The organism is Streptomyces sp. NPDC102462, assembly GCF_044765425.1.
Classification (GTDB): domain Bacteria; phylum Actinomycetota; class Actinomycetes; order Streptomycetales; family Streptomycetaceae; genus Streptomyces.
The window spans coordinates 115,343-221,404 of the sequence record NZ_JBIWKB010000005.1; the positions used below are offsets into that span (position 1 = coordinate 115,343).

Sequence of the window (106,062 nt, forward strand, 5' to 3'; positions counted from 1 at the left end):
CGAACCAACCGGGACCCATCGCCGCCGGGACGGCGATCGGCTGCGACGGCGCTCAGCCATGACGGTGTTGCCCGGCGACGCAGCAAGGACCCGCCCCTCGGACCCGCGTGGGTCCGACCGCCCCGCTCCCGGCGACGGAGGTTGCCCCCTCTTCCCGCCGCGACGGCGCTCAGCCAAGACGTCGTCGTCCGGCGGTGCCGAATCGAGCGTGACCCTTCGCCGCCGTGACGGCGATCGGCTGCAACGGCGCTCAGCCACGACGGTGTTGCCTGGCGACGCAGCAAGGACCCGCCCCTCAGACCCGCGTGGCTTGACCGTCCCGCTCCCAGCCACGGAGGTCGCCCCCCCTCTTCCCGCCGCAGCGGACCTCAGTCACGACGTCGTCGCCCGGCGGTGCCGAACCGAGCGCGACCCTTCGCCGCCGGGACGGCGATCGGTTGCAACCGCGCTCAGCCACGACGGTGTTGCCCGCGACGCAGCACGCACCCGCCCCTCGGGCCCGCGTGGCTTGACCGTCCCGCTCCCAGCCACGGAGGTCGCCCCCCTCTTCCCGCCGCAACGGCGCTCAGCCACGACGGTGTCGTCCGGCGGTGCCGAACCGAGCGCGGCCCTTCGCCGCCGGGACGACGATCGGTGCCGAAACGAACGTCAACGGGTTCCTGCCCGCGGCAGCGGTTGGCGGTGTTTGAGGGGCGTCAGGCTCGCCTTCGGCGTTTTGCCAGGAGGCGCGGCAGCGCAGCCGGCACCGGGCGGCGGGTCGTCGCGGGCGTCGGCAGTGGGGGCGCGGCGAGCGGCCCGTCCGGGAGGGGCGCAGTCGCCCCCGTCGGCGTCAGCCGGAGCACCCGGCACTCGCGGGACCAGCGGTCCGTCATGGCCTCGCCGTCGACCGCGTTGAGCCGCTTGCCCTTCAGCTCGGTCACCGCGGCCTCCCACTCCGCGGACCCCGCCGGGAGTTCGGACACGGTCGCCGTCCAGGTGACCAGCCGGCCGCCCTTGTCCTTGCTGCGCACGGTCACCTCGGCGGAGCCGCCGTCGGCGAGCCCGGGCAGCGGCTGTTCCCCGGGCCCGTCGCCGACCAGGCACACCGCTCCGTCGTGCCACGCGTGCCACAGCGCACGCGCGGCGGCCGCCCCGGCACCGCGGACCCAGACGAGCCCGGACTTCTTCGTGGCCTCCTCGACGAGGGCGCGGTCAAGCAGCTCGCTTGTCATGCGCCCAGCCTAACCAGCCGCCCCGCCGCAGGCGGCAGGCCGCGGACCGCCGTCACAGCCAGCCGTTGCGCTTGAGCGTGCGGTGGATGGTCAGACACAGTGCCACCGTGATGCCCATGATCAGCGGGTAGCCGTACTTCCACTTCAGCTCGGGCATGTGATCGAAGTTCATGCCGTACACACCGCACACCATCGTCGGCACCGCGATGATCGCGGCCCACGCCGTGATCTTCCGCATGTCCTCGTTCTGCGCGACCGACGCCTGCGCCAGGTTGGCCTGGAGGATGGAGTTGAGCAGTTCGTCGAAGCCCACGACCTGCTCCTGGACACGGGCGACATGGTCGGCGACGTCCCGGAAGTACTTCTGGATCTCCGGATCGATCAGCCGCATCGGCCGCTCGCTCAGCAGTTGCATGGGCCGCAGCAGGGGCGAGACCGCGCGCTTGAACTCCAGCACCTCGCGCTTGAGCTGGTAGATCCGCGCCGAGTCCACACCGCGCCCCGCCCCGCCCTTGCGGCTCGGCGAGAAGACCTCGGTCTCCACCTCGTCGATGTCGTCCTGCACGGCGTCCGCGACCGCGATGTACCCGTCGACGACATGGTCGGCGATCGCGTGCAGCACGGCCGAGGGCCCCTTGGCGAGCAACTGCGGGTCGTCCTGCAGCCGGTGCCGCAGCGCCCGCAGCGAACCCTGCCCGCCGTGCCGGACGGTGATGAAGAAGTCCCGCCCGGTGAAGCACATGACCTCACCGGTCTCCACGACCTCGCTGGTGGCGGTGAGCTGGTCGTGCTCGACGTAGTGGACGGTCCTGAAGACGGTGAACAGCGAGTCGTCGTACCGCTCGAGCTTCGGCCGCTGGTGCGCCTGCACGGCGTCCTCAACGGCCAGCGGGTGCAGCCCGAACTCGCTTGCGATACCGGCGAATTCGGCCTCCGTGGGCTCGTGCAGCCCGATCCAGACGAACCCCCCGTCGCGCCGCACCTGGCGCATCGCCTCGTGCGGGGTCAGTGGCTTGGCGCTCTCGACGCGGGCGCCGTCCCGGTAGACGGCGCAGTCGACGACGGCCGAGGGGGTCGAGGGGTCGCGGGTGGTGTCGTAGCTCCCGCTGTCCCGGCGCGGGGCGCTCTTGCGCAGGGAGGGGCGGGAGGGACGGACCACGGCACGCAGGTCGCGGATCATCGACATGGCGGGCTCCTTCGCGGTGGGCGGCGAAGCGCGAAAGGGCCGCGGTTCACGGCTGGAACTACCCGGAATGGGGACGTCCTGTGTGCGGATGTTTGGCACGTCCACAAAGCGGGGAGCACCGCACCGTCGCGGTGGCGAGCTTCGCTGCTGATTCAGATCAGACAGATCAGGCAGGGCAGAACGAAGTGCTCTTCCGAAGGCGCGTACGACGGCGCGAGCGCGAGAGGTGGCGGTAGGCCAGATCCGGAACGGCTACATCAACAGCCGGAAGAGCGAGTGGTACTGCACGGCCGACTTCGATCCATGGCAGCCCCACCTCCTCCAGCCGGTCCCTCGTAAGGGACGGTCCATTCCCCGTAGGGGGTCTCACAGGCGTCGGGTCTCGATGCGACGCTTCTGCGTGCTGCCCCGAACCACCGGCCAAGAGTATCAGCCGACCGCGGTGTCAAGGTGACGCTTTGCCCGCTGCTGACGAGTTCTATGCTCGCCGCATGGTTGATGTTCTTCCTCTGGTCGAGGCACGGTTGCGCGGCGCGCTGGGCGAACCGGACGCGCGTGCGGCGGTCACCTTCCTCGGCACGGACCGCATCGAGGTGCTGCGCTTCCAGGACCGCGACCGCGAGGTAGGCGTCGTCCGCTACGCCACGCTGGGCATGTCGGCGCACCCCATGACGGAGCCCACGGCGCCGCTCGCCGACCCCGTCCGGGGCCCCCGCGCCGAACTGGTGCTCTCCGTCCGCGCCGGCCTCGCCGACACCGACAAGGTGCTCCGCCCGCTCGCCGTGCTGGCCGCCTCGCCGCAGGTGGAGGGTGTGGTGGTGGCCCCGGGCGCCTCCCTCGACGTGGGGGAGCCGCTGTGGCCCGGCGCGCCCTTCGGCTCGGTCCTGGTCGCCGAGCCGGGCGGACTGGTCGAGGACCTGGAGCTGGACGCGCCGATGGATCCCGTACGGTTCCTGCCGCTGCTGCCGATGACCCCGAACGAGGCCGCCTGGAAGCGTGTGCACGGCGCCCAGGCACTCCAGGAGCGCTGGCTGACGAACGGGACGGACCTGCGGGACCCCGCCCGCGCATCCGTACCGCTCGGCTGATCCGAGGGCGACCCGGGCGTGACCGATCTCACCAAGTCCCGGCCGGATCCGGTCAGTTGGCGAAGACGCCGACACCGTCCTCGGTGGCGTGCCGGGTCGCCAGCTGCCCGGCCTCGTCGGTGAGGGCGGCCCGTCGTACGACGACCACGAGCGCGCCGATCAGCGCGGTGACCGCCGCCACCACGAACGGAATGCGGACGTCGGTCCACTCCTCGATCTTCGGCGCGAAGTAGGGTGCCGCCGCGGCGGCGAACCAGCGCACGAAGTTGTAGCCCGCGCTCGCCACGGGGCGCGGAGCATCGGAGACGCCCAGGGCCAGTTCGGTGTAGACGGTGTTGTTCACGCCGATGAAGGCACCGGACAGGACGGTGCACACGATGGCCGTGGTGTGGTCGCCGTAGCCGAGTACGAGCACGTCCGCCGCGAGCAGCACCAGTGAGGCGCCGAGCACCTTCAGCGAGCCGAACCGCCGCTGCATCCGCGGGGCCACGATCACCGAGAAGACGGCGAGCAGCAGGCCCCAGGCGAAGAACACGGCACCGGAGCGGTACGGGGTCATGTTCAGCACGAACGGGGTGAAGGCCAGCACGGTGAAGAACGTGTAGTTGTAGAAGAACGCCGAGGCGGCGGCCGACGCGAGCCCGCCGTGGCCGAGCGCCCTGATCGGGTCGAGCAGTGACGTCCTGCGGGCGGGCCTCGGCTGTTCCTTCAGGAACGCCGCGATGCACAGGAAGCCGATCGCCATCAGCGTGGCCGTGCCGAAGAACGGGTAGCGCCAGCTGGCGTTGCCGAGCACCGCGCCCAGCAGCGGGCCGCACGCCATGCCGAGGCCGAGCGCGGACTCGTACAGCAGGATCGCCGCGGCGCTGCCTCCGGCCGCCGCGCCGACGATGACCGCGAGGGCCGTGGAGACGAACAGCGCGTTGCCGAGTCCCCAGCCGGCCCGGAAGCCGACGAGCTGGCCGACCGAGCCGGAGGTGCCGGCGAGCGCGGCGAAGACCACGACGAAGGCGAGCCCGAGCAGCAGGGTCCCGCGCCCGCCCAGGCGGCTGGAGACGAAGCCGGTGAGCAGCATCGCCACGGCGGTGATCAGGAAGTACGAGGTGAACAGCAGGGAGACCTGGCTGGCGGTGGCGTCGAGGCCCTGGGCGATGGACGGCAGGATCGGGTCGACCAGGCCGATGCCCATGAAGGCGACGACCGATGCGCCGGCCGTCGCCCAGACCGCCTTGGGCTGGCGCAGGATGCCTCCTGCTCCGGCGTCGAAGGCGTCCATGTGTGCTCCAATCCGGACGGGGAGCCCTGAGGAGGTGGTTGGTGTATGCACATAGTAAGTTAGTATGGCTAATTAATGCAACGTACATCTACTCTTTCCCGGTCGGTGGGCGGGCGCGTGACGGTCCGGGGGTGGGCGGGGATTCCGTCCGGACGGGTGATCGTCCTTGACGTGGCGGTGTGCGGGTAGGACCGTGGGGCCCTATGAGGGGCGAACCCAGTTGCCCGAAGTGCGGTGGCCGGGTCAGGGCTCCCGGACTCTTCGCCGATTCCTGGCAGTGCGATGTGCACGGGACGGTGCATCCGCTGCAGCCCGTGATCCCGCCCAGCGTCGAGGCTCTCAGCGTGGTCGTCCATCGGACGCAGGTGCCGGTGTGGATGCCCTGGCCGCTGCCGGTCGGCTGGCTGTTCACGGGGGTGGCCTACGCGGGCGACGACCGCAGCGGCGGCCGGGCGACCGCCGTGGCCTGCTCGGGACCAGGACCACTCGGCGGCATGGGCGAACTGATCCTGGTCGCCGAGGAGTTGGGCGTCGGCCTCGGCGCGCGTTACGCGGGCATCGACGGCCCCGACCCGGGACCGTACCTGAACGTCGAGAAGCCGCCCCAGGCCAAGGTGCTGGCGGCCGGCCGGCCGACCCCGCTCTGGCATGTCACCGGCGCCCCGGACGACCGCGCCGTCTTCGCCGGCGAGGCCCGCGGGCTGTGGCTGTGGGCCGTGGTGTGGCCCGAGCAGACGGGCCTGCTCATGTACGACGAACTGGTGCTGACGGACCTGCGGGACGCGGGCGCCGAGGTGGACCTGGTGCCCTGCGGAGCGCTGTCGCCGCGGCTGCTGGAGCCCTGAACACCGACCGCGGCCCGACCGCGCGAGGCCGCCCGGATGCGGCCGCGGGCCGGCCGGGGACCGTATCGGAGGCCGGGGGAGGCCGGGGGCTGCAACGGAGGATGCCGTGGGGGCCGGGGGTATACCGGAGGATGCCGTGGGGGCGGGGGTGTATCGAGGCCGGGGGAGGACCGGCTGTACCGGACAACGCCGTGATACGGCCAGGGGCCGTATCGCAGACCGGGGGCTACTACGGAGGATGCCGTGGGGCGGGCCGTATCGGAGGCTGGGGGAGGCCGGGGCTGTACCGGAGGACGCCGCGGGAGGGCCGGGGTTGTACCGGAGGGCCTTGCGGCGGCCGGGGCTGTAGGGGGCGCGGGTGTGCTTCGGTCGTGACACGGCATCCGTGGGCGCCCGTTATCCTTAGGTGTCCCTTCGGTCCCGTCCCCGCCTGGAGCCCGCGTCGTGCGCATCGACCTGCACTGCCACTCCACGGCCTCCGACGGCACGGACACCCCCGCCGAGCTGGTGCGCAACGCCGCCGCGGCCGGTCTTGACGTCGTCGCGCTGACCGATCACGACACCACCCGCGGCCACGCCGAGGCCATCGCCGCGCTCCCGCCGGGGCTCACCCTCGTCACGGGCGCCGAGCTGTCCTGCCGTGTGGACGGCATCTCCCTGCATCTGCTGGCCTACCTCTTCGACCCCGAGGAGCCCGCCCTGCTGGCCGAGCGCGAACTGGTCCGCGACGACCGGGTGCCGCGGGCCCAGGGCATGATCGCCAAGCTGAACGAGCTGGGCGTCCCGGTCACCTGGGAGCAGGTCGAGCGGATCGCGGGCGACGGCTCCGTCGGCCGGCCGCACGTCGCTTCCGCGCTGGTCGAACTGGGCGTCGTGCCGACCGTGGGCGACGCGTTCACCGAGGACTGGCTTGCCGACGGCGGACGGGCCTTCGTGGCGAAGCACGAGACCGACCCGTTCGAGGCCATCCGGCTGGTCAAGGCCGCCGGCGGCGTCACCGTCTTCGCGCATCCGGCCGCCGCCAAGCGCGGCCGTACGGTGCCCGAGTCCGCCATCGCCGAGATGGCCGCGGCCGGCCTCGACGGCATCGAGGTCGACCACATGGACCACGACGCGCAGGCCCGGACCCGGCTGCGCGCACTGGCGAAGGACCTCGGGCTGCTGGTCACGGGCTCCTCGGACTACCACGGCAGCCGCAAGCCCGTGGCCCTCGGCGAGTACACCACGGACCCCGAGGTGTACGGCGAGATCACCCGGCGTGCGACCGGCGCGTTCCCGGTGCCCGGGACCGGCGGGGCCTGACCTGTACCCGCGCCCCCCGTACGTCTCTTTCCGCAAGGCTCCGCTGTGCCCATGGTCGACCTCGCCGTCTTCGGCTCCCTGTTCCTCACCCTCTTCGTCATCATGGATCCCCCCGGGATCACCCCGATCTTCCTCGCGCTGACCGCCGGACGCCCCGCCAGGGCGCAGAAGCGGATGGCGTTCCAGGCCGTCTGTGTGGCCGGCGGGGTGATCGCCGTCTTCGGCCTGCTGGGCCACCGGATCCTCGACTATCTGCATGTCTCCGTGCCCGCGCTGATGATCTCGGGCGGACTGCTGCTCCTGCTGATCGCGCTCGACCTGCTCACCGGCAAGACGGACGAGCCGAAGCAGACCAAGGACGTCAATGTCGCCCTCGTACCGCTGGGCATGCCCCTGCTGGCCGGTCCGGGTGCCATCGTGTCGGTCATCCTGGCCGTGCAGAAGGCCGACACCGTGGCCTCCCAGGTCGCGGTGTGGTCGGCGATCCTCGCCGTCCATGTCGTGCTGTGGCTGGTGATGCGCTATTCGCTGCTGATCATCCGGGTCATCAAGGACGGCGGGGTGGTGCTGGTGACGCGACTCGCGGGCATGATGCTGTCCGCCATCGCCGTGCAGCAGATCATCAACGGGGTCACCCAGGTGATCAAGGGCGGCTGAGCCCGGGCGGGCCCGGTGGCCGCGCCTCATGCGCAGGGCCCCCGTCGGCGTCGATGCCGCGGGGGCCCTGAAAGCTCTTCGTCGGTGGTCCGTGATCCGTGTGACCCGTGACCGGTGATCCGCTCGCTGAGTGTCGTTCGTGCTTCTTGAGTGTCTGCTACAAGGTGTGTCTGCTACGAGGTGTCCGCTACAAGGTGTGTCTGTTACGAGGCCGGGCTCTCGGCGGGCCGGATCCACAGCCGCTGTCCGATGGCGGCGGCCTGCTGCACGATCCGGTTGACGGAGGCGGCGTCCACGACGGTGCTGTCCACGGGCGTCCCGTCGACCTCGTCGAGTCGCATGATCTCGAAGCGCATGGCTTCTCCCTTCCTCTCGTTGTTCCGTCTCAGTCAACGGGATGCTTGTTACAAACATTCCCTACGCTAAGGAAATTTTTCGAGTATCTAATTACTGATGGGTAAGAGGTTCTTACGAGACTGACCGGGACCGGTTGTGTTCGCAGCGTGACCGCCGAGACAATGGAGGTGATGAACGAAGACCAAGCCGGCATCCAGGCCCGCATCGACCGCACCAACGAGCTGCTGCAGCGCATGCTCGCCGAAGTGGCGAAGACGCCCTCCACCCACGCGATCTTCGTGGACGCCGGCTACCTCTACGCGGCCGCGGGCCGGCTGGTGGCCGGGACCGAGGACCGGCGCGCCTTCGACCTCGACGCGGAGGGCCTGATCGAGGCGCTGATCGACCGCGCCCGCACCATCTTCGCGGACAGCAGACTGCTCCGCGTCTACTGGTACGACGGCGCCCGGCGCCGCATCCACACCGCCGAGCAGCAGTCCATCGCCGAACTCCCCGACGTCAAGGTCCGCCTCGGCAACCTCAACGCCAACAACCAGCAAAAGGGCGTCGACTCCCTCATCCGCACCGACCTGGAGTCCCTGGCCCGGCACCGCGCCATCAGCGACGCCGCGCTCATCGGCGGCGACGAGGACCTGGTCTCCGCGGTGGAGGCGGCCCAGGGCTACGGCGCCCGTGTCCACCTCTGGGGCATCGAGGCACCCGAGGGCCGCAACCAGGCGGAGCCCCTGCTCTGGGAGGTCGACAGCCAGCGCACGTTCGACCTGGACTTCTTCAAGCCGTACGTCGCCCGGCGCACCGCCCCCGCCTACGAGGGCACGGCGAACCGGCCCACCCGTGAGGACGTCCGCTTCGTGGGCGCCCAGATCGCGGCGAAGTGGCTGTCCGCGCGCGGCCGGGAGGCCCTGCTGGAACTGCTGCCCGGCCACCCCTATCTGCCCGGCTCGGTCGACCAGGACCTGCTGGTCGAGGCCGAAGGACTGCTCCAGTACTCGCTGCGCGGCCAGGCGGAACTGCGGCGCGCGCTGCGGGACGGCTTCTGGGAGCACCTGCGGACGCAGTACTGACCCGGTGGCGGTCGGTGGCCTGACCGTCTTCGCCTGTGCGCTTCTCGGCGACTTCGCCGATGTGGTCTCGCTGTCGTCGCCGGTGCGGTTCTCCCCGTTCTTACCGGTCGCCTTACCGGTCGCCGTCCTCGCCCGTGCTGTCCCAGAAGTCGGCGATCGCTCGGGCCGTCGGGAGCGGCTGGTCGGTGTTGGGCGAGTGCTCCGCACCCTCGACGACGGTACGGCGGGCCCCGAGCCGTACGGCCATCTCGTCGAGGAGCGGCACCGGCCAGGTGTCGTCGGTCGCACCGGACAGCACATGGAACGGCAGTCCCACCGCGGCGAGTTCACCGACGCGGTCCGGCTCGGTGCACAACTGGCGCCCGGTGGCGATCAGTTGGGCCGGCCTGTTGCCAAGCCAGCGGCGGCGCAGCGCCGTACGGTCGGCCGGACCGCCGTCGACCTCGGTCTCCTCGGGCGGCTCCATCGTCTGGATGGTGTCCCACACCTCCGCCATCGACATCACGGCGAGGGCGTCCCGCAGCAGCTTGACGCGCTGCTGCTGGGAGGCGGAGATCTGCGCCGGGCCGGAGGCCATCAGGGTGAGCGAGCGGAACGCGGACCCGTCCAGCAACACGGCCGCCCGCGCGATCTGCCCGCCCAGGGAGTGCCCCAGCAGGTGCACCGCGGTGCCCAGGGCCGCCGCCTGCGCCAGCACGTCCCGCGCCAACTCCCGCTGTGCGTAGGCGGATTCGTCGCGCTCGGGGCCGTCAGACTCGTACTGCCCGCGTCCGTCCACGGCCACGGCCCGATAACCGCGCCGTGCGAGCGGCACGAGCAGTGGATGGAAGTCCTCCTTGCTCCCGGTGAACCCGGGCAGCAGCAGCGCGACTCCCCGGGGCCGCACACCGTCGGCCACGGGCGAGTCGACCACGGCGAACTCGCCACGCGCGGTACGCAACGCGTAGGCACGGGCACCGGGAGGCGGAACGAAGGAGGGCGGCCTGCTCATGCCCCAGAGGCTATCGGCCGCCGGGACCGGAAGCAGAACGGGCCGGAGGGCTTCCGGACGAATCCCGCCAACCCGACGGCCGGTCCCGTACGAGGCGAGGCCGACGGGACGTGACGATGGGGTGGGGCCGTGCCGGTCGTTCTGTGCGGGGACGCCGACGGCCCGGTCCCGTCTGGGCGGGCCGGGCCGTCGGCGTGGGCGTGGCGGCGGTGCCGGTCAGCCCTCCGGGGTTTCCGCCGCCGCTGCGGTCTTGCGGGTCCTGCGCACCCTGGGCTTCGCCTCCGCGGTCGCTTCGGCGACCTCGGCGCCGGCCGTGTCCGCCACGGTCGTGGCCTTGCGCGTGCGGCGCCTCGGCTTGACCTCCGGCTCCTCGGTGGCCTGCGCCGGAATCCCGGCGGTCACCGGTGCGGCGGCGGCCTTCCGGGCCCGACGAACCTTCGGCTCGGCCTCGGCACCGTCCGCGGTGTCCACGGTGGCGGCCGCCTTGCGGGTGCGCTTCGGCTTGGCCTCGGTTTCCGCGGTTCCGGCCGGTGCCTCGGTGGCGGCGGCGGTCTTGCGGGTGCGCTTCGGCTTGGCCTCCGTGCCTTCGGCTGTGTCGAGGGCGGTTTCGGCGGTGGCCGCGGTCTTGCGGGTGCGGCGCGGCTTGGCCTCTGCGGTCGTCTCGGGCGCGTCCGCGGCGACTGTGGCGGTCGCCTTGCGGGTGCGCTTCGGCTTGGCCTCCGTGGCCTCGGCTGTGTCGAGGGCGGTTTCGGCGGTGGCCGCGGTCTTGCGGGTGCGGCGCGGCTTGGCCTCTGCGGTCGCTTCGGGCGCGTCCGCGGCGACTGTGGCGGCCGCCTTGCGGGTGCGCTTCGGCTTCGCCTCCGTGGCCTCGGCCGTGTCCACCGCGGTCTCGGCCGTGGTCGCGGTCTTGCGGGTGCGGCGGCGGGGCGTGGCGGTGCCGTCCGTGGTGGTCTCCACGACGTCGACCGTGCCCTGCGTCTCCCCGGCGGTGACCTCCGCGGCGGCGGTCTTACGAGTCCGACGGGCCTTGGGCTTCGCCTCCGCGGCTTCGGCACTGTCCAGCGCCGCTTCGGCAGCGGTCGGCGTCTCCGCCGCAGCTGCCGTCTTGCGCGTACGACGGCGCGGCTTCGCCGGCGCTTCCGGCTCCGCGACCACCGCCGCCTCCGGCGCGGGCGCCGCGGCCACGGGCTCGACGCTCGGCTCGGGTCGCACGACGACCGTGGACTCGACGACCACCTCGGGCCGTACGACTGCCTCGGGCCGTACGACTGCCTCGGGCTCGACGCGCGCCTCGGGTGCGGTGACCGCCGCGCTCGCGGTCTCGGCCGGTGCCGACGCCCGCTCGCGCTCCGTCGCCTTGCGCGTGCGCCGGCGGCGCGGCTGCCGCTCGGGGGCCTCGGCCCCGGCCGTGCCCTCCGCCGTCGCCAGGGCGGCCTCGGCGGTCGGCGCCGGCTCGGCCGGCTCGGCAGCCGCGGCGACCGCCACGGGCTCCGCGGGCGCCCCGCCACGGGTGCGGCGCCGACGGCGCGGCGTACGCGGCGTCGTGATCTCCTCCGCGGTGACGGCCTCGGCGGCCTGTGCCCCGGAGTCGGCCGGTGCCGCCCCGGACCCGGCGGGCGCCGAGTCGAGCGGTGCCCCGCCGCGCGTGCGACGGCGGCGGCGCGGTGCGGCCGCCGGACGCTCGCGCTCACGCTCGGCGGGCCGGGGCTCGCCACGGCCGCCTCGGCCGCCGCGACCGCGCGCACCGCGGCCCCCGGTCTCGCCCAGATCCTCCAGCTCCTCCGCCTCAAGACCGGCGCGCGTGCGCTCGGAGCGCGGCAGGACACCCTTGGTGCCCTCGGGGATGCCGAGTTCGGCGAAGAGGTGCGGGGAGGTGGAGTACGTCTCCACCGGGTCGTTGAAGCCCAGCTCCAGCGCCTTGTTGATCAACTGCCAGCGCGGGATGTCGTCCCAGTCCACGAAGGTGATCGCCGTACCCTTCGCGCCCGCCCGGCCGGTGCGGCCGACGCGGTGCAGATACGTCTTCTCGTCCTCGGGGGACTGGTAGTTGATGACATGGGTCACGCCCTCGACGTCGATGCCGCGCGCGGCGACGTCGGTGCACACGAGGACGTCGACCTTGCCGTTGCGGAACGCGCGCAGCGCCTGCTCGCGGGCGCCCTGGCCCAGGTCGCCGTGGACCGCGCCGGAGGCGAAGCCGCGCCGCTGAAGCTGCTCGGCGATGTCCGCCGCCGTCCGCTTCGTACGGCAGAAGATCATCGCAAGCCCGCGGCCGTCGGCCTGAAGGATGCGCGCGATCATCTCCGGCTTGTCCATGGAGTGCGCGCGGTAGACGAACTGCTTGATGTTGGCGACGGTCGCGCCCTCGTCGTCCGGCGCGGTGGCGCGGATGTGCGTCGGCTGCGACATGTACCGGCGGGCCAGGCCGATCACCGCGCCCGGCATGGTCGCCGAGAACAGCATGGTCTGGCGCCTGGCCGGCAGCATGTCGATGATCTTCTCGACGTCGGGCAGGAACCCGAGGTCCAGCATCTCGTCGGCCTCGTCGAGGACCAGGCACCTGACGTGCTTCAGGTTCAGCTTCTTCTGCCCGGCGAGGTCGAGCAGCCGGCCGGGGGTGCCGACGACCACGTCGACGCCCTTCTTGAGGGCTTCCACCTGGGGTTCGTAGGCCCGGCCGCCGTAGATCGCGGTCACCCGCACATTGCGCACCTTGCCCGCGGTCAGCAGGTCGTTGGTGACCTGCGTGCACAGTTCGCGGGTGGGGACGACGACGAGCGCCTGCGGGGCGTCGGTGAGGTCTTCGGGTGCGGCCCGGCCCGCCTCGACGTCGGCGGGGACGGTGACGCGTTCGAGGAGCGGGAGGCCGAAGCCCAGCGTCTTGCCGGTGCCGGTCTTGGCCTGGCCGATGACGTCCGTGCCGGAGAGGGCGACGGGGAGGGTCATCTCCTGGATGGGGAAGGGAGTGGTGATGCCGACGGCCTCCAGGGCCTCGGCTGTCTCGGGAAGGATTCCGAGTTCTCGAAACGTCGTAGTCAGGGTGCTGCCTCTTCTGTGTGCGCGGCGCGAGGCGAGCGCGGGGGTCGTGTCGGACCGTGCCGGGGACGTCGGCTGCCTCACGGGCGAACCGCGGGGGCAAGCCGTTTGGCACGGGACCTCTGCCGACGCTCTAGCGCTCTCGCCGCTGAGGGTCCCTCCGGTCGGCGTACGCAATGTGCCGTACGTCCATGGAGGGCTGTCGGGTCGGAGCCGATCGGGCCACCGACCGGGCATCCTCATGCGTGCGGCCTGACCGGGAGCGGCGTCGGAACGACGAAGTTCCCAGCAGGCGCATTACCACCATACCCCGGATTCGTGCACATGCGATGGCCGATTTGGCCACGTAGTCGTCATCACACTGATCGATCAAGGACTTCCGCCGCACGGTGAGCGGGCTATTGTGCGCTTCATGACGAGCTCTGACAAGCCTGACCACGCCCCCGAGGACGCCTCGCCCGAGGCCACCGGAGTCGCCGCCCAGGACTGGGCCACGGCCTCCGCCGACCCGCAGTACCGTGCCGCGGTCGTGGACCTGCTCGGCGCGCTCGCGTACGGCGAACTGGCGGCGTTCGAGCGGCTCGCGGAGGACGCCAAGCTGGCGCCCACCCTCGCGGACAAGGCGGAGCTGGCGAAGATGGCGTCGGCCGAGTTCCACCACTTCGAGCAGTTGCGGGACCGGCTCACGGAGATCGGGGAGGAGCCGACCCGGGCGATGGAGCCGTTCGTCGCCGCGCTCGACGGCTTCCACCGCCAGACGGCACCCTCGGACTGGCTGGAGGGGCTGGTCAAGGCGTACGTCGGGGACTCGATCGCCAGTGACTTCTACCGGGAGGTCGCGGTCCGGCTCGACGCCGACACGCGCGGGCTCGTGCTCGCCGTGCTCGACGACACCGGGCACGCCAGCTTCGCCGTCGAGAAGGTGCGCGCGGCGATCGACGCGGAGCCGCGCGTGGGCGGCCGGCTCGCCCTGTGGGCGCGGCGGCTGATGGGTGAGGCGCTGTCGCAGTCCCAGCGGGTCGTCGCCGACCGGGATGCGCTGTCCACGATGCTCGTCGGCGGGGTCGCGGCCGGTTTTGACCTCGCCGAGGTCGGCCGGATGTTCTCCCGGATCACCGAGGCGCACACCAAGCGCATGGCCGCCCTGGGGCTCGCCGCCTGACGTTCCCCGTGCCGGGGGCATCCGCCGGGTCTCCGGTGCGGCGGCGTCGTGGTTGATTGCGCAGTTCCCCGCGCCCCTGGTGGGGGTTTCCGTCGGTTTTTCGGTGCGGCGGCGTCGTGGTTGGTTGCGCAGTTCCCCGCGCCCCTGGTGGGGGTTTCCGTCGGGCCTTCAGTGCGGCAGCGTCTTGGCTGGTTGTGCCGTTTGCCGCGGTCGCGGACCGGGGGGTGCCCCGAGGAACGCCCTCGGTCGCGGGGCCGCCGGCGGTCGCGGCGCCGCGGGATGCCGTGCGTTCACGCCGGGGCGGATCGTCGGCGGAGCCGTCCCGCCGGGCGCAGCAGCAGCGACAGCGAGGCCGCGGAGACCACCACCGCGCCGAGCAGACTGACCGGCACCGGGCCGGCGCCCAGCGCGGTGTGCGTCACGAAGTCGCCGAACAGGGCCCCGGCGACCCCGGTGAAGACGACGAGGAGGCGGGCGGGCAGCCGGTGGGACAGCCGGCGCACCGCGACGGCGGCCAGGGCCAGGCCGACCAGGGCCGAGCCCAGAGCTTCCAGGATCATGAGGGGTCCTTCCACACGGCCGGCCGGCGCTTCACGGTCGTAGCCCGTCCTACCCGTGACCTGCGGAATGCAATCCTCCTCTGTGGGCGACCTGTGTGCCGGATGTGGAGCATCCTCCGCGCGTCGGACACATGCGAGGGGCCCGGTGGCAAGCTGCCACCGGGCCCCTCGTCCGATGTGTCGCGGGTGTGCGTCCGACGCGCGCCGGGCCGCGGGCCCACGGCGGGCTACAGCGTGCTGAAGCCCACCTTGCGGGTGGTCGGCTCGCCCAGCTCGACGTACGCCAGACGGTCCGCGGGGACCAGCACCTTCCGGCCGCGCTCGTCCTCAAGGCTGAGCAGCTGCGACTTGCCGGCCAGCGCCTCGGCCACCACGCGCTCGATGTCTTCCGCGTTCTGACCGCTCTCCAGAACGATCTCGCGGGGCGCGTGCTGCACGCCGATCTTGACCTCCACGGCTATGTCCCTCCGACGGTCAGTGAAGTGCGCGACCCAGCGCGCCGTACCCAGCACACATTAGCCCGGTGAGGGGACGTACACGGTGCGCGCAAGAACGCCAGGAGCGAACAGCGAGCGGGAACAAGACGGGGCCGGTGGCGGCCGGCCCGCTCAGGGATGCTGCTCGGCGCCGTGCAGTGGGAAACCGGCGATGCCCCGCCAGGCCAGCGACGTCAGCAGCTGCACCGCCTGGTCCCGCGGCACGCTCCGGTCGCTGTGCAGCCAGGAACGGGCGACCACCTGCGCGAGGCCGCCGAGCCCGGAGGCCAGCAGCATCGACTCCGCGCGCGACAGGCCCGTGTCCTCGGCGATGACGTCGCAGATGGCCTCCGCGCACTCGTTGGTGACCTTGTCGACGCGCTCGCGCACCGCGGGCTCGTTCGTCAGGTCCGACTCGAAGACCAGGCGGAACGCCCCGCCGTCGTCCTCCACGTACGCGAAATAGGCGTCCATCGTCGCCCGGACGCGCTGCTTGTTGTCGGTCGTCGACGCCAGCGCGCCCCGCACCGCCTGGATCAGGGACTCGCAGTGCTGGTCGAGCAGCGCGAGGTAGAGATCGAGCTTGCCCGGGAAGTGCTGGTAGAGCACCGGCTTGCTGACACCGGCCCGCTCGGCGATGTCGTCCATCGCGGCCGCGTGATAGCCCTGCGCCACGAAGACCTGCTGGGCGGCGCCCAGGAGCTGGTTCCGTCGGGCACGGCGCGGCAGGCGCGTGCCTCGCGGGCGTGCCGCCTCTGTCTGCTCGATGGCTGTCACGCCGCCTCCCAAGATCGTCCACATGCGGTGTGCGCCGCGTCGCCATCGTACTTTTCGGTAACCGTGGTGTGCGCGGTGCGAGCGCAGAATTTCACGGACCGGACGGTGGCGGTAGCCGATCAGGGCCCGCTCAGCAGGGGCAGGTCACTGCCCGTGTCCGGGCCGGCCTCAGCGGTAGTCGTCCTCGTCCAGGGTCACGACCCGTGCCTGTTCGATGAGGTCGGCCTCGTTGGCGCGGTCCGGCTCCACGCCGGTCAGGGGATCGTCGTGCTCCGGCGCGACGTCCGCGTGCTGCTCGGCCGCGTCGACCTCGGGCGCCTCGACGTCGATCTCCTGAACTCCCTGGACCTCGTCGTTCTCGACGCTGTCGGGCTCGGTGGGGTCATAGGCCATGGCAGGCTCCCTTCCTACGAACGTCCCCGGAAGAAGCAGGGGCCAGAATGCGGGTGCCCTGTGTACGAGCGTAAGACACCGATACGGACGCTATGCCATGAGATGCAAGCCGGCGTCAGGACCGCGCCCCGCGACACGCCGGGGCGGTGGCCGTTCTGTGACGGCCGACACAGGATCCGCTGCGTGATCGTCTCGTAACATTGCCGCATGTCTTCGACCGAACTGCCGTCCGTGTCGGCCACCAGCGTCCTTCCGAGGGTGGCCCTGGTCAGGGTCGAGGAGGGTGAGCGGCTGAGGTCGGTCGGGCTGCCGGGGGTCACCCTGTCGATCCGGTCGCGGCCTCCCGCGCGCGAGGGACTGCCGCCCGCGCTGTTCGTGCACGGCCTCGGCGGCTCCTCGCAGAACTGGTCGGCGCTGATGGCCCGGCTGGACGACGTCGTCGACGGCGAAGCGGTCGACCTGCCGGGCTTCGGAGACTCCCCGCCGCCGGACGACGGCGACTACTCCGTCACGGGCCACGCGCGCGCGGTCATCCGCTACCTCGATGCGGCCGGGCGCGGTCCGGTGCACCTCTTCGGTAACTCCCTGGGCGGCGCGGTCGCCACCCGGGTCTCCGCGGTCCGCCCCGATCTCGTCAGGACCCTCACGCTGGTCTCTCCCGCCCTGCCTGAGCTGCGCGTGCAGCGCACCGCCGTGCCGACGGCCCTGCTGGGCCTGCCCGGCGTGGCCGCGCTGTTCACCCGGATCACCCGGCAGTGGTCGGCCGAGCAGCGGGTTCGCGGCGTCACCGGCCTGTGCTACGGCGATCCCGGTCGGGTGACTCCGGAGGCGTTCCAGCACGCCGTGGAGGAACTGGAGCGGCGGCTGCGGCTGCCGTACTTCTGGGACGCGATGGCGCGCAGCGCGCGCGGGCTGGTGAACGCGTACACGCTGGGCGGCCAGCACGGGCTGTGGCGGCAGGCCGAGCGCGTGCTCGCCCCGACCCTGCTGATCTACGGCGGCCGTGACCTGCTCGTCGGCTACCGCATGTCCCAGAAGGCGGCCCGTTCCTTCCGTGACTCCCGGCTGCTGTCGCTGCCGGACGCCGGGCACGTGGCGATGATGGAATACCCTGAGACGGTGGCCGGGGCCTTCCGGGAACTCCTGTGCGATGCGCGGGAGTTGGACGGCAAGCCGGTCTCGGCGCGGCGACTTGAAGGGCCCGGTGGAACCGGCTCCGCCGACGTCGACGCCGAGGTCGGAACCGATCTCGGCGGCACGGGCGCCAGGAGCTGAGGGGGCGAGGTGGGACGGCACAGCCGCCGCGGATCCGCCCCCAAGGGCGACGCCGCGGACATAACCGCACGGCGGGACGCGGCGGGCCGGGGGACGGCGACGAGCGGTCCCGGTGACGCGGGCGGCCCCGGTGACATGGGCGGTCCGGGCGACGCCGGCGCCCCGCGCGCGGGGCACGCGCCAGGACAGGCGGCGCGGCCCGACCCCGTACCGGGACAGCTGCCCGGCCAGCGACGTCCCACGGCCGGCGGAATGCCTGCGCACGGGGTGCCGCGGTTGCCTGACGGGACTCCGGCTCAGGGGGTACCCCGGCCGGGGGACGGGACTCCGGCTCGGGGCGTGCCTCGGTTGCCTGACGGGACGCCGGCGTATGGGTTTGCGCGGTTGCCTGACGGAACTCCGACCCAGGGGGTACCCCGGCCGGGGAGCGGGAGTCCGGGTCGCGGGATGCCGCCGTTGTCCGACGGGACCCCCGCGCGGGGTATGCCGCGGTTGTCGGACGGTACGCCGGCGCATGGATTTCCGCGACTGTCCGACGGGACGCCCGCTCGGGGCGTACCCCGGTTGCCTGACGGTACGCCCGCGCACGGATTCCCGCGGTTGCCTGACGGGACTCCGGCTCGGGGCGTACCCCGGCCGGGGGACGGGACTCCCGCGCGAGGTGTGCCGCGGTTGCCTGACGGGACTCCGGCTCGGGGCGTACCCCGGCCGGGGGACGGGACTCCCGCGCGAGGTGTGCCGCGGTTGCCGGACGGGGCTCCCGCTCGGGGGGTACCTCGGCCCGCGGACGGGACTCCGGCTCGGGGCGTACCCCGGTTGCCGGACGGGACTCCCGCGCAGGGGGTGCCGCGGGCTCGTGGTGGGCATCCTGAGCAGCGTGAACCCGGCGGGGGCTGGGGCGAGTTGCGCGGGCGGGCCGGTGCGGGGCACGGGGGTGCCCCGGGGCCGGCCGCCGCGGGTCCTGGCGCCGCCCTGCCGCGGCAGCGGCCCGTGCCGCCCGGCGGCCCTCGGCAGGAATACCTCGACGCCTTCGGCGCCGGTGCGGACGCCGACGACGATGTGTTCGCATCCCGCGCCAAGTCCGGCCTGCGGCACACGGAACCGTACGCCCCCGCCGCCCCCGTGGCGGGCGAGCGCGACGAGGACGACGAGCCCCCGACCGGCCCGCCCGCGCCGGCCAAGGGTGCCAAGGGCCGGGCGTTCACCGGGATCGCTGCCGCAGCCGTCACCACCGTGCTCGCGGTGATCGTGGCCGGACAGGTCACCGACGGCCGCGGCGACACCGAGGCGCAGCCGCGGTCCACCACCGACCAGGCGCGCGACGCGCGGGACCCCGCCTCGCGCTCCGACGGCCGCACCACCGCCTCCGCGTCGCCGGACGTGACGCCGCTGACGTACGGGCAGAAGATGGACCGGAAGTACCCGCTCGACGCCAAGCTCAAGGCGTCGGGCAGGTTCGAGGCGATCCCCGGCATCGCCAAGGCGCCGGGCACGGGCCGGAAGTACACCTACCGCGTGGACGTGGAACAGGGACTCGGCCTGGACGGCGAACTCTTCGCCCAGGCGGTGCAGAAGACCCTCAACGACCGCCGCAGCTGGGCCCACGGCGGCGCCCGCACCTTCGAGCGCATCCACTCGGGCGAGCCCGACTTCGTCATCACCCTGGCCAGCCCCGGCACCACCGCCGATTGGTGCGCCAAGTCCGGTCTGGACACCACCGAGGACAACGTCTCCTGCGACTCGGCCGCCACCCAGCGCGTGATGATCAACGCCTATCGATGGGCGCAGGGCAGCACGACGTACGGCGAGGAGATCCACGCCTACCGGCAGATGCTCATCAACCACGAGGTGGGCCACCGGCTCGGCTATGGCCATGTCACCTGTGACAAGGACGGACAGCCGGCGCCCGTCATGCAGCAGCAGACCAAGTTCCTCGACCATGACGGAATCCACTGTCTGCCCAACCCGTGGCCCTACCCCGGGAGTTGACCGGTGTCGCTCCCGTCACGTTGACATGTGCAGATTGTTCGTTCATATTTCTGCGCATGTGGACCCGCCACGCCGTCACCTCTCGCGCCGCCATCGAGCTGGCGCTGATCGGCGTGACCGCGCTCTGCGTGGCCGACATCCACTGTCGCTGACGCCTGCCTCTGGCGTTCGCGTCGCGACCTGACTCACCGTTTCCCTGACCCGTGCCGATGGCACGGATCTCCTCGACGACCCGGCGCCGGGGTGGACGTCTGTACAGATGCGTCTCAACCCTTGTCCATCTGTCTCGCCATTCGAGAAATCCTCGACACCAACCGAGAGGTCGTCATTCCGATGCGTCATCCGTCCCTCACAGCGCGCCGCGTGGCAGCGGCAACCGTCGGCCTGGTCGTGGCAGCGGGCGCCGCCGCCTGCGGCCCGGAGGACAACGATGCCAAGGGGTCGAGTGGCGACTCCGCTCCGCACAAGGGCGGCACCCTCACGGTCCTCAACTCAAGCCCGCAGCAGAACTTCGACCCCGCCCGCCTCTACACCTCCGGCGGCGGCAACGTCCCGTCCCTGGTCTTCCGCACCCTCACCACCCGCAACCGGGAGAACGGCGCGGCCGGCACCAAGGTCGTCCCCGACCTCGCCACCGACACCGGGCGCCCCAACAAGGACGCGACCGTGTGGACGTACACCCTGAAGAAGGGGCTCAAGTACGAGGACGGCACCCCGATCACCTCGGCCGACATCAAGTACGGCATCGAGCGCTCCTTCGCCCCCGAACTCTCCGGCGGCGCCCCGTACCTGAGGGACTGGCTGGTCGGCGCGGCCGACTACCAGGGGCCGTACAAGGACAAGAAGGGGCTGTCGGCGATCGAGACGCCGGACGACCTGACGATCGTCTTCCATCTGAACAAGCCGGAGGGCGAGTTCCCCTACCTGGCCACACAGACGCAGTTCACGCCCGTCCCGAAGGACAAGGACACCGGCGCCGAGTACGAGAAGCACCCCGTCTCGTCCGGCCCCTACAAGGTCGTCAAGAACGAGAACGACGGCGAACACCTGGTCCTGGAACGCAACCCGCACTGGTCCGCCGCCACGGACGCCGAGCGCAAGGCCCACCCGGACACCATCGACGTGCGCTCCGGGCTCGACTCCTCGGTGATCAACCAGCGGCTGTCGGCGTCCCAGGGAGCGGACGCGGCCGCCGTCACCACGGACACCAACCTCGGCCCGGCCGAACTCGCCAAGGTCACCGGCGACAAGGAACTGGCCGCGCGCGTCGGCACCGGCCACTTCGGCTACACGAACTACCTCGCGTTCAACCCCAAGGTCAAGCCGTTCGACGACCCGAAGGTGCGGCAGGCGATCTCCTACGCCGTCGACCGTTCGTCCGTGATCAACGCGGCCGGCGGTTCGGCGCTCGCCGAGCCCGCGACCACCTTCCTGCCCGACCAGAAGTCCTTCGGCTACACGCCGTACGACCTCTTCCCGGCCGGCGAGACCGGCGACCCCGCCAAGGCCAGGGAACTACTGAAGGAGGCGGGACACCCGAACGGGCTGACCATCACCCTGACCCATTCCAACAGCAAGGACTTCGAGACCAGCCCGGAGATCGCGACCGCCGTCCAGGACGCGCTCAAGAAGGCCGGCATCACCGTCAAGCTCCAGGGTCTGGAGGAGAACGACTACTCGGACAAGATCCACAACGTCAAGACCGAGCCGGGCCTCTTCCTCGCCCACTGGGGCGCCGACTGGCCCTCCGGCGGCCCCTTCCTCGCCCCGATCTTCGACGGCCGTCAGATCGTCAAGGACGGCGCGAACTTCAACACCGGCCTGCTCAATGACGCGTCGGTCAATGACGAGATTGACGCGATCAACAAGTTGACCGATCTTGACGCGGCCGCCAAGAGGTGGGGTGCACTGGACAAGAAGATCGGCGAACAGGCCCTGACCGTGCCGTTGTTCCACCCCGTCTACAAGCGTCTGTACGGCAAGGACATCAAGAACATCGTGATCAGCGACTGGACCGGAGTCCTCGACATCTCCCAGGTCGCGGTCAAGTAGGCCGAGCGGATCAGCACAGTCATGAGCGAGACCGCAACGGTCTCCCGGGCCGCCGGGACGGACACCACCGTCCCGGCGGCCTCCGGGGCCCGTCAGTTCTGGCGGCGGCTGCGCACGCAGCGCGCCGCCCTCGGCGCGGCGGTCGTCGTCGCGCTGCTCGTCCTGGTCGCGCTCGCCGCGCCGCTGCTTACCGCCGTCGAGGGCCAGGACCCGACCACCTACCACCCGGCGCTGGTCGACTCCGCCCGCGGCGGCGTGCCCGTCGGCTCGTTCGGCGGGATCAGCGGCGACCACTGGCTGGGTGTCGAACCGCAGACCGGGCGCGACCTGTTCGCGCGGCTGGTCTACGGGGCGCGCGTGTCACTCGGGGTCGCGCTGACCGCGACCCTGGTGCAGGTCCTGATCGGGGTCGCCGTGGGCGTCGCGTCCGCGCTCGGCAACCGATGGGTTGATCAACTGTTGAGCCGGGCCACCGACATCATCGTCGCCATGCCACTGATGATCATGGCTCTGGCGCTGCTCGCGATCGTCCCGTCGACCTTCCCGCGGCCCGTCCTGGTCACCCTGGTCATCGGCCTGATCGCCTGGGGCAACATCGCCAAGATCGTGCGTGCTCAGACGCTCGGTCTCAAAGGGCTCGACCATGTGGCCGCCGCCCGGCTCAGCGGCTGGGGGTCCTGGCACGTCGCCCGGCGCGAACTGCTGCCCGGACTCGCCGCGCCCGTCATCACATACGCCGCCCTGCTCGTGCCCATGAACATCTCCGTCGAGGCGGCCCTGTCCTTCCTCGGCGTCGGCGTGAAGCCGCCGACGCCCTCCTGGGGACAGATGCTCACCTCGGCCGACGTCTGGTACCAGGCGGCGCCGCAGTACCTGCTGCTCCCGGCCGGCGCCCTGTTCGTGACCGTGCTCGCCCTGACGGTCCTCGGCGACGGCGTGCGCACCGCCCTCGACCCGCGCGCGGCCTCGCGGCTGCGCGTCGGCACGGGCCGCGCCCGCGCGGCCGGCTCCCGCCGCGGGAGTGGCAACGGGCCCGGCGACCCGACCGGCCGCGCGAGCGGCCTCCAGGACGCCGGCGGGCGCGGGGACGCCCACGGTGCCGTCGAGAAGGAGGGGTCCGCATGAGCGGCTTCGGCGGCTTCGTCCTGCGCCGCGCCGTCGGCACGATCGTCACCCTGCTGGCCATCTCGGTGATCGTCTACGTCGTCTTCTACGCCACCCCTGGCAACGTCGCCCAGATCACCTGCGGCCCGCGCTGCTCCCCGGAACAGGTGCAGCAGGTCGCCCAGCAGCTCAGGCTCGACGACCCGCTGTACGTGCGCTACGGCCACTTCCTGCAGGGCCTCGTCACCGGCCAGGACTTCTCGACCGGCACATCGGTCCAGCACTGCCCGGCGCCCTGCCTGGGGCTCTCGTACCAGACCGGCCAGCAGGTCATGGACATCATCCTGACCAAGCTGCCCGTCAGCCTGTCGCTGGTGCTCGGCGCGATGGTGCTCTGGCTCGTGCTCGGCGTCGGGACCGGCGTGCTGTCGGCGTGGCGGCGGGGGCGGATCTCCGAGCGGCTGCTGACCGCCGTCACCCTCGCGGGCACGGCGACCCCCGTCTTCGTCATCGGCCTCGTGCTGATGATCGTCGTCTGCGGCGAACTGCGCCTGCTGCCCTTCCCGCAGTACGTCGCCCTCACCGACGACCCCGAGCAGTGGGCCTGGAACCTGCTGCTGCCGTGGCTGTCGCTGGCCCTGATCGAGGCGGCGGCGTTCGCCCGGCTCACCCGGGCGGCGATGCTGGAGACGCTGGCGGAGGACCACATCCGCACCTTCCGCGCCTACGGCGTCGGCGAGCGGTCCGTCGTCGGCCGGCACGCGCTGCGCGGCGCGCTGGCCCCCGTCATCGCGCTGAACGCCAACAACGTCGGCTCCGCCGTCGGCGGCGCCGTGCTCACCGAAACTCTCTTCGGCCTGCCCGGCATCGGCCAGGAACTGGTGCACGCCGTCAAAGTCGTCGACCTGCCGGTGGTCGTCGGCATGGTCCTGGTCATCGGCTTCTTCGTGGTCATCGCCAACGCCGTCGCGGACGTGCTGTACGCGGTGGCCGACCGACGGGTGGTGCTCGCATGAGCCTGGTGGACGTCAGGGACCTCACGGTCGAGTTCGGGCCCCTGCGGGCCGTCGCCGGGCTGTCCTTCCGGCTGGCGCCCGGCGCCGCGCTCGCCCTGGTCGGCGAGTCCGGCTCCGGCAAGTCCACGGTCGCCAACGCCCTGCTGGGCCTGCACCGGGACACCGGCGCCCGGGTCGGCGGCTCGGTCCGGGTCGCCGGGACCGATGTGCAGCGGGCCTCCGACGAGGAACTGCGGCGCCTGCGCGGAGGCAAGGCCGCCATGGTCTTCCAGGACCCGCTGTCGTCGCTCGACCCGTACTACGCCATTGGCGACCAGATCGCCGAGGTGTACCGGGTGCACGCGCGCGTGTCACGGCGTGCGGCACGCGCGCGTGCCGTCGAGGTCCTGGACCGGGTGGGCATCCCGGACGCCCGGCGCAGGGCCCGGTCGCGCCCGCACGAGTTCAGCGGCGGCATGCGCCAGCGCGCGCTGATCGCCATGGCGCTGGCCTGCGCGCCCGACCTGCTGGTCGCGGACGAGCCGACCACCGCGCTGGACGTGACCGTCCAGGCGCAGATCCTCGACCTGCTGCACACGCTGCGCGCGGAGACCGGGATGGGGCTGCTGCTCGTCACCCACGACGTGGGCGTCGCCGCCGAGAGCGTCGACGAGGTGCTGGTCATGCGGCACGGCGAGGCCGTCGAGCACGGCCCGGTCGGCACCGTCCTCGCCACGCCCGCACAGGAGTACACCCGCGAACTGCTCGCCGCGGTGCCGCGCGTGAACGAGGCTCGGGCGGCTGCGGCTGCGGCTGCGGCTGCGCCTGCGCCTGCTGTGGCTCGGGCGGAGGCGGCGCCGGCCGACGTGGCTCGGGCGGGCGCCGGGCAGGGGGAGGCGCGGGGCGCGCAGGCTTCGGAGGCCGTGGCACCGGGTGTGGGGAGCGCGCCGGGTGCCGGGGGTGTGCCGAGTGTCGGGGGTGCGTCGGGCGGCGGCTCGCGCGTGGCCGGTGACATCGTCCTGGAGGCGGCCGGTCTCCGGCGGGTCTTCGGGCGCGGTCAGCGGGCGTTGACCGCCGTGGACGACGTCTCCCTCACGGTCCGCCGGGGCGAGACCCTGGGCATCGTGGGGGAGAGCGGCAGCGGCAAGACGACCCTCGGCCGCATGCTCGTCGGTCTGCTGGAGCCGACGGCGGGCGAGATCCACTACGCGGGCCGCCCGCACACCGGGGTGAACCCGGCCGTGCAGATGGTCTTCCAGGACCCCGTCGCCTCCCTCAACCCCCGCCGCAGCGTGGGCGAGTCCATAGCCGACCCGCTCCGCGCGCGAGGCAGGGACGAGGAGCACATCCGGGGGCGCGTACGCGAACTGCTGGAGCGCGTGGGGCTCGAAGCGGCGCACTACGACCGCTACCCGCACGAGTTCAGCGGCGGCCAGCGCCAGCGCGTGGGCATCGCACGGGCGCTCGCCGCCGACCCGCGCGTCATCGTCTGCGACGAGCCGGTCTCCGCGCTGGACGTCACCACCCAGGCCCAAGTGGTCGCCCTGCTCGCCGAGTTGCAGCGGGAACTGGGACTCGCGCTGGTCTTCGTCGCCCACGACCTCGCCGTGGTCCGCCGGGTCAGCGACCGGGTCGCGGTGATGCGCCGGGGCCGGGTCGTGGAGACCGGCCCCGCCGACGACGTGTACGACTCCCCGCAGGATCCCTACACCCGGCAGCTCCTGGCAGCGGTGCCCGCTCTCGACCCCGAGGTCGCGGCCCGGCGCCGGGCCGCCCGCCAGGAGCTGGCCACGGCGTGACGTTTCGTGTCCGCGTGATCTCCTAGCGCGACAGAACGCGATCCGCACGCGAAAGTTACGGCCGTTCACCCCTTTTGGTGGCGCGATGGACAACCGTCCGTCGCGCCACCGTCCTGTCCGCTTACGTTCGTCCCGCTGTGAGCCGCCGGGACAACGGCGGCTCCCCAAAAGGGAGATCGGGGGTGCACACGTGCGCATCGGACTGCTTACCCAGGGTGGCTACCCGTATGTGAGCGGTGACGCCAGACTCTGGTGCGACCGGCTCGTACGCGGGCTCGGACAGCATGAGTTCGACATCTACGCGCTCAGCCGCAGCAGGCACCAGGAGGACGAGGGCTGGCTGCCGCTTCCACCGCAGGTCAGCCGCGTACGCACGGCACCGTTATGGACGGCCGAGGACGACGGGGTCGGCTACGCACGGCGCGCGCGCCGGCGCTTCGCCGAGTGCTACGAGGATCTGGCGAGTGCCGTCTGCACCGGCTCGGACGATCAGGCGGACCGTTTCGCCAGCGCCCTGTACGGGCTCGCGGAACTGTCCCGCGACGAGGGCGGACTCGTCGGCGCACTCCGCTCCGAGACCGCCGTACGCGCGCTGGAACGCGCCTGCCGCGCCCCCGGCACACCGCGCACGGTGCGCGAGGCCCGCGTCCCCGACCTTCTCACCGTCGCGGCACACCTCGAACGCGCCCTGCGCCCCCTCTCCCTCGACTGGTACGAGGACGACGGCCTCGGCTCCGTGGACCTGTGCCATGCGACGGCCGGCGGCCCCGCCGCCCTCGCCGGACTGCTCGCGGGCCACTTCTCCGGCGTGCCCCTCGTGGTGACCGAGTACGGCGTGCAACTGCGCTCGCACTATCTGGCCGCCGACGCCGGGACACAGGCACCCGCCGTACGGGCGCTGCTCGCCGCCTTCAACCGCCGGCTCGCCGCCGAGGTCTACGCACGAGCCGCGCTCCTCACCCCGGGCAACACCCATGCCCGCCGCTGGCAGGAGCGGTGCGGCGCGGACCGTTCCCGGATCCGTACGGTCTACCCGGGCATGGAGGCGTCCCGCTTCGCCGAGGTCGGCGAGTCCCAGGAGCGCGCCGACGCGGACACGCTGGTGTGGGTCGGCCGGGTGGAGCCCGCCAAGGACCTGGTGTCGCTGCTGCACGCCTTCGCGGAGGTCCGCAGGGCGCAGCCCGAGACCCGGCTGCGGATCGTGGGCGCGCCGGCGGACCCCGAGGGCCGGGCCTATCTGGGGCACTGCAGGGCGCTCGCCGCGCAGCTCTTCCCGGACGAGGCGGACGGCGTGCACGCCGTCGGGGAGAACCCGGTGTCCTTCGAGGAGATCGGCGGTCCGGAGATCCCGACCCTGGCCGACGCGTACGCCTCGGGCGCCGTGGTCGTCCTGTCCAGCGTCGTCGAGGGCTTCCCCATCGGTCTCGTCGAAGCGATGTTCTGCGGCCGTGCGACGGTGTCCACGGACGTCGGCGCGGTGGTCGAGGTGATCGGCGGCACGGGCCTCGTCGTGCCGCCGCGCAATCCGCGGGCGCTCGCCGAAGCCTGCGTGGCGCTGCTGCGCGACCCCGAGCGCCGTGAGCGCCTGGGCGCCGCCGCCCGCGCCCGCGCGCTCGAACTGTTCACGGTCGAGCAGAACATCGCGGCATTTCACGGCATTTACCTGGAGGTCGTCTCGCGCTGCCCGGTGCGGCGCGTGGTCCTCGACGGCTCCGGTGAACCCCTGCCGTTCGCCGTCCCGGCCGAGGCGCACATCCCCGGCCGCTGGACCGGCCCGGGGAGCCGCATCCTGGCCCGCGGCGGCCCCGGCTGGGCCACCACCGCGTCCGACCCGGTGACGGCGACTCCGGTGGCGGCCACGGAGGGTGCCCGATGAGCGGCCTCGGCGAACTGGACCGCCCCGGAACCCCGGCCAGTCCCGGCGCCTGGGACGCCCGCTCCGAGGGCTGGCTCTTCGGAGAACCGAAGGAACCGGATGAGCCCGGTGAGTCCGGTGCGGCCGATGAGCCCAGCGACCCCTACGCGGCCTTTGCGCTCAGCGAAGCCGATGTGACAGGCGAGGCCGGTGTGACGGGGACGAGCGACACGAGGGACGTCATGCGGGCTCAGGAGGACACCGCCGGACGCCCGACGGCCGGCGCCGCGACCGCCGACGCCACCACCGACCGCACCGGTGAAAGACCGGCGTTCGGCGCCTCGGCCCGCACCCCGGCCGGCGAGAGGCCGGCGGGCGGAGGCCGCGATGCAGGTGAGGGAAGCGGCGCCGGCGGGGGCCGGGGTGCGGGCGGTGCCGGCTCGGACGCGAGGCGCGGGGCCAGGGCGCGGCGCGGGGCCGCGGACCCCGTGAAGACGCTGATGCACCGGCACCGCGACCTGTGCGAACGGGCCGTGGACCCGCTGGAGATCGCCGCGGGCCTGGAGGCGCACGGCATCACCGACCGGACCGCCGCCCGCTTCCGCCACCGCGACGTCTTCTCGCTGGCCGAGGAGATGTACGCGCGCGTACCCCGCGACGGCGACCGGCCCCCGCCGCCCGCACGGACCGCCCCGGCCACCCGGGCACGCGCCGACTGGGTCCTGCGCGCCCTGCTGCCCGGCGCCCTGACCGGGCTCACCCTGGCGGGCCTGCACCTCACCCACGGCCGCGCCCGCCTCCTGGTGGCCGCCGCAGGCATCCTCGCCGTGGCACTCGGCGTCCGTACGGCACTGCGTCGCGGCCCGCTGAGCACGCCGTCCGGCACGCACGCGTGGCGCCCCGCGGACGGCACGCACACGGGCACCTGGTGGCTGCTCGGCTACGCCCTCCTCGGCGACGGCCTCCTCAGGGCCGCCCTGTCCGGCGGCCCCGACGGACTGCCGGACGGCACCGCGGACGGCCCCTGGCCGCTGACCGCCGCGCCCGTCCTGGCCCTCACCCTGGCCTGCGTCCCGGCGGCCTGCTGCGCCCACCTCTTCGCCACCCGCGCCCGCCGCAGACTCGACGGCAGCCGCGGCCTTGAGGAGTTCGCCGCCGCCGTGCGGCCGTTGCTGTTCGGCACGTTCGCCCTGTTCCTGGGCGCGCTCGCCGCCCTGGCCGCGCTGTGCGGCGCGGTCCTGCGCGAGCCCGCCGCCTACCCCGAGACGCTTGCCCTCGGTGCCCTCCTCCTGCTCGCCCGTCTCCTCACCGTCCACCACCTGCCCCACCCCGCGGCCCTTGCCCTCGCCGCCGCGGCCACGGCCGAGGCACTGGCGCCCGCCCTGGCCCTCGCCGCCCGCCTCCCCGGCTGCGCCTTCCTGGCCACCCCCGTCGAGGCCCTGGTGGACGCCTGGGGGCCCGGGGGCGTCCCGACGCTCGCCTGCGCGACGGCCGCCCTGGCGCTGCTGCTCCACGCGAGCCGCGCCCTGACCCGGGCCTCGGCCCACGCGCCGACCGGGGAGCAGACGTGAACCCACTCGCAGACGCCCGGCCCCACGGGCGGCGGCGACCGCACCACCCCCTCGAAGGAGAAGACCAGATGACCACCTCCCGACCCGGAGCATCCGGAGCCACCGGAGCAGCCGGAGCACACACCCCGGGAGCCGAACGATGAGGGTCCTGCTGATCGGAGCCAACGGCTACCTGGGCCGGTTCGTCGCCGACCGTCTGCTCGCCGACCCGGCCGTCCAGCTCACCGCGCTCGGCCGCGGCGACGACGCCGACGTCCGCTTCGACCTCGCGACCGGCAGCCCCGGCGCGCTCACCCGCTTCCTGGACGCGGTCCACCCCGGCGTCGTCGTCAACTGCGCGGGCGCCACCCGCGGCGGTGCCCGTGAACTGACCCGGCACAACACCGTCGCCGTCGCCACGGTCTGCGAGGCCCTGCGGCGCAGCGGCTGCGGCGCCCGCTTGGTGCAGATCGGCTGCGGCGCCGAGTACGGGCCGAGCCAGCCCGGCTCCTCCACGGCCGAGGACGCCGTGCCCCGCCCGGGCGGCCCGTACGGCGTCAGCAAGCTCGCCGCCACCGAACTGGTCCTCGGATCGGGCCTGGACGCCGTCGTGCTGCGCGTGTTCTCGCCCGCCGGCCCCGGCACCCCGGCCGGCTCGCCGCTCGGCCGGCTCGCCGAAGCCATGCGCCGCGCCATGCAGGCCGGCGACGGCGAACTCAAACTCGGCGGCCTCGGGGTGCAGCGCGACTTCGTCGACGTACGCGACGTGGCCCGCGCCGTGCACGCGGCCTCGCTCTCCGCCGCGCAAGGCGTCATCAACATCGGCTCCGGCCGGGCCGTACGGCTCCGGGACGCCGCCGCCGTCCTCGCCCGCGTCGCCGGATACGGCGGCGCCCTGCACGAACTCGACGGACCTCCCGGCCCCCTGCGCACCGCCATCGGGCACCCCCGCGCCGACTCCGACCACACGCCGCCCGTCGCGTACCCGTACCCGGACGGGTGCGGCAGCTGGCAGCAGGCCGACGTACGCACCGCACGCGACCGGCTCGGCTGGCGCCCCCGGATCAACCTTGAGGAATCCCTCGCCGACATCTGGATGGAGGCCGCATGCCGTATCTGACCAGCACCCCGGAGGGCACCGCCCGCGCCGCCCTGCGCACCGGCTTCGGCGTCCCCGGCCTTGCGCACCCCCTCCTCGCCCCGGCCGAGTGGGCCGACCTCACCCGTCCCGGCACCCCCCTGCACTGGGTGGTCCTCGACGTCGCGGACGGCCCCGGCGCGCACCCCGACCCGCACTGTCTGGAGGCCGCGGGCCGGCTGCGCAACGGAGGCGTCCGCGTCCTCGGCCACCTGGACGCCGCGTACGGCGCCCGCGCCCGCGCGGACCTGCTCTGGGACGCGCGCCGCTACCGCGACTGGTACCAGGTCGACGGCTTCCTGCTGGCCCGCTGCCCCACCGAGCGTGCCGAACTGCCCGACATCCGGCGTGCCGTCACCGCGCTGCGCACCCTCGGCGCGGCCACCCACATCGTCCTCGGCCACGGCGCCCACCCGCACCCGGGCTACGCCGAGAACGCGGACCAGTTGGTGACCTTCTCCGGCGCCTGGTCCGACTACCGCTGGTCGCAGGCCGCCGAGTGGACCGCCGACTACCCGCCCGACCGCTTCTGCCACTTCGTGCACGGCGTGCCCCGCGGCCATCTCGACGAGGCGCTGCGCATCGCCCGCTGGCAGGGCGCGGCCACGATCTACTTCACGGACCGCACCGACCGCGGCGGCCACATCGACCCCTGGGAGACGATGCCCGGCTACTGGGACGACATCGTCTCGCGGATCGGAACGGGTGTCTCGGAATGAAAAAGGCCGTGGCAGTGTTGCGGATAGAACAACCGTAGTGTTTGACCGACCAACGGAGTCCCCGTGTCGCTGCCACCCCTGGTCGAGCCGGCCCCCGAGCTCACCGTAGACGAGGTCCGCAGGTACTCCCGCCACCTGATCATCCCTGACGTCGGGATGGACGGGCAGAAGCGGCTGAAGAACGCGAAGGTGCTCTGTGTGGGCGCCGGCGGCCTGGGCTCGCCGGCGCTGATGTACCTGGCCGCCGCGGGCGTCGGCACGCTCGGCATCGTGGAGTTCGACGAGGTCGACGAATCGAACCTGCAGCGCCAGATCATCCACAGCCAGGCCGACATCGGCCGCTCCAAGGCCGAGTCGGCGCGTGACACCGTCAAGGGCATCAACCCGTACGTGAACGTGATCCTTCACGAGGAGCGGCTTGAGGCCGACAATGTGATGGACACCTTCAGCCAGTACGACCTGATCGTCGACGGTACGGACAACTTCGCGACCCGCTACCTGGTCAACGACGCGTGCGTGCTGCTCAACAAGCCGTACGTGTGGGGCTCGATCTACCGCTTCGACGGTCAGGCCTCGGTGTTCTGGTCCGAGCACGGCCCCTGCTACCGCTGCCTCTACCCGGAGCCCCCGCCGCCCGGCATGGTGCCCTCCTGCGCCGAGGGCGGCGTCCTCGGCGTGCTGTGCGCGTCCGTCGGCTCCATCCAGGTCACCGAGGCGATCAAGGTCCTCACCGGCACGGGTGAGCCGCTGGTCGGCCGCCTGATGATCTACGACGCCCTGGAGATGCAGTACCGCCAGGTCAAGGTCCGCAAGGACCCGAACTGCGCGGTCTGCGGCGAGAACCCGACCGTCACCGAACTCATCGACTACGAGGCCTTCTGCGGCGTCGTGTCCGAGGAGGCCCAGGCGGCGGCCGCCGACTCGACGATCACTCCCAAGCAGCTCAAGGAGTGGATCGACGACGGCGAGAACATCGAGATCATCGACGTCCGTGAGCCGAACGAGTACGAGATCGTCTCCATCCCGGGCGCAAGGCTCATCCCGAAGAACGAATTCCTCATGGGCTCCGCGCTGGAGGGCCTTCCGCAGGACAAGAAGATCGTCCTGCACTGCAAGACGGGCGTGCGCAGTGCCGAAGTCCTCGCCGTGCTGAAGTCCGCGGGCTTCGCCGACGCCGTGCACGTCGGCGGCGGCGTGATCGGCTGGGTCAACCAGATCGAGCCGGACAAGCCGGTCTACTAGGCGAACGCCCTCACCGGTTCCCAAGGGGCCCGGCAGCGCGCCTGCCGGGCCCCTTTGCGTTGCCCGCCAGATGCCCGGGGCGCGCGCTGCGTGGGCCGCTAGGCGCAGACCTTGCCGTCCTTGGGCACCGTCCCGTCCAGCAGGTAGGCGTTCACCGTCGTATCGACACAGTCGCTCCCGCTGCCGTACGCCCCGTGCCCCTCGCCCTTCCAGGTCAGCTCCACACCGACGCCCTTGCCCAGTTCGTCCGCCATCCTGCGGGCGCCCTCGTACGGGGTCGCCGGGTCGCCGGTGTTGCCGACCAGCAGGATCGGCGCCGCACCCGGCGCACTCACCTCCGGGGTGTCGTACTGCCCGGCCACCGGCCAGTCGTGACACCAGCCGGCCGTGTCCCAGCCCAGGAACTCCCCGAACACCGGGGAGATCTCCGCGAACTCCGGCAGCCGCTGCTTCGTCTCCTCCAGCGTGGGCCGCTGCCTGTCGTCCAGGCACGATATGACCCGTTGCGCGTGGGACGAGGTGCCGTAGCGCCCCGAGGAGTCACGTTCGTTGTAGTCGTCGGCGAGGGACAGCAGCCGTGATCCGTCACCCTGCTCGGCCGCCTTCAGCGCCTCGGTCAGCTCCGGCCAGCGGGACCTGCTGTACAGCGGCAGGGCGATGCCGGTGACCGCGAGCGACTGGGTGAGCCTGCGTCCGGGCGTCGCCGGCAGCGGCCGGGCGTCGAGCCGGTCCAGCAGGTCCGCGATCTTCCGGGTTCCCTCCGCGGGGTCCTGCCCTGTGGACTTCAGGTAGTCGTCCAGGGCCCGCTGGAAGCCCAGCGCCTGGTTCTTGGCGTGTCCCACCGTGTCGGCGGTGGGGTCGACGACCGCGTCGAGGATCATCCTGCCCACGTTCTCGGGGAACAGGTGGGCGTAGACGCCGCCGAGTTCGGTGCCGTAGGAGATGCCGAAGTAGTGCAGTCTGGTGTCGCCGAGGACCTGGCGCATCAGGTCCATGTCGCGGGCGGTGTCGGCCGTCGAGGCATGCGCCATCAGTTTTCCGGCGGCGCGGGCGCAGCCCTTGCCGAAGTCGGCGGCGTCCTGGAGGAACGCCTTCTCCTCGGCCGGGGTGTCGGGGGTGTTGTCCACGGCCTCGGCGGCCTGGATGTCGCGGTCGCTGCGGCAGCGGACACCCTCGCTGGCGCCGACGCCGCGCGGGTCGAAGCTCACCAGGTCGTACCGCTCGCGCAGTTTGGCGACCGTCGTGGCGTAGTACGGCATCATCGAGACGCCCGAGCCGCCCGGGCCGCCGAAGTTGAAGAGCAGCGAGCCGATGCGGTCGCCGCCGGTGGCCCGCGCCCGGATCAGCGCGACATCGATCGTCCGGCCGTCCGGCTTCGACCAGTCCAGCGGGACCTTGAGCGTCGCGCACCGCCAGTCGGCGCTCGGCGCCGCGGAGTCCGCGGTGGCCTCGCAGCGGCCCCAGTCGGGCTTCTGCGAGACGAGCGAGGAGGGCAGCCCGGCGCTGGACGGCCCGGCCGGTGCCGTCGACGACGGAGCGGGCCGGTCCTTCCCGTCGCCCGCGCCCGCGCCTGTGTCCTTACTGCCGTCGGACGATCCGCCGCCGCATCCGGTCATCAGCACCGCTGCCGCGACCGCGGCCGTCCACCGTACGAAACGCACCTTGTGCACCCCCCTCGCAAGCCCTCCGCACGTCGGTCGCGGAGGGCGGTCAGGCCATAGTAGGCGGATCGCGCCGGACCCGTCACAGCCTGTGGATAACGCTCTGACCTGCTGGTTAATCGAATCTGATGGTGGGTCAGGTGCAGACGGTGCCGGCGGTCGGCAGCTTCCCGTCCAGCAGATAGCCGTTCACGGCGTCCTGCACGCACTTGTTCTTGCTGTCGTAGGCGCCGTGCCCCTGCCCCTTGTACGTCAGCTGGATGCCCACGCCCTTGCCGAGCGCGTCCGCCATTCTCCGCGCACCCTCGTACGGGGTCGCCGGGTCGCCGGTGTTGCCCACGACGACGATCGGCGCGGATCCGGGCGCGCTCACGTCGGGGTGGTCGGCGGCGCCCGGCACCGCCCAGTCGGTGCAGCTGATCATGCCCCAGGCCAGGAAGTCCCCGAACAGCGGGGAGGCGGCCCGGAACTCGGGCACCTTGCGCTGGATGTGGTCGACGGTGTACCTCGGTTTCTCGTCGGCGCAGTTGATGGCCACGTTCGCGGAGGTGAGGTTGCTGTACTCGCCGTTCGCGTTGCGGCCGTTCATCGAGTCGGACAGCAGCATCAGGATCCTGCCGTCGCCGGCGTACGCCTCTTCCAGGCCCTCGGTCAGGTACTCCCAGAAATCCTTGGAGTACAGGGACTGCGCGATGCCGTTGGTGGCGGCGGTCTGGGTGAGCCGGCGCGGGAAGATGCCCGGGATCGGCTTCTTGTCGAGGTCGGCGAGGAGTTTGGCGATGCGGTTCTTGACGTCCTGCGGGGTGTCGCCGATCGGACACTCGGTGACCTTCGAGGTGCAGTCGTCGGCGAAGTTGTCGAGCGCGCGCTGGAAGCCCCTGGCCTGGCCCAGAGCGTTCTGCTCGGGGGTCTTGGTGGGGTCGACGACCGCGTCGAAGACGGCCCGGCCCACCTTCCGGGGGAACAGGTGGGCGTAGACGCCGCCGAGTTCGGTGCCGTAGGAGATGCCGAAGTAGTGCAGCCTGGTGTCGCCGAGGACCTGGCGCATCAGGTCCACGTCGCGGGCGGCGTCCGTGGTGCGCACATGCGGCAGGATCGTCTTGGAGTTCTTCGCGCAGCCCGCGTTGAACCCCTTGGTCCGGTCCACCAGTTGGGCCCGCTCGGTGGCGTCGTCGGGCGTCGCGTCCTGCTGGAAGTACACGTCGAGCTGTGCGTCGGTCTTGCACTTGACGGGGGCGCTGCGGCCGACGCCGCGCGGGTCGAAGCTCACCAGGTCGTAGCGCGTGCGCAGCTTCGCGTAGTCCGAGGCGAAGGCGGGCAGCGTGGTGACGCCGCTGCCGCCGGGCCCGCCGAAGTTGAAGATGAGTGAGCCGATCCGCTTGCCCGGGTCGCCGCTCGCCCTGGCCCGGATGAGGGCGAGCCCGATGGTGTCGCCCTTCGGGTTGCTCCAGTCCAGGGGCGCCTCCAGGGTGGCGCACTGCCAGGGGCCGCTGCCCGGCAGCGGCGAGGGGGTGTTGCCGCCGCCCTCTGCCTCGGAGGGGGCCGGACAGTCCTTCCAGTCCAGCTTCTGGGCCGCCAGGTCACCGGCCTTCGAGCCGCCGCCGCAGGCCACGAGCAGGGAGGGCAGCAGGACGGCGGCGGCCACGGCGGCGCGGATCCGGGAGGGCTTCATGATCCCATCCTGGGGCGGCGCACGCCGGGGCGCTCGGGGCGCGGGCCGTACGAGGGACGAGCCGACCCCTCGGCCGGGCCGGGTCCCTGCGTTCTACAGGGAGCCCCGGCGGGAGAGATGGTTGAAGGCCAGCCAGCCGGGCAGCACCGGCAGCCACAGCGTGAGCAGCCGGAACAGCAGCACGGCCGGTGCGGCGACCTCCTTGGGGAGCCCGACGGCGATCAGTCCGACGGTCAGCGTGGCCTCCACGGCGCCCACCCCGCCCGGAGTCGGCGCCGCCGAACCGAGGGCGTTGCCGGCCAGGAAGACGACGGCGACACTGGCGATGCTGAGCGAGGTGGACCCGTCGCCGAACGCGCGGATCGAGGCGTCCAGGCACATCACGAAGCAGGCGGTGAGCAGCAGCATCCCGCCGATGCCCGTGACCAGCTTCTGCGGGCGCTGCAACACGTCGAGCATGCGCGGCACGACGCCCGCGAACAGCGACCTCACGCGCGTGACGACGAATTTCCGCAGGAACGGCACCGAGGTCACCACGAGGACGAGCACCGCCACCGTCAGCAGGCCGGCGATGACCGTCCGGGACGGGGACAGCGACGGGGTCTTCTCGGTACCGGTCAGATAGCCGAAGGACAGCAGCATCAGGATGTGGCAGCCGAGCCCGAACAACTGCGACGCGCCGACGCTCGCCACCGCGAGTCCGGGGCGCACGCCGGCGCGCTGCAGAAAGCGTGTGTTGAGGGCCACACCGCCGACCGCGGCCGGCGCCACGATCTTCACGAACGACCCGGCGACCTGCGCCCCCACGGTCCGCAGGAACGGCACGCGCTCGGGCACGAAGCCGAGGAGCGCCATCGCGGCGGCGACGTAACTGAGCGCCGAGAACAGCACCGCCGCCGCGACCCAGCCCCACTGGGCCTGCGCGAAGAGCGTGCCGAACTCGATGTGCGTGAGCTGTGTCAGCAGGTAGTACGCGCCGATGGCGCCCGCGATGAAGCTGATCAGCGTGCGTGGCCGGACCCGCTCCAGCCGGGCCGGCTCCACCGGGGCCTGCGGCCTGATGCGCAGCACCTCGTGCCGGATCTGGGTGAGCAGATCGTCTTCGCGGGCCTCCTCCAGGGCCTCGTCGATGGCCCTCTTCTCGGCTCGCTGCTCGGCGCGCACGGCCTTCTTGTCGGGCTTTTCCAGGGAGGTGTCGTCCGGGGCCTCCTCCAGGCGGGCCTGTTTGTCCTGCCGGGAGGCATCCAGGACCGCCTCACGCTCGCGCTGCGCCCGTTCGCGGGCCAGTTTGCGCAGCGTCGCGCGCGTGGAGCGGGTCAGGGCGATGGGCTGGAGCATCGGCAGACAGTCGGCGACCGCGTCGGGGCCGAGCACACCGACCGCGGAGGCCACCGCCCGCTCGGCGCCCACCCGCAGTCCGAGCGTGGTCACGAGCTGGGCGACGTCCATACGCAGCAGCAGATCTCCGGCCGCGATCTCGCCGCCGCGCAGATCGGTGAGGATCACCGAGCCGGACCGGTCCACCAGGATCGCGTCGCCCGCGAGCCTGCGGTGCGCGATGCGTCGCGACTGCAACGCCTGCACCTGGTGCCAGGCGTGGCGCAGCAGCTCGTCGGTGATCTCCTCGTCGGCCAGCGAGTCGAGCGTGCGCCCGCCGGTGTGCTCGTAGACGAGCATGACGGCGTCCGGGCCCAGCTCGGAGGTCGCGATCAGCTTGGGCGCGTTGGCGCCGGCCGCGATGGCGGCGTACGCCAGCAGCGCCTCCTGCTCCAGTGCCTGGCGCAGCGACTGCAGGCTGGAGCGGGTGGCGAAACCGCGCAGGGTCAGATTGCGCCACGCCCGGTAGAAGAAGCCCTGGGCCTGCTGTTCCCGGTCGACGACGGTGACGTCCAGGGGCGGACCGTCCTCCAGGGTCACGAAGTAGCGCCGTCCGCGGTCGCCGTTCTCGGTGTCCGCGGCCTCCTCGCGGGCGGCGGACACCGGGTGGAAGCCGACGTGGCGCAGGCCCGCCATCAGCGTGCGCCCGGTGGGGCGGACGTTCGGGGAGCCGACCGCGTACAGCGTCCCGTAGGCCACGGTCCAGCCGATCAGCACCGTCAGGATGATCGAGAACGGTGTCGTGTAGCCGGTGACGAGCATGGAGAACGCGTCGAGCAGCAGCACGATCCACAGCACGGCACGCCAGCGCGGTCTGCGGGACATGCCGACGGCCGTCATGTACGCGATGACGGGGGCCAGATAGCCGTGCACCGGGTCGGTCAGGGCGTGGATGTTGCCGGGGGAGGGCTGGGTGAGCGCTTCCTGGATCGAGTTCGGAGCGGCCCTGGCGACCCAGAGGTCGGTGGCGAGCGTCACCCCGTGCGCGAGGACCGCCGCCAGGACGCCGTCGGCGATGCGCAGCCCGTCTCGCTTGATCAGCCGCTCGATCGCGAACGCGACCGGCACCAGGAGGATGGCGATGCTCGACGCCAGCCCCGCGATCTTGATCAGCAGGTCGGGTGCCTGGCCGGTGCCCTTGTTGATGTCCTGTTCCAGGCCCGAGGTGGTGCCGTGGGCGAAGGCGGCGACGGCCAGGAGCACGGCGATCGCGAGCACGCCCACCAGGAGGCGCATCAGGTCGGAGGGCCGGTGCACGCGTGCGGGAAGCAGCGGTTCGTCGCCCTCGACCTCGTCGGCGTGGGCGTCGTCCGGGCAGTCGGCGAGGTGCGCGCCGCCGGTGCCGTTGTCCGCCTCGGCGGGGCTCGTGCCGTGCGGCTGGGCGGCGTCCGGGCGCGCCCCGGCACCGGAGGTGCCCTCCGCGCCCTCGGCGTGCACGCCCTGCTGCTTCATGGTCTCTTCTTGGTCTCGTATCACCGGTCACCGCCCGCACGATGGTGGCATGACCCTCCGACACACAGGGTCATCAGGGTGCAAATGCGGGGGCGCACAGTGTGCCGGAAACGCCGCCGCAGGGCGAGGGGCGGGCATCACGCCGCTCGCGCCGCGTTGTCGGTGGGGTGGGGCAGGATGGGGCGAATGAGCGAGCAGAGCCGTCCTGAGGAGGCGGGCGCGCGGGGGCACGCGGACGCGCTGCCGGAGTATGCCGAGCGTGTCCTCGACGTCGCCGAACGGATCCCGCCGGGGCGGGTCTTGACGTATGGGGACGTCGCCGAGTGGCTGGAGGAGGGCGGCCCGCGCCAGGTCGGCAGGGTGATGGCCCTCTACGGGGGAGCCGTGGCGTGGTGGCGCGTCGTGCGGGCCGACGGGGCGCTGCTCCCGGGCCACGAACTGCGCGCGCTCGGCCACTACCGCGCGGAGGGCACACCGCTGAAGGAGGCGGGCAGGGCCGCCGAGGGCCACCTGCCGCGGCTCGACATGAGACGGGCCCGGTGGGACGGCGGCGAGAGCGCACAGGGTCACATCTGACAGCTTCCGCCATCGAGGGCCCTTTGGGGGAACCCATGGCCCGTTCGGGGGACACGGGGGACTTCCGTGACATGACGTACGTTCGTGGGTTGTGGGGCTCATGCGCCAAGGGAGGCACGTGAGAAGAAGCGGAAGCCCTGCTTCCGTGCCTCGCGTCGGCGTAGCGTCGGCGGCGCGTGTCCCCCTCACCCCGCGGCCACCGCCTTGCACGCGGGGCAGCCAGACGAGTACGAGCACCAGGACCGGCGAACCACGTGAGCTCCTTCTCCACCACCAGACACCTGCCGCACCAAGAAGTGCGGCAGGGGAGCCGTGGCGCCTACCGACTGGTCCGCACCCCGCCGGCCGAGCCGGATCCCCTTCGTCTGGACGCCGCCCAGCGCGCGGTGGTTGACCACCGGTCGGGACCCCTGCTGGTTCTCGCGGGTCCCGGCACCGGCAAGACCACCATGCTGGTGGAGTCGGTGGCCGCGCGGATCGCCCGCGGCGCGGACCCCGAGCGGATCCTGGTGCTGACCTTCAGCCGCAGGGCCGCGCTCGAACTGCGCGACCGCATGGCCCGGCGGGTGGGCGCGGCCCGCGCACCCCGCGCGACCACGTTCCACTCGTACGCCTACGCCCTGGTCCGCGCCCACCAGGACAGCGACCTGTTCGTGCAGCCGCTGCGGCTGCTCTCCGGTCCCGAGCAGGACGTGACCGTGCGCGAGCTGCTGGCGGGCCAGCCGGACCTGGAACGGCTCGGCCTCGCCCATGTGCGCTGGCCGGACGAACTGCGCGCCTGCCTGACCACCCGGGGCTTCGCCGACGAGGTCCGAGCCGTCCTCGCCCGCAGCCGGGAGCTGGGCCTCGGCCCGGCCGCCCTGGACGCCTTCGCGCGGCGCATCGGCCGCCCCGACTGGCGGGCCGCCGCGGCCTTCCTCGCCGAATACCTCGACGTGCTCGACCTGCAGGGCGTCCTCGACTACGCGGAACTCGTCCACCGCGCGGTGCTGCTGGCCGACCGGCCCGAGGCCGCCGCCCGCCTCGCGGCCCGGTACGACGCCGTGTACGTCGACGAGTACCAGGACACCGACCCGGCCCAGGTGCGCCTGCTGCACGCCCTCGCCGGCGGCGGCCGCACCCTGGTCGCCTTCGGCGACCCCGACCAGTCGATCTACGCGTTCCGGGGCGCCGACGTCAACGGCATCCTGGACTTCCCGGCGGCCTTCCCGCGCGGGGACGGCCGCCCGGCCCCCGTCGAGGTGCTGCGGACCTCGCGCCGCCTGGGGGCCGGCCTGCTGGCCGCCACCCGGCTGCTGACCCAGCGCATGCCCCTGACCCGCCTCCCGGCCGACAGGGTGCGCGCCCACCGCGAACTCGCCCCGGTGCGCGACACCGGCCGCGTCGAGGTCTGTACGTACCCCACGGCCGGCGCCGAGCTGGACAACATCGCCGACATCCTGCGCAGGGCACACCTGGAGGACGGCGTGCCCTGGAACGAGATGGCGGTCCTGGTGCGTGCCGGGTCCCGCACCATCCCCACCGTCCGCCGGGCCCTCACCTCGGCCGGCGTGCCCCTCGACATCGACGGCGACGACCTGCCGCTGCGCCATGAACCGGCGGTCGCACCGCTGCTGACGGCGCTCAGGGCGGTGGCCACGGCAGAGGCGGCGCGGCCGGCCGAAGAAGGCGCACGGCAGGACGGGGAGCGCCGTGGCGGCGAGATCCCCGACGAGGTGCCCGGGGAGGAGCCCCGCGTGGGGGCCTCCGGAGAGCGGGCCCTTGCGGAGCGGCACTCCGGGGCCGCCGCCGAGCCCGCCGGGCAGGACACCTCCTGGCTCGACACCGAGACCGCGCTGACCCTGCTCGTCTCACCGCTCGCCGGCATGGACGCCGCCGATCTGCGCCGGCTCGGCCGTGCCCTGCGCGAGGAGGAGAGGGCGGCGGGCAACCCGCTGCCGCCGCCCTCGGACGTGCTGCTCGCGCGGGCGCTCGCCGAGCCCGAACGGCTGGTCGCGCACGACCCGGCGTACGCCCGGGGAGCCCAGCGCCTCGGCGCGCTGCTGAGAAAGGCCCGACAGCGCCTCGCGAGCGGCGGCACCGCCGAGGAGGCGCTGTGGGACCTGTGGGAGAGCACGCCCTGGCCCGGCCGACTGGCACGGACCGCACGGCGCGGCGGAGCGGCCGGCCGCAATGCCGACCGCGACCTCGACGCCGTGTGCGCCCTGTTCGCGACCGCCGCGCGCGCCGAGGAGCGCACCGGTGGGCGCGGCGCCCTGAACTTCCTGGAGGAGATCGAAGCCGAGGACATCGCCGCGGACACGCTCGCCGGCCGCTCCGTGCGCCCCGACGCCGTCCGGCTGATGACCGCCCACCGCGCCAAGGGCCTGGAGTGGCGCCTGGTCGTCGTGGCCGGCGTCCAGGAGGGCCTGTGGCCGGACCTGCGCCGCCGCGGCTCCCTCCTGGAGGCCGACCGCATCGGCCGCGACGGGCTCGCCGAACCCCTCACACCCGGGGCGCTGCTCGCCGAGGAGCGCCGCCTGTTCTACGTGGCCGCCACACGCGCGCGTGAACGTCTCGTCGTGACCGCAGTGAAGGCACCCGCGGACGACGGCGACCAGCCCTCCCGGTTCCTCACCGAGCTGGGCGTCGAGCCGCAGGACGTCACAGGTCGCCCGCGCCGTCCCCTGTCGGTGGCCGCGCTGGTCGCCGAGTTGCGCGCCACCACGGTCGACCCGCGCGCGTCCGCCGCCCTGCGCGAGGCCGCCGCCCGCCGACTGGCCCGGCTCGCCGCGCTCGGCGACGAGGAAGGCCGCCCCCTCGTCCCGTCGGCGCACCCGGAACGCTGGTGGGGCATGCACGAGCCGACCGCGAGCAGGGTGCCGCTGCGCGACCGCGGCCAGCCCGTCGTGCTCTCCGGCAGCGCCCTCGACCAGCTCGCCAACACCTGCGCCCTCCAGTGGTTCCTCGGCCGCGAGGTGAAGGCCGACGCACCCGCCACCACCGCCCAGGGCTTCGGCAACGTCGTGCACGTCCTCGCCGACGAGGTCGCCTCCGGACGCACCCCCGCCGACCTCGACGTGCTGATGGAGCGCCTGGAGTCGGTGTGGAACGCGCTCGCCTTCGACGCGCCCTGGAAGTCGGCGCAGGAGAAGGAGAACGCGCGCGTGGCACTCGAACGCTTCCTGACGTGGCACGTCGACTCCAACGGCGCCCGCGCGGGCCGCAAGCCGGTGACCAGCGAGCACGACTTCGACGTCAGCCTCGAAGCGGGTGACTACGAGGTGCGCATCCGAGGCCAGATGGACCGCGTGGAGACGGACGGCGAGGGACGTGCGTACGTGGTCGACTTCAAGACGGGCAAACAGGCGCCCAGCACCGCGGAGGTGGCCCGCCAACCCCAGCTGGCCGTCTACCAGCTGGCCGTCCGCGAGGGCGCCGTGGACGACGCCTTCGACGGGACGCGCCCGGAACCCGGTGGCGCCGAACTCGTCCATCTGCGGCAGGGCGCGCCCAAGCGGGACGGCGGCGACAGCCTGCCCAAGGTGCAGGCCCAGGACCCCCCGGAGGGCGAGTGGGTCGGCGAACTGCTCGCCACCGCCGCGGGCAAGGTTCTCGACGAGCGGTTCTCGCCGACCACGGGACAGCACTGCGCCCACTGCGCGTTCCGGGCGTCGTGCAGCGCACGGCCGGAAGGGCGGCACGTGGTCGAGTGACCCGCGCCGCCGCCGCGCCGTTCCGTGACGACCACCGCTGCGACCGTCCCCACCAGCCGTGCCGACCGCGGCGCGCGTGCCGGCCGCGGCGCCCGTGCCGGCCCACGGTGTCCGTGCCGGCTCACGGTGTCCGTGGCGCCCGTGCCGACCTTGTGCCGCCGGTGCCGACCTGTGCGCCCGTGCCGGCCTGTGGCGCCCGTGTCGGCCTGTTGCAACAGGACCGGTCCGCGCCCCGTCCGGCCCGGCCGCCCGGTCCGCCCGGCCGGAGCCATGAGAACAGGTCCCGGCGGCCGGACAGAACAGCCGGAGGACAGCCCAGCAGGGCGTCAGTCAGTGCCCGAGCCACGACTACCGGAACCTGAGTATCAGCATCAATGTCAGTGCCCGCCGATAACCTCTGCGACATGCCCGCCCGTATCACCGATCCCCAGCAGCTCAAGGAGCTGCTGGGCATCCCGTTCACCCCGGAGCAGACGGCCTGCATCACCGCGCCGTCCGCCCCGCAGGTGATCGTGGCCGGGGCCGGGTCGGGCAAGACCACGGTCATGGCGGCCCGGGTGGTCTGGCTCGTGGGCACCGGCCAGGTCGCCCCCGAACAGGTCCTCGGCCTGACCTTCACCAACAAGGCCGCCGGGGAACTCGCCGAGCGCGTCCGCAAGGCGCTCGTCAAGGCCGGCGTCACCGACCCCGACACCATCGACCCGGACAACCCGCCGGGGGAGCCGGTCATCTCCACGTACCACGCCTTCGCGGGCCGCCTGCTGACCGACCACGGCCTGCGCATCGGCCTGGAACCGGCATCCCGGCTGCTCGCCGACGCCACCCGCTACCAGCTCGCCGCACGCGTGCTGCGCGAGGCCCCCGGCCCCTACCCGGCACTCACCCGCTCCTTCGCCGACCTGGTCAGCGACCTGCTCGCGCTCGACGCCGAACTCGCCGAACACCTCGTACGCCCCGAGGACCTGCGCGCCTGGGACGCCGGCCTGCTGCACACCCTGGAGGGCGCCAGACTCACCAACGCCGACCTGCGCAAGGTCCCCGAGACGGCCGCGGCACGCCGCGAACTCGCCGAGCTGGTGCTGCGCTACCGGGCCGCGAAACGCGACCGCGACCTGCTCGACTTCGGCGACCAGATCGCCCTGTCCGCCGCCCTCGCCCAGATCCCCGACGTCGGCCGCGCGCTGCGCGAGGAGTTCCGGGTGGTGCTCCTCGACGAGTACCAGGACACCTCCGTCGCCCAGCGCGTCCTGCTGGCCGGTCTGTTCGGCGGCGGCACTGGCCACCCCGTGACCGCCGTCGGCGACCCCTGCCAGGCGATCTACGGCTGGCGCGGCGCCTCCGTCGCGAACCTGGACGACTTTCCCGAGCACTTCGCACACGCCGACGGCCGCCCCGCCACCCGCCAGGCGCTCAGCGAGAACCGCCGCAGCGGCGGCCGTCTCCTCGACCTCGCCAACGGCCTCGCCGAGCCCCTGCGCGCACTGCACGCGGGCGTGGAGGCCCTGCGCCCGGCCCCCGGAGCCGAGCGCGACGGCACGGTCCGCTGTGCCCTGTTGCGCACCCACGCCGAGGAGATCGCGTGGATCGCCGACTCCGTCGCACACCTCGTGCTCACCGGGACGGCGCCCGGCGAGATCGCCGTTCTGTGCCGTACGGCGACCGACTTCGCGGAGATCCAGGGCGCGCTCGTCGCCCGCGACATTCCCGTCGAGGTGGTCGGCCTGTCCGGGCTGCTGCACCTGCCCGAGGTCGCCGACCTCGTCGCCGTATGCGAAGTTCTCCAGGACCCCGGCGCCAACGCCTCCCTGGTCCGCCTGCTGACCGGCCCACGCTGGCGCATCGGCGCCCGCGACCTCGCCCTGCTGGGGCGGCGCGCCCGCCTTCTCGTGTCCCACGCGCGCGTGGGCGCCGACGACGACCCCGACCGCAGGCTCGCCGAGGCCGTCGAGGGGGTCGACCCGTCCGAGGTGATATCGCTCGCGGACGCCCTCGACACGTTCCTGGAATCCCCCATGGACGCGGACGGCGCCGACGACGGGCTGCCCTTCTCCACGGACGCGCGCGTGCGCTTCGCCCGCCTCGCCGCCGAACTGCGGGATCTGCGGCGCTCCCTGTCCGACCCGCTGATGGACGTCCTGCACCGGGTCCTCGCCGTCACCGGCCTCGAAGTGGAACTGTCCGCCTCCCCGCACGCCCTGGCGGCCCGCCGCCGCGAGACCCTGTCGAACTTCCTGGACGTCGCCGCCTCCTTCGCCGCCAACGAGAGCGAGGCCACCCTGCTCGCCTTCCTGGGCTTCCTGCGCACCGCGGCCCAGTACGAGAAGGGCCTCGACAACGCCCTGCCCGGAGGCGAGAACACCGTCAAGGTGCTCACCGCCCACAAGTCCAAGGGCCTGGAATGGGACGTCGTCGCCGTCCCCGGCCTGGTCACCGGAACCTTCCCCAGCGCCCAGGGCCGGGAGAAGTGGACCTCCCAGGCCAAGGTGCTGCCGCACGCGCTGCGCGGCGACGCCGACACCCTGCCCGACATCGCCGCCTGGGACGCGCGCGGCATGAAGGACTTCCACGAGGCCGTGAAGGACCACCAGCACACCGAGGAGCTTCGCCTCGGCTACGTCACCTTCACCCGCCCCCGCTCCCTGCTCCTCGGCTCCGGTCACTGGTGGGGCCCCGCCCAGAAGAAGCCCCGCGGCCCCTCCGACTTCCTGCGCGCGTTGCACGACCACTGCGCCGCCGGGCACGGCGAGATCGAGGCGTGGGCGGACGAACCCGAGGAGGGCGAGGAGAACCCGGCCCTGCACGAGGCGACCGCCGACCGGGCCTGGCCGCTGCCCCTGGACGCCGACGCCCTGGCCCGCCGCCGCGCCGCCGCCCAGACGGTCCTCGCCCACCTGGACGGCCTCACCTCACCCGTGGACGCCCCTCCGGCGGCCGTCCACGACCCGCACACGCACGAGGACCCGGACTGGCCCCCGCCGCCCGACGACGACGCACCACTCGACGCCGAGCCCCCCTACACCCCTCGTGACACCCCTCATGAGGACGAGTCGCGGTTCGCTCCGTACGAGGACGAGCCACCGTTCACGGAGGATCCGGCCGACTGGGACGCGTGGGCCACCGACCGGCCGACGCTCCCGCACCAGGCGGGCGCACCCGCCCCGCCGACGCCCGCACGCCCCGACCCCGCGCAGCCCGGCGCCACCCCGCTGACCCCCGAGGAAGCCCGCACCGTCGCCTCCTGGGACCGCGACCTCGACGCGCTCACCGGAGAGCTGCTGCGCGCCAGGGAGACCGTGACGGACGTCCTCCTGCCGGCCACGCTGACCGCGACCCAGTTGCTGCGCCTCGCCGCCGACCCCGACGGGCTCGCACAGGAACTCGCACGCCCCATGCCGCGCCCCCCGCAACCGGCCGCGCGTCGAGGCACCCGGTTCCACGCCTGGGTAGAGGCCCGTTACGAAGCGTTGACGCTGCCGATGCTGGAACCGGAGGAGCTGCCCGGCAGCGAGGCCGAGATCGCCGACGAACGCGACCTCGAAGCCCTCAAAGAGGCGTTCGAACGCACCGAGTACGCCCACCGCACGCCCTACCGCGTCGAGGTCCCCGTCCAGCTCGCCCTCGCCGGACGCCTCGTGCGCGGCCGGATCGACGCCGTCTACAAGCACGGCGACGGCGCCACGGCCACGTACGAGATCGTCGACTGGAAGACCGGGCACGGGCACAGCGCCGACCCGCTCCAGCTCGCGGTGTACCGGATCGCCTGGGCCGAGCAGCAGGGCGTACCGCCCGAATCCGTCACCGCCGCCTTCCTCCACGTACGCAGCGGCGAGGTCGAACGACCGGACGGCCTGCCGGACCGGGCGACGCTCGAACGACTGCTCACCGGGGAGGCCCGGTGTGACGAACCGCCCGATCAGGAAGCCGGCGCGGGCCGATAGGCTCGATGGCATGAGCCAGACCCCGGACAGCGCCGTCCGCGCGTACATCGAGCAGCACCGCGCCGCCTTCCTCGACGACCTCGCCGCATGGCTGCGCATCCCCTCCGTGTCGGCCCAGCCCGACCACGCGCCCGACGTACGACGCAGCGCCGACTGGCTCGCCGCCGCGCTCACAACGACCGGCTTCCCGACCACCGAGGTCTGGGAGACCCCGGGCGCCCCGGCCGTCTTCGCCGAGTGGCCCGCCGACGACCCCGGGGCACCCACGGTCCTCGTCTACGGCCACCACGACGTCCAGCCCGCCGCCCGCGAGGACGGCTGGGACAGCGACCCCTTCGCACCCGTCGTACGGGACGGCAGGCTGTACGCGCGCGGGGCCGCCGACGACAAGGGTCAGGTGTTCTTCCACACACTCGGCGTCCGCGCGCACCTCGCCGCCACCGGCCGCACCGCCCCCGCCGTCCACCTCAAGCTGCTCATCGAGGGCGAGGAGGAATCCGGCTCCCCGCACTTCCGGGCCCTGGTCGAGGAGAACGCCGGACGGCTCGCCGCCGACGCCGTGATCGTCTCCGACACCGGCATGTGGTCCGCGGACACCCCCACCGTCTGCACCGGCATGCGCGGCCTCGCCGAGTGCGAGATCCAGCTGTACGGCCCCGACCAGGACATCCACTCCGGCTCCTTCGGCGGCGCCGTGCCCAACCCGGCCACCGCCGCAGCCCGCCTCGTCGCCGCCCTGCACGACGAGCACGCGCGCGTGGCGATCCCCGGCTTCTACGACGGCATCGTCCACCTCACCGACCGCGAGCGCGAACTCTTCGCCGAACTGCCCTTCGACGAGGAGCAGTGGCTGCGCACCGCCAAGTCGTACGCCGCCCACGGCGAGGCCGGACACACCACCCTGGAACGCATCTGGGCCCGCCCCACCGCCGAGGTCAACGGGATCGGCGGCGGCTACCAGGGCCCCGGCAGCAAGACGATCATCCCGGCTTCGGCGATGGTGAAGCTCTCCTTCCGGATGGTCGCTGGCCAGGACCCCGACCACATCGAGAAGGCCGTCCGCGCCTGGGCCGCCGACCAGGTGCCCGCCGGGATCCGCTGCGAGATCGACTTCGGTGCCGCCACCCGCCCGTGCCTGACCCCGCTGGACCACCCCGCCCTGCAGTCCGTGGTCCGCGCCATGGGCCGCGCCTTCGGCAAACCCGTCCGCTTCACCCGCGAGGGCGGCTCCGGACCGGCCGCCGACCTCCAGGAGGTCCTTGGCGCCCCGGTCCTGTTCCTGGGCATCTCCGTACCCTCCGACGGCTGGCACGCCCCGAACGAGAAGGTCGAGCTCGACCTGCTGCTCAAAGGCGTCGAGGCCGGCGCCCACCTGTGGGACGACCTCGCGCGGAACTGGCGCCATGCGCCCTGATCCGGCGCCGCGCGGAGCCGCACCGCCCGCGCGGCACACTGGAAGGACCGCCCTGCCCGCCCCGCACCCGCCCGACCCGGTTCCCTCCCGCCCCAGATCCCGCTGACCGCCGCCGAACCCGACCGTTCCACCGGGGGAGTTGGAAGCACCCGTGACCACCTGGACCGACCAGACCGCCGACCGACCCATCTCGCTCACCGCACCCAGTGGCATCGACCGCGCCGCCCACCACCGGCTCGACGAGGCCTGGCTCGCGGCGGCGTGGAGCCACCCCACGACCCGCTGCTTCGTGGTCTCCGGCGGCCAGGTCCTCATCGACGAGACGGCGGACGGCCGTACCGAGCTCGTCATGACCCCGTCCTTCGAGGCCCCCCTCACCGAGGCGCACCGCTACTTCCTGGGCACCGACGAGGACGGCGTCAGCTACTTCGCCCTCCAGAAGGACTCCCTGCCCGGCCGCATCGACCAGTCCGCCCGCCCGGCCGGGCTGCGGGAGGCCGGCCTGCTCCTGTCACCGCGTGACGCCGGCCTGATGGTGCACGCGGTCGGCCTGGAGAACTGGCAGCGCACCCACCGCTTCTGCTCCCGCTGCGGGGAGCGCACGGTCATCGCGGCCGCCGGTCACATCCGCCGCTGCCCGGCCTGCGGCGCCGAGCACTACCCGCGCACCGACCCCGCCGTGATCATGGCGGTCACCGACGACGAGGACCGCATTCTGCTCGGCCGCCAGGTCCACTGGCCCGAGGGCCGCTTCTCGACGCTCGCCGGCTTCGTCGAACCCGGCGAGTCCATCGAGCAGTCGGTGCGCCGCGAGGTCTTCGAGGAGGCCGGCATCACCGTCGGCCGGGTCGAGTACGTCGCCAGCCAGCCCTGGCCGTTCCCGTCCAGCCTCATGCTGGGCTTCATGGCCCACGCCACCACGACCGACATCGAGGTCGACGGCGACGAGATCCACGAGGCCCGCTGGTTCTCCAGGGACGAGCTGCGGGCCGCCTTCGAGTCCGGCGAGGTACAGCCGCCGTACGGGATCTCCATCGCCGCCCGCCTCATCGAACTCTGGTACGGCAAGCCGCTGCCGACCCGCAGCTTCGTCTGAGGACCGGCGGCCGGCGAACGGCGAAGGGGTGGCGGTCCCGCCGGGACCGCCACCCCTTCCGCACGAGCGGAACGCTCAGACGCCGATCTTCTGCTTCACCTGCGCCAGCGACGGGTTCGTCAGCGTCGAACCGTCGGCGAAGAGCACGGTCGGCACCGTCTGGTTGCCGTTGTTCGCCTTCTCCACGAACGCGGCCGACTCGGGGTCCTGCTCGATGTTGATCTCGGTGTACGCGATGCCTTCCCGGTCCATCTGGCTCTTCAGCCGACGGCAGTATCCGCACCACGTCGTGCTGTACATCGTCACAGTGCCCTGCATCTCGCTCGCGCTCCTCTGGCAGCTCGGGGAAGGTCGTCCTGTGGGGGAACGTACGTCACCGGCCCGCCATTCCCGCCGGGGGTATACGGCGGCCGGGCGCGAGGCCCACCGTCCGCGCGAGGCGCCCGCGGCACCCCGACGCACCGCACGCCTGACGTATTGGACCGCACGCTAGACGCGTTAGTACGACTGCAAGGGGCTCCCTGTGGACAACCGTCACAGCCGTCCCGGGCGACCTGGCAGCATGGCCGTGTGACAGCAGCAACGCACTCCACCCTCTTCCCGCAGGTACCGGACTCGGCCGACGCGGTGCTCGAAGGGCTCGACCCCGAGCAGCGCGAGGTGGCCACCGCCCTGCACGGCCCGGTGTGCGTGCTGGCCGGGGCCGGCACGGGCAAGACACGGGCGATCACCCATCGCATCGCCTACGGGGTGCGTGCGGGCATCCTTCAGCCGTCCAGCGTGCTCGCCGTCACCTTCACCAACCGCGCCGCCGGCGAGATGCGCGGCCGGCTGCGCCAGCTCGGCGCGCAGGGAGTCCAGGCCCGCACCTTCCACTCCGCCGCGCTCCGTCAGCTCCAGTACTTCTGGCCGAAAGCGGTCGGCGGTGGAATGCCCCGGCTGGTCGACCGCAAGATCCAGCTCGTCGCGGACGCGGCCGCCGCCTGCCGCATCCGCCTCGACCGCGGCGAGCTGCGCGACGTCACCGCCGAGATCGAGTGGTCCAAGGTCACCCAGACCGTCCCCGCCGACTATCCGCTAGCCGCCGTGAAGGCCGGCCGCGAGACCCCCCGCGACGCGGCCGAGGTCGCCCAGCTCTACTCCGTGTACGAGGACCTCAAACGCAGCCGCTCGGTCATCGACTTCGAGGACGTCCTGCTGCTGACGGTCGCGATCCTCCAGGACCGGCACGACATCGCCGAGCAGGTCCGCGCCCAGTACCAGCACTTCGTCGTCGACGAGTACCAGGACGTCAGCCCCCTCCAGCAGCGGCTGCTGGAGCTGTGGCTCGGTGACCGGGACAGCCTGTGCGTCGTCGGGGACGCCAGCCAGACGATCTACTCCTTCACCGGCGCGACCCCCGATCACCTGCTCGACTTCCGCATCCGCCACCCCGGCGCCACCGTCGTCAAACTGGTCCGCGACTACCGCTCCACCCCCCAGGTGGTCCACCTCGCCAACGGGCTGCTCGCCCAGGCCCGCGGGCGGGCCGCCGACCACCGCCTTGAGCTGGTCTCTCAGCGCGCCGCGGGCCCCGAGCCCGTCTACGCCGAGTACGCGGACGAGCCCGCCGAGGCCGAGGGCGCCGCCCGCCGCATCCGCGAACTCATCGACGCCGGAGTCCCGGCCGCCGAGATCGCGATCCTGTTCCGCACGAACTCCCAGTCCGAGACCTACGAGCAGGCCCTCGCCGACGCCGGGGTGCCCTACCAGTTGCGCGGCACCGAGCGGTTCTTCGACCGCCCCGAGGTGCGCAAGGCGGGCATCGCCCTGCGCGGCGCGGCCCGCTTCGGCGGCAACGACGCGCTACTGGACGACGCCGTGGACCTGCCCTCGCAGGTGCGCGCGGTGCTGTCGGGGGAGGGCTGGAGCCCCGAGCCCCCGGCCGGCTCGGGGGCGGTCCGGGAGCGCTGGGAATCACTGGCGGCGCTGGTCGGTCTGGCACAGGACTTCGCCGCCGCCAGAGCCGGCGCCACACTGGGCGACTTCGTGGCGGAACTCGACGAACGGGCGAACGCCCAGCACGCCCCCACCGTCCAGGGCGTCACCCTCGCCTCGCTGCATTCGGCCAAGGGCCTGGAGTGGGACGTCGTCTTCCTGGTCGGTGTCGCCGAGGGCATGGTGCCGATCAGCTACGCGAAGACCGACGAACAGATCGAGGAGGAACGCCGGCTGCTGTATGTCGGTGTGACCCGGGCCCGGGAGCGGCTGCATGTCTCCTGGTCCCTCGCCCGGTCCCCGGGCGGCCGGCCGAGCCGCCGGCCGAGCCGCTTCCTCGACGGACTGCGCCCCGGTTCCACGGCCACGGTCGGGCGGGCGGCGGGTGGTGCCGCGGGCGGCATCGAACGGGGCCGGCCGGCGAACGGCACGGCGGCGCCCCGGCGTACCCAGCGCACCCCGGCCCGGTGCCGGGTCTGCGGCCGTACGCTCACCGACGCCGGTGAGATGAAACTGATGCGCTGTGACGACTGCCCCTCCGACATGGACGAGGGAATCTACGAGCGGCTGCGTGAGTGGCGGGCGGAGCAGGCGCTGCGTTCGGGCCAGCCGGACTTCTGTGTGTTCACCGACAAGACGCTGATGGCGATCGCCGAGTCCGTGCCCGAGGACTATCCCGAGCTGTCCCGGATCCCCGGCGTCCCGGCCCGCAAGCTCAAGCTCTACGGGGCCGCCGTTCTGGCCATCTGCGCAGGCGGGAGCGGTGCGGGAGACGGCGAGGGCGACTGATGCGAACTCGTCGGAAAAATAGTTTGCGCATCGCCCGGCGATCCCCATAGGTTCTAGACACGGAAACAGCGGCCTTCTCGGAGGCACTGATTCCGTGTTCTACTTGCATATCCGATGGGACCGGCTCACCCCGGTCCCCGAGACGCCGAGAGGAGGCGAGTCCAGTGATCAGCATCAACATCAGCACCAGCACCCGCGCCGGTTCCCTGAACGCGGCCAAACTGCGCGATCGCGCGACCGTCTCCCTGTGCATGCTCGGCGCCTCGAACACGGGCACCGGTCTGTCCGGCATTCGTGCCGTGCGTCCGGCGTCCTCCGTGTCTCTCGCGGGTCTTCCCGTGCGTGAGCGCGATGAGCGACCGATCGAGGCACTGGAAGCAGTAGTGGCACAGGCGCGCGCCTATGCCTTTGCGGCGGCCGGTGCCGGAGTCCGGAAGCAGACGACGCAGCACCACCTGATGTGGGCCTTCCGTGGGCCAAAACCCTGGAGTGATCCAGCCTGATCGCCGATCAGGCCGGCGCCTTCAGGGCCGCGGAACCCCATCCGGGATCCGCGGCCCTTCTGTTTTCCCCGAACGGGGACGACGGAGCGAAGGGGCCTCGGGACAAGAAAAGAACCCGGTACCAAGCCGACACCCGGTCAACAGACCGGACCGACCAGACGAGGAAGACGAACCGTGCAACTCGAAGCGCACGCCCCGTCCGTACCGCCTTCCGACACGATCCCCCCGCCCGTCCCCACGGAGGACTCCACCTTGACCCCGCTCACCCCGCTCACCGCGCTCGACGACGCCATCGAGAACCTCGGCGTGCCCGTCCCCTGCCGTTCCTACGACCCGGAGGTCTTCTTCGCGGAGTCGCCGGCGGACGTCGAGTACGCCAAGTCCCTCTGCCGGACCTGCCCGCTGGTCGAGGCCTGCCTCGCCGGCGCCAAGGAACGGCGTGAGCCCTGGGGCGTCTGGGGTGGCGAGCTGTTCGTCCAGGGGGTTGTCGTCGCCCGGAAGCGGCCGCGTGGCCGCCCGCGCAAGAACCCGGTCACAGCATGAACATCCCAGGAACCATCGACCGCCCCCTCACGCACGACCCCAAGAAGCAGGCCCCGATGAAGCCGTCCACCAGCGAGCCCGCAGGCTCCGCGACCCCAGACTTCACCACCACCGGCGCGATCGACTCGCGTCAGAACAGGACCCGAGAGATGCAACTCATCCCAGAAGCCCTGGCTCGTGCGCATATGCACGACCGGCTGCAGGAGGCCGAAAGGGAGCGCGAGGCGGTACGCCTGGCGACCGCCCGCCGGATGCAGCGCCGGGCCGAGCGCGCGTCGAGGCGTGCCCGCCGTGCGCTCGCCATGGCCCTCATGCAGTAGCCGATCACCGGAAGCGGTGGCCCCCGGCCTCGGGGGCGAAACCTTCCCGCGGGGGCCGGTCCGTCCGAACGGATCGGCCCCCGCGGTGCGTTGTCGGGCCGAACCCGGGCCGCGGAGTTATCGTCGCCGAGTGACGATTCCTTCCGCAGACGGTGACCACGACGGCCCCACCGCGCCACGCCCCCTCGTGTGCGCCCGCTGCCGCACCCCCTCCGCGGTCCTCCGGCCCGCGACCTGGGCCTGTTCCGTGGAGAACGGTGTCCGTCAGTACTTCTGCGACGGCTGCTCCAGGGAGAATCTCAGGGCGATCGAGGGGCGGCTGGACTCGGCCTGGTGGTGAGGCGGCTCACGCCTGCGCCGCCGGTTTCTGCGCGGTCAGGTCCTCCTCCTCGGGGAGGAATCCCGGAAGCCACTCCAGTTCCTCCCGCAGCCGCACCGTCGCGCCCAGTTGGCACAGGACGCCTATGGTGCTCAGGGTCACCCGGTGGATCAGCAGGTAGGCCGGGGGCAGGTTGAGCTGCTTGCCCAGCTGGTAGGCGGGGGAGCGGGGGTCGGCGATACGGGCGGCCTGGCTGCGCATCCAGGAGCGGGTGAAGGTGAACTCGTCCACCCGGGCCGGCTCGATGATCGGCAGGAGGTAGTCGAGAACGGCGTCGGGGTCCAGTTCTATGGAGTCCTTGACGAAGCCCTCGGCGCGAAGCATCTCGTAGACCGCGACGGCCTCGCCGTCCAGAGTCATCCGCAGGGCGTCGCCGATCGGTGACGGCAGGCCGCCGGGGAGGCGGTCGACGGTGCCGAAGTCCAGGACGCCGAGGCGCCAGTCGCCCTCGCCCTCCGGCTCGCCGGGCAGCAGCCGGAAGTTGCCCGGGTGCGGATCGGCGTGCAGGAGGCCGGTGCGGGCCGGACCCGAGAACAGGAAGCGGGCCAGGAGCTGGCCGGCCCGGTCGCGCTGTTCCTGCGTGCCGCCGGTGATCACCTCCGAGAGCGGGATCCCGTCGATCCACTCGGTGACCAGTACCTGCTCGCACTGGTGCACCACGGCAGGCACCAGCACGTCGGGGTCGTCCGCGAACTCCTCGGCGTGCTCCTGCTGGGCCTGGGCCTCCAGGCCGTAGTCCAGTTCCTCGGAGACCCGGTCCCGCAGCTCGGCGATCAGCGGTTTGACGTCCATGCCGGGGATGAGCGGCCCCAACAAACGGGCGAAACGGCTCAATTGCCCCAGATCGGAAAGCAGTGCCTCGCCGGCCCCCGGGTACTGCACCTTGACCGCCACCTCGCGGCCGTCGTGCCACACCGCCCGGTGCACCTGGCCGATCGACGCCGCCGCGGCCGGCTTGTCCTCGAACTCCAGGAACAGCTCCCGCCAGTCCGTCCCGAGCCGTTCCTCCAGCACCGAGTGCACGGTGCGGGTGGGCATCGGGGGCGCCGCCTCCTGGAGCCTGGTCAGGGCCGCGCGGTAGGGGCCCGCGACCTCCTCGGGCAGCGCCGACTCGAAGACCGACAGGGCCTGCCCGAACTTCATCGCACCGCCCTTCAGCTCGCCGAGGACCTTGAACAACTGCTCGGCCGTGCGCTGTTGCAGTTCGCGGCCGACGATGTCCGCGGACTCGCCCACGATCCGCTTGCCCAGGCCCCAGGTCGCCCGGCCGGCGAAGCCGAGCGGGAGCGCGGCGAGCTTGGCGGTCCGGGTGACCGCCTTCCGGGGAAGATCAGACATGCGCCCTCCAAGTCCCAGCCGGCCGCGAAGCGTCCGTGGTGCGTCGTCGTTGCGTCGACGGCCGTTGCACACCCATTGTCTCGTGCGGCCGCCCGTCCGTGGAGGTGTGTTTCTCCTTACCTCTGCCCGCGGCCCCGCACGGGCACGCGGGATGGGGCGGGACTGGTCGTGCCTGCCACCGCAGGCCCGGCAGCGCGGCCTCCCAGCGCGCACCCGTGCTCGACGGCGAACCCCCGTCGAGGAAGGCGAGTGCGTGCGCGGCGGCCAGCCCGGCGGCCGTGGCCGCCAGCGTCAGGTCACAGGGGCTCACCGGGCGGGCCCGCCCGGAGCGCCACTGTGCGACCAGGCGGGGCCAGACCGGGTCCCGGTCCGCCCGGTCCCGGTGCAGACAGCCGGCGCAGCCCGTCTCACCCGGCAGTACGAGGGGCCCGACGACCGCGGTTGCTTCCACGACGCCGCAGTGCAGATGAGGTGTCCCGGATGCCAGGAGGGGGTCGACGGCGCCCGGATCGGGGGCGTGCACGGCGACATCGTCCCGTGGCGCGAGGATCACCAGGCAGTGGCCGGGCTCGTCGGCCGGGGGCGGCCAGGCGCGGGCGCGGCGGCGCGGGCGGTCCGGTGCCGCCCGGTGCACGGCCTGCCGCGCGGCCTCGTCCCTGCGCTCGCCGACCGACTCGGCGGGCAGCCCGCCCGGGGCGACGTCCCATGGCTCGACCTGGCCGCCGTCGCGTACGTCGACCTCGCCGACTCCGGCGCCCGACAGCAGTGAGGCCAGTACGGCGCCGACCCGGCCCGCGCCCCTGACCTGCACGCGCAGGGCGCGGCGGGCCGCCAGCCGGTCGATCGCCTCGCCCGGCGCGGAGGTGGTCAGGGACAGCGAGGCCAGATCGGGGCGCAGCCGGTCGAGGGTCTTCTTGTGCTCGCGCAGGGCGGCGCCCGCGGGGCCGCCGCCGCGCGCGTCGTCGAGCAGTCCGGCCCCGGCCAGCCCGCGGATCACGGCGTCGACATGGCCGTCCGGCAGGTCCATCCGGTGCCCCTCGTCGCGCAGGAGAGGCAGTCCCCGGGTGCCGTTGAGCAGTTCCAGGAAGCTGCCCGTCGCCGTGTCGATCGGGCCGAGCGTCAGCGCGTGCGCCGGTGTCATGCCGAACTGCACGGTGTTGAGGTCGCGCCAGCCGCGCCGGAACGCGGGCTTCGTCATCGGATGCATAGCTGTCCCCCGTCATTCGCTGCCATTCCCCGTACTTCACCGTAATCCTCCGTGACTCGCGGGAAACAGAAGCAATTCACGGCATATCGGTGATAGTCGACGGAATCGGTCACGCTCCGCCGACGAGTGCCAGCATGCCCCGCCCGGCGAACCGGCGCCGGAAGTTGTCCACAGGCAGTGGATATTCGTCGTACAAATCAAACGCATGGTGGGGGAACGGCACTGAACCGTTCAGGACCCGGGACTTCCCCAGGGCCCAGCGGGTAACGTCGGGGCGTGCCCGCCGACCCATCGCACCGCGCCGGAAAGCCACAGCGCAGCACGACGAGCCAGCCGCCGACCGGCTCGGGGACGAGCGCGATCGAGGTCCGCAGAAGCGCCCGGCGACGCCGGACGGTCTCCGCGTACCGCGAGGGCGATCGCACCGTCGTGCTGATCCCCGCTCGGATGTCCGAGGCGGAGGAGCAGCGCTGGGTGACCGTCATGCTCGACAAACTGGCCGCCCAGGAGAGCAAGCGGGTGCTGGGCGACGCGGAACTGGCCGAGCGCGCCCGGCGGCTGTCGGAGCAGTACTTCGACGGCCGGGCCCGGCCCGCCTCCGTGCGCTGGGTCACCAACCAGAACACACGCTGGGGTTCGTGCACCCCCGCCGAGGGCAGCATCCGGCTCTCGCACCGGCTGCAGGGCATGCCCGAGTACGTGATCGACTACGTGCTCTGCCACGAACTCGCACATCTGCTGGTGCCTGGACACGGGCCGCGGTTCTGGCGGCTGCTGGAGCCCTACCCGCGGACCGAGCGGGCGCGCGGCTACCTCGAAGGGGTCGCCGCCGCGGAGCGGCTGCCCCATGCGCCGGACCCGCACGAGGAGTGATCCCTTCCCCGGGCGCAGCCTCCCGCGCCGCGGAGGACGGTTGTGTACCGGGTCTGTACCGGCTTCGTCCGATGTCGGGGTTTGCCGCTAGCCTGACGCGACGCACTCATATTCGGGATGGGGGACGGTCGTTACGCATGGCCAGGGAATTCCAACGGGGCCACAAGGCCAGGATCAGTGACCTCACCGCGGGCACGGACCTGTACGTAGGCGTGCAGATCTCGGGACCGGGGCTGACCTTCGACATCAGCTGCTTCGGGCTCGACGCCGACGAACGTCTCTCGGACGACCGGTACTTCGTCTTCTTCAACCAGCCGAAGTCCCCCGAGGAGTCCATCCAGTTGCTGGGTGCACAGGCCGGCGACACGGAGTCCTTCCGGGTCACGCTGGACCGGATCCCGCCGCGGATCCAGAAGCTGTCGTTCACGGCGACCATCGACGGCGCCGGGCAGATGTCCCAGATACAGCCCGGCTACCTCCGCATCGTCGCGGGCGGCGAGGAGGTGGCCCGGTACTCGTTCACCGGCGCGGAGTTCTCCACCGAACGGGCCGTGATGCTGGGCGACTTCTATCTGAAGGACGTCTGGCGCTTCGCGGCGGTCGGCCAGGGCTTCGACGGCGGCCTCGAAGCGCTGCTGAAGAACTTCGGCGGCGAGGTGGCGGAGGAGGCGCCCGAGGCCCCCGCGCAGCAGCCGCAGTCCGCCGCCGCTCCGGGCTTCGCCCCGCCGGCCCAGGCGGCCGCGCCGCCCGCGTTCGCCCCGCCCGCCCCGGCACCCGCGTCCGCACCAGCCCCTGCCCCCGCTCCTCCCGCCCCCGCGCCGGCTCCCGCCCCGCAGGGCTTCACGCCCCCGCCCGGCGCCACACCGCCCGCGCCCCCCGCCCCGGCCCCGGCGCCCAACGTGCACGCCGCGCCTACCGTCATCGCCCCCCTGGGCACGCCCCCCGGCGGCACGGTGCCGCCCCCGCCCCCGGCCCCCGCGCCCTACCCCCAGCCGCAGCCGTACGGCGGTCAGCCCGGCGCCCCGAGTGCCCCGCTGCCTCCCGGCTACGGCCAGCCCCCGGCACCCCAGGCCCCGGCACCGCCCCCCGGCTACGGACAGCCGGTCCCGCCCCCCGGCTACGGACAGCCGGTCCCGCCCCCCGGCTACGGCCAGCAGCCGCCGCTCGGCCAGCCCCCCGGCCAGCCGCCCGCCGGCTACGGCGTGCCGCAGGGTGCGCCCCAGGGCGGCGCCGGCGTGACCGCGGCGCTGCAGCAGTTCAAGGAGACGCCCACCGGGCAGCGCTGGACCCAGCAGAACAGCAAGCTCATCCGGGTCGACCTCGGCATCGGCGGCCAGCCCGTGCTGGCCCGGCAGGGCAGCATGGTGCTCTACCAGGGCAAGGTCGACTTCAGCTACAAGGGCGCGGGCGTGATGGGCCGGATCGTGGGTAACGCCACCGGCCAGGAGATGCAGCTGATGCGCTGCACCGGCCAGGGCCAGGTGTTCCTCGCGGAGGAGGCCACGCAGCTGCACCCCGTGGAACTCCAGGGCGACGCGATCTGCGTCTCCTCCGAGAACGTCCTCGCCTTCGACGAGAGCCTTCAGTACGAGGTCCGCCGCATCGAGGGACACGGCATTCCCGGCGGCGCCCTGTTCACGATGCAGTTCCAGGGCACCGGAACCGTCGTCGTCAAGACGCACGGCACGCCCGTCGTCCTGCCCGTCACACCCACCACGTTCGCCGACTGCAACGCGGTCGTCGCCTGGTCGGCCGCCTCCCAGGTGATCGTCTCCAGCCAGGTCCGCATGCGCCGCAACGCCTACCCGGGCGACACCGGCGAGAGCGTCAACCTGCAGTTCCGGGGCGCACCCGGCAACTTCATCGTCGTCCAGCCGTACGAGGTCTGAGGGAGCCCGTCATGAACCAGCCGCTCACGGGCTACGCCCCCGCACCGGTCACCGCCCGCATGGAGAACCACGGCGACCACATGCTGAAGGTCGCCATGCAGACCGGGAACGACCTCCTCGCGCGCGTGGGGTCCATGGTCGCCTACGAAGGCTTCGTCCAGTACGAGCCCAACCCGCCGGCCGTCCGCCAGATCGCCCGCGACTGGGTCACCGGTGAGGGCGCCCCCCTGATGAAGTGCTCCGGCGACGGCCTGCTCTACCTCGCCGACTACGGTGCGAACGTCGTCGTGATCAACCTCAACGGCGACGGCATCTCCGTCAACGCCACCAATCTGCTCGCCTTCGACGCCCAGCTGACCTGGGGCGTGGAGCGGGTCAAGGGGCTCGCGAAGTTCGCCGGACAGGGCCTGTGGAACACCAGGATCTCCGGGCAGGGCTGGGTCGCCCTGACCTCGCGGGGCAAGCCGATCGTCGTCGACTGCGGCGGCGGCGAGGACGAGACGTACGTCGACCCGGACGCGCTCGTCGCGTGGTCCCCGAACCTCAAGGTGAAGGGCAAGCGCAGCTTCAAGGCGCAGTCGCTGATCGGCCGCGGCAGCGGCGAGGCCTACCAGATGGCCTTCTCCGGTCAGGGCATCGTCGTCGTCCAGCCCAGCGAGGACAGCACCGACCGCCTCCGGGTGCGGGGCTGAGGGGGAGTCAGAGTCACCATGCAGAGCCCGCTTTTCGCCCACAACGACCAGCAGACCCAGGAGCGCTGGAGCCTGCAGAACAAGCAGATGCTCCGCGTCACCCTCGGGGGACACGACGACATCCTCGCCCGCAAGGGCACCATGGTCGCCTACCAGGGGCTCGTCGAGTTCGACGCCGAGTACCAGAGCGGCGGCCAGGCACGCACGCGTGCGTACACGGGGGAGGGCCTGGACCTGATGCGCTGCCACGGGCAGGGCACGGTCTACTTCGCCAACCTCGCCCAGTACGTCCATGTGGTGGACGTCGAGCAGGAGGGCCTGACCGTCGACAGCGGCTATGTGCTCGCCCTGGACTCCTCGCTGCACCACGAGGTCATCGCCGTGGACAGCCAGTACGGCATCTCGGGGTCCGGGAAGTACCAGCTCAACATCAGCGGACACGGCAAGGTCGCCCTGATGACCTCGGGCATGCCGCTGATGATGCAGGTCACCCCCGACCGGTACGTCAACTGCGACGCCGACGCGATCGTCGCCTGGTCCACGGGCCTGCGCGTCCAGATGCAGGCGCAGACGCACTCCTCCGGCGTGTGGCGGCGCCGCGGCAACACCGGCGAGGGCTGGGAGCTGAGCTTCATGGGCACCGGTTACGCGCTCGTCCAGCCGAGCGAACTGCTGCCGCCGCAGAACGCCGCGATCGGCCAGGGCATCGCCGCGCAGTACGGCATGGGGCAGCACGGCGCGCGGGGCCAGAACCAGGGCAACGTCTGGAGCTGAGCCGCGGCGAGCACGGCGCACGGGGCGGCGACCACCCTCGGGCGGTCGCCCTCACCCGCCACTCGCCCCGGTGCACGCCTCGACGACGTCAGGTCTCAGAGCCTGGCACGCGTCGCCTCCAGCAGCCGTACCACCGACCCGTCCGCCACCCGCGGCACCTCGTCGTAGGCGAACCAGCGCAGGTCCAGTGACTCGTCGCTGATCTCCTGCACCGCTCCGGGAGGTGCCAGGACCGCGTACTGCACGTCGAAGTGCCAGTGGCACGGGGCCGGGATCCGATGGCGGTCCAGGCGCACCGGGCCGCCCGGGAGCAGCGTCAGCCCCGCCACGCCCGACTCCTCCGTGGCCTCGCGCATGGCCGCGGCCCGCATGGACGCATCCTGCGGTTCGCAGTGGCCGCCCGTCTGCAACCACATGCGCAGCTTCTTGTGCAGGGTGAGCAGCACCCGCCCCCGTGCCGGGTCGACGATCAGGGCGCTCGCCGTGAGGTGCCCGGCCTCGCAGCCCTTCCCCATGCCGTCCGGATGCGCGGCGAGATGGTCCAGATACGCCTGGCGCAGCTCTTCCTGGCCCTCGTACCCCTTCAGGACGAGGACCGCGTCGTCGTACAGGCTCACTCGGTGCCGTCGTCCTCGGAGGGGTCGCCCTCGGCGTCGCCGCGCGCGTCGCCCTTCTTCAGGTTCGGCTTCTCTCCGGTGCCGCCGGCCGCCTCGCCGAGCATCTTGTCCAGCTCGGAGAAGTCCAGCTGCTCGCGGTGCACAAAGCCGTCCGGGTCGTCCAGGTCGGTGGCCGTCGGCAGCATGTCCGGGTGGGCCCACAGGGCGTCCCGGCCGTCGACACCGCGCGCGTCCGTGAGGGAGGCCCACAGCCGCGAGGCGTCGCGCAGCCGGCGGGGCCGCAGTTCCAGGCCGATCAGCGTCGCGAAGGTCTGCTCGGCGGGACCGCCCGAGGCACGGCGGCGGCGCAGCGTCTCACGCAGGGCGTCGGCGGACGAAAGACGCGGCTTCGCGGCTGCGTGGACCACCGCGTCCACCCAGCCCTCGACGAGCGCGAGGGCCGTCTCCAGACGCGCCAGGGCGGCCTTCTGCTCGGGCGTGTCCTCCGGCTGGAACATGCCCTGCTGGAGGGCGTCCTGCAACTGCTCCGGGTTCTGCGGGTCGAACTGGCCGACGACATCCTCCAGCTTGGCCGTGTCGACCTTGATCCCGCGCGCGTAGCCGTCGACGGCGCCGAACAGGTGCGAGCGCAGCCACGGCACATGCGCGAACAGGCGCTGGTGGGCCGCCTCACGCAGGGCGAGGTAGAGCCGGACCTCGTCCCTGGGAACGCCCAGGTCCTTGCCGAACGCCTCGACGTTCAACGGCAGCAGCGCGGCCTTGCCGGCCGGACCGAGCGGCAGACCGATGTCGGTGGAACCGACCACCTCGCCCGCGAGCACGCCGACGGCCTGCCCGATCTGCGTGCCGAACATGGCGCCGCCCATCGAGCGCATCATGCCGATCAGCGGGCCCGCCATGGCCTGCATCTCCTCCGGCAGGACGTCGCCCATGGCCGCGCCGACCCGCTCGGCGACCGGGTCGACCAGTTCCTTCCAGGCCGGAAGGGTGGCCTCGACCCACTCCGCGCGGCTCCACGCCACCGCGGAGCCCGCTCCGGACGGCAGGGACGTCGCGTCGTCCAGCCACAGGTCGGCCAGGCGCACGGCCTCCTGGACCGCGGAACGCTCGGCGGGGCCGACGCTCGCGTCCTTGACGCCGTCCGGGGTGCCCTGGGAGACCGTCTGGCGGGCGATCTGCTTGGCCATGTCCCAGTTCACCGGGCCGCCCTCGTAGGAGAGCATCTGGCCCAGCTGCTGGAAGGCGGCGCCCAGGTCGGTGGGGTTCAGCGAACCGAACATGGCAGCGAGCGGATTGTCGGCGCCGGGGCCGCCAAAGCCTCCGGCTCCGGACAGCCCGAAACCGAACGGGTTGGCCGGTCCCTGCCCACCACCGCTCTCCTGGTCCTTCTTCTTGCCCTCGTCGCCGTTCTCCGGCTCCTCCGGCGGAAGGCCGAATCCGAATGGGGTGTCACTCACGGGGTTCCTCGGCTGGTTAGGCCGCCGGTTCTCTCCGGCGGCGCGGCTGCCCGACAACACCACCCAGCGTAGACACCAAGACGCGATCGGGCCTCGGTGCTTCGCCGACTCTCGGCCTGCGGCAGGATGGATGCCACCTGGTTCGTACGCCTCCGACGCGTATGTACTGAAGACAACCGCTGGAGACGCCTGGTGAGTTCCCCAGATCCGCAGGTTCGCGCAGCGCGAAACCACGCAACCCCTCCCGCCGTGCGCGGGCCCGTCGTCGCGGTCACGGGCGCCGCGACCGGGGTCGGCGCGCTGCTGACCTCGCGGCTCGCCGCGTCCGAGGAGGTCAAGCGGGTCATCGCGATCGACGAGCGGCGCGGCGACTGCGCGGAGGCCCAGTGGCACATCCTCGACGTACGGGATCCGGCCATCGCCGAGCGGCTGCGCGGCGCCGACGTGGTCGTCCACCTCGCGCTCGACCTGGACCTGGAGACCGACGCGGTGGCCCGGACGGCGTACAACGTGCGCGGCACGCAGACCGTGCTGACCGCGGCGGCGGCGGCTGGCGTGCACCGGGTCGTGCTGTGCACCTCATCGATGGTGTACGGGGCGCTGCCGGACAACGAACTGCCCCTGTCGGAGGACGCGGAGCTGCGGGCGACCGCCGAGGCGACCGGGGTGGGCGATCTGCTGGAGATCGAGCGGCTGGCCCGGCGTGCGCCGCGGGCGCATCCCGGCCTCAATGTCACCGTAGTGCGGCCCGCCGTCCTGGTCGGCGGCACCGATACCGCGCTGATCAGGTACTTCGAGTCGCCGCGGCTGCTCGTGGTGGCCGGCTCGCGGCCCGCCTGGCAGTTCTGCCACGTCGAGGACCTGTGCGGCGCCCTGGAGTACGCCGTCCTGGAGAAGGTCGACGGGGAACTGGCCGTGGGCTGCGACGGCTGGCTGGAGCAGGAGGAGGTCGAGGAGCTGAGCGGGATCCGGCGGATGGAACTGCCGTCGGCGGTCGCCCTGGGGGCGGCGGCCCGGCTGCACCGGATCGGGCTCACCCCGTCTCCCGCCGGTGACCTGGCCTACACGATGTACCCCTGGGTGGTCAGCGGGAGCAGGCTGCACGACGCCGGGTGGCGGCCGCAGTGGACCAATGAGGAGGTCCTGGCGGAGCTGCTGGACGAGGTCTCCGGGCGGCACACCGTGGCCGGACGGCGGCTCGGCCGCAAGGACGCGACCGCGGCGGGGGCCGCGGGGGCGACGGTCGCCCTGCTGGGCGCGGCGGCCGTGGTACGGCGGGCGCGGAAGGCGCGGCGGCGGATCTGACACGGTCCCGGCCCCCTGGCGGCGGCCCGGGAGGGGCCCGCAGGAGGCCCAGGCCTGTTCCCGGATCTCCGTGCGGTGCGGCACCATGGCTGCATGGCACCCAGCAACGATCACCCCGGCGAGCAGGCGGCTCAGGACCCCATCAAGCTGATCGGCGTCCGCCGGACCGCGCTCTCGGTGGACGAGGTGTTCCAGGCCGTGGGCGACGCCGCGGCGGGCGGCATCGCGCTGTTCGCCGGAACCGTGCGCAACCACGACGGGGGCGCGGACGTCGACCGGCTCGGGTACTCGTGCCACCCCAGCGCCGAGGCCGAGATGCGCCGGATCGCCGAGAAGGTCGTCGCGCAGTACCCGGTGCGGGCGCTGGCCGCCGTTCACCGGGTCGGGGATCTCGGCGTCGGGGATCTCGCCGTCGTGGTCGCGGTCGCCTGCCCGCACCGGGCGGAGGCCTTCGAGGCCTGCCGGAAGCTGATCGACGACCTGAAGCACGAGGTGCCCATCTGGAAGCACCAGACCTTCTCCGACGGCACCGAGGAGTGGGTGGGGGCGTAACCCCGCAGGGCGGCGTGCGCCCGACCGCCGTTCCGGTTGCGTAACCGCACCCCTGGCCTGAGCGTTGTCAGTGCGAACGGTTAATCTGCTGATCAGTCAGTTGCGGACGCTCATGGGGTTGGGAGGTCGGCATGGCGGCGCTCGCCTGGTTGCTGATTCCGCTTATCGCCGCGATAGGCGCAAGTCTGTGGGGCAGTTGGGCCAACCGGACGAGGAAGGTCCGCGGCGACGGCCCCGAGCTGGACGGCTACGCCCGGTTCTGCGCGGCGATGGAGAAGCCGCACTCCGGCCGGTGACGATCCGGTCGGGGGCGCCCTGACGGTGCTCCGACAGACTCGTCCCGTAGTGTCGAACCATGCCACGCCGCACCGCGACGATGCTCGCCTCCACCCTGATGCTGATCGCATTCCTGTGCGCGGGTGTACTGCTGCCCGTCCCGTACTCGGAGATGTCCCCGGGGCCGACGGTGAACACCCTCGGGGAGCACGACGGCGAGCCGGTGCTGCATATCTCCGGTCACAAAACGTTCCCGACGACCGGACACCTCAACATGACCACCGTCCGGGTCACCAGCGCCGACTACAAGATGAACCTGGTCGAGGCCGTCTACGGGTGGCTCGCGCACGACGACAAGGTCGTGCCGCACGACACGCTCTACCCGGACGGCAAGACCGAGGAGCAGTCCACCCAGGAGAACGCCGAGGAGTTCAGCCAGTCCCAGGAGAGCGCCAAGGTCGCCGCCCTGAAGGAACTGGACATCCCGGTGAAGTCCTGGGTGATCGTCTCCACCGTCGTCAAGGACTCACCGGCCGAGGGACGGCTGCACGCCGGTGACGTCATCAAGGCCGTCGACGGCACGCCCGTGAAGCAGCCCTCCGACGTCGCCGAGCTGGTGACCAAGCACAAGCCCGGCCAGGACGTCGTCTTCAGGATCATCCCGGCCAAGGAGCAGGCCGCCGCGGAGAAGGAGAACCGGACGCCGACCCTCACCCAGGACGTGACGATCACCACGGCGACGTCCGAGGACAGCGGGGCCAAGCGGGCCATCGTGGGGATCTCCGCCGGCACCGACCACACCTTCCCGTTCTCCATCGACATCAAGCTCGCCGACGTCGGCGGGCCCAGCGCCGGTCTGATGTTCGCGCTCGGCATCTACGACAAGCTCACCCCGGGCAGTCTCACCGGCGGCAAGTTCGTCGCCGGTACCGGCACGATCGACGACAACGGCAAGGTCGGGCCGATCGGCGGCATCGAGATGAAGACCGTCGGCGCGCGCGACAAGGGCGCCCAGTACTTCCTGACGCCCGCCGACAACTGCGCCGCCGCGGCCAAGGACACCCCGAGCGGGCTGACCCTCGTCAAGGTCAAGACCATCAAGGACGCCCTGGGCGCCCTCGACGACATCCGCAGCGGAGACACGGCCGCCCTGCCGAAGTGCACGACCAAGAGCTGACCGACCTCCGCCGCGGAGGCCTCCGGCGGAACAGCGGCGGACGCGCCCGACCGGGCAGGAGACCGCAGGACTGCCCCACGCGCAGGGGACCCGGGGCGCCGTCGCCGCCCGCTCCTTCCGGAGCCGGGGAAGGCCCCGCGGGTCGGGTTGCGACCGCGGCGCGGCGAGCGGCCGAGGCACCCATGGAGCCCCACCGTCCGGTCCCCTGAGGCCCGGCCGCGAGGCGTACAGGGACCGGGCGGGCCGGTGACCCGCGAGGGGCTTGGGCCGAGCGGGGAGCGCGTCGGGTGCGGTCTGTCGGGTTCGGCCGAGCCGGGGCTCGGTGGGTGCGTCCGCGGCGGCCGCCGGTGTGCGGGAGTCCGTAAGGTCGTCAGCTTGCGCAGGACCGCGGGAGGCAGCAGGCGCCGTCGTGGTGGACCTGTCCGGCGAGCCGACGAGCGGCCCGCGGGCAGGGAGCGGACGTGTGGGGAGGGTCAGTCTTCGAAGGTGGCCGTCAGGGCGTCCGCCAGTCCCCGTACCAGATCGGGGCCGGTGAGCACTTCGGTCGGCGTGTCCTTCTCACGCAGCCGCAGTGCCGACTCCCGGGCGCCGTCGCGCAGCACCGCGACCGTCATCCGGACCTCCTGACGCTCGGGATGGTCCGCCACCCACTTGGTCAGCTTCGCCCCGTCCAGCCCCTGCGGCACCTGTGCCTCGGCGGACGGCGGCAGCATCAGACGCTCCACCGTGAGCGCACAGCCGGCCACGGCGTCCGGCCAGGCGATGGTGCCGAGGAATTCGTCGAGCGGCCTGCTCGCGGGGATCTCGTCCTGCTCGATCGGGGTGAGGCCGGCGGGCCCCGGCTCGTCCGGCAGGCCGAGCTGGGCCGCGAGCGCGGGTTCCTCGGCCCGCAGCCGCGCGGTGTCGACGAGGGCGAAGAGGCGAGCGGGCTGGTCCCAGCCGAGGCCGGAGGCGTACTCGTCGATCTCTAGCACGGCCCGGGTGAGCGGGTTCGCTGCCATGGGAGTGTTGGACATGGTCACAATCCTGCCTCGTTCCTGGCCGGAATCGGGAACCGAGTAAACGGTGAGTAAGTTGCATAGGTGTGGGCCCGTGAACAGCGGGCCCACCGGACGGTCCACGAACCCGGGGGCCTGACGCAACGACAGCGAACCAACACCGAACTTCGAGGTACGCACCTTGGCTTTCCAGATGCCGGACCGAGGCGGAGGCCCGACGGGGCCACGGATCAGAGCGGGCCGCCCGTCCCGGCGCGTCCGGACCCTGCTCATGACACTGGGCGTCCTTGCCGTCCTCGGCATGGCGTTCACCATGTTCGCGGGCTTCTGGACGGACTGGCTGTGGTACCGGTCGGTGCACTACTCGTCCGTGTTCACGACCACCCTGTGGACCAAGATCGGGCTGTTCGCCGTCTTCGGACTGCTGATGGCGCTCGCGGTCGGCTTCAACATCTGGCTCGCACACCGGCTGCGGCCCCCGCTCAGCGCCATGTCCATGGAGCAGCAGAGCCTCGACCGCTACCGCATGGGCATCGCGCCCTTCAAGAGGTGGCTGCTGCTCGGCATCACCGCCCTGGTCGGTCTGATCGCCGGCGCCTCCGCGGCCAGCCAGTGGCGCACCTGGCTGATGTGGGTCAACGGCGTGCCCTTCCACGAGAAGGACCCGCAGTTCCACCTCGACGTCTCCTTCTACGCCTTCGATCTGCCCTGGTACCGCTTCCTGCTGGGCTTCGGCTTCGCCGCCACGATCCTGTCCGTGATCGCCGCCGTGCTCACCCACTACCTGTACGGCGGGCTGCGCGTGACCAGCCCGGGCGCGCGGGCCACCGCGGCGGCCACCGGGCACCTGTCGGTGCTGATCGGCGTCTTCGTCGCCCTGAAGGCGGTCGCGTACTGGCTCGACCGTTACGGACTGGCCGTGAAGTCCAGCGACTTCAAGGCCACCGGCAACTGGACGGGCCTCAGGTACGTCGACGCGAACGCCTATCTGCCGGCGAAGACGATCCTGTTCTGCATCGCGGTCATCTGCGCGCTGCTGTTCTTCGCCACGCTGTGGCGGCGCACCTGGCAGTTGCCCGTCATCGGCTTCGGCCTGATGGTGCTGTCGGCGATCCTCATCGGCGGTCTGTACCCGGCGATCGTCCAGAAGTTCCAGGTCCAGCCCAACGAGCAGGCCAAGGAAGCCCCGTACGTCCAGAAGAACCTCAAGGCGACCCGCCAGGCGTACGGCATCGACGACACCAAGGTCACCGAGTACGAGGGCAAGAGCACCACCACGGACAAGACGCAGCTGCGGGACGACGTCAACTCCGCCGCGAGCATCCGCATCATGGACCCGAACATCGTCTCGCCGACGTTCCAGCAGCTCCAGCAGATGCGGAACTACTACGCGTTCCCGACCAACCTGGATGTCGACCGGTACTCCAAGGACGGCAAGGACCAGGACACCGTCATCGGTCTGCGCGAGCTGAACCTGGACGGCATTCCGAAGAACAACTGGATCAACGACCACTTCCGTTACACCCACGGGTACGGAGCGGTCGCCGGCAAGGGCACCGAGGCGGACTCCGAGGGGCGCCCGGTGTTCACCGAGTACAACCTGCCGTCCAAGGGCGATCTCGGCACCTACGAGCAGCGGATCTACTACGGCGAGAAGACCACCACGTACTCGATCGTCGGCGGTCCCCAGAAGGAGATCGACTACTCCGACGACAACGGCGAGAAGACCACCAGCTACCGGGGCAAGAGTGGGGTCAGCCTCGCCAATCCGATCAACCGTGCCGCGTACGCGGTGGCGTTCAACGAGCCACAGATCCTCTACTCCGGCGCGATCGGCGACGGTTCGCGGATCCTGTACAACCGCACGCCCAAGGAGCGCGTCGAGGCGGTGGCCCCCTGGCTGACGATCGACGGCGACGCCTACCCGGCGGTGGTCAAGGGCCGTATCCAGTGGGTCGTCGACGCCTACACGACGACGAACGGCTACCCGTACTCCTCGCGCACGACCCTCGGTGACACGACGGCCGACTCGCTGACCGCGACCAACAACTCGCGCGCGGTGGTCGCCCAGCAGAACCAGGTCAACTACATCCGCAACTCGGTGAAGGCGACCGTCGACGCGTACACCGGCGAGGTCAAGCTCTACGAGTGGGACACGAAGGACCCGGTCCTGAAGACCTGGATGAAGGCGTTCCCCGGAACAGTTCACCCCAAGTCGGACATCTCGGGCGACCTGATGGCGCATCTGCGCTACCCGCAGGACCTGTTCAAGGTGCAGCGGGAACTGCTCACCCGCTACCACGTGACGGACGCGCAGACGTTCCTGACCGGCAGCGAGGTGTGGCAGGTGCCGGACGACCCGACCAACAAGTCGGGCAACGCGGTGCCGCCGTACTACCTGAGCATGCGGATGCCCGACCAGACGGCGCAGTCGTTCTCGTTGTCGACGACCTTCACGCCCAACGGCCGGGACAACCTCAGTGCGTTCATGTCGGTCGACGCCGAGGCGGGCACCAGCGACTACGGCAAGATCAGAATTCTGAAACTGCCGACGAGCACGACGGTCGACGGGCCCAAACAGGTGCAGAGCCAGTTCAACTCGGAACAGGAGATCGCCTCGGCGATCAAGCTGCTTGAGGGCGGCAGTTCCCAGGTCGAGTACGGCAACCTGCTGACCGTGCCGCTCGACGGCGGCCTGATGTACGTGGAGCCGGTCTACGTACGCGGTGGTGGACTCAAGTACCCGCTGCTGCGGAAGGTACTGGTGACCTACGAGGGCAGAACCGCCTTCGAGGACACCCTCGACGATGCTCTGGACGTGGTGTTCGGGGCGAAGGCCTCGACTCCTCCGCCGTCGGACACCGACAACGGCGCCGGTACCGGCACCGAGAACCCGCCGCCGGCGTCCGGTGATCCCACCGTCCAGCAGGCGCTGAAGGACGCGCAGAAGGCCTTCGACGCCGGCCAGGAGGCGCTGAAGAACAACGACTGGGCGGCCTACGGCAAGGCGCAGAAGGACCTCCAGGACGCGCTGAAGCAGGCCGAGGATGCGCAGGCCAAGGCCAACAGCGCGAGCGGCGGCAAGAACGGCGACGGCAAGGGCGGCGGCAGTCCGAGCCCGAGCGGCAGCCCCAGTCCGGGTGATGGCCAGAGCAGCGGTTGATCAAGACCACCCCGTGCCGTGGTACGGTTGCTGAACACGGCGCGGGGTGGAGCAGCTCGGTAGCTCGCTGGGCTCATAACCCAGAGGTCGCAGGTTCAAATCCTGTCCCCGCTACTGAAGTCGAAGGCCCGGATCCTCAAGGATCCGGGCCTTCGACGTGTGCGTACGCGCGACGAACGCATGTGCCGATGTGCGCGGTCGCCGCGCCCTCGTGGGGACTTGGGGGATGTGTGTTTGACTTGTCTCTCTGTGGGCATGTCGACAAAACGCTGAAGTGACCTCATGGGCTGCGGTATACCGGGTGTACCCGGGTTGCGGGTGGTGCGACGATGGACGTTATGGGGGACAAGGCAAGTCTGTTGGAGACAGGGCGTTTTGCGCAGCCTGCCGACTTTGGGCAGGCTGCTGACCTTGTGCACCCCGCCGACCTTGTGCAGCCCACCGACCGTGACGAGGCCGGCGAGGCCGTCGAGGCCGTCGAGGAGGCGCGCCGCCGGCTCGCCGCGGAGGCGGGTGACGTCGAGGCGATGAGCGTCCTCGGAGCCATGCTGCTGCGCCGCGGTGACCTCGACGGCGCCGAACCCCAGTTGCGTGCCGCCACCGCCGCGGGTGACCGAGCCGCCGCCAACAACCTCGGGGTCCTGCTGCACCAGCGCGGATACCCCGACGAGGCCGCCGGATGGTGGCGGATCGCCGCCGTCGCCGGATCGCCCGCCGCCGCGCACGCGCTCGGCCGCCACCACCGCGAACGCGGCGACGAACCCGCGGCCGAGTACTGGCTGCGCCAGTCCGCCGAACAGGGCCATGCGCTGGGCGCCTACGCGCTCGCCGATCTGCTGGAACACCGCGGCGTGGACGGCGCCGAGCGATGGCTGCGGGCCGCCGCCGAGCGCGGGCACCGCGAGGCGGCGTACCGGCTGGCGCGGATGCTGGACCGCGCCGCGGGCGCCGACGCTGACAACGGTGCCGGGGCTTCCGGCCCGGACGGGGCCGAGCAGTGGTACCGGCAGGCCGCCGCGCGCGGGCACCGCCGGGCCGCGCTCCAGCTCGGGGCCATCCTGGAGAAGCGGGGCGAACTGAAGGAGGCCGGGCGCTGGTACCTGACCTCCGCCAAGGACGGCGAGGCGCGGGCCGCCTGCGCGCTCGGATTCCTGCTGCGGGACGCCGGGGACACCGAGAGTGCGGCCGTGTGGTGGCTGCGGGCCGCGCAGGACGGCGACGGCAACGCGGCGAACGCGCTGGGCGCGCTGTACGCCGAGCGCGGCCAGCCGCAGACCGCCGAGCGGTGGTACCGGGCGGCGCTGGACGCCGGCGACGACAACGGCGCGTACAACCTGGGGCTGCTCTGCGCCGAGCAGGGGCGGACCGGGCAGGCCGAGCAGTGGTACCGGCGGGCCGCGTACGCCGGACACCGGGAGGCGGCCAACGCGCTGGCGATCCTGCTGCTGCAGAGCGGCGACCCGGCCGGGGCGGAGCCGTGGTTCTCCAAGGCGGCCGAGGCGGGCAGCGTGGACGCGGCGTTCAACCTGGGGATCCTGTACGCCGGGCGGGGCGAGGAGCGGGTGGCGCTGCGCTGCTACGAGCGGGCGGCGGCGGCCGGGCACACGGAGGCGGCACTGCAGGTCGGGATCGCCCGGCTGCGGGAAGGGGACGAACAGCAGGCGGAGCGGCACCTGCGGTGCGCGGCCGGGGCCGGCAGCGCGGAGGCGGCGTACCGGCTGGCCACCCTGCTCGACGCGCGGCGGCCCCCGCGGCCCGCGCACGAGCTGGGGGAGACGGTGCACGAGAAGACCGAGTGCGAGGAGTGGTACGAGCGGGCGGCCGGCCAGGGGCACCGGCGCGCGCAGGTGCGGGTCGGGATGATGGCCGCGGCGCGGGGCGATGTCGTCGAGGCGGCGCGGTGGTACCGGGCGGCGGCCGAGGCCGGGTCCCGGAACGGGGCGTTCAACCTGGGGCTGCTGCTGGCCCGCGAGGGGAGCGAGCCGGAGGCCGCGGTGTGGTGGACGCGGGCCGCGGATGCGGGGCACGGCCGTGCGGCCCTGCGGCTGGCCCTCGTCTACGCCCGCCGCGGGGAGCTGGCGGAGGGGCAGCGGTGGGCCGACCGTGCGGTGACGCTGGGGCCTGCGGAGGTCAGCGAACGCGCGGAGCGGCTGAGTGATGCGCTCCGCGACGAGCTTACTGCGTAGCTTTGGCCGGGGGCCTCGCCGCCGTGGGGGTGCGGTGTGGTTTGTCTGTGCGGGTGGGTGGGGGCTGGTCGCGCAGTTCCCCGCGCCCCTTGGTTGGGTGTGCCTTAGGGGGTTGGTGTTGGCCCTGTGCGGCTGCGGCTGCGGGTGGGTGGGGGTTGAGCGCGCAGTTCCTCGCGCCCCTTGGTTGGCTGTGCCTTAGGGGGTTGGTGTTGGTCCCGTGGGGCGGCTGGGCGCCCAGCTCCCCGTGCCCCTGGGGTTGGGGATTTGCCTCTGGGGGTGGGGGTCACGTAATGTTTCGTTCATCGACGCGGGGTGGAGCAGCTCGGTAGCTCGCTGGGCTCATAACCCAGAGGTCGCAGGTTCAAATCCTGTCCCCGCTACTGAGACCGAGGGCCGGAATCCAGGCAATGGATTCCGGCCCTCGGCGTGTTTCCGGGCAGCCCCGGGCCGGGAGGGCCGGTCAGGGGGCGTGGCCCACCGCCTCCGCGTACAGCGAGCGGTCCACGGTCTCCGACTCCGGCAGGGCCGCGCCCTCGGTGACGCCCTGGGCCCGGTAGGCGGCCTGGAGGCGGGTGACGGTGCCGGATCTGATCTCCCAGTCCATGCGGAGCGACGGCGTCGACTTCAGGACCGCCGCATCCGTCTTCAGGAGCTTCGCCAGATAGGCGACGAAACCCGCGTCCTTCTTGTAGTCGCCGGCGAAGTAGGTGTCGACCGTGCGGATGTAGGCCCGCAGCAGGGCCACCCCGGCGTCCACGTCGTCGTGGAGCAGCGTGCGGCCGTACAGCATGCCGCCCAGGGGTTCCCCGAGCGGCTGGCCGCCCAGGAAGGCATAGCCCCGCTCGCCGTCCATGCGGCGCCAGACCGGGTCGAGGAGCCAGGCCGAGTCCACGCCGCCGCCCTGCAGGGCCGTGAGCACGTCAGCCGAGCCCAGTTGCTGGTAGCGGATCTCGTCGAGGCCGCCGCCGTGCCGGGCCAGGGCCCGCTGCATCGGGTACGCGATCACCGAGCCCTTGCCGATCATGGTGCCCATGGTGCGGCCCGCCATCCGGACCCGGTTCGCGCTCTCGCCGCTCGCCAGCTTCACCCACAGGCCGCTCTTCGAGCCCGGGTCGGGCGAGAAGTTGCCCGCGACCCACTTGATGGCGAAACCGCCGCGGACGCCGTTCATCACGGCCGCCTCCGGTGCCGCCCACAGGGCGTCGATATCGCCCCTGGCCAGCAGCGGTAGCGCATCCGGCGTCGGCAGCACACGAAGCGTGACATCCAGCCCCTCCGCCTTGAACTCGCCCTTGTCGAGGGCGACGCGCAGCGGGGCCACATATTCCGCGCTCAGCGTCCCGGTGGCGATCGTGATCTCCCGGCGCTCGGCCAGTGGCCGAGCGGCCGGGGCGCGCGGTGCGCAGCGGGCCGGTGCCCGGCCGGGGGACAGGTCCGCAGGGTCGGTCCAGGACGCCGTGCCGCAGCCGTCGACCGGCCGGACCGTACGGTGCTGAGGTCCGGACCGCGCCCCGGCGTCCCCGGAGTGCGCCGACGAGCAGCCGGCCATCGCCAGCAGGGTGACGACCGCGGCGAGCACCGTCCTGCGCCCGGGGCCGAAGCGTCCCCTCATGACTGCCCCCGTCCCCGGTCCCGCGGCGCCCACGGTGTGAGCAGCCTGCCCGCGATCCGGACCAGTTCGGAGAAGAGCACCCCGAGCACGGCCACACAGACGATTCCCACGAACATCACGTCGTTCTGGAACAGCGCGCGCGAGTCGAAGATCAGATGCCCCAGGCCGTCGGACGCGGCGATCTGCTCCGAGGCGACGATCACCAGGACCGCGACGCCCGCCGCGATCCGCGCGCCGACCAGGACCGACGGCAGGGAGGCGGGGAGCAGCACATGGCGGAACATCTGCCACGGCGAGGCGCCGAAGACGCGTCCCGCGTCCCGGTGGCCGGCCGGGACGGCGATCACCGCCGACATCGTGGAGATCCAGACGAAGAAGAAGACGGTGGCCGCCACCAGGGCCACCTGCGGGCCCTCGCCGAGGCCGAACATGTTCAGGAAGACGGGGAGCAGGGCCAGCTTCGGCACGACGTACAGGGCGTCCAGGAGCGGTTCCAGGGCCGCCCGGACCAGGGGGAGCGAACCCATCAGGAGGCCGAGCAGATAGCCGGTCGCGGTGCCGACGGCGTAGCCGGCCAGGACGCGGCGCAGCGTCGACCACACGTCGGGCCACAGCTCGCCGGCCGCCGCCCGGTCCCAGCCGTCGGCGAGGATCGCGGAGGGTGCCGGATAGACGCGGTCGTCGATCCACGCCCGGCTCGCGGCCAGCTGCCACAGCAGCACGAGCAGCAGGGGCACGGCCACCGCGAGGGACAGTTCCAGGGCGCGGCGCCTGCGGTGGGCGCCGGCCGGGTGCAGTTCGCGGACGCCGGGGCGGCGGACCAGGACGGCCTCCCGGTCGGGCAGCACGGTCTTCATGCCGGCACCGCCTCCTTGCGCAGCAGGTCCCACAGCTCGCCCTTGAGGGCCGTGAACGCAGGCGCCGAGCGGATGTCGCCGGTGCGCGGGCGCGGGAACGGCGGGCGCCGCTCGGCGATGATCCGGCCGGGGCGCGCGGACATCACCAGGACCCGGTCGCCGAGGACGATCGCCTCCTCCAGGCTGTGCGTGATGAACACGGTGGTGGTGCGCAGCGCCTGGGTGATCTCCAGCAGTTCGTCCTGGAGTATGGTGCGCAGCTGGGCGTCCAGCGCGGCGAACGGCTCGTCCATCAGCAGCAGTTCGGGTTCCACCGCCAGGGCGCGGGCGATCGCCACGCGCTGGCGCATGCCGCCCGAGAGCGTCGCCGGGTGGGCGTGTGCGAAGTCCGCGAGGCCCAGCCGGGCCAGCCAGTCGGCGGCGCGGGCGTTCGCCTCGCGGCGCGGCACGCGCTGCACGTCCAGACCGAAGCGCACGTTCGCCTGGACGGTCTTCCAGTCGTAGATGCCGTAGTCCTGGAAGATCATGGCGACCGGGTGCGGGCTCGTCGTGCGGATCTCCAGCGTGCCCGTGCTGGGGCGCAGCAGGCCCGCGGCGATGCGCAGCAGGGTGGACTTGCCGCAGCCGGAGGGGCCGACGACGCAGACGAACTCGCCGGCGGCGACGGTGAGGTCGAGGGGGCCGAGGGCGTCGACCGTGTGGGGGGTTCGGCCGAAGGTGCGGGTCAGTTCGGTGGCTCGGAGTTTCGGATACGGCTCTCCCACGGGCGTCTCCTCGCGGAGTGCGGAACGGACTGGTGGGCGCCGTTGACCATATGACGGGTCGTCAGTTTCAGGAAGCCGGTACGCAGCACAAAGCCCCGGCGGATGTCGCTGCCGGGGCTCGCAGGGTCTTCGTCAGGTGTTCGTGGGGGCGGGCTAGGCGCGCGCGCAGTCCGGGCACAGGCCGCGGTAGGTGACCTCGACGTCCGAGACCGTGAAGCCGAAGCGCTCCGAGTCGGGGAGGTCGGCGAGCGGGTTCCCGTTCGGGTGGACGTCGCGGATCGCGCCGCAGTGGGCGCACACCAGGTGGTGGTGCGGCCGGTGGGCGTTCGGGTCGTAGCGCTTGGCCCGCTTGTCGGTGGCGACCTCCAGCACCTCGCCGAGCGAGACGAGTTCCCCGAGGGTGTTGTAGACCGTCGCGCGGGAGATCTCCGGCAGCCGGGTGACGGCGCGGGCGTGGACCTCGTCGGCGGTCAGGTGGACGTGCTCGCCGTCCAGGACCTCGGCCACGACACGGCGCTGCGCGGTCATCCGCCATCCGCGTCCGCGCAGCCGTTCCAGAAGGTCACTCATGGACACCAGCCTAACAGCTAAGGGGACCAGGTCCCGAACAGGTGTGACTTTGGATCGCCATTTGACTTAGACAATGTCCATTGTAGGATCAGGTTCGGCTTTGGCCAAGCAACAGGATCAGTGGCAAGTGACGCAGGAGGCGCACGTGACGCAGGGACCTCTCACGACGGAGGCCGGTGCTCCGGTTGCCGACAACCAGAACAGCGAGACCGCGGGCATCGGCGGCCCGGTGCTCGTCCAGGACCAGCTGCTGCTGGAGAAGCTGGCCCACTTCAACCGTGAGCGCATCCCGGAGCGCGTGGTGCACGCGCGGGGCGCCGGTGCGTACGGCACCTTCACGGTCACCGCCGACGTCACGCGGTACACGCGCGCCGCGTTCCTGTCCGAGGTCGGCAAGCAGACGGAGACCTTCCTGCGCTTCTCGACCGTCGCCGGCAACCTGGGCGCGGCGGACGCGGTCCGCGACCCGCGCGGCTTCGCGCTGAAGTTCTACACCGAGGAGGGCAACTACGACCTCGTCGGCAACAACACCCCGGTGTTCTTCATCAAGGACGCCATCAAGTTCCCCGACTTCATCCACACCCAGAAGCGCGACCCGTACACCGGCTCGCAGGAGGCGGACAACGTCTGGGACTTCTGGGGGCTGTCGCCCGAGTCCACCCACCAGGTGACCTGGCTGTTCGGCGACCGCGGCATCCCGGCCTCCTACCGGCACATGAACGGCTACGGCTCGCACACCTACCAGTGGAACAACGAGGCCGGCGAGGTCTTCTGGGTCAAGTACCACTTCAAGACCGACCAGGGGATCAGGAACCTCACCCAGGACGAGGCCAACAGGATCGCCGGTGAGGACCCCGACTCCCACCAGCGCGACCTGCGCGAGGCCATCGAGCGCGGTGAGTTCCCGAGCTGGACCGTGCAGGTGCAGATCATGCCGGCGGCCGACGCGGCGACGTACCGCTTCAACCCGTTCGACCTGACCAAGGTGTGGCCGCACGCGGACTACCCGCCGATCACCATCGGCAAGCTGGAGCTCAACCGCAACCCGGAGAACATCTTCGCCGAGGTCGAGCAGTCGATCTTCAGCCCCGCGCACTTCGTGCCCGGCATCGGCCCGTCCCCGGACAAGATGCTCCAGGGCCGCCTCTTCGCCTACGGCGACGCCCACCGCTACCGCGTCGGCATCAACGCCGGCCACCTGCCGGTGAACCGCCCGCACGCCACCGAGGCGCGCACCCACGCGCGGGACGGCTTCCTCTACGACGGCCGCCACAAGGGCGCGAAGAACTACGAGCCGAACAGCTTCGGCGGCCCGTTCCAGACCGACCGGCCGCTGTGGCAGTCCACGGCGGTCGCGGGCGGCACGGGCGACCACCCGGCACCGGTGCACGCCGAGGACGACGACTTCGTGCAGGCGGGCAACCTGTACCGGCTGATGTCCGACGACGAGAAGGAGCGCCTGATCGGCAATCTGGCGGGCTTCATCGCCAAGGTGTCGGGGGACGACATCGCCGAACGCGCGATCGGCAACTTCCGCCGGGCGGACGACGACTTCGGCAAGCGGCTGGAGGCCGCGGTCCAGGCCCTGCGCGGCTGATCACCAGCACACTGGACCGCTTGCCGTGGCGCGGGCCGGACCTCCCGGGTACGGGGGCTCCGGCCCGTCGGCATGTCTCAGGCCGGCACCCGCTGCCGCAGCGGAGCCCAGCAGCGGATGATGTCGCGGACCGACACGATGCCCACGGGCTCGCCGTGGTCCAGGACGATCAGATGGCGGAAGCCGCCGTGCGCCATGGCGCGGGCCGCCTCCTCCAGGGTCCAGGTCGGGGTGGCGAACACGACGTCGTTGGTGGTGTGAGCGTGGGCGCGTTCCGTGTCCGGGTTCTGGCCCAGGCCCACGGAGTTGAGGATGTCGCGCTCGGTGAGGATGCCGATGCCGCCGGCGTCGGGATCGAGGACGATGGCGGCGCCCACGCGGCGGGCGGACATCAGGGCGGCTGCTTGGCGGAGGGTGTGTGCGGGGCCGACGGTGAGAACCACCGTGCTCATGGCGTCACGGACGAGCATGGCTGGGAGCCACCTCCTAGGGAGAATCCTCCGGGGAATCCGGGCCGATCGGGACGACGCGGTGATCTGGCGACGCTGACCTGTTGACGCGGTGGCCGGCCGGCCGGTCGTGCCGATCGATGGATCGACAGATCGACGAGTCGACAGGTCGGCGGATCGATGGATCGATCGCGGCGGCGGATCGGTAGTTCCCGGATTCACAAATTCACAAATGGGGGGACTTTCAGAGTCGCAGGCAAAGCGCGAGTCAACAAGGGGGCGCGTGCAGCTGACCGAGGGCGTGCGCAGGCACCTCGTGCTTCTCAGTAGCGCCCGTTGAGATACCCCAGCAACCGGTCGTGGAGCAGCCCGTTGGACGCTGCGGCGTCGCCGCCGTGCGGGCCCGGGCGGCCGTCGAGGCCCGTGAAGGTGCCGCCGGCCTCCGTGACGACGATCGCCGGCGCCGCCATGTCCCACAGGGACAGCTCGGGCTCGGCACAGAAGTCCACCGACCCCTCGGCGACCATCATGTAGGGCCAGAAGTCGCCGTACGCGCGCGTGCGCCACACCGCCCGGGTGAGGTCGAGGAAGCCGCCGAGCCGGCCCCGCTCCTCCCAGCCGGACAGCGAGGAGTACGCGAAGGACGCGTCCGCCGGCTCCGAGACCCGGGAGACATGGATGCGGGTCGCGGAGGACAGGCTGCGGCCGGTGAAGGCGCCGTGGCCCTTCGCGGCCCACCAGCGGCGGCCCAGGGCCGGGGCGGAGACCACGCCGACGACGGGCTGGTAGCCGCCCTCGGCCGCCTCCGTCAGCGCGATCAGCGTGGCCCAGACCGGCACCCCCCGCACATAGTTCTTGGTGCCGTCGATAGGGTCGATCACCCAGCGGCGCGGGCCGGTGCCCTCGATGCCGTACTCCTCGCCGAGGATCGCGTCCCGGGGCCGGGCGCGCTGGAGCTGGCCGCGGATCAGCTCCTCGGCGGCCTTGTCCGCCTCGCTCACCGGGGTCATGTCCGGCTTGGTCTCCACCTTGAGGTCGAGGGCCTTGAAGCGGGACGTCGTCGCGGCGTCGGCCGCGTCCGCGAGGACGTGGGCGAGGCGGAGGTCGTCGAGGTAGTCGGGCATGTGATGCACCGTATCCGGCCCCCTCGCGGCGCGGCCAGCGGGGGCCGCGCCGCGAGGGCTCCGCCCCGGCGCAGCCGACTCGGCCACGGCATGGCGCACAACGGCCCCCGCCGGGACGCGCCCGCCACGCGAACCCTTGACAGTGCACGAGGGCGCGTCAAACCTGGGCGCACAGCCCTCACCCCAGGGAGGCGACGATGCCTGCTGCCCGGGAATCCCTGCTCGACGCCGCCTACACCGCACTCGCGCTGCGGCCGTGGCCCGCCGTGCGGATGGTGGACGTGGCCGCGGCGGCCGGGGTGTCCCGGCAGACCCTCTACAACGAGTTCGGCAGCAAGGACGGGCTCGCCCGGGCGCTTGTGCGCCGGGAGGCCGACGGTTATCTCGCGGGGGTCGAGCGGGCCCTGGCCGGCGGCGCAGAACCGCACGAGCGGCTGACCGCCACCGCCGAGTGGACCGCCGCCGTCGCCCGTGACAACCCGATCGTGCGCGCCATGCTCACCGGCTGCTGGAGCGAGCGACTGCCCGCGCCGCCGTTGTCCCCTGTCGCGTCGTCCTCGGCCGTGCCGGCGCAGCGCCGGGCGGACGGGCCGCTGCCGTCGCCGGGTGATCTCGTGCGGATGGTGCGGGACCGGGCGCTCGCGGCCCTGGCCGGCCCTGGCGCCGGCGGGGAGCTGGCCCGTTCCTGCGAGGTGGTGGCGCGGCTGGCGTTGTCGTGTGTGGCCGCGCCGCCCGCGGCGGGCGGGATCGCCGACCTGGTCCGTGAAGCGCTGCACCACCAGCCGGTGTGAACCACCGCCCGCGCCGTCGCGCGCCGTCCCCGGCACACGGTCCGGCTAGTGTGCCGAGCCGGACAGCTGGAGGCCGATCACGCCGATGATGACCAGGCTGATCGAGACGATCTTCAGCGTCGACACCAGGTCGCCCAGGAAGACCATGCCGTAGATCGCGGTGCCCGCGGCGCCGATGCCGGTCCACACGGCGTAGGCGGGACCCACGTCCAGCTTCCGCAGGGACAGGGTCAGCAGGCCGAAGCTGCCGAGGGCGAAACACGCGAACGCGATGGTCGGCCACAGCCGGGTGAAACCGTGCGACAGCTTCAGGCAGACCGCGAAGCCGGTTTCGAGCAGTCCGGCCACCACGACCAGCAGCCACGCCATGTGCTGTCCTCCCGTATGTCCGGCTCGATGCTGTCCGGCTCGGTGCGATTATGCACTTGCCAGGCCCGCGCCCCCGCAAACACCGCTGAGGTCAGTCGCCGTCCCGGCGCTCCCGCGTGGCCAGCAACCGGCGCAAAGAGTACAGGCGCGCCGGGTCCGCGTGTCCCTCGGCCACCCAGGCGTCCAGCGCGCAGTCCGGTTCGTTGTGGCTGCAGGCGCGCGGGCAGCCCGCGGTGCCGGGCTCCAGATCCGGGAAGGCGTGGATCACCCGGGAAGGATCGATGTGGGCGAGGCCGAAGGAGCGAACGCCCGGGGTGTCGACGACCCAGCCGGCCATGTCGCCCAGCGGCAGCGCGAGCGCCGACGTGGTGGTGTGCCGGCCGCGGCCCGTCACCGCGTTGACATGGCCCGTCGTACGCCGGCGGTCCTCCGGTACCAGCGCGTTGACCAGCGTCGTCTTGCCGACGCCGGAGTGCCCCACGAACGCGGTGACCTTGCCCGCCAGCTGCTCGCGCACCCGGTCGGCGGCGGCGCCTTCCGCCAGTTCCGCGCGGCTGGTGACGACATGCGGGATGTCCAGGTCGCCGTAGAGCTCCAGGAGCTTGTCGGGCGGGGCCAGGTCCGACTTGGTCAGCACCAGCAGCGGGTCGAGGCCGCCGTCGTAGGCGGCGACCAGGCAGCGGTCGATCAGCCGGGGGCGCGGCTCGGGGTCGGCGAGGGCGGTGACGATGGCGAGCTGGTCGGCGTTGGCGACGACCACCCGCTCGTAGGGGTCGTCGTCGTCCGCGGTGCGGCGCAGCACCGATGTGCGCTCCGCGATGCGGACGATCCGCGCGAGCGTGTCCTTGCGCCCGGACAGATCACCGACCAGCGCCACCCGGTCGCCCACGACGGCCGCCTTGCGGCCCAGCTCGCGTGCCTTCATCGCGAGGATCGTACGGCCGTCGACGAGGCAGGTCAGCCGGCCCCGGTCCACCGTGAGGACCATGCCCTCGGCGGCGTCCTCGTGCTTGGGCCTGATGTTCGTACGGGGCCGGTTGCCCTTGCGGTTGGGGCGGGTGCGGATGTCGTCCTCGTCGGTGTGCTTGCCGTAGCGGCGCATGATCCCGGTCCGCCCGTCAGTTCCCGAGCATTCCGGCCCACAGTTCGGGGAAGTCCGGCAGGGTCTTGGCGGTGGTCGCCACGTTCTCGATCCGCACGCCCGCGACCGCCAGGCCGATGACGGCGCCGGCCGTCGCCATGCGGTGGTCCTCGTACGTGTGGAAGACCCCGCCGTGCAGCGCGCGCGGGCGGATGTGCAGGCCGTCGGCGGTCTCGGTCACATCGCCGCCCAGCTCGTTGATCTCCTTGGTGAGCGCGGCGAGCCGGTCCGTCTCGTGCAGCCGCAGATGGGACACGCCGCGCAGGGTCGACGGGGAGTCCGCGAGCGCGGCGACCGCCGCGATGCCCGGGGTCAGCTCGCCCACGTCGCTCAGGTCCACGTCGATGCCGTGGACCGCGCCGGAGCCGGTGAACTCCAGGCCGTACTCGGTCAGCGTGCAGGAGCCGCCCATCTCGGTGAAGATCTCGCGCAGCCGGTCACCCGGCTGGGTGGTGCGGGCCGGCCAGTCCGGGACGAGCACCTTGCCGCCGGTGACGAGGGCCGCGGCCAGGAAAGGCTGGGCGTTCGACAGGTCCGGCTCGACGGTCAGGTCGCGGCCCAGCAGGGCACCCGGCGTGACCCGCCAGACGTTCGGCTCGCCGCCCGACTCGGGGGTGTCGACCTGGGCGCCGACCGCGCGCAGCATGTCGACGGTCATCCGGATGTGCGGCAGGGAGGGCAGCGAGGCGCCGGTGTGGCGGACCTCGACGCCCTGGTTGAACCGGGGCCCGGACAGCAGCAGCGCCGAGACGAACTGCGACGACGACGAGGCGTCGACCGACACCGGACCGCCCTCAAGGGCGCCGCCGCCGTGCACGGTCAGCGGCAGCGCGCCGCGGCCGTCGTCGTCGATCCGGGCACCGAGTGCGCGCAGGGCGTCGATCACGCCGTGCAGGGGACGCTCGTACGACCTGGGGTCGCCGTCGAAGCGGATCGGGCCGTCGGCCAGCGTGGCGACGGGCGGCAGGAAGCGCATGACGGTGCCGGCGTTGCCGACGTCGACGGAGGCCGGGCCGCGCAGGCCGGTGGGCAGCACCCGCCATGCCTCGCCGGTGCCGTCCGGGCCGACGCCCTCCTCGATGCCGACGCCCATGGCCCGCAGGGCGCCCGCCATCAGCAGCGTGTCACGGGAGCGCAGGGGGCGGCGCAGCCAGCCCGGTTCGGAGGCGAGGGCGGCGAGGACGAGGGCGCGGTTGGTGACGGACTTGGACCCGGGCACGTGGACCGTCGCGTCGACGGCTCCGCTCGCGTGCGGGGCGGGCCAGAGGGCGGTGTGCGCGTTGTTCGGGGCCATGGCCCCACTTTAGTGGGCGGGGGGTCGCCGGGCGCGGGTGCGTGCACGGGGCTGCGCCGTCGGCCGCGGATGCGCGGAGCGTGCCGCGCCGCCGGGTTCCCCGCGCCGCTCGCACCGCGGGGCCCGTCGCGGTGCGGCCGCACACCGATACGGCCGCGCAACCCCGCAGGACGTTGCCCCGTCACTCCTTCGGAGTGTGTCCCGCACCCCGGCACCCGCCAGGGCGACGAACCCCCGCGGCGGGGGCGGGAGCGGCCCTCAGCCCCCCAGCAGCCACCGTCCCCCGCCGATGAGCGAGCACAGCGACACCGTGTGGAACAGGAACAGCCACAGCCACGCCGGCACGTGGGTCAGCCGCGACAACTGGTCCGCGTCGGAGTCGCCCGCTCCGCCCCGCGCCCGCTTGGCCTGCAGTTCGAAGGCCGGCCGCACCCCGCCCAGCAGCAGGAACCACACCACCGCGTACCCGAACGCCGCCTGCACCTGCGCACCGGCCAGCCAGGACACCAGCAGGAAGGTGCCGCCGGTGAGGAACACGGTCAGCACCCCGTAGGCGTTGCGGATCATCACCAGCATGGCGACGAGCAGGGCGGTGGCCAGCCAGAGCAGCAGCGTGAGGCGCCCGGCGGCCAGCAGCGCGGCCCCGCCCAGGCCCAGCAGCGGTGGCGCGGTGTAGCCGGCGGCGGCGGTGAGGATCATGCCGACGCCGTGCGGCTTGCCCCGGCTGACGGTGAGGCCGCTGGTGTCGGAGTGCAGGCGTATGCCGGTGAGCTGCCGGCCGGTGAGCAGGGCCACCAGGCCGTGACCGCCCTCGTGCGCGATGGTGATGGCGTTGCGTGAGACGCGCCACAGTCCGTGCGGGACGACCACGGCGAGGGCCGCGGTCAGGGTGATCAGCACCACCCACTGGTCCGGTCCGGGCTGGGTGCCCCACAGCCGGTCCCAGAGGTCGGGCAGCGCGGTCGATGCGGTGCTGTCCATGTGGTGCGGTCGCTCCCTCGGGTCGGGGCTCGTACGGGCCGGTCGGGTCGGGCGGGCGCAGCCGGTGGCCGGGCGGCGGCCGGGCCTGGCAGTGTGGCACGCATGTGCGGACGGTATTCAGCGAGTCGTAGGCCCGAGGATCTCGCAGGGATCTTTGAAGCGGAGAAGTGGGAGCCGGAGGAGAGCTTTGAGGCCGACTACAATGTGGCGCCCACCAAGGAGGTCTACGCCGTACTCGACCGTCCGGTGAAAGACGCAGACGACCCGCGTCCGGTTCGGCAGCTGCGCAGGCTGAAGTGGGGCCTGGTGCCGTCCTGGGCCAAGTCACCCGAGGGCGCGGCCCGGATGATCAACGCCCGCGCGGAGACCGTGCACGAGAAGCCGTCGTACCGCCGTGCCTTCGCCGCCCGGCGCTGCATCCTGCCCGCCGACGGCTACTACGAGTGGGTGACCGGCGCACAGGAGCGGGACCTGGAGGTCGAGGGCCGCAAGAAGCGGCCGCGCAAGCAGCCGTACTTCGTGCTGCCCGCCGACGGTTCGGTCTTCGCGATGGCGGGCCTGTACGAGTTCTGGCGGGACCGGACCCTGCCCGACGACCATCCGCGTGCCTGGTGGGTGACCTGCTCGGTGATCACCACCGAGGCGGAGGCCACCCCGCTGGCCGTGGCCCCCGCGGAGGGGCCGCACAGCCTCGCGGAGATCCACCCGCGGATGCCGCTGATGCTCACCCCCGACCGCTGGGACGCCTGGCTCGATCCGGCCCGCACCGATGTCGAGGACCTGCGGTCGCTGCTGGAGCCGCCGCCGCAGGGCCTGATGCGCGCCTACCCGGTCGCCACGGCCGTCAGCAACGTCCGCAACAACGGCCCGGGGCTGCTGAAGGAGCTGGCGGGTCCGGAAGCGGGCACACTGTTCTGACGTGACCACACAGATCATCGCCACGGACGCGGGGGACGCCCGCATCACCTGGCACCCGGCGCGGCGGCCCCAATTCGTGCTGGCCGTGAGCCATGGGGCGGGCGGCGGCATCGAGGCGCGCGACCTGCGGGCGCTCGCGGCGGCGCTGCCCGCCCACGGCGTCACCGTGGCCCTGGTGGAGCAGCCCTGGCGGGTGGCGGGCCGGAAGGTGGCCCCGGCCCCGAAGACCCTCGACACCGGCTGGCGCGGGGTCTGGCCCGCGCTCACCGCGCCGGGCCCGCCGGTGATCTCCGGCGGGCGCAGCGCCGGGGCCCGGGTCGCCTGCCGCACGGCGGCCGAACTGGGGGCGCACGCCGTCCTCGCCCTGAGCTTCCCGCTGCACCCGCCGGGCAGCCCCGAGAAGTCCCGGGCCGCGGAACTGCTCGGGACACGGGTGCCCACGCTGGTCGTGCAGGGCGGCAACGATCCGTTCGGCAGGCCGGCCGAGTTCCCGCCGGGCGCCTACCGGCTCGTCGAGGTGCCCGGCGGCGACCACGGCCTCGCCGTGCCCAAGCGCGCGGAGATCGGCCAGGAGCGGGCTCTGGAGATCGTCACCGACGGCGTCGCGGAGTGGATCGCGTCACTCGGGTGACCCCCGGGAATGCCGCGCGCCGGCCCGCTGTTGTGGGGGTCAGAAGTGCTGAAGCTCCAGCACCGACGTCGTGGGAGAGGGAGTCCGCCGCATGGGTTCGACCGTTTGCCCGAGCCGCAGCAGCCGCACTGACCTGGACTGGACGGTGCTGCACGCGGCCAAGGCCGCTCCGATTCGAGCGGCGGCAGGCACGGGTCGTGTTCTATCCTCCGATTCGAGTGGGACCGTCCTCGGTCCTGCCCACGATCTTGAGGAGGTGGGTCCGGTCACTGGGACCGACGCAGGGACCGACAACGGCCAGGCGGAGCAGCCCGAGGGCCGGGGCGTCGGCGCGGAGTCCAGCACGGAACGCAACGCGCGCTTCGAGCGGGACGCGCTCGAATACCTCGACCAGATGTATTCGGCCGCGCTGCGCATGACGCGCAACCCGGCCGACGCGGAGGACCTGGTGCAGGAGACCTACGCCAAGGCGTACGCGTCCTTCCACCAGTTCCGCGAGGGCACCAACCTCAAGGCCTGGCTGTACCGGATCCTCACGAACACCTTCATCAACTCCTACCGCAAGAAGCAGCGCGAGCCGCAGCGCAGCGCCGCCGAGGAGATCGAGGACTGGCAGCTCGCCCGCGCCGAGTCGCACATGTCGACCGGGCTGCGCTCCGCCGAGTCGCAGGCGCTCGACCACCTGCCCGACTCGGACGTCAAGGAAGCGCTGCAGGCGATCCCCGAGGAATTCCGCATCGCCGTCTACCTCGCGGACGTAGAGGGCTTTGCCTACAAGGAGATCGCGGACATCATGGGGACACCCATCGGTACGGTGATGTCCCGGCTGCACCGGGGCCGCCGTCAACTGCGCGGCATGCTGGAGGACTACGCCCGCGAGCGCGGGCTGGTCCCGGCGGGCGCCGGAGAGTCGAACGAAGCGAAAGGCTCGGGCTCATGAGCTGCGGAGAGCCGCACGAGACGGACTGCAGTGAGGTACTCGACCATCTCTACGAGTTCCTTGACAGCGAGATGCCGGCAGCCGATCGCGACAAGTTCCAGCAGCACTTCGAGGAGTGCTCGCCGTGCCTGGAGAAGTACGGCCTGGAAAAGGCGGTGAAGAAGCTGGTCAAGCGGTGCTGCGGCCATGACGACGTGCCGATCGACCTGCGCGCCAAGGTCATGGGCCGGATCGACCTGATCCGCTCCGGCCAGACCGTGCCCGAGCACGACATCACGGCGACTCCCCAGGAGTCCTGACCGGGGCGGGCGGCCCGCGCTTTCCGCGGCCGCGGTCCGAGCCCGCCGCTGACTCACCGGTCATCACCCGAACGTGCTAACCCGGGCGGCCAGGCCCCCGGACCCCCGATCCGCGCCCTAGGCTCCGGAGCCAGGACGTGCATGGTCGGGGGAGGGCTCATGGAGGCGGTTCCGGCACGGGCACGCGTCTATGTGACCTGCGTCGCCGCCCTGGCCCTGCTCGGTGTGCTGCCGCTGCCCCGGACCCACGCGCCCTGGTGGGCGACCGCGCTGCTCTCCGCGGTGTACGCGGCCTGTGAGCAGATCGTCCGGCGCCGCTTCGGAGGCACCTTCCACCCCGTCCTGCTCGCCGGGGCCTTTCTGCTGCCCGCGCCCGCCGCCGCGCTCGTACCCCTGCCCGGCGCCCTGCTGTCGCCCGCCGACCGGCCCCGCGCGCTGCGCCGGATCTGGCGCGCCGCCCAGACCTCGCTCGCCGTGGGGGTCGCGGCCCGCGTGCACTGGCTGCTCGGCGGCCGGCCGGCGGTCGTGCACTCCGACTTCCCCTACGTCCTCGTGCCGGTCGCCGCCGCCGTGCTGGCCTTCTGCCTCGTCCTGGCCGCGCTCGACGGCGGCATCCTGGCCCTGGCCGAAAGAGTGCCCGCGCGCCGGGCCTGGCGCGGGCTGCTGCCCCGCTCGCTCGCGCCGATCGCCGTGCACGGACTGGCCGGGCTGATGATGGCCGTGCTGTGGCGCAGCCCGCACGGGCCGGTCGTCGCGCTGCTCGTGCTGCTGCCGATGGGCGTGTCCTGGTGGGTCTTCGCGCAGTACCACCGGGAACGGACGGCCCACCAGGCGACGATCCGCGCGCTCGTGCAGGCCGTCGACATCAAGGACGGATACACCCGCGGCCACAGCGAGCGGGTCGGGCAGGCGTCCGTGATGATCGCCCGCGAACTCGGCCTGGACGACGACCGCGTCGAGGTGCTGCGGTTCGCCGGGATCCTGCACGACGTGGGCAAGCTGGGCGTGCCGACCCGGCTGCTGCGCAAGGACGGCCCGCTGACCCCCGAGGAACGGCGCGTGATCGAGCTGCATCCCGAGTACGGCCATGAGATGGTCCGCGGGATCTCCTTCCTCGGCGAGGCCCGGGCGGCGATCCTGCACCACCACGAACGGCTCGACGGCAGCGGCTACCCGTACGGGCTGGCGGGCGATCAGATCCCGGAGTCCGCCCGGGTGGTGGCCGTCGCCGACGCCTTCGACGCGATGACATCCACGCGTTCCTACAGCAGGGCCCGCCCGGTGCCGACGGCCCTCAGAGAACTGGAGCGCTGCGCCGGCGCCCAGTTCGACCCCAGGATGGTCGCCGCGCTGGTCCGGGCCGTGGGGCGTAGGGGATGCCCCCGGCCGGGCGAAGCCGCAGGCGGGGGCGGCTGGCATCCCGCGGTCACCGCCGACGAGCCGCAGTACCCGGTGCCGCCCTCCGAACCCGTCAGGGGCCCGCGCGAGGCGCGCCGATGAGCGCGCTGCGGCTCGTCCATGCCTGCGCCGCGCTGCTCGTCGCCGTCTCCCTCGCCGTCACCCTCCTGAGCGGACTGGAGGACCGCGGCACGGCCCTCGCCTTCGGCGTGCTCATAGCCGTCGGCGAGCTGACCGTCCCGCGGCCCTCCGGCCCCGCCCGGGTGGCGGGGGCCCCCGTGACCGTCACCGGCGCCGACGTCCGGGAGACCGCCTCGCTCGGCGCGGCCGGCGCGCTGTCGTACGCGCTGCTCGGCGACGGGGCCGCGCACCCGACCGCCCCGCAGGCGCTCGATGTGGCCCAGAGCGCGGGAACACCCCTCCGGGCCGCGCAGGTCGTCACCGTCGTCCTCGCCGCCTCGCTGCTCGGCAGCGCCCCGCGCATCTGGTGCGGCCGGACCCGCACGCTCGACCACCTGGCCCGCCGGGTCCTCACCGTCGGCTTCGCCGCCGTCTGCTTCCAACCCCTGCACAACGACGGGCTGATCGGGGTCCTGGGCGGCTCCGCGCACGCCGTGCTGCTGCTCGCGCTCCTCGTGCTCACCGCCCTGTGCGACGCGGTCCTGGCCGCGGCCCTCGCCCACTCCCGCACCCGGTGGCCGTTCGGCCCGCTGCTGCGGGACGAGCTGCGGGGGCTGCTCGGCATCGGATCCGCGGTGTCCGCGACGGGCGCGGTGATGGCGCCGGCGGTCGGCGTCGTCGGGCTGTGGGCGCTGCCCGTGTTCTGTCTGCCGCTCCTGCTCACCCAGCTCACACTGCGCCGGTACGCCGCCGTGCGCGCCACCTACCGGCAGACCATCGCCTCCCTGGCCCGGGCCACCGAGGTGGCCGGCTACACCCCGGCCGGACACGCCCACCGGGTCGCCGCGCTCAGCCAGGCCGTCGGCCGTGACCTCGGGCTGACCGCGCCCGAGCTGACCGTGCTGGAGTACGCGGCCCTCATGCACGACATCGGCCAGCTGAGCCTGGTCGACCCGGTGCCGGCCGGGGCCACCGCCGCACTGCCCGCCGCGGAACAGCGGCGGATAGCGCTGCTCGGCGGGGCCGTCGTACGGCAGACCGGGGTGGACGCGGCGGTCGCGGTGGTCGTGGAGCGGCAGGCCGATCCCTACCGGGAGCAGCCGGTGGCCGCCCGGATCATCCGGGCCGTGAACGCGTACGAGGAGAAGACACGGGACGCCGGTCCCGGCGTTCCGCTCAAGGCCCTGGAGGAGCTGCGGCTGGGCACCGCCGGGGACTACGCGCCCGAGGTGGTGGAGTCGCTGGCGCGGGTGCTGGGCGACCAGGGTGCGGCGCGGGAGCGCCCCGGGCGGGGCGCCGGACGCCGGACCGGACGGTCTGACCCGGCCCCGGCTGGGTAACCCATGGGTAATGAGCGCCTCTCCCGCCGTACGTGGTTGGATGCGAGGGAGAGGGTGTCCGGGGGCACAAGCCAGCCCACAGTGCGGATCTGGAACTGGCAGGCGGGAATCGTGAGGATCTTCGGCAAGGGACGGCACCGGCCCTCCGCCTCCTGGCGGCAGGCCACCGACCGGGCGTTCACGCTCATCGGCGACGGCCGGTACGAGGACGCGGGCGAGCTGCTGACACGCGCCGCCGACCTGGAGCCCTGGCTGTCCGAGTCCTGGTTCAACCTCGCCCTGCTGCACAAGTTCCGGCACGACTGGGAGCAGGCCCGCGCCGCGGGACTGCGCGCCGTGGCCCTGCTCGACCGGGAGACCGGCGCGCCCGACTGGTGGAACGTGGGCATCGCCGCCACCGCCCTGCAGGACTGGCCGCTGGCCCACCGCGCCTGGCAGGCCTACGGACTGCGGGTGCCCGGGTCAAGCGCCACCGCCACCGGTGAACCGCTCGGCATGGAGCTGGGCAGCGCGGCCGTACGGCTGTCCCCGGAGGGCGAGGCCGAGGTCGTCTGGGGCAGGCGGCTCGACCCGGCGCGCATCGAGGTGCTGTCCATTCCGCTGCCCTCCTCGGGGCGGCGCTGGGGCGAGGTCGTGCTGCACGACGGGGTACCGCACGGGGAGCGCACCACGGCCGCGGGCCACGCCTACCCGGTCTTCGACGAGATCGAGTTGTGGGCCCCGTCGCCGGTGCCCACCTGGGTGGTCCTGCTGGAGGCCGCCAGCGAGGCCGACCGGGACGCGCTGGAGCAGCTGGCCGCCGACGCCGGCTTCGCCGCGGAGGACTGGTCGTCGTCCGTGCGGCTGCTGTGCCGGATGTGCTCCGAGTCGCGGATGCCCTCCGACGAGGGCGACGGGGAACACCTCGATCCGCACGATCACAGCGAACCGGGGCATCCCGGGCCGCTCGGGCACCGCACGGACGGGCAGCTGTGGGTGCCGGAGCGGGAGTGCGGCGTCGCCGCCCCGGCGTCGCTGGTCCGGGGGCTGCTGGACGGGTGGGTCGCGGACAGCCCCGATTCCCGGGACTGGCGGGATCTCGAAGAGGTCTGTTAAGAACCGTTGCCCCGCCGCCGGTTCGGCCGGCCGGCCGTGCCCGGGCGGCGGAGCCGCCCGGTGGACACAGCCCCGCGCCGGTCGGGGCGCGCTCCCCGTACCCTGTATCAGCATCCATTCATCCACTCCCCAGTTCTTGTCAGGAAGGCATACGTCGGACATGGCGCAGCAGGACACCGATCAGCAGCACGCGGGCGTGCTCCCCGTGGACGACGAGGGCTTCGTCATCGACACCGAGGACACCGAGGAGCGCGAGGCCGCCTGGCGGGAGCGCGGCACCTCGCGGCCGATCACGGTCGTCGGCAATCCGGTGCTGCACAAGGAGTGCGCGGACGTCACCGAGTTCGGCGACGAACTCCAGCAACTGGTCGCCGACATGTTCGCCAGCCAGCGCACCGCCGAGGGCGTGGGCCTGGCCGCCAACCAGATCGGTGTCGACCTGAAGGTCTTCGTGTACGACTGCCAGGACGACGCCGGCGTCCGGCACGTCGGCGTGGTCTGCAACCCCCGGCTCGTCGACCTGCCCGCCGACCGGCGCCGCCTCGACGACAGCAACGAGGGCTGCCTTTCCGTGCCGACCGCGTACGCGCCGCTGGCCCGGCCCGACTACGCCGAGGTGACCGGGCAGGACGAGCGGGGCAACCCGGTCAAGGTGCGCGGCACCGGCTACTTCGCGCGGTGTCTGCAGCACGAGACCGACCATCTGTACGGGTACCTGTACATCGACCGGCTCTCCAAGCGGGAGCGCAAGGACGCGCTGCGGCAGATGGCCGAGAACGAGCCGCGCTATCCCGTGGTCGCCAACGACTGACGAGCGCTCCGCTGGACAAGCCGCGATAGGCCGTCGGTCGTCTGCTGCACCGTTGTGGCTGGTCGCGCAGTTCCCCGCGCCCCTTCGGGGCGCTGACCAACCGCAGTTGGCACACTCGTGCGGTTCTGGCCCCGGTGCGCGGTCAGGCGGCCTCGGGGCCGCGGAACGCGCGCCGGTAGGCGTGCGGGGTGGTGCCCAGCGCCCGGACGAACTGGTGGCGCAGCGCGGCGGCGGTGCCGAACCCGGTGCGCGCCGCGATCGCGTCCATCGTCTCGTCCGTGCCCTCCAGCAACTCCTGGGCCAGCAGCACCCGTTGGCGCAGGATCCAGCGGTAGGGGGTGGTGCCGGTCTCCTGCTGGAAGCGGCGGGCGAAGGTACGCGGCGCCATATGGGCGCGGGCGGCGAGCTGCTCGACGGTGACCTCCCGGTCCAGGTGCCGCTCCATCCAGGCCAGCACGTCGCCGACGGTGTCGCAGCGGTCCTTGGGCAGCGGGCGCTCGATGTACTGGGCCTGCCCGCCGTCCCGGTGCGGCGGCACCACCATGCGCCGGGCGATCTTGTTGGCGATCTCCGGGCCCTGCTCCTTGCGCACGATGTGCAGACAGGCGTCGATCCCGGAGGCGGTGCCCGCGGAGGTGATCACCGGGTCGTCGTCGACGTAGAGCACGTCCGGCTGGATGATCGCGCGCGGCCAGCGCACGGCCAGCTCCGCGGCCTGCCTCCAGTGCACGCTGCACCGCCGCCCGTCGAGCAGCCCGGCGGCGCCGAGCGCGAACACCCCGGAGCAGACGCTGAGCACCCGCGCCCCGCGCTCCACCGCCGCCACCAGGGCCGACAGCAGGTCGGGCGGGAAGTCGCGGGTGACGAACTGCTCGCCGGCCGGCACCGCCACCAGGTCGGCCTCCGCCAGCCGGTCAAGCCCGTACGGCGTCGAGACGGTCAGCCCGCCGACATGGGTGCGCAGGGCCGGGCCCTCCGCCGAGACCACGGCGAAGTCGTACACCGGCAGCCCCTCGTCGCTGCGGTCCAGGCCGAACACCTCGCACAGGACGCCCAGCTCGAAGGGGTGCACGCCGTCCAGCAGGACGGCCGCCACGTTCTTCAGCATGCTGCCAGTGTGCCTCGTCCCTGGCAGTAATTCGAGGGTGTACGGCAGTCCTGCCACTGCCGGTAAGGAGTGTCAGAGACGACAGTGGTGTCCATGAACACAAACCAGATCGAAGGTCTGATCGGCATGCTGGCGGTCCTCGGGATCCTCGTCCTCCTGGTCCTCCCGTCGGTGTTCGGCATGGTGCGCGACCGGCGCATCGACCGACAGCTCCGGGAGGCCGAGGAGACGGCGGACGAGGAACGGGATCAGAAGTCCTCGTCCAGGTCGACGGTGCCCTCCACCGCCACCTGGTACGCCGACGGACGCCGCTCGAAGAAGTTGGTCAGCTCCTGAACCCCCTGCAGCTCCATGAAGGAGAAGGGGTTCTCGGAGCCGTACACCGGGGCGAAGCCGAGGCGCGTCAGACGCTGGTCGGCGACGCACTCCAGGTACTGCCGCATCGAGTCGGTGTTCATGCCCGGCAGGCCGTCGCCGCACAGGTCGCGCGCGAACTGCAGCTCCGCCGCGACGGCCTCCCGGAGCATGTCGGTGACCTGCTGGCGCAGCTGATCGTCGAAGAGGTCCGGCTCCTCCTTGCGGACGGTGTCGACCACGTCGAAGGCGAAGGACATGTGCATCGTCTCGTCACGGAACACCCAGTTGGTGCCGGTGGCCAGGCCGTGCAGCAGGCCCCGGCTGCGGAACCAGTAGACGTATGCGAAGGCGCCGTAGAAGAACAGGCCCTCGATGCACGCGGCGAAGCAGATCAGATTGAGCAGGAAGCGCCGGCGGTCGGCCCTCGACTCCAGGCGGTCCAGGTTCTCGACCGAGTCCATCCACCTGAAGCAGAACTCGGCCTTCTCCCGGATGGACGGGATGTTCTCGACCGCCGCGAACGCCGCCGCACGGTCCTCCGGGTCGGGCAGATAGGTGTCCAGCAGCGTCAGATAGAACTGGACGTGCACGGCCTCCTCGAACAGCTGACGGCTCAGATACAGCCGTGCCTCGGGGGAGTTGATGTGCTTGTACAGGGTCAGCACCAGGTTGTTCGCGACGATCGAGTCGCCCGTGGCGAAGAACGCGACCAGCCGGCCGATGAGGTGCTGTTCGGCGGGGGTCAGCCTGGCGAGGTCGGCGACGTCCGAGTGCAGGTCGACCTCCTCCACGGTCCAGGTGTTCTTGATGGCGTCCCGGTAGCGCTCGTAGAAGTCGGGGTAGCGCATGGGGCGCAGCGTCAGCTCGAAGCCCGGGTCGAGAAGGTTCTGGGAACGGTGGGACATCACTGGCAGGCCTCGCAGGACTCGGGGTTCTCAAGGGAGCAGGCGACGGCGTCGGGGTCGGCGGCCTGCTGGACGGGGACGGTGGCTCGGGGCTGCGCCTGGGCGGCGCGTGCGATGCGGGTCGCCGGGCGGGAGCGCAGGTAGTACGTCGTCTTCAGGCCCTGCTTCCAGGCGTAGGCGTACATCGAGGAGAGCTTGCCGATGGTCGGCGTCTCCATGAACAGGTTCAGGGACTGCGACTGGTCCAGGTAGGGCGTGCGGGCCGCGGCCATGTCGATCAGGCCGCGCTGCGGGATCTCCCACGCCGTGCGGTACAGGGCGCGCACATCGGCCGGGATCCACGTGAGGTCCTGCACGGAGCCGTTGGCGTCGCGCAGCGCCTCGCGGGTGCGGGCGTCCCACACGCCCAGCTCCTTGAGGTCCCGCACCAGATACGAGTTGACCTGGAGGAATTCACCGGACAGGGTCTCGCGCTTGAAGAGGTTGGAGACCTGGGGCTCGATGCACTCGTAGACACCGGCGATGGACGCGATGGTCGCGGTGGGCGCGACGGCGAGCAGCAGGCTGTTGCGCAGGCCGGTCGTCGCGATCCGCGCCCGCAGCGCCGCCCAGCGCTCGGGCCAGGTGAACTCGACGCCGTAGTGGTCGGGGTGCAGGACACCCCGCGCCGTACGGGTCTCCTCCCAGGCGGGCAGCGGCGCGTTGCGCTCGGCGAGGTCGGCGGACGCCTCGTAGGCGGCGAGCATGATGCGCTCGGCGATCCTGGTGGACAGGGCCCGCGCCTCGGGGGAGTCGAAGGGCAGGCGCAGCTTGAAGAAGACGTCCTGGAGGCCCATCACGCCGAGGCCCACCGGCCGCCACCTGGCGTTGGAGCGGCCCGCCTGCTCGGTCGGATAGAAGTTGATGTCGACGACCCGGTCCAGGAAGGTCACGGCGGTGCGGACCGTCTCGTCCAGCCGCTCCCAGTCGATGCCCCCGCCGCTCACGAACGCGCCGAGGTTGACCGAGCCCAGGTTGCAGACCGCGGTCTCGCCGTCGTCGGTGACCTCCAGGATCTCCGTGCAGAGGTTGGAGGAGTGCACGACACGGCCCGGCTCGGCCGTCTGGTTGGCGGTGCGGTTGGCCGCGTCCTTGAAGGTCATCCAGCCGTTGCCGGTCTGCGCGAGGGTGCGCATCATACGGCCGTAGAGGTCACGGGCCGGGATGGTCTTCTTCGCGAGCCCGGCCGCCTCCGCCGCGCGGTAGGCGGCGTCGAACTCCGCGCCCCACAGGTCGACCAGCTCCGGCACGTCCGACGGGGAGAACAGCGACCACTGCCCGTCGGCGTCGACCCGGCGCATGAACTCGTCCGGGATCCAGTGGGCGAGGTTGAGGTTGTGCGTACGGCGCGCGTCCTCACCGGTGTTGTCGCGCAGCTCCAGGAACTCCTCGATGTCCGAGTGCCAGGTCTCCAGGTAGACCGCCGCGGCGCCCTTGCGCCGGCCGCCCTGGTTCACGGCGGCCACGGAGGCGTCAAGGGTCTTCAGGAACGGCACGATGCCGTTGGAGTGCCCGTTGGTGCCGCGGATCAGCGAACCGCGGGAGCGGATGCGGGAGTAGGCGATGCCGATGCCGCCGGCGTGCTTGGAGAGGCGGGCTACCTGGTGGTAGCGGTCGTAGATGGAGTCCAGCTCGTCCTTGGGGGAGTCGAGCAGGTAGCAGGACGACATCTGCGGGTGGCGGGTGCCGGAGTTGAAGAGCGTGGGGGAGGAGGGCAGGTAGTCGAGGCGGCTCATCAGCCGGTAGAGCGCGGCCACCTCGTCCACGGCGTGCATGGGGTCTCCCCCGGAGAGGACATCGGCATCACCGTCGGCGAGGCCGGCGGCCACCCGCAGCATGAAGTGCTGGGGCGTCTCGATGACTTGGCGGGTCAGGGGGTGCCGGAGCAGATAGCGGCTGTGCAGCGTGCGCAGCCCGAAGTAGCCGAAGCGGTCGTCCGCCGCGGTGTCGATCAGCGCGTCCAGCCGCTCGGCGTGCCGCCGTACGAAGGCGGCGGTGCGGTCGGCGATGAGCCCTTCCCGGTGCCCCACGGCGATCGACCCGGTGAACGAGGTGACGCCTTGTGTGGCGGCCTCGGCGCGGATGGACAGGGTCAGCAGCCGGGCGGCCAGCCGGGAGTAGGCGGGGTCCTCCGAGATCAGGCCGGCGGCCGCCTCGGTGGCCAGTTCCCGAAGCTCCGCGACGGCAGCGGCGTCGGACCGCGCGGACCGGCCGCGCAGCGCTGCGGCGGCGACCCGGCCGGGGTCGGCGTCGGGGAGGTCGGCGGTCAGCTCGGTCAGGGTCCGCAGCAGCGCGGCACCGGGGCCGTCGGTCTCCACCGGGGCCGCGGTCGCCTGGGCGGCTGAAGCCGGGTCGGCTGGCGCGATGGTCACGTGGGGCTCTCCCTCGCTCGGCACGGGGCCTTGCGGAGGGCAGGGGGCAGCACACGAGCGCGCACGGCGTCGCGTCCACCGGCCCATTCCACGAGGCCCGGACGTCAGAGCGCCCGGGCCGGACGGCCGGGCGCGCCGTCGGCAGGTCCTCGGACTGAAGCCTGCATGCGGGTATGCGGGCATACGCGCATGAGTACACCGTTGCGGGACAGTTCCGGATTCGCACCGGATTCCCCTGCGGCGACAGCGAACATGAGCATACATCTAGTGCCGGGCCGTGGTGGCACCCCCAGATGTTGTGTCGTACGTCAACGGGCCGCCGTTGCCGGGTTCGGCATCGGCGGCCCGTCGCGGGGCGTGCGCGGTTGCTCCCGCGGGTGCCCGGCGCCTGTGCGGGGGCGTGTTTTCAGTGCCCGGCGCCCGTGCGGGGCGTGCCGTCAGTGCCCGGCGCCCGCCGTCGCGGGCGGAAGCTCCACCTGGACGCCCGCGTCGCCCGCGTCGGCCGTGTAGTCCTGCGGGCTCGTCTCGTCCACGCCCTCGGGAGCCTTCAGGGCCTTCAGGACGAAGGTCAGGACGACGGTGACGAGGACGTTGAGCACGAACGCCGTCATGCCGATGTAGCCGATCTCACCGATCCCGGGGATCTCCTTGGCCGAGCCACCGAAGTGCTTCTGCGTCGGTGAGGCCACCCCGTAGGCGGCGACCGTGCCGTACACCATGCCGACCGCCCAGCCCGCGAGCAGTGCCCAGCGGTGGAACCAGCGGGTGAACAGGCCGCCGACCAGGGCCGGGAAGGTCTGCAGGATCCAGATGCCGCCCAGCAGCTGGAAGTTGATGGCGACCGTCTTGTCCATGGTCAGCACGAAGACCAGCGCGCCCACCTTCACCAGCAGCGACACGATCTTGGAGACCCGGGTCTCCTGATGGGCCGTCGCGTGCGGGTTGATGAAGTCCTTGTAGATGTTGCGGGTGAACAGGTTCGCGGCCGCGATGGACATGATGGCCGCGGGCACCAGCGCGCCGATGCCGATCGCCGCGAACGCCACACCCGCGAACCAGTCGGGGAACATGTCCTCGAACAGCTGGGGGATGGCCAGCTGGCCGTTGGAGACCTTGACCCCGGCCGCGATCGCCATGAAGCCGAGCAGTCCGAGCAGGCCGAGCATCAGGGAGTACAGCGGCAGGATCGTGGTGTTGCGGCGGATCACCTCACGGCTGCGCGAGGACAGCGTCGCGGTGATCGAGTGCGGGTACATGAACAGCGCGAGCGCGGAGCCGAGGGCCAGCGTGGCGTACGTCCACTGGCCCGCCTCCGGCGGGGCGAGCGCCCCGCGCGGCGCGCCCGTCGCCGGATTGGTCTGGGCGAAGGCGTCGCCGGCCTTGGCGAAGATGTCGTCGAACCCGCCCAGCTTGATCGGGATGTAGATGATCGCCACCGCGATCACGATGTAGATCAGCGTGTCCTTGACGAACGCGATCAGCGCGGGTGCCCTCAGGCCGGAGGAGTAGGTGTACGCGGCCAGTACACCGAAGGCGAGCAGCAGCGGCAGGTCCTTGACGAACCAGTTGGTGTTCTCGCCGCCGCCCACGCCCATCACGTCGAGGACCGCCTGGATGCCGACCAGTTGGAGCGCGATGTAGGGCATCGTGGCGAGGATGCCGGTCAGCGCCACCGCCAGCGACAGCCCCTTGGAGCCGAACCGGCCGCGCACGAAGTCCGAGGTCGTCACGTAGCCGTGCCGGTGCGAGACCGACCACAGGCGGGGCAGGAAGGTGAAGATCAGCGGATAGACGAGGATCGTGTAGGGCACGGCGAAGAACCCGGCCGCGCCCGCCGCGTAGATCGCCGCCGGGACGGCGACGAAGGTGTAGGCCGTGTACAGGTCGCCGCCGAGCAGGAACCAGGTGATCCAGGTGCCGAACGACCGGCCGCCCAGGCCCCATTCGTCGAGGCTGTGCTCGTTCTCGGCCTTGCGCCAGCGTGCGGCCAGGAAGCCCATGACCGTGACGGCCAGGAAGAAGAAGACGAAGACGCCGAGCGCGACGCCGTTGACGCCGTCGTTCATCGCGCGCCACCTCCGCCCTGGGTCCGGCGGGCGCGCTGGTCACGCTGCCACAGCTTGTAGGCGATCATCGTCAGCGCGGTGGAGAGCAGCACCCACAGCATCTGGTACCAGTAGAAGAACGGGATCCCGATGAACGTGGGGTCGATCTTGGCGTAGGAGCCGACCCAGAGCATCGCCACGAACGGTGCGACGAGGCACAGGGCGATCACCACCCGTACCGGTGTGACCACCGGTGGTTTCACTTCGGACGCGTCTGGCATGTCTGGGCTCCGTCCCCTCACCGATCACCTGTTGTAACGCGCAGGCAATGTAGGTGACGGTGCCGATGAATCGGAAGTACCCATCCGTATTTCGGTCGCAAACGGCGCTCTCGGTGACGGCGCAAGCCCTCGCCGGGGTCCGGTTCCTGGCGGTCCGTGCGCATCCGCTCGGAATTCCCGGCGGGACGGTGCCGCCTCGGGAGGTCGCTTCCGGATGGGCGCGACAGGGCGTTCGCGGGCCGACCCGCCCGCCAACTGCCGTACAGACCAGGGCGGTCCGGGCAGCCCATGCGGTCCGCCGGCCGCATGCCGCGCCGTCTCCCGTCGCGGCTCGCGCGAGGATCGGCCCGTTCTGGGCGGTGATCTCCGAGGCGGCGCAGGGCGCCTGGCCCAGGGTGGCCGGCGCCGGGCGGCTGAGGTGCCGCATGCACACCCGCAACGCGTCCAGGACGACGATCGCGACCGGCAGGGCCCAAGGGCCGGGCCGCCTAGTCCTGCGGGCGCTTCAGCCGCGCGACGAACTTGTAGCGGTCCCCGCGGTAGACCGACCGCACCCACTCCACCGGGTTGCCGTCCTCGTCCAGCGAGTGCCGGGAGAGCATCAGCATCGGCAGGCCCACGTCCGTGCCGAGCAGGCCCGCCTCGCGCGGGGTGGCCAGCGAGGTCTCGATGGTCTCCTCGGCCTCGGCGAGACGGACGTCGTACACCTCGGCGAGGGCGGTGTACAGGGACGTGTACTTGACGAGGCTGCGGCGCAGCGCCGGGAAGCGCTTGGCGGACAGATGCGTGGTCTCGATGGCCATCGGCTCGCCGTTGGCCATGCGCAGCCGCTCGATGCGCAGCACCCGGCCGCCGGCCGTGATGTCGAGCAGTTCCGCGAGCCGGTCGTCCGCGGTGATGTACCCGATGTCCAGCAGCTGTGAGGTCGGCTCCAGACCCTGGGCGCGCATGTCCTCGGTGTAGGAGGTGAGTTGCAGCGCCTGGGAGACCTTCGGTTTGGCGACGAACGTGCCTTTGCCCTGGATCCGTTCCAGCCGGCCCTCGACCACCAGCTCCTGCAGGGCCTGGCGGACGGTGGTGCGCGAGGTGTCGAACTCGGCGGCGAGCGTGCGCTCCGGCGGAACCGGTGTGCCCGGCGGGAGCGTCTCCGTCATGTCGAGCAGGTGCTTCTTCAGGCGGTAGTACTTGGGCACGCGCGCGGTACGGACGGTCGTCCCACCCTCGTTCTCCGCACTGCTGACGTCGGTGCTCATGTTCTGCCTTCCCGGCTCCGGGTGCCGAAAGCGACCGACATCCCATCGGCCACGGGTCACATCGTGGCACGGCTTCGTGTGACGGGAGGCCACCCGAACGGTCCGTGATCTCCTCTGTATACCGTCGCGACCCCCGTTGGTCTAGTCCATAGGGCCCCTTCGGGAGGCCTCGATACGGCCGAAGTGGTCCGTCCGATCTGTCGCTTGCGGAATGAAAGGTCTCTGCATATCTCGGTCGCATCACGGACGCCTGGAGCCTGCGTGAACGCCTTGACAGCTCTATTGGTCTGGGCCAAGCTCCCCGTACTGGTCTACACCATTGGTCCAGGTCCCGGCCCCATGGGCGGTACACAGCGCTGACGCGCGCCGCGGGGAGGCAGGGGGGTTTGTGGCATCCCTGAGGAGGGTGGCGTGAAGCGCAGGCTGATAGCCGCGATCGGTATCGCGGGCATGGTCGTCTCCATCGCGGCGTGCGGCAGCGACAGCAAGGACGACGGCGGTTCGAGCAAGGGGGCGGACGCCAAGGAGCTGACCGTCTGGCTCACCGTCGACGCCCAGAACAACTGGCCCGATCTGGTGAAGGCCGCCGACGCCGCCGTGCAGAAGAAGCACCCCGGCATCAAGATCAAGCACGAGTACTACGGCTGGCCGGACAAGAACACCAAGCTGGACGCCGTCCTCGCCACGGACAACGCCCCCGACGTGGTCGAGATGGGCAACACCGAGATGCTGGGCTACATGGTCAAGGGTGCCTTCGCCCCCATCGACCCCGCCCAGTACGACAACTCCGCCGCCTGGCTCGACGGCCTCAAGGCCTCCGTGACATACGAGGGCAAGTCCTACGGCGTGCCGTACTACGCCGGCGGCCGGGTCGCCAACTGGCGCAAGGACGTGGCCGCTTCGGTCGGCGTCAAGACACCCCCGAAGACCTACGCCGAGCTGACCTCCGCCCTGGACAAGATCCAGAAGAAGCAGGGCGACAAGTTCAGCGCCTGGTACCAGCCCACCCGCGACTGGTACGCGGCCATGTCCTTCGTCTACGACGCCGGCGGCTCCATCGCCAAGGAGGAGGGCGGCCAGTGGAAGGGCAACCTCTCCTCGCCCGAGTCCGTCAAGGGCCTCACGGAGTTCAAGAACGTCGTCGACCGTTACATGCACGGCGACAAGACCAAGGACGAGTCCGACCGTTACATCGTCTACGGCCAGGGCAAGTCCGGCATGATCTTCGGCGCCGCCTGGGAGGGTGCGACCTCGGCGGACCCGAAGAACGACAAGACCGGCAAGCTCAAGGACAACCTTGAGAACTTCGTGATGCCCGGCCCGTCCGGCAAGAACATGCCGGTCTTCCTCGGCGGCTCCGACCTCGCCATCCCGGTGAAGTCCAAGGCCCAGGCCGTCGCCGCCGAGTGGATCAACGCCTTCACCGGCCCGGAGGGCCAGAAGGGCCTGATGGCCAAGGGCAACCTGCCCAACAACAAGACGGACCTCGCCACCCTGAAGGACGACCCGGCGACCGCCGTACCCGCCACCGCGGCCGAGTCCAACTGGTTCGTCCCGATGGCCCCCGGCTGGGGCCAGGTCGAGAAGGCCCAGGTCCTGCAGACCATGCTGCAGAACATCGGCACCGGCAAGAAGACGGTCGAGGCCGCCGCGAAGGAAGCGGACGCCGCGATCGACAAGGTGATCAACACCAAGTGACGTGAGCGCAGGGCCCCGTGGACCCCGGGGGAGTCCGGGGGCGGGGGCCCTGCTTCTCGTACGGCCGCGCGGGTCCGGCGCCGCGCGGCCCTCCGGGACCCGGACTCCGCACCCAGACCCGTCCTCCGGGACCGGGCCTGCGTGCGGAACCCCGGTTTCCGTACGGGGATGTCGGCTTCGTACGACCAGAGGGACCGCTGAGGAGCGCGCGATGAGTGCCGCAGACACGACCACCCCCGCCACGGTGCCGCCGCCGCGGCAGGCACCACCACCGGGCGGCACACAACGGCCACGCGGAAAGCGCACGTCCGGCGGCGCGGGCACCCCCTGGCTGCTGCTCGCCCCCTGCCTGGTGATCCTCGCCCTGGTCATGGGCTATCCGCTGGTCCGCCTGGTCACCCTGTCCTTCCAGAAGTTCGGGCAGTCCCAGCTGTGGGGCTTCCAGCCGGCCGAGTCGGTCGGGTTCGACAACTTCTCCGAAGTCCTCGGTGACGGCGAGTTCTGGCAGGTCGTGCTGCGCACGATCATCTTCGCCGCCGGCTCGGTGATCTTCACGATGGTCCTCGGCATGCTGGTCGCCCTGCTGCTGCAACGGGTCTCCGGCTGGGTGAAGACCCTGATCAACATCGCGCTGGTGGCGAGCTGGGGCATGCCCGTCATCGTCGCCACCACCGTCTTCAAATGGCTCTTCGACGCCGACTACGGCATCCTCAACGCGCTGCTGAGCAGGCTGCCCGGCGTCGATCTGATCGGTCACAACTGGTTCGCGAGCGGGCCGGAGGGCCTTGCCGTGATCATGCTGCTGGTGGTCTGGGGCGCCGTGCCGTTCGTCGTCATCACGCTGAGCGCGGGCCTCACCCAGGTGCCCAAGGAACTGGAGGAGGCCGCCCGCCTCGACGGCGCGGGCGCCTGGGGCGTCTTCCGCTATGTCACCCTGCCCATCCTCAAGCCGATCATCGTGATGCTCACGACCCTGTCGGTCATCTGGGACATGGGCGTCTTCCCGCAGGTCTTCGTGATGCGCAACGGGCACCCGGAGGCCGAGTTCCAGCTGCTCACCACCTACTCCTACGACCGCGCCTTCGTGGTCAACGACTACGCGCAGGGCTCGGCGATCGCCCTGATCACCGTGGTGCTGCTGCTCGGTGTGGTCGCCGTCTATATGCGCCAGATGCTGAAGATCGGAGACGTCGAATGAGCAGCATGAGCGGCACGAGCAGCATGAGCGGCACGCCCGCGGTCGCCACCGGCGGCCGGCGCAGGAACGGGTCCCGGCTCGGCTGGAACCTCCTCGGTCTCCTCGTCTTCGTCATCGCCGGCTTCCCCGTCTACTGGATGCTGAACACGGCGTTCAAGCCGGCCAAGGACGCCATCGACCCGGACCCCAGCCTGCTGCCCACGGGTCTGACCCTGTCCAACTTCAGCCGCGCGCTGGACATCGCCGACTTCTGGGGCCCCGTCGGGCGCAGCCTGGTCGTGTCGCTGTCCGTCGTGGCGATCGGCGTCGTCGTCGGCATGCTGGCCGCGCTCGCCATCTCCCGCTTCGCCTTCCGCGGCCGCAAGATCGTGATCGTGGGCATCCTCGCGGTGCAGATGATCCCGCTGGTCGCCATGATCATCCCGGTCTTCCTGCTGCTGAACGACCTGAAGCAGTACGACAAGCTCACCGGCCTCATCATCACCTACCTGACCTTCATCCTCCCCTTCACGGTGTGGACGCTGCGCGGCTTCATCGTCAACATCCCGAGGGAACTGGAGGAGGCCGCGATGGTCGACGGCTGCTCCCGCACCGGTGCCTTCGTCCGCGTCGTCTTCCCGCTCCTCGCCCCCGGCATGGTCGCCACCTCCGTCTACGGCTTCATCCAGGCCTGGAACGAGTACCTGTACGCCCTCATGCTGATGAGCCAGCAGAACCAGACCGCGACCGTGTGGCTCGGCAACTTCACCACCAAGCACGGCACCGAGTACGCGCCGATGATGGCCGGCGCCACCATGATGGCCGTGCCGATCGTCGTGCTGTTCCTGTTCGTCCAGCGCAAGATGGCCGCGGGTCTGACCGCGGGCGCCGTGAAGGGGTGACGCGCCCGATGACGACCCTGGCCGGCCGCACCGACACCCTCACCCGGGACGCCCTCACCGTCCTCCAGCCCGGCTTCCCCGGCACCACCGCCCCCGACTGGCTGCTGCGCCGGCTCGGCGAGGGCCTGGCATCGGTCGGCCTGTTCGGACGCAATGTCGCCTCCCTCGAACAACTGGCCGCCCTGACTGCCCAGTTGCGCGCCGAACGCGACGACGTCCTGGTCGCCATCGACGAGGAGGGCGGGGACGTCACCCGTCTGGAGGTGCGCACGGGCTCCAGCTTCCCTGGCAACCACGCGCTCGGCGCCGTCGACGACGTGGCGCTGACCCGCGAGGTGGCCCGCGAACTCGGCCGCAGGCTCGCGGCCTGCGGGGTGAACTTCAACTGGGCCCCGGCGGCCGACGTGAACGCCGACCCCGCCAACCCGGTCATCGGCGTCCGCTCGTTCGGCGCCGACCCCGCCCTGGCCGCCCGGCACACGGCCGCCTATGTCACCGGACTCCAGTCCGCCGGAGTGGCGGCCTGCACCAAGCACTTTCCCGGACACGGCGACACGGCCGTCGACTCCCACCTCGCCATGCCCCGCATCGACGCGCCGGCCGAGGTGCTGGAGACGCGTGATCTGGTCCCCTTCCGGGCGGCCATCGCGGCCGGCACCCGGGCCGTGATGAGCGCCCACATCCTGGTCCCCGCCCTGGACCCGGACCGCCCCGCCACCCTCTCCCGCCGTATCCTCACCGACCTGCTCCGCGGCGAACTCGGCTATGACGGCCTGATCGTCACCGACGGCATGGAGATGCAGGCCATCGCCGCCGTCTACGGCATCGAACGCGGCAGCGTCCTCGCCCTCGCGGCCGGCGCCGACGCGATCTGCGTCGGCGGGGGCCTCAACGACGACGGGACGGTGCGCCGGCTGCGGGACGCCCTGGTGTCCGCCGTCCGCTCGGGCGAACTGCCCGAAGAACGGCTCGCGGACGCGGCCGAGCGGGTGCGCAGGCTGGCCCGCTGGACCGCGCGGACGGCACCCGGCACGGGCGGCCCGACGGCCCCGGCCGCCGACGGCTCCGCGGCCGGGGCGTCCCAGGGCCAGGACGACATCGGGCTCGTCGCCGCCCGGCGCGCGCTCACGGTGACCCGCTCCGGCCCCTACGAGCCGGGTTCGGCCTCGGCCCCCTACGTCGCCGCCTTCACCCCCGTCGCGAACATCGCCGTCGGCGACGAGACCCCCTGGGGCGTCGCGGCGGAGCTGGCACGGCTGCTGCCCGGCACCGAGACGGGCAGCTTCACCGGCGCGGACGCGGGACCGGTGGCGCTGGCCGCGGCGGGCGAGCGCCGTATCGTGGCCGTCGTCCGTGACGAGCACCGCCATCCCTGGATGACGGTGGCCCTCGACACCCTGCTGGCGGCCCGCCCCGACACGATCGTGGTCGAGATGGGCATCCCCGAGGCCCCGCCGCGCGGCGCCCTGCACATCGCCACCCATGGCGCGGCCCGGGTGTGCGGGCGGGCGGCGGCGGAGGTCGTCGCCGGGGCGCGCCGCCCATGACGGACGAGGGCGCCCGGCTCCACGGCGGAGCCCGGCGCCCCGCCGCGTCCGGCCCGGCCCGGAGCGATCCGGGGCCGGCCGGGGCCGGTCAGATGCCCTGCCACTCCGGCTTGTTGACGTACGTGTGCCGGAAGTAGTCGGCGAGCTTCAGCTTGGACGCGGCGGCCTCGTCCACCACGACCGTGGCGTGCGGGTGCAGTTGCAGCGCCGAGGCGGGGCAGACCGCCGCGACCGGTCCCTCCACGGTCGCCGCGACCGCGTCGGCCTTGCCCTCGCCGGTCGCGAGCAGCACCAGGTGGCGGGCCTCCAGGATGGTGCCGATGCCCTGCGTGATGACGTGGTGCGGTACCTGCTCGATGTCGCCGTCGAAGAAGCGCGCGTTGTCGACGCGGGTCTGCTCGGTCAGCGTCTTGATCCGGGTGCGCGAGGCGAGCGAGGAGCACGGCTCGTTGAAGCCGATGTGCCCGTCGGTCCCGATCCCGAGCAACTGCAGATCCACGCCGCCGGCCTCGGCGAGCGCCCGCTCGTACGCCGCGCAGGCGCCCAGGATGTCCTCGGCCGTGCCGTCCGGCCCCATGAACGCGTCCATGGCGATCCCGAGCGGCTCCAGCACCTCCCGGCGCAGCACCGAACGGTAGGACTCAGGGTGGTCCGGGGGCAGTCCCACGTACTCGTCGAGCTGCGCTATGCGGGCACGCGAGATGTCGGCGGCGCCCGAGCGCACCTTGGCCGTCAGCGCCTGGTAGATGGGCAGCGGGGTCGAGCCGGTGGCCACGCCGAGCACGGCGTCGGGCTTGCGCCGGAGCAGCTGGGCCATGGCCTCGGCGATCAGCTCGCCGCCGGCCGCGGCGTCCGGGACGATGACAACTTCCACGCTGGGCCTGCCGTTCTGAAGAGGGCTGGAACATCTATGTGGTTTAGACCAATCTAGCACCGCCCCCGCCCGGCCGCCGCCCCTCTCCGACCGATGAAAGCCGCCCCCTTTCGGGGCTGTATTCGACATGCGGCTCCGCCGCGCGGGCGCGCCCAGCCACGACGCCGCCGCAGACCACCGACGGCAGGTCGCGCCCCCAAAGGGGCGCGGGGAACTGCGCGACCAGCCACGATGGTGCCGCAGACGACTGACGGCAGGTAGCGCCCCAAAGGGGCGCGGGGCTGTATCGACATGCGGCTCCGCCGCGCGGGCGCGACCAGCCACGATGGTGCCGCAGACGACTGACGGCAGGTAGCGCCCCAAAGGGGCGCGGGGCTGTATCGACATGCGGCTCCGCCGCGCGGGCGC

89 protein-coding genes, 2 tRNA genes and 1 riboswitch are annotated in these 106,062 nt (G+C 72.2%); of the genes, 55 read left to right on the forward strand and 36 right to left on the reverse strand.

Annotated features, from left to right (window positions below; genetic code table 11):
* Nucleotides 1-695 precede the first annotated feature (695 nt).
* Both ACIRFL_RS06545 and ACIRFL_RS06550 read right to left on the reverse strand, forming a co-directional pair.
* Nucleotides 696-1,211 (reverse strand): hypothetical protein, encoded by a 516-nt coding sequence (locus ACIRFL_RS06545; RefSeq protein WP_404024595.1) that lies wholly within the window; start codon nt 1,209-1,211, stop codon nt 696-698.
* Between the two features lie 52 nt (nt 1,212-1,263).
* Entirely contained in the window at nt 1,264-2,397 is a 1,134-nt protein-coding gene (locus tag ACIRFL_RS06550; RefSeq protein ID WP_404024597.1) for a magnesium and cobalt transport protein CorA, read from the reverse strand.
* A gap of 491 nt (nt 2,398-2,888) precedes the next feature.
* Between ACIRFL_RS06550 and ACIRFL_RS06555 the strand changes: the two genes are divergently transcribed.
* Nucleotides 2,889-3,485 (forward strand): suppressor of fused domain protein, encoded by a 597-nt coding sequence (locus tag ACIRFL_RS06555; protein WP_404024599.1) that lies wholly within the window; start codon nt 2,889-2,891, stop codon nt 3,483-3,485.
* Between the two features lie 52 nt (nt 3,486-3,537).
* Here ACIRFL_RS06555 and ACIRFL_RS06560 read toward each other — a convergent pair whose 3' ends face one another.
* Entirely contained in the window at nt 3,538-4,761 is a 1,224-nt protein-coding gene (locus tag ACIRFL_RS06560) for an MFS transporter (protein WP_404024601.1), read from the reverse strand.
* Nucleotides 4,762-4,964: 203 nt separating this feature from the next.
* On the opposite strand from ACIRFL_RS06560, the gene ACIRFL_RS06565 reads away from it, so the two are divergent.
* The 3 genes from ACIRFL_RS06565 to ACIRFL_RS06575 all read left to right on the forward strand — a co-directional run bounded on the left by ACIRFL_RS06565 (nt 4,965) and on the right by ACIRFL_RS06575 (nt 7,565).
* Nucleotides 4,965-5,606 (forward strand): DUF6758 family protein, encoded by a 642-nt coding sequence (locus ACIRFL_RS06565; RefSeq protein ID WP_404024602.1) that lies wholly within the window; start codon nt 4,965-4,967, stop codon nt 5,604-5,606.
* A 444-nt stretch (nt 5,607-6,050) separates the two neighbouring features.
* On the forward strand, nt 6,051-6,908 hold the full coding sequence (locus ACIRFL_RS06570) for a PHP domain-containing protein (RefSeq protein WP_404024604.1): 858 nt from the start codon (nt 6,051-6,053) through the stop codon (nt 6,906-6,908).
* 51 nt (nt 6,909-6,959) lie between these two features.
* Nucleotides 6,960-7,565 (forward strand): MarC family protein, encoded by a 606-nt coding sequence (locus ACIRFL_RS06575; RefSeq protein WP_404024607.1) that lies wholly within the window; start codon nt 6,960-6,962, stop codon nt 7,563-7,565.
* A gap of 203 nt (nt 7,566-7,768) precedes the next feature.
* Here ACIRFL_RS06575 and ACIRFL_RS06580 read toward each other — a convergent pair whose 3' ends face one another.
* Nucleotides 7,769-7,921 (reverse strand): hypothetical protein, encoded by a 153-nt coding sequence (locus ACIRFL_RS06580; RefSeq protein ID WP_404024609.1) that lies wholly within the window; start codon nt 7,919-7,921, stop codon nt 7,769-7,771.
* A 162-nt stretch (nt 7,922-8,083) separates the two neighbouring features.
* On the opposite strand from ACIRFL_RS06580, the gene ACIRFL_RS06585 reads away from it, so the two are divergent.
* Entirely contained in the window at nt 8,084-8,986 is a 903-nt protein-coding gene (locus ACIRFL_RS06585; RefSeq protein ID WP_404024852.1) for an NYN domain-containing protein, read from the forward strand.
* Between the two features lie 112 nt (nt 8,987-9,098).
* Here the strand turns inward: ACIRFL_RS06585 and ACIRFL_RS06590 are convergent, their stop codons facing one another.
* Together ACIRFL_RS06590 and ACIRFL_RS06595 are read right to left on the reverse strand one after the other, a co-directional pair.
* Nucleotides 9,099-9,977 (reverse strand): alpha/beta fold hydrolase, encoded by an 879-nt coding sequence (locus ACIRFL_RS06590; protein ID WP_404024612.1) that lies wholly within the window; start codon nt 9,975-9,977, stop codon nt 9,099-9,101.
* Between the two features lie 216 nt (nt 9,978-10,193).
* Nucleotides 10,194-12,923: a DEAD/DEAH box helicase gene (locus ACIRFL_RS06595; RefSeq protein WP_404024855.1), complete on the reverse strand. Its 2,730-nt coding sequence runs from the start codon at nt 12,921-12,923 to the stop codon at nt 10,194-10,196.
* A 493-nt stretch (nt 12,924-13,416) separates the two neighbouring features.
* Here ACIRFL_RS06595 and ACIRFL_RS06600 point away from each other — a divergent pair, with 493 nt between their 5' ends.
* Nucleotides 13,417-14,175: a ferritin-like fold-containing protein gene (locus tag ACIRFL_RS06600; protein ID WP_404024614.1), complete on the forward strand. Its 759-nt coding sequence runs from the start codon at nt 13,417-13,419 to the stop codon at nt 14,173-14,175.
* A gap of 290 nt (nt 14,176-14,465) precedes the next feature.
* On the opposite strand, the gene ACIRFL_RS06605 is transcribed toward ACIRFL_RS06600, so the two are convergent.
* From ACIRFL_RS06605 to ACIRFL_RS06620, 4 genes are all read right to left on the reverse strand, one after another.
* A complete protein-coding gene (locus tag ACIRFL_RS06605; protein ID WP_404024615.1) occupies nt 14,466-14,735 on the reverse strand; it encodes a hypothetical protein in 270 nt (89 codons plus the stop codon).
* A 227-nt stretch (nt 14,736-14,962) separates the two neighbouring features.
* Nucleotides 14,963-15,190 carry a DUF3107 domain-containing protein gene (locus ACIRFL_RS06610; protein ID WP_351729313.1) on the reverse strand — a complete coding sequence of 76 codons (228 nt, stop codon included), beginning with the start codon at nt 15,188-15,190 and terminating at the stop codon, nt 14,963-14,965.
* Between the two features lie 153 nt (nt 15,191-15,343).
* Nucleotides 15,344-15,988 carry a TetR/AcrR family transcriptional regulator gene (locus ACIRFL_RS06615; protein WP_404024616.1) on the reverse strand — a complete coding sequence of 215 codons (645 nt, stop codon included), beginning with the start codon at nt 15,986-15,988 and terminating at the stop codon, nt 15,344-15,346.
* A 168-nt stretch (nt 15,989-16,156) separates the two neighbouring features.
* Nucleotides 16,157-16,381, reverse strand: a complete 225-nt coding sequence (locus tag ACIRFL_RS06620; RefSeq protein ID WP_404024619.1) for a hypothetical protein — start codon at nt 16,379-16,381, stop codon at nt 16,157-16,159.
* Nucleotides 16,382-16,588: 207 nt separating this feature from the next.
* Here ACIRFL_RS06620 and ACIRFL_RS06625 point away from each other — a divergent pair, with 207 nt between their 5' ends.
* From ACIRFL_RS06625 to moeZ, 12 genes are all read left to right on the forward strand, one after another.
* Nucleotides 16,589-17,656 carry an alpha/beta fold hydrolase gene (locus ACIRFL_RS06625; protein ID WP_404024621.1) on the forward strand — a complete coding sequence of 356 codons (1,068 nt, stop codon included), beginning with the start codon at nt 16,589-16,591 and terminating at the stop codon, nt 17,654-17,656.
* 483 nt (nt 17,657-18,139) lie between these two features.
* Nucleotides 18,140-19,645 carry a DUF3152 domain-containing protein gene (locus tag ACIRFL_RS06630; RefSeq protein WP_404024857.1) on the forward strand — a complete coding sequence of 502 codons (1,506 nt, stop codon included), beginning with the start codon at nt 18,140-18,142 and terminating at the stop codon, nt 19,643-19,645.
* A gap of 56 nt (nt 19,646-19,701) precedes the next feature.
* The gene (locus ACIRFL_RS06635; protein WP_404024623.1) at nt 19,702-19,797 is read left to right on the forward strand and encodes an Ms4533A family Cys-rich leader peptide; all 96 of its coding nucleotides are present in this window, start codon (nt 19,702-19,704) and stop codon (nt 19,795-19,797) included.
* A 181-nt stretch (nt 19,798-19,978) separates the two neighbouring features.
* Nucleotides 19,979-21,697: an ABC transporter substrate-binding protein gene (locus ACIRFL_RS06640; RefSeq protein ID WP_404024626.1), complete on the forward strand. Its 1,719-nt coding sequence runs from the start codon at nt 19,979-19,981 to the stop codon at nt 21,695-21,697.
* A 21-nt stretch (nt 21,698-21,718) separates the two neighbouring features.
* Nucleotides 21,719-22,822, forward strand: coding sequence for an ABC transporter permease (locus ACIRFL_RS06645; protein ID WP_404024627.1), 1,104 nt, complete (start codon nt 21,719-21,721; stop codon nt 22,820-22,822).
* On the forward strand, nt 22,819-23,817 hold the full coding sequence (locus tag ACIRFL_RS06650) for an ABC transporter permease (protein ID WP_404024629.1): 999 nt from the start codon (nt 22,819-22,821) through the stop codon (nt 23,815-23,817). Before ACIRFL_RS06645 ends, ACIRFL_RS06650 begins: the two co-directional genes overlap by 4 nt.
* Nucleotides 23,814-25,595, forward strand: a complete 1,782-nt coding sequence (locus ACIRFL_RS06655; protein ID WP_404024632.1) for a dipeptide ABC transporter ATP-binding protein — start codon at nt 23,814-23,816, stop codon at nt 25,593-25,595. The genes ACIRFL_RS06650 and ACIRFL_RS06655 overlap by 4 nt, the downstream gene beginning before the upstream one ends.
* A 190-nt stretch (nt 25,596-25,785) precedes the next feature.
* Nucleotides 25,786-27,471 carry a GT4 family glycosyltransferase PelF gene (gene pelF, locus ACIRFL_RS06660; protein WP_404024635.1) on the forward strand — a complete coding sequence of 562 codons (1,686 nt, stop codon included), beginning with the start codon at nt 25,786-25,788 and terminating at the stop codon, nt 27,469-27,471.
* On the forward strand, nt 27,468-29,021 hold the full coding sequence (locus ACIRFL_RS06665; RefSeq protein WP_404024638.1) for a hypothetical protein: 1,554 nt from the start codon (nt 27,468-27,470) through the stop codon (nt 29,019-29,021). The genes pelF and ACIRFL_RS06665 overlap by 4 nt, the downstream gene beginning before the upstream one ends.
* Nucleotides 29,022-29,160: 139 nt before the next feature.
* Nucleotides 29,161-30,120: an NAD-dependent epimerase/dehydratase family protein gene (locus tag ACIRFL_RS06670; RefSeq protein WP_404024640.1), complete on the forward strand. Its 960-nt coding sequence runs from the start codon at nt 29,161-29,163 to the stop codon at nt 30,118-30,120.
* Complete coding sequence (locus ACIRFL_RS06675; protein ID WP_404024643.1) at nt 30,108-30,857, forward strand: spherulation-specific family 4 protein; 750 nt, start codon at nt 30,108-30,110, stop codon at nt 30,855-30,857. The genes ACIRFL_RS06670 and ACIRFL_RS06675 overlap by 13 nt, the downstream gene beginning before the upstream one ends.
* Before the next feature lie 63 nt (nt 30,858-30,920).
* Complete coding sequence (moeZ, locus tag ACIRFL_RS06680) at nt 30,921-32,099, forward strand: adenylyltransferase/sulfurtransferase MoeZ (RefSeq protein WP_404024645.1); 1,179 nt, start codon at nt 30,921-30,923, stop codon at nt 32,097-32,099.
* A 98-nt stretch (nt 32,100-32,197) separates the two neighbouring features.
* On the opposite strand, the gene ACIRFL_RS06685 is transcribed toward moeZ, so the two are convergent.
* From ACIRFL_RS06685 to ACIRFL_RS06695, 3 genes are all read right to left on the reverse strand, one after another.
* Nucleotides 32,198-33,715: an alpha/beta hydrolase gene (locus ACIRFL_RS06685; RefSeq protein WP_404024860.1), complete on the reverse strand. Its 1,518-nt coding sequence runs from the start codon at nt 33,713-33,715 to the stop codon at nt 32,198-32,200.
* Between the two features lie 181 nt (nt 33,716-33,896).
* Nucleotides 33,897-35,435, reverse strand: coding sequence for an alpha/beta hydrolase (locus ACIRFL_RS06690; protein WP_404024862.1), 1,539 nt, complete (start codon nt 35,433-35,435; stop codon nt 33,897-33,899).
* Nucleotides 35,436-35,525: 90 nt separating this feature from the next.
* Entirely contained in the window at nt 35,526-38,261 is a 2,736-nt protein-coding gene (locus tag ACIRFL_RS06695; protein ID WP_404024647.1) for a lysylphosphatidylglycerol synthase domain-containing protein, read from the reverse strand.
* Between the two features lie 186 nt (nt 38,262-38,447).
* On the opposite strand from ACIRFL_RS06695, the gene ACIRFL_RS06700 reads away from it, so the two are divergent.
* The 5 genes from ACIRFL_RS06700 to nudC all read left to right on the forward strand — a co-directional run bounded on the left by ACIRFL_RS06700 (nt 38,448) and on the right by nudC (nt 48,980).
* Nucleotides 38,448-38,837 (forward strand): MGMT family protein, encoded by a 390-nt coding sequence (locus ACIRFL_RS06700; RefSeq protein ID WP_404024649.1) that lies wholly within the window; start codon nt 38,448-38,450, stop codon nt 38,835-38,837.
* 254 nt (nt 38,838-39,091) lie between these two features.
* On the forward strand, nt 39,092-42,532 hold the full coding sequence (locus ACIRFL_RS06705) for an ATP-dependent helicase (RefSeq protein ID WP_404024652.1): 3,441 nt from the start codon (nt 39,092-39,094) through the stop codon (nt 42,530-42,532).
* A gap of 404 nt (nt 42,533-42,936) precedes the next feature.
* Nucleotides 42,937-46,470 (forward strand): UvrD-helicase domain-containing protein, encoded by a 3,534-nt coding sequence (locus ACIRFL_RS06710; protein WP_404024654.1) that lies wholly within the window; start codon nt 42,937-42,939, stop codon nt 46,468-46,470.
* Between the two features lie 10 nt (nt 46,471-46,480).
* Nucleotides 46,481-47,884 carry a dipeptidase gene (locus tag ACIRFL_RS06715; RefSeq protein ID WP_404024657.1) on the forward strand — a complete coding sequence of 468 codons (1,404 nt, stop codon included), beginning with the start codon at nt 46,481-46,483 and terminating at the stop codon, nt 47,882-47,884.
* A gap of 151 nt (nt 47,885-48,035) precedes the next feature.
* A complete protein-coding gene (nudC, locus tag ACIRFL_RS06720; protein ID WP_404024661.1) occupies nt 48,036-48,980 on the forward strand; it encodes an NAD(+) diphosphatase in 945 nt (314 codons plus the stop codon).
* Nucleotides 48,981-49,055: 75 nt separating this feature from the next.
* Here nudC and ACIRFL_RS06725 read toward each other — a convergent pair whose 3' ends face one another.
* Nucleotides 49,056-49,298, reverse strand: a complete 243-nt coding sequence (locus ACIRFL_RS06725) for a mycoredoxin (protein WP_404024664.1) — start codon at nt 49,296-49,298, stop codon at nt 49,056-49,058.
* Nucleotides 49,299-49,550: 252 nt separating this feature from the next.
* On the opposite strand from ACIRFL_RS06725, the gene ACIRFL_RS06730 reads away from it, so the two are divergent.
* The 5 genes from ACIRFL_RS06730 to ACIRFL_RS06750 all read left to right on the forward strand — a co-directional run bounded on the left by ACIRFL_RS06730 (nt 49,551) and on the right by ACIRFL_RS06750 (nt 53,452).
* The gene (locus tag ACIRFL_RS06730; protein WP_404024667.1) at nt 49,551-51,746 is read left to right on the forward strand and encodes an ATP-dependent DNA helicase UvrD2; all 2,196 of its coding nucleotides are present in this window, start codon (nt 49,551-49,553) and stop codon (nt 51,744-51,746) included.
* Between the two features lie 164 nt (nt 51,747-51,910).
* Nucleotides 51,911-52,249: a hypothetical protein gene (locus ACIRFL_RS06735; RefSeq protein ID WP_404024669.1), complete on the forward strand. Its 339-nt coding sequence runs from the start codon at nt 51,911-51,913 to the stop codon at nt 52,247-52,249.
* A gap of 174 nt (nt 52,250-52,423) precedes the next feature.
* Nucleotides 52,424-52,792, forward strand: coding sequence for a WhiB family transcriptional regulator (locus tag ACIRFL_RS06740; RefSeq protein ID WP_404024671.1), 369 nt, complete (start codon nt 52,424-52,426; stop codon nt 52,790-52,792).
* Nucleotides 52,789-53,112 (forward strand): hypothetical protein, encoded by a 324-nt coding sequence (locus ACIRFL_RS06745; protein ID WP_404024674.1) that lies wholly within the window; start codon nt 52,789-52,791, stop codon nt 53,110-53,112. The genes ACIRFL_RS06740 and ACIRFL_RS06745 overlap by 4 nt, the downstream gene beginning before the upstream one ends.
* 130 nt (nt 53,113-53,242) lie before the next feature.
* Nucleotides 53,243-53,452 carry a hypothetical protein gene (locus ACIRFL_RS06750; RefSeq protein WP_404024676.1) on the forward strand — a complete coding sequence of 70 codons (210 nt, stop codon included), beginning with the start codon at nt 53,243-53,245 and terminating at the stop codon, nt 53,450-53,452.
* 6 nt (nt 53,453-53,458) lie between these two features.
* Here ACIRFL_RS06750 and ACIRFL_RS06755 read toward each other — a convergent pair whose 3' ends face one another.
* Together ACIRFL_RS06755 and ACIRFL_RS06760 are read right to left on the reverse strand one after the other, a co-directional pair.
* Nucleotides 53,459-54,829 carry an ABC1 kinase family protein gene (locus ACIRFL_RS06755; protein ID WP_404024678.1) on the reverse strand — a complete coding sequence of 457 codons (1,371 nt, stop codon included), beginning with the start codon at nt 54,827-54,829 and terminating at the stop codon, nt 53,459-53,461.
* Complete coding sequence (locus ACIRFL_RS06760; RefSeq protein ID WP_404024681.1) at nt 54,822-56,036, reverse strand: TOMM precursor leader peptide-binding protein; 1,215 nt, start codon at nt 56,034-56,036, stop codon at nt 54,822-54,824. The genes ACIRFL_RS06755 and ACIRFL_RS06760 overlap by 8 nt, the downstream gene beginning before the upstream one ends.
* A 276-nt stretch (nt 56,037-56,312) precedes the next feature.
* Between ACIRFL_RS06760 and ACIRFL_RS06765 the strand changes: the two genes are divergently transcribed.
* The 4 genes from ACIRFL_RS06765 to ACIRFL_RS06780 all read left to right on the forward strand — a co-directional run bounded on the left by ACIRFL_RS06765 (nt 56,313) and on the right by ACIRFL_RS06780 (nt 60,264).
* Nucleotides 56,313-56,909: a M48 family metallopeptidase gene (locus ACIRFL_RS06765; RefSeq protein WP_404024683.1), complete on the forward strand. Its 597-nt coding sequence runs from the start codon at nt 56,313-56,315 to the stop codon at nt 56,907-56,909.
* A 137-nt stretch (nt 56,910-57,046) separates the two neighbouring features.
* Entirely contained in the window at nt 57,047-58,798 is a 1,752-nt protein-coding gene (locus ACIRFL_RS06770; RefSeq protein WP_404024685.1) for a TerD family protein, read from the forward strand.
* An 11-nt stretch (nt 58,799-58,809) separates the two neighbouring features.
* Nucleotides 58,810-59,490, forward strand: a complete 681-nt coding sequence (locus ACIRFL_RS06775; RefSeq protein ID WP_404024688.1) for an AIM24 family protein — start codon at nt 58,810-58,812, stop codon at nt 59,488-59,490.
* An 18-nt stretch (nt 59,491-59,508) separates the two neighbouring features.
* Nucleotides 59,509-60,264: an AIM24 family protein gene (locus ACIRFL_RS06780; RefSeq protein ID WP_404024690.1), complete on the forward strand. Its 756-nt coding sequence runs from the start codon at nt 59,509-59,511 to the stop codon at nt 60,262-60,264.
* A 95-nt stretch (nt 60,265-60,359) separates the two neighbouring features.
* On the opposite strand, the gene ACIRFL_RS06785 is transcribed toward ACIRFL_RS06780, so the two are convergent.
* Entirely contained in the window at nt 60,360-60,881 is a 522-nt protein-coding gene (locus ACIRFL_RS06785; protein ID WP_404024693.1) for an NUDIX hydrolase, read from the reverse strand.
* Nucleotides 60,878-62,338: a zinc-dependent metalloprotease gene (locus ACIRFL_RS06790; protein WP_404024696.1), complete on the reverse strand. Its 1,461-nt coding sequence runs from the start codon at nt 62,336-62,338 to the stop codon at nt 60,878-60,880. Before ACIRFL_RS06790 ends, ACIRFL_RS06785 begins: the two co-directional genes overlap by 4 nt.
* A 192-nt stretch (nt 62,339-62,530) precedes the next feature.
* Between ACIRFL_RS06790 and ACIRFL_RS06795 the strand changes: the two genes are divergently transcribed.
* The 4 genes from ACIRFL_RS06795 to ACIRFL_RS06810 all read left to right on the forward strand — a co-directional run bounded on the left by ACIRFL_RS06795 (nt 62,531) and on the right by ACIRFL_RS06810 (nt 65,648).
* Nucleotides 62,531-63,643 (forward strand): SDR family oxidoreductase, encoded by a 1,113-nt coding sequence (locus tag ACIRFL_RS06795; protein WP_404024699.1) that lies wholly within the window; start codon nt 62,531-62,533, stop codon nt 63,641-63,643.
* A 93-nt stretch (nt 63,644-63,736) separates the two neighbouring features.
* Entirely contained in the window at nt 63,737-64,195 is a 459-nt protein-coding gene (locus ACIRFL_RS06800; RefSeq protein WP_404024702.1) for a molybdenum cofactor biosynthesis protein MoaE, read from the forward strand.
* 131 nt (nt 64,196-64,326) lie between these two features.
* Complete coding sequence (locus tag ACIRFL_RS06805) at nt 64,327-64,491, forward strand: hypothetical protein (protein WP_404024704.1); 165 nt, start codon at nt 64,327-64,329, stop codon at nt 64,489-64,491.
* Between the two features lie 59 nt (nt 64,492-64,550).
* Nucleotides 64,551-65,648, forward strand: coding sequence for a PDZ domain-containing protein (locus tag ACIRFL_RS06810; protein ID WP_404024707.1), 1,098 nt, complete (start codon nt 64,551-64,553; stop codon nt 65,646-65,648).
* 473 nt (nt 65,649-66,121) lie between these two features.
* On the opposite strand, the gene ACIRFL_RS06815 is transcribed toward ACIRFL_RS06810, so the two are convergent.
* On the reverse strand, nt 66,122-66,664 hold the full coding sequence (locus tag ACIRFL_RS06815) for a PPA1309 family protein (RefSeq protein WP_404024709.1): 543 nt from the start codon (nt 66,662-66,664) through the stop codon (nt 66,122-66,124).
* A 175-nt stretch (nt 66,665-66,839) separates the two neighbouring features.
* Here ACIRFL_RS06815 and ACIRFL_RS06820 point away from each other — a divergent pair, with 175 nt between their 5' ends.
* From ACIRFL_RS06820 to ACIRFL_RS06835, 4 genes are all read left to right on the forward strand, one after another.
* Nucleotides 66,840-69,809, forward strand: a complete 2,970-nt coding sequence (locus tag ACIRFL_RS06820; protein WP_404024712.1) for a UPF0182 family protein — start codon at nt 66,840-66,842, stop codon at nt 69,807-69,809.
* A 40-nt stretch (nt 69,810-69,849) separates the two neighbouring features.
* Nucleotides 69,850-69,923 (forward strand) — tRNA-Met (locus tag ACIRFL_RS06825).
* Nucleotides 69,924-70,138: 215 nt separating this feature from the next.
* Nucleotides 70,139-71,995 carry a tetratricopeptide repeat protein gene (locus tag ACIRFL_RS06830; RefSeq protein WP_404024715.1) on the forward strand — a complete coding sequence of 619 codons (1,857 nt, stop codon included), beginning with the start codon at nt 70,139-70,141 and terminating at the stop codon, nt 71,993-71,995.
* Between the two features lie 306 nt (nt 71,996-72,301).
* Nucleotides 72,302-72,375, forward strand: a tRNA-Met gene (locus tag ACIRFL_RS06835).
* An 80-nt stretch (nt 72,376-72,455) separates the two neighbouring features.
* On the opposite strand, the gene ACIRFL_RS06840 is transcribed toward ACIRFL_RS06835, so the two are convergent.
* From ACIRFL_RS06840 to ACIRFL_RS06855, 4 genes are all read right to left on the reverse strand, one after another.
* On the reverse strand, nt 72,456-73,607 hold the full coding sequence (locus ACIRFL_RS06840; RefSeq protein WP_404024717.1) for an ABC transporter substrate-binding protein: 1,152 nt from the start codon (nt 73,605-73,607) through the stop codon (nt 72,456-72,458).
* Nucleotides 73,604-74,464 (reverse strand): ABC transporter permease, encoded by an 861-nt coding sequence (locus ACIRFL_RS06845; RefSeq protein WP_404024718.1) that lies wholly within the window; start codon nt 74,462-74,464, stop codon nt 73,604-73,606. The genes ACIRFL_RS06840 and ACIRFL_RS06845 overlap by 4 nt, the downstream gene beginning before the upstream one ends.
* A complete protein-coding gene (locus tag ACIRFL_RS06850) occupies nt 74,461-75,228 on the reverse strand; it encodes an ABC transporter ATP-binding protein (RefSeq protein WP_404024721.1) in 768 nt (255 codons plus the stop codon). The genes ACIRFL_RS06845 and ACIRFL_RS06850 overlap by 4 nt, the downstream gene beginning before the upstream one ends.
* A 153-nt stretch (nt 75,229-75,381) precedes the next feature.
* On the reverse strand, nt 75,382-75,798 hold the full coding sequence (locus ACIRFL_RS06855; protein ID WP_404024723.1) for a Fur family transcriptional regulator: 417 nt from the start codon (nt 75,796-75,798) through the stop codon (nt 75,382-75,384).
* Nucleotides 75,799-75,925: 127 nt separating this feature from the next.
* On the opposite strand from ACIRFL_RS06855, the gene ACIRFL_RS06860 reads away from it, so the two are divergent.
* Complete coding sequence (locus ACIRFL_RS06860; RefSeq protein ID WP_404024726.1) at nt 75,926-77,395, forward strand: catalase; 1,470 nt, start codon at nt 75,926-75,928, stop codon at nt 77,393-77,395.
* A gap of 77 nt (nt 77,396-77,472) precedes the next feature.
* On the opposite strand, the gene ACIRFL_RS06865 is transcribed toward ACIRFL_RS06860, so the two are convergent.
* Nucleotides 77,473-77,865, reverse strand: a complete 393-nt coding sequence (locus tag ACIRFL_RS06865; protein ID WP_388703856.1) for a cyclic nucleotide-binding/CBS domain-containing protein — start codon at nt 77,863-77,865, stop codon at nt 77,473-77,475.
* Between the two features lie 302 nt (nt 77,866-78,167).
* Nucleotides 78,168-78,968: a histidinol-phosphatase gene (gene hisN / locus ACIRFL_RS06870; RefSeq protein WP_404024729.1), complete on the reverse strand. Its 801-nt coding sequence runs from the start codon at nt 78,966-78,968 to the stop codon at nt 78,168-78,170.
* 197 nt (nt 78,969-79,165) lie between these two features.
* On the opposite strand from hisN, the gene ACIRFL_RS06875 reads away from it, so the two are divergent.
* A complete protein-coding gene (locus ACIRFL_RS06875; protein WP_404024731.1) occupies nt 79,166-79,759 on the forward strand; it encodes a TetR/AcrR family transcriptional regulator in 594 nt (197 codons plus the stop codon).
* 45 nt (nt 79,760-79,804) lie between these two features.
* Here the strand turns inward: ACIRFL_RS06875 and ACIRFL_RS06880 are convergent, their stop codons facing one another.
* The 4 genes from ACIRFL_RS06880 to ACIRFL_RS06895 form a co-directional block, all read right to left on the reverse strand.
* On the reverse strand, nt 79,805-80,128 hold the full coding sequence (locus tag ACIRFL_RS06880; protein WP_351729443.1) for a multidrug efflux SMR transporter: 324 nt from the start codon (nt 80,126-80,128) through the stop codon (nt 79,805-79,807).
* Between the two features lie 91 nt (nt 80,129-80,219).
* Nucleotides 80,220-81,230, reverse strand: coding sequence for a ribosome small subunit-dependent GTPase A (gene rsgA, locus ACIRFL_RS06885; RefSeq protein ID WP_404024734.1), 1,011 nt, complete (start codon nt 81,228-81,230; stop codon nt 80,220-80,222).
* Nucleotides 81,231-81,246: 16 nt separating this feature from the next.
* Nucleotides 81,247-82,563 carry a 3-phosphoshikimate 1-carboxyvinyltransferase gene (gene aroA / locus ACIRFL_RS06890; protein WP_404024736.1) on the reverse strand — a complete coding sequence of 439 codons (1,317 nt, stop codon included), beginning with the start codon at nt 82,561-82,563 and terminating at the stop codon, nt 81,247-81,249.
* A gap of 258 nt (nt 82,564-82,821) precedes the next feature.
* Nucleotides 82,822-83,544, reverse strand: coding sequence for a M50 family metallopeptidase (locus tag ACIRFL_RS06895; protein ID WP_404024739.1), 723 nt, complete (start codon nt 83,542-83,544; stop codon nt 82,822-82,824).
* 102 nt (nt 83,545-83,646) lie between these two features.
* On the opposite strand from ACIRFL_RS06895, the gene ACIRFL_RS06900 reads away from it, so the two are divergent.
* From ACIRFL_RS06900 to def, 8 genes are all read left to right on the forward strand, one after another.
* Nucleotides 83,647-84,462, forward strand: a complete 816-nt coding sequence (locus ACIRFL_RS06900; protein ID WP_404024742.1) for an SOS response-associated peptidase — start codon at nt 83,647-83,649, stop codon at nt 84,460-84,462.
* Between the two features lies 1 nt (nt 84,463).
* A complete protein-coding gene (locus ACIRFL_RS06905) occupies nt 84,464-85,093 on the forward strand; it encodes an alpha/beta family hydrolase (protein ID WP_404024745.1) in 630 nt (209 codons plus the stop codon).
* A gap of 256 nt (nt 85,094-85,349) precedes the next feature.
* The gene (gene sigR, locus ACIRFL_RS06910; RefSeq protein WP_404024747.1) at nt 85,350-86,033 is read left to right on the forward strand and encodes an RNA polymerase sigma factor SigR; all 684 of its coding nucleotides are present in this window, start codon (nt 85,350-85,352) and stop codon (nt 86,031-86,033) included.
* On the forward strand, nt 86,030-86,332 hold the full coding sequence (gene rsrA, locus ACIRFL_RS06915) for a mycothiol system anti-sigma-R factor (RefSeq protein ID WP_404024749.1): 303 nt from the start codon (nt 86,030-86,032) through the stop codon (nt 86,330-86,332). Before sigR ends, rsrA begins: the two co-directional genes overlap by 4 nt.
* A gap of 159 nt (nt 86,333-86,491) precedes the next feature.
* Nucleotides 86,492-87,832: an HD-GYP domain-containing protein gene (locus ACIRFL_RS06920; RefSeq protein ID WP_404024751.1), complete on the forward strand. Its 1,341-nt coding sequence runs from the start codon at nt 86,492-86,494 to the stop codon at nt 87,830-87,832.
* Nucleotides 87,829-89,190, forward strand: a complete 1,362-nt coding sequence (locus tag ACIRFL_RS06925; RefSeq protein ID WP_404024753.1) for an HD-GYP domain-containing protein — start codon at nt 87,829-87,831, stop codon at nt 89,188-89,190. The genes ACIRFL_RS06920 and ACIRFL_RS06925 overlap by 4 nt, the downstream gene beginning before the upstream one ends.
* Before the next feature lie 111 nt (nt 89,191-89,301).
* Nucleotides 89,302-90,285, forward strand: coding sequence for a tetratricopeptide repeat protein (locus ACIRFL_RS06930; protein WP_404024865.1), 984 nt, complete (start codon nt 89,302-89,304; stop codon nt 90,283-90,285).
* 160 nt (nt 90,286-90,445) lie between these two features.
* Entirely contained in the window at nt 90,446-91,096 is a 651-nt protein-coding gene (def, locus tag ACIRFL_RS06935) for a peptide deformylase (RefSeq protein ID WP_404024756.1), read from the forward strand.
* Between the two features lie 142 nt (nt 91,097-91,238).
* Here def and ACIRFL_RS06940 read toward each other — a convergent pair whose 3' ends face one another.
* Nucleotides 91,239-92,204 carry a helix-turn-helix domain-containing protein gene (locus tag ACIRFL_RS06940; RefSeq protein ID WP_404024758.1) on the reverse strand — a complete coding sequence of 322 codons (966 nt, stop codon included), beginning with the start codon at nt 92,202-92,204 and terminating at the stop codon, nt 91,239-91,241.
* Nucleotides 92,205-92,297: 93 nt separating this feature from the next.
* Between ACIRFL_RS06940 and ACIRFL_RS06945 the strand changes: the two genes are divergently transcribed.
* The gene (locus ACIRFL_RS06945; RefSeq protein ID WP_404024760.1) at nt 92,298-92,540 is read left to right on the forward strand and encodes a hypothetical protein; all 243 of its coding nucleotides are present in this window, start codon (nt 92,298-92,300) and stop codon (nt 92,538-92,540) included.
* Here ACIRFL_RS06945 and ACIRFL_RS06950 read toward each other — a convergent pair.
* From ACIRFL_RS06950 to ACIRFL_RS06970, 5 genes are all read right to left on the reverse strand, one after another.
* Complete coding sequence (locus ACIRFL_RS06950; RefSeq protein WP_404024762.1) at nt 92,453-93,466, reverse strand: ribonucleotide-diphosphate reductase subunit beta; 1,014 nt, start codon at nt 93,464-93,466, stop codon at nt 92,453-92,455. The two genes, ACIRFL_RS06945 and ACIRFL_RS06950, sit on opposite strands and share 88 nt — an antisense overlap.
* Nucleotides 93,466-95,877, reverse strand: coding sequence for a ribonucleoside-diphosphate reductase subunit alpha (locus ACIRFL_RS06955; protein WP_404024764.1), 2,412 nt, complete (start codon nt 95,875-95,877; stop codon nt 93,466-93,468). The genes ACIRFL_RS06950 and ACIRFL_RS06955 overlap by 1 nt, the downstream gene beginning before the upstream one ends.
* A 148-nt stretch (nt 95,878-96,025) precedes the next feature.
* Nucleotides 96,026-96,148, reverse strand: a riboswitch (cobalamin riboswitch).
* 166 nt (nt 96,149-96,314) lie between these two features.
* Nucleotides 96,315-97,943: a monocarboxylate uptake permease MctP gene (mctP, locus tag ACIRFL_RS06960; RefSeq protein ID WP_404024766.1), complete on the reverse strand. Its 1,629-nt coding sequence runs from the start codon at nt 97,941-97,943 to the stop codon at nt 96,315-96,317.
* Nucleotides 97,940-98,203, reverse strand: coding sequence for a DUF3311 domain-containing protein (locus ACIRFL_RS06965; RefSeq protein ID WP_404024768.1), 264 nt, complete (start codon nt 98,201-98,203; stop codon nt 97,940-97,942). Before ACIRFL_RS06965 ends, mctP begins: the two co-directional genes overlap by 4 nt.
* 488 nt (nt 98,204-98,691) lie before the next feature.
* The gene (locus ACIRFL_RS06970) at nt 98,692-99,456 is read right to left on the reverse strand and encodes a GntR family transcriptional regulator (RefSeq protein ID WP_404024771.1); all 765 of its coding nucleotides are present in this window, start codon (nt 99,454-99,456) and stop codon (nt 98,692-98,694) included.
* 411 nt (nt 99,457-99,867) lie between these two features.
* On the opposite strand from ACIRFL_RS06970, the gene ACIRFL_RS06975 reads away from it, so the two are divergent.
* From ACIRFL_RS06975 to ACIRFL_RS06990, 4 genes are all read left to right on the forward strand, one after another.
* On the forward strand, nt 99,868-101,154 hold the full coding sequence (locus tag ACIRFL_RS06975; RefSeq protein ID WP_404024773.1) for an extracellular solute-binding protein: 1,287 nt from the start codon (nt 99,868-99,870) through the stop codon (nt 101,152-101,154).
* Between the two features lie 211 nt (nt 101,155-101,365).
* A complete protein-coding gene (locus ACIRFL_RS06980) occupies nt 101,366-102,352 on the forward strand; it encodes a carbohydrate ABC transporter permease (protein ID WP_404024775.1) in 987 nt (328 codons plus the stop codon).
* Between the two features lie 5 nt (nt 102,353-102,357).
* Nucleotides 102,358-103,233 (forward strand): carbohydrate ABC transporter permease, encoded by an 876-nt coding sequence (locus ACIRFL_RS06985; RefSeq protein ID WP_404024776.1) that lies wholly within the window; start codon nt 102,358-102,360, stop codon nt 103,231-103,233.
* Between the two features lie 8 nt (nt 103,234-103,241).
* Nucleotides 103,242-104,780: a glycoside hydrolase family 3 protein gene (locus ACIRFL_RS06990; RefSeq protein ID WP_404024779.1), complete on the forward strand. Its 1,539-nt coding sequence runs from the start codon at nt 103,242-103,244 to the stop codon at nt 104,778-104,780.
* An 88-nt stretch (nt 104,781-104,868) separates the two neighbouring features.
* Here ACIRFL_RS06990 and nagB read toward each other — a convergent pair whose 3' ends face one another.
* Nucleotides 104,869-105,654 carry a glucosamine-6-phosphate deaminase gene (gene nagB / locus ACIRFL_RS06995; RefSeq protein ID WP_404024781.1) on the reverse strand — a complete coding sequence of 262 codons (786 nt, stop codon included), beginning with the start codon at nt 105,652-105,654 and terminating at the stop codon, nt 104,869-104,871.
* Nucleotides 105,655-106,062: the final 408 nt, after the last annotated feature.

Coding starts and splice junctions, on each gene's coding strand:
- ACIRFL_RS06675 (WP_404024643.1), top strand. CDS start 30,108: ATGCCGTATCTGACCAGCACCCCGGAGGGCACCGCCCGCGCCGCCCTG.
- aroA (WP_404024736.1), bottom strand. CDS start 82,563: ATGGCCCCGAACAACGCGCACACCGCCCTCTGGCCCGCCCCGCACGCG.
- ACIRFL_RS06840 (WP_404024717.1), bottom strand. CDS start 73,607: ATGAGGGGACGCTTCGGCCCCGGGCGCAGGACGGTGCTCGCCGCGGTC.
- ACIRFL_RS06760 (WP_404024681.1), bottom strand. CDS start 56,036: ATGCATCCGATGACGAAGCCCGCGTTCCGGCGCGGCTGGCGCGACCTC.
- ACIRFL_RS06695 (WP_404024647.1), bottom strand. CDS start 38,261: ATGAAGCAGCAGGGCGTGCACGCCGAGGGCGCGGAGGGCACCTCCGGT.
- ACIRFL_RS06775 (WP_404024688.1), top strand. CDS start 58,810: ATGAACCAGCCGCTCACGGGCTACGCCCCCGCACCGGTCACCGCCCGC.
- ACIRFL_RS06580 (WP_404024609.1), bottom strand. CDS start 7,921: ATGCGCTTCGAGATCATGCGACTCGACGAGGTCGACGGGACGCCCGTG.
- ACIRFL_RS06815 (WP_404024709.1), bottom strand. CDS start 66,664: ATGTCCAACACTCCCATGGCAGCGAACCCGCTCACCCGGGCCGTGCTA.
- ACIRFL_RS06985 (WP_404024776.1), top strand. CDS start 102,358: ATGAGCGGCACGAGCAGCATGAGCGGCACGCCCGCGGTCGCCACCGGC.
- ACIRFL_RS06595 (WP_404024855.1), bottom strand. CDS start 12,923: ATGACCCTCCCCGTCGCCCTCTCCGGCACGGACGTCATCGGCCAGGCC.
- ACIRFL_RS06940 (WP_404024758.1), bottom strand. CDS start 92,204: ATGCTGAAGAACGTGGCGGCCGTCCTGCTGGACGGCGTGCACCCCTTC.
- ACIRFL_RS06780 (WP_404024690.1), top strand. CDS start 59,509: ATGCAGAGCCCGCTTTTCGCCCACAACGACCAGCAGACCCAGGAGCGC.
- hisN (WP_404024729.1), bottom strand. CDS start 78,968: ATGCCCGACTACCTCGACGACCTCCGCCTCGCCCACGTCCTCGCGGAC.
- ACIRFL_RS06700 (WP_404024649.1), top strand. CDS start 38,448: ATGAGCGAGCAGAGCCGTCCTGAGGAGGCGGGCGCGCGGGGGCACGCG.
- ACIRFL_RS06865 (WP_388703856.1), bottom strand. CDS start 77,865: ATGCTCGTCCGTGACGCCATGAGCACGGTGGTTCTCACCGTCGGCCCC.
- ACIRFL_RS06900 (WP_404024742.1), top strand. CDS start 83,647: ATGTGCGGACGGTATTCAGCGAGTCGTAGGCCCGAGGATCTCGCAGGG.
- ACIRFL_RS06970 (WP_404024771.1), bottom strand. CDS start 99,456: ATGAGCACCGACGTCAGCAGTGCGGAGAACGAGGGTGGGACGACCGTC.
- ACIRFL_RS06880 (WP_351729443.1), bottom strand. CDS start 80,128: ATGGCGTGGCTGCTGGTCGTGGTGGCCGGACTGCTCGAAACCGGCTTC.
- ACIRFL_RS06620 (WP_404024619.1), bottom strand. CDS start 16,381: ATGGCCTATGACCCCACCGAGCCCGACAGCGTCGAGAACGACGAGGTC.
- ACIRFL_RS06545 (WP_404024595.1), bottom strand. CDS start 1,211: ATGACAAGCGAGCTGCTTGACCGCGCCCTCGTCGAGGAGGCCACGAAG.
- ACIRFL_RS06575 (WP_404024607.1), top strand. CDS start 6,960: ATGGTCGACCTCGCCGTCTTCGGCTCCCTGTTCCTCACCCTCTTCGTC.
- ACIRFL_RS06605 (WP_404024615.1), bottom strand. CDS start 14,735: ATGATCCTGGAAGCTCTGGGCTCGGCCCTGGTCGGCCTGGCCCTGGCC.
- ACIRFL_RS06635 (WP_404024623.1), top strand. CDS start 19,702: ATGTGGACCCGCCACGCCGTCACCTCTCGCGCCGCCATCGAGCTGGCG.
- ACIRFL_RS06755 (WP_404024678.1), bottom strand. CDS start 54,829: ATGTCTGATCTTCCCCGGAAGGCGGTCACCCGGACCGCCAAGCTCGCC.
- ACIRFL_RS06770 (WP_404024685.1), top strand. CDS start 57,047: ATGGCCAGGGAATTCCAACGGGGCCACAAGGCCAGGATCAGTGACCTC.
- def (WP_404024756.1), top strand. CDS start 90,446: ATGGCGCAGCAGGACACCGATCAGCAGCACGCGGGCGTGCTCCCCGTG.
- ACIRFL_RS06625 (WP_404024621.1), top strand. CDS start 16,589: ATGTCTTCGACCGAACTGCCGTCCGTGTCGGCCACCAGCGTCCTTCCG.
- ACIRFL_RS06980 (WP_404024775.1), top strand. CDS start 101,366: ATGAGTGCCGCAGACACGACCACCCCCGCCACGGTGCCGCCGCCGCGG.
- ACIRFL_RS06925 (WP_404024753.1), top strand. CDS start 87,829: ATGAGCGCGCTGCGGCTCGTCCATGCCTGCGCCGCGCTGCTCGTCGCC.
- ACIRFL_RS06875 (WP_404024731.1), top strand. CDS start 79,166: ATGCCTGCTGCCCGGGAATCCCTGCTCGACGCCGCCTACACCGCACTC.
- ACIRFL_RS06650 (WP_404024629.1), top strand. CDS start 22,819: ATGAGCGGCTTCGGCGGCTTCGTCCTGCGCCGCGCCGTCGGCACGATC.
- ACIRFL_RS06565 (WP_404024602.1), top strand. CDS start 4,965: ATGAGGGGCGAACCCAGTTGCCCGAAGTGCGGTGGCCGGGTCAGGGCT.
- ACIRFL_RS06820 (WP_404024712.1), top strand. CDS start 66,840: ATGCCGGACCGAGGCGGAGGCCCGACGGGGCCACGGATCAGAGCGGGC.
- rsgA (WP_404024734.1), bottom strand. CDS start 81,230: ATGCGCCGCTACGGCAAGCACACCGACGAGGACGACATCCGCACCCGC.
- ACIRFL_RS06590 (WP_404024612.1), bottom strand. CDS start 9,977: ATGAGCAGGCCGCCCTCCTTCGTTCCGCCTCCCGGTGCCCGTGCCTAC.
- ACIRFL_RS06895 (WP_404024739.1), bottom strand. CDS start 83,544: ATGGACAGCACCGCATCGACCGCGCTGCCCGACCTCTGGGACCGGCTG.
- ACIRFL_RS06655 (WP_404024632.1), top strand. CDS start 23,814: ATGAGCCTGGTGGACGTCAGGGACCTCACGGTCGAGTTCGGGCCCCTG.
- ACIRFL_RS06990 (WP_404024779.1), top strand. CDS start 103,242: ATGACGACCCTGGCCGGCCGCACCGACACCCTCACCCGGGACGCCCTC.
- ACIRFL_RS06855 (WP_404024723.1), bottom strand. CDS start 75,798: ATGAGTGACCTTCTGGAACGGCTGCGCGGACGCGGATGGCGGATGACC.
- ACIRFL_RS06640 (WP_404024626.1), top strand. CDS start 19,979: ATGCGTCATCCGTCCCTCACAGCGCGCCGCGTGGCAGCGGCAACCGTC.
- mctP (WP_404024766.1), bottom strand. CDS start 97,943: ATGAACGACGGCGTCAACGGCGTCGCGCTCGGCGTCTTCGTCTTCTTC.
- ACIRFL_RS06725 (WP_404024664.1), bottom strand. CDS start 49,298: ATGCAGGGCACTGTGACGATGTACAGCACGACGTGGTGCGGATACTGC.
- ACIRFL_RS06810 (WP_404024707.1), top strand. CDS start 64,551: ATGCCACGCCGCACCGCGACGATGCTCGCCTCCACCCTGATGCTGATC.
- ACIRFL_RS06830 (WP_404024715.1), top strand. CDS start 70,139: ATGGACGTTATGGGGGACAAGGCAAGTCTGTTGGAGACAGGGCGTTTT.
- ACIRFL_RS06965 (WP_404024768.1), bottom strand. CDS start 98,203: ATGCCAGACGCGTCCGAAGTGAAACCACCGGTGGTCACACCGGTACGG.
- ACIRFL_RS06555 (WP_404024599.1), top strand. CDS start 2,889: ATGGTTGATGTTCTTCCTCTGGTCGAGGCACGGTTGCGCGGCGCGCTG.
- rsrA (WP_404024749.1), top strand. CDS start 86,030: ATGAGCTGCGGAGAGCCGCACGAGACGGACTGCAGTGAGGTACTCGAC.
- ACIRFL_RS06920 (WP_404024751.1), top strand. CDS start 86,492: ATGGAGGCGGTTCCGGCACGGGCACGCGTCTATGTGACCTGCGTCGCC.
- ACIRFL_RS06710 (WP_404024654.1), top strand. CDS start 42,937: ATGCCCGCCCGTATCACCGATCCCCAGCAGCTCAAGGAGCTGCTGGGC.
- ACIRFL_RS06845 (WP_404024718.1), bottom strand. CDS start 74,464: ATGAAGACCGTGCTGCCCGACCGGGAGGCCGTCCTGGTCCGCCGCCCC.
- ACIRFL_RS06950 (WP_404024762.1), bottom strand. CDS start 93,466: ATGTCCCACCGTTCCCAGAACCTTCTCGACCCGGGCTTCGAGCTGACG.
- ACIRFL_RS06945 (WP_404024760.1), top strand. CDS start 92,298: ATGAACACAAACCAGATCGAAGGTCTGATCGGCATGCTGGCGGTCCTC.
- ACIRFL_RS06665 (WP_404024638.1), top strand. CDS start 27,468: ATGAGCGGCCTCGGCGAACTGGACCGCCCCGGAACCCCGGCCAGTCCC.
- ACIRFL_RS06685 (WP_404024860.1), bottom strand. CDS start 33,715: ATGACCGGATGCGGCGGCGGATCGTCCGACGGCAGTAAGGACACAGGC.
- ACIRFL_RS06560 (WP_404024601.1), bottom strand. CDS start 4,761: ATGGACGCCTTCGACGCCGGAGCAGGAGGCATCCTGCGCCAGCCCAAG.
- ACIRFL_RS06805 (WP_404024704.1), top strand. CDS start 64,327: ATGGCGGCGCTCGCCTGGTTGCTGATTCCGCTTATCGCCGCGATAGGC.
- ACIRFL_RS06630 (WP_404024857.1), top strand. CDS start 18,140: ATGCCGCGGTTGTCGGACGGTACGCCGGCGCATGGATTTCCGCGACTG.
- ACIRFL_RS06715 (WP_404024657.1), top strand. CDS start 46,481: ATGAGCCAGACCCCGGACAGCGCCGTCCGCGCGTACATCGAGCAGCAC.
- ACIRFL_RS06800 (WP_404024702.1), top strand. CDS start 63,737: ATGGCACCCAGCAACGATCACCCCGGCGAGCAGGCGGCTCAGGACCCC.
- ACIRFL_RS06745 (WP_404024674.1), top strand. CDS start 52,789: ATGAACATCCCAGGAACCATCGACCGCCCCCTCACGCACGACCCCAAG.
- ACIRFL_RS06670 (WP_404024640.1), top strand. CDS start 29,161: ATGAGGGTCCTGCTGATCGGAGCCAACGGCTACCTGGGCCGGTTCGTC.
- ACIRFL_RS06645 (WP_404024627.1), top strand. CDS start 21,719: ATGAGCGAGACCGCAACGGTCTCCCGGGCCGCCGGGACGGACACCACC.
- ACIRFL_RS06585 (WP_404024852.1), top strand. CDS start 8,084: ATGGAGGTGATGAACGAAGACCAAGCCGGCATCCAGGCCCGCATCGAC.
- ACIRFL_RS06550 (WP_404024597.1), bottom strand. CDS start 2,397: ATGTCGATGATCCGCGACCTGCGTGCCGTGGTCCGTCCCTCCCGCCCC.